A 113501-nucleotide genomic window follows, 5' to 3' on the forward strand; every position below is an offset into this window, starting at 1 on the left:
TGCTGGGCCGCGAGGTGCCCGAAGAGGTTTTGCCGCGCGCGGCCGCCGGCGAGGCCGAGCCCGGCGACTTCAGGACGATCGCCGAAGCATTGGGCGTGACGCCGGACCCGGCAGCGGTTCGGGCCGCCGATCTGGCGGCCGAGCAGCCGGCGCTGGACGCCGCCGCCTTCGGCCCGCCGCCTGCAGGCCTGACCGACGACGAAGCCGCCAGGATGGCCGCCCAGGGCCTGCGCGCGGCCGAATTGCCGGATGACATGCGATCGTCGGCGATCGACCGCATTGTTGAAGGCCGAAAGGCCCGCGAGCCAATCCGGACGGCTGTAACGCCAGCGGGCGAGGCAATTCCGATTTCCGCCGGAGACCTGCCCGAGCGTGGCCTGGTCGTTGCCAACCGTTACGAGGACGGAAATCTTTACATCGGAAAGCCGGGCGAGCCGCATTTCGCGGTCGATGACCGCTATCCGCATTCGCTGCGCGGTGATCCGGTTACCACGGGCTTTGTGACGCCGGACGGTCAATTTCTTGATCGCGTCGAGGCGCTCGCCTGGGTCAATGCCAACGAAAAAAAGATCAAGCCTTCCTCGAACATGGTCGGCGAACTGGACGCTCTGGACTATCGCGAGCAGGTTCCCGATGGCAAAAAGAAGGGGGTGACCGTGCAGCCGGCGGAAGTGCAAAATCCGCCTTCCTTTCTGGCAAAATTGAGCCCGGAAAATCGCGCGGCTTTTCAAGCCTCGTCCGATGTTAACAAGGATGTCGCCCTCCGTCTGGGGAGGAAAATCGACGAACTGACAGCTTCCGGCAGCGACCGGGCAAGTCAACTCTCGGAAAAGCTCGGTGATATCCTCGAAGCAATGAACCTTGCTCCCGAGCCGATCTTTGTGCGCGACGGAGCGCCTGCGCCCGAGCCGGCGACGGCCGAGGCGGGCGAGGTCGCCGCGCTCGCACTGACCGAAGCGCGCCGGCCGACTGCTGGTGAGGCAAAGCCGGTCAACCTCGAAAGCACCAAGAAGCTGTCCGTCTGGGATGCGATGCCGGCGGCCAAGGCTGCCGACGGCGACATTTTACACGCCACCCACGAAACGATGATTGCCGATGCCGACAGGACCGAATTTTTCGGCGACCTGATCGCAAACTGTAAGGATTGAGCCATGCCACAGTTTCGCAAGAAGCCAGTCGTCATCGAGGCTATGCAATGGATCGGACCAGATCCCTCCAAAATCGAATACCTCACTACGTTCGATGACTGGATTTCAGCCAACCAGGGATCGCGCAAATGCCGGTATCGCGGCCAGTCGATGATTATCCCGACGCTGGAAGGGGATCATGAAGCCTCGCCGGGTGACTGGATCATTCGTGGCATCAAGGGCGAGCTCTATCCCTGCAAACCGGACATCTTCGCGGCCACTTACGAGGCGATTTGATGGGCCTGAAAGACTGCCTGATTTCCGCCGTCGAACAGAAGGCGATCACGCGCGAGGAAGCTTCGTTCCTCGCCGACGAATTCGATGAACGCTTTGCTCAAGCTCGGCTTTCCATGGGCGACGATCTGGCGAAGGCGAAGGCGCGCAAGGATCTGGAAATCCAGCTGAAGGCGGAAGCGGCCGAAGCGCGCCGGCGGGCCGACCTGACCGAGGCGCGCCGCCTGGGCGTCAAGGGTTTCCTGCAGGGCTATCGCGGCCGCGACGGCAAGGCCAACGTGTTCGAAGCCGCCATGGCGCTGCTGTCGCACTACGGTTTTCGCGGCGAATCGAGCGTACGCGGCAAGACCGAAGCCATCATCATTGGCGCGCAAAAGAACCTCGACAAGGTGATGTTCTCCTTCGAGCGCAAGGGCCTGCTGGGCAAGCGCGCCAACAAGGCGCTGCAGAGCGACGTGGTCAAGGAGCTGCACGGCGAGGCCGCCGGCGACGCCACGGCCAAGCAGCTGGCGCGGGCGATTTCCAGCGTGTTCGAAGATCTCCGGCAGCGCTTCAACGCCGCCGGCGGCGCGATCGGCAAGCTCGACAATTTCGGCCTGCCGCACGATCACAACCGGCTGAAGGTCAAGGCCGCCGGCCGCGATGCCTGGAAGGCTGAAATCACCGAATTGCTCGACCCCAGCCGGATGACCAACCCGCTGACCGGCCAGCCGCTTTCCGCCGGCGGGCTCGATCAGGCGCTTGACCATGTCTGGGAGTCCATCGTTTCGAATGGCCGGGCGCATCTGCAGCCGTCCATGGTGCGTCGCGGGCAGGGCGCCATTGCCTCGCAACGGCAGGAGGAACGTTTCCTCACCTTCCGCGACGCCGCCAGCTGGGAAGCCTACAACGCGAAATACGGCAAGGGCGATATCGTCCAGGCGATCTTCGGCCACATCAACGGCATGGCCCGCGACATCGCGGCCATGGAAGTGCTGGGACCGAACCCGACCGCCATGGTCGAGTATATGAAACAGGCGGTGGCGCACGAGATCGGCAAGCTGGAAACCGGCAAGCCGACGCTGGCAAAGGGCGCAACCATCTTCAAAGACAGCCAGGCGGCGGTCGCGGCGCACCGCATCGACAGCCTGTGGCAGAACATGCGCGGCCGGCCGGAAGTCGCCAGCGGTGCAGCTCTCACCACGTCGAACATCAAGAACGTGATGACCAGCGCCCAACTCGGTAGCACCGTCATCCTTGCCGCTACGACCGACCCGTTCGTGTCGCGCGCCGCGCGCAAGCTGGCCGGACTGCCGCTGACCTCGACGATCGTCGATATGGTCAAGCTGATCGGCAAGGGCAATCGCGAGGAAATATTCTCGTCCGGCGTGATGTGGGAAGAATATCTGCACGTCATGAACGATGAACTGCGCTTTGCCGGGCCGGCGGTCGGCTCCAACTGGTCGCGCTGGCTTGCCGACCGCACCGTGTCGCTGACCGGCCTTTCGCCTTTGACCACGGGCCGCAAGCTCCTCGAGGCGCGCGCGTGGCAGAAGACGGTGGCCGACAATGCCGGCAAGACCTTCGGCCAGCTCGATGCGCGGTTCCGCACGGCGCTGGAAGGCTTTGGCGTCACCCCGGCGCATTGGGATATCTGGCGCCAGGCCAAAGACCCCGCCGGCTTCGTCACGCCGCGCCAGATCGAGCTGAATGGCGGCGCCGTACAATATCTCGACATGCGCACGGCCCCGCCGCACCAGATCGCCGGCGAGGCCAAGGCGCTGGCGCATCGCGAGGCCGGCGAAAAACTGTCCGAAGTCATCAACAGCTGGTCGGAGCGCTCGGTGCCGGCCGGAACGCCGAACAGCCGCTCGATCGTCACCGGGCTGGCCGAGCGCGGCTCTGTCGGCGGCGAGCTGCTGGATTTCTTTCTGCAGTACAAGAGTTTCGGCCTGTCGTTCACCGCCATGCAGCTGGAAGCCACGTTCGAAATGGCGGCACGGCGCGGCGGCGGCAAGGGTTTCCGGTCGGGCGCGGCCTATTTCGCGCCGATGGCCATCATGCTGACCATGGGCGGCGCCGCCTATATCCAGATCAAGAGCCTGCTCGACGCCAAGAAACCGGAGGATATGAACCCGGCGACCAATCCCGGTTTCTGGCTGAAAGCCGGCCTGCAGGGCGGCGGCTTCGGCCTGTTCGGCGACTTCGTCAAATCGACGGAAAACCGCTTCGGCCAGTCGATACAGGAATCGCTGCTTGGGCCGGGCATCGCCTTTGTCGGCGACACGGCCGGGCTGACACTGGGCAATGTGCAGGCGGCGATCGCCGGCGACAAGATCAACCCCGGCCGCCAGGTGCGCAAATATCTGCAGCGCTATACGCCGATCATCGCCTCCAACTGGCTGACGCGCGGCGTCTACAACCGCCTGGTGCTGGACAATCTGCAATGGCTGCTCGATCCCGACGCCGACAAGAGCTTCAAGGCGCAGATCGGCCTGGCGAAAAAGAACGGCACGCCCTACATCGTCAAACCCGGTCAGCTGACGCCGCTGGGCCGCTGACCATTTGACGCTTGCCGCCGCGAGTCATCCTGCAGCCTCAACCATTGAGGATTGCAGATGGCCGCGACCCCATATCCGCTCCCGCGCGAAACCCGCGAATCCGCCATCCTTGTCGGCAACGGCACGGTCGGCCCTTATGGCCCGTCACTCTACAAGATCTTCGACACCGCCGATGTGAAGGTGTTTGCCAAGCTGCTGGGCGCCACGGTCTACAGCGACGTGACGGCGAATTGCACCATTGCCAAGGTCAACCCGGCATCGGCCTATGACTTTTTCACGGTGACCTTCAACGCCGCGGTGCTGGCCTCGACCAGCTGGTATCACCAGGCGCGCCGCACCGCCGAGCGCTCGGTGGCGGTGACCAAGGCCGGCACGATCACGGCGGCCGAGTTGGAAAAGGAGCTGTCCAAGCAGGCCAGCGCGGAGAGCGAGCTGCGCCGCGATGTGGATAGGGCAGTGCGGGTGAATGCTGGCGCTAATCCTGTGACAATTATCGCCGGCGCCGATGGCGAATTGGTGATGTTTGACGGCGGAAACGTCGTCACGTCGGGCGAGAACGTGGAGACCATCCTAGGCTCGACCGCATCGGCGGCGGCATCGGCCGCAGCCGCCGGTGCCTCCGCTGGCGAGGCCGCAGCCTCGGCCGGTGCTGCAGCCGGTTCGGCTGGCGCGGCAAGTGCGTCGGCCACAGCGGCCGCAAATTCCGCTTTGGCCGCCGCGAACGCGACCCAGGCACTTCCCTACACGTTTTCGACAACGGTTGCCGATGCCGATCCCGGCAATGGTGCCTTTCGCCTGAACAACGCCAGTATCGCCTTGGCGACGGCGGCTTACATCGACAACCAAGACAGCGATGCGGTCAGCCAGACGGGTTTCCTCAATACCGTCGACGATAGCACCAACACCGTTCGCGGAACGCTGACAATCCGCTCCAAGAGCAATCCGGCGATCAAGCACGTCTTCAACATTCTCGGCTCCGTGGTCGATGGGATAGGCTATCGCAAGCTGGCGCTTTCGTACCTGTCAGGCTCGGGCGTCTTCACCAACGGCATGGCCTGCTGGCTGATATTCACGCGGTCGGGCGATAATGCCGCCTTTGGCGCGCCGATTGTGATCCTGAGTTCGGGTCAGTCGAACGTCGCCCTGCATCCGGCACTGGCATGGGTTCCCGCACCAAATCTCTACCTTTGGAACCATGACGGCCTTGTCGACGCGGCCACGCATGTCGGCACGGCCTTTGCGCCCATGGACCCGACAACGATGGGCTACGACTACGCCTACGCCAACGAGATCGCGAAGGCCAACCCGCTCTCCAAGGTATACCTTCTCAAGATCGGACAAGGCTCGCTCGCTATCGCTCAATGGATGGTCGGCGCGGCCGCACCCGATATGTACGCATGCTGCAAGAACAACGTCCAGGCGGCGCTTGCCGTCATCGGCGCGACCAAGATCGATGAATTCCTATTTTGGGAAGTCGAGACCGACGCCTACAATGGCAGCACCACGCTCTTTGCGGACTACGAAACGGTAATCGCGCGCTTTCGCACCGAGACCTGGTTCCCCGCATCGACGCCGATCGTCATCATGGCTGGGTCTCCCTACGTCGGGTTCAGCCCGTCGATCAGATATTACAACGACATCCTGCGCCACGTCGTCAACTATGAACCTAACAGGCGCATCTATGTCGATACTGCGGCCCTGCCGCAGGCCAACTTCGATGCGGCCTCGGACTATATCCACATGACGGCATCCGGCTATCAGTTGCTGGGCATTGTTGCCTATGGAGCCGTGCGCCAAGGCATCGGAGCGTGGCGCGTCACCAACCCGCCACAGACCATCATCAAGAAGATAAACGGCCCCCGGTCGAATACGGCGGTGCTGGCTTCCGACGAAGAGCTCAAGCTCATTCTGAAGACCCCCAAGGTTTACAAGATCAAGCTAGACATTCGCGGCACGCTCACGGCAGCGGAAGATTTCAAGTGGGGTCTTATCGGCCCGGCCGTTTATGTGTTGCAGACGTTCACCAGGCTTCATACGACCGAGGCTCCCACCGCGCCCGTCTTTTCGGCGACCAACAACGCATATCCCACCAATCAGGCGGTTCTTGTCGGAACCGCGTGCCAGTTTCGGCTTTTGATAGAAGTCCTTGTATGGCCGTCGGCTGATGGGCTGTTCGCGTTCCAGTGGTCGCAGAACACGGGCGGAGCGGGCAGCACGATCGTGTTCTTTGGCAGCACCCTCGAGTTTGCCGAGGTGACTGTCTGACGCGACCTATGGCCTGCCACCATGCAGGCCGCGCCACGCGATGGCAAGCAGAAGCAGGATGCAGACTATGGCAATCAGCCGCCAATCGGTCAGGCTTTCATGGGCCATGGCCGCGCGATATCCGGCCTCCATCTGCGCATCCATCCAGGCAGCTTCTTGACTTATGGGATCGTTGGCGGGGATCGTCACAGTGTCCATTCCTGACCTTCGCATCATCCGGTGCCATGGGCAACCCGCTGTCATGACGCGATTCAATCTGTGGTGCGCCTTCGCAGTTGACGCAACCCGCTCGGCTTTAGCTTGTCGGAGACCCCCACAAGGATTTCGGCATGGCAAAGGGCAAGGCACAGGATCTGTTTCGTTCGAAGGCGCCGTGGATCATGGCGCTGCTGATGCGCGATTTCAAAATTGCCGTTGACGACGCGGCCGCGATCGTCGGCAATCTCGGCCATGAGAGCGGCGGCTTTGCCTCGCTGCAGGAAACCAAGCCGACCGTGCCCAGCTCGCGCGGCGGCTTCGGCTGGGCGCAGTGGACCGGGCCGCGCCGGCGGAAATACGAGGCCTACTACAACCGCGCCGCGCTCGATGGCGCCGGCGACCAGGCCAATTACGGTTTTCTGTTCTCGGAGCTGAAGGGCTCCTATCGCGGCGCGATCGCCAAGCTGCAGGCGGCCAAGGGGCTGGCGGCCAAGGTCAAGGCTTTCGAGCTGGCCTATGAGCAGTCCGGCAAGAAGCACTACGCCAGCCGCAACCAGTGGGCGGCGATCGCGCTTGAGGCATGGAACGACGCCGGCGCAGCACCCAAGCTGCCCGCCTGGGCGCTGCCGCCCAAGAAGGATGCGCCGCCGCTCAAGCCAGCGCCGACGCCGCCGGCCGCGCCGCCGGCGCCGGAGGTGATCGAAAAGAAAGTCGTCGCCGATCCCGGCGAGCTGCACACGCCGGTGACCAGGTCAAAGACGTTCTGGACGTGGATGCTGACGGCGATCGGCGCGCCGGTCGCCGCTTTCGGCAATCTCGACTGGCGCGTGCAGCTGGCGATCGTCGGCGTCATCGTCGCCTTCGCGGCCTACGGCATCACCAGGCGGGCGCAGCTGGCGCAGGCGGTGCGCGACCTCAAGGCCGAACTCGAATGAGTTGGGTAGCTGCAGCCCTTCGTTTGGCCCTGCCGGCCGCAGGCGAGGCGCTGGGAGCGCTTTGGCGCTTCGCGATGACGCCAGTGGGCCGCATCGTCCTGCTTGCCCTGCTGGTGGCCGTCCTTGTGGCGGTCGCCTACCTGTACGGCCGGCACGATGGCCGCGCTGCACTCGCCGCCGAGCTGGCCGGCGACCGCATCACAATCCTTAAGGATGGAAAGGCGATCGACAATGAAGTGCTTGCCGCTGATGATCCTGCTTTGTGCGCTCTGCTCGGTGGTTGCCTGCAGCCCGACGCTGACTAGCCCCTGCGACGTGCTGGTGAGCATGCAACCAAAGCCGGCGACGAATTCTTATATCGTCGCCAATGATCGCAGCTTCGCCGTCGCCGTGGCGCAGCATCGCGGCCGCTTCCAGAAGTACCGTTGCAGCTGATGACCGCCAGCCTTAACGAGATCTACGATCGGCTCGGCCGCCTTACCGCGACCCTCGAAGGCGTGTCCGAGCACCTTGAGCGGCAGGATCAGAAAAGCGTGGTCAGCCGCGCGGCCATGCACAAGCGGCTTGACGATGTCGTGCTGCGTGTCGGCTATCTGGAAAGCGATGTCGGCTCGATCAAGACGACAACCGCCGGCATGAAGGAAGTCACCGACGAGGTGCGCGAGTGGAAGCAACGCGGCCTGGGCGCCCTGGGCGTTATCGGCATCGGCGGCGCGGTCCTGGGCGGCGCAACCGTCTGGTTCTGGGGCCAGATATTGGCGGCGCTGCGCGGTTAGCCGCCTACGCGAAAGTCCAGCCGCTCGATGTGAGAGGCCAAATGTCGCTGCATCACCCTGATCACTGTCAGCGATTTCTTGAACCACTCGCCCGATGAACGGTGCGGTTCGAGCTCCTTGTGCAGCCGCCTTTCGTCGTAGCGCGTGCCAGGCACGGCAAAGAAAAACATTACAGGATCGGCGGTCGAGGTTTTCAGCGTCAACAGCCTCGCGCCCGGATTAGTCGAAAAACCGACTTTGACGCGGTCCCGAATGCCGAGAAAATAAACGTAGCCTTTGCTCGCCGGGTGTACCTCTTCCTCTTTTGGTTCAGAGGACCCGCGCGGCGCTTCCAAAACTTTGGTCACGAAGTTCCGCGACCAATCAACCGCCTCGCCAACACTGTACCAGCGACCATCGGGATGGCGCAGGTCTTGCCCCTTGTGGCCGGCCGCGCGCAGTTCGCGACCGGGCTGGAAGCGCGGCCGCCCGCCGCGCCACGAGACGTGCTTTATTCCCTTCATCGGCCGGTGGTCCTGTACTCGCGGCGGTGCAGTGCGCCGCAGCTACCGCTGGCAACGCCGACCTTCTCATTGATGATGTAAAGCATGGCAACGGTGGCATCGTGCAGTGACACCAGCTTGCCGGCGTCGGCTTCTTCCTGCATGAAAATCAAAGCGTCGACCATCGAGCGAATTTCCGCCAGCTGCTGGTCGATATTCGAAAGGGGCATCGGAACGACGTTAGACATGGTCTTTCTCCAGAATAGCGCCAGCTTCCAAACTGGCGGCCGGACACACCGGGTTGGAAGACCGACTGGAGATCGGCGAGCTTTCGCTCCCCAATGTGCCCGACCATAAAAAAACGCGCATGAGCGCGTTGGGCGCTCCAGTAACCGGCTTCCAACCCGGACCCCACGTTTGCGAGGCACGGCGAAAATGAGTCTTTTTTCCTACGGTGTCAAGCGGCAATGGGCGGTCAAGAACGTGCGACTTTTGACACGAATGGCTTAAGTAACTGATATAACGTGTTGATTCTGCTTATTGCACAACGAACTTTTAATCAGTAGGTCTCGGGTTCGAACCCCGACGCGCTCACCAGAAATACTTCGTGCGGAAGTTGCCCTGTCAGCAGCCCCCATCGCCCCTACAATCGTTGCCCGGTCTTGACGTCGAACAGATGAGCGCAGGCGCGGTCGATCTCGATGCGCATCTGCTCGCCCTGTTTCAGTGCCAGCCGCTCGCGGAAAAGGCAGGAGATTTCTTCTCCGGCGCAGTCGACCCTGGCAAAGATTTCCGAACCCGTTGCTTCCAGAAGCACGATCGTGCCGGGGATTCCTTTGGCGGTCGTCGCTCGGATGTGTTCGGGGCGGATGCCGTAGATGAGGTCGCCGCCGGGAATGTTGGTCAGGTCGATGCCTTCCGGCAGCGGCAAGATCAGTCCACCGGCGCTGCGGAAAACACCTTCCTCGACATGGCCGCGAATGAAATTCATCGCCGGCGAGCCGATGAAGCCGGCAACGAAGAGGTTGGCCGGGCGATCGTAGAGATCGAGCGGCGCGCCGATCTGTTCGACAAGGCCGTCATGCAGCACGACGATCTTGTCGGCCATGGTCATGGCCTCGATCTGGTCGTGCGTGACGTAGATGGTTGTGGTCCCGAGCCGCTGGTGCAGCGCCTTGATCTCGCCGCGCATCTGCACGCGCAATTTGGCGTCGAGATTGGACAGCGGCTCGTCGAACAGGAACACCTGCGGGTCGCGCACGATGGCGCGGCCCATGGCGACGCGCTGGCGCTGGCCGCCGGAAAGCTGACGCGGATAGCGGTCGAGCAGCTTGTCCAGGCCGAGAATGCTGGCGGCCCTGCCGACGCGGCCGGCGGTGTCGGCCGGATCGGCTTTCTTGATCTTCAGGGCAAAGCCCATATTGTCGGCCACCGTCATATGCGGATAGAGCGCGTAGTTCTGGAACACCATGGCGATGTTTCGGTCGCGCGCCCTGAGATTGTTGACGACGCGATCGCCAATGGCGATCCTGCCGCCCGAGATCGTTTCCAGTCCGGCAATCATGCGCAGCAGCGTCGACTTTCCGCAGCCCGACGGCCCGACCAGGATGACGAATTCGCCATCGGCGATGTCGACGCTGACATCGTGGATGATCTTGGCGGCTCCGAAAGCCTTCTGAACGTTGTTGATTGTTACCGATGCCATTGGATCTCTCCCGGAAATGAGTGATGTCGGGGCCGTGCCTCAGCCGCCCTTGACGGCGCCTGCGGTCAGCCCGGCGACGATCTGCCTTTGCGCGAACAGGGTCAGCACCAGCACCGGCAGCGTGACCACAAGTGCTGCGGCGGCGAGCGGGCCCCAGCTCACCTGCTCGTAGGAAAGCATGTTGTAGACGGCGACCGGCAGCGTGCGGGTCTCGCGGCTGGCGAGCACAATGCCGAAGACGAAATTGTTCCATGAGAAGATGATCGACAGGATGAAGGCGACGACAATGCCCGGCTTGGCGATGGGCAAGGCGACCAGCCGGAACACCTGCCAGGAACTGGCGCCATCGATGTTGGCCGCTTCTTCCAGCTCCATCGGCGTGGTCTCGAAATAGCCGATCATCACCCAGACCACGATCGGCACCGTCACCACCAGATGGATGATGATCTGCGGCCACAGCGTGCCGAGAATGCCGACCCACTGGAACAGCAGGAACAGCGGAATGAGATAGGAAAGCCCCGGCGTCATGCGGGCGATCATGATGACCACCGCCGAGCGTTCGGCCTTGAGCCGCGCGATGCCATAGCCGGCCGGCACGCCGATGAGCAGCGCGAGCAACGTTGCCGTGCCCGTCACCAGAACCGAATTCCAGAAATAGAGCAGGAAATTGTTCTCCTCGAATACCTTCACATAGTTCGACCAGGCGAGATGTTCCGGGATCAGGATCGGCGGGTATGCACCGTTGTCGATCTCGAACTTCAGCGACAGCGAGATCATCCAGAGGAAGAACAGGATCGCCGGCGAGACGAAGACCAGAGCCGCGAAAAACAGCCCGATCCGGTTGAGCAGCCGTGAACTCATCTATTTGCCCTCCACCCCGATCCATTGGGAGCGCTGGCGCAGCATCAGCAGGATGAAGGACAGCGCGACGATGACGATGAAGAACACCACGGCCATGGCCGAGCCATAGCCGATGTCGTAGTAGGAGAAGGCGGTGTTGTAGAGATAGATGTTGATGGTTTCCGAGGCCGTGCCCGGTCCGCCTTGGGTCATGGCATAGATGATGTCAAAACTTTTCAGCGCATCGATGGTGCGGATGATCATCGCGATCATCAGGAACGGCGCGATCATCGGCAAGGTGAGATAGCGGAATTGCTGCCAGGCGTTGGCGCCATCGATCTCGGCGCTCTCGAAGGGCTCGCGCGGCACGGAGGCCAAGCCGCCCAGCACGATCAGCATCACCAGCGGCGTCCACTGCCATGTCTCGACCGCAACCAGGGACGGGATGACCGTCCTGGCATTAAAGATCCATTCCTGCGCCGGGATGCCGACCAGCGACAACAGATAGTTGAGCACGCCGAGCTGGGGATGGAACATCATCGTCCAGACCAGCGCCACGGCGACTGGCGTTGCCATCATCGGCATGACGAAGACGCCGCGCAACAGGCCGCGCAGCGGAAATTTGGCGTCGAAGATCAGCGCCGCGACAGTGCCGAGGAACATCGGCGCCGCAACCGAAAGCGCCGTGTAGGTCAGCGTATGGAAAAGCGATTCCCAGAAGCGTTGGTCGACGGCCAGCCGCAGGTAATTTTCCATCCCGGCAAAGCTTCGCGCCTGGCCGAGGGTCCAGCGGTTGACGCTCATCCACAGTGTGAAGGCCCAGGGAAAGACGATCACGGCGCCGACGACGACGAGCGCCGGGACGACGAAAGGCCAGTAGTTGGGAGCCAGCCGGATGGTCTGGCTCCCTTCGATGGCTTGCGTCGTCACCCCGGTGCGTTCTGGGGTGATGGCGGACATCAGCCTTGCTCGCTCCGGTCGAGCACCGGCTGGAACTGCTCGGTGGCCTTCTTCAGTTCCTCCGCCGGATCGGCGCCGGCGATCAGATTGGTCAGCGCCACGCCATAGATGTCGCGGAACTCGGTGACCGGAATGATGACCGGCAGCGACAGCCGGCTGACATTGCCCGAGCCGACCACGGCATCGAGCCAACTCGCCGGCATGGTGACGCCTTCGCGCACCTTGGGATTTTCCAGCACCGACTTGCGGAACGGCACGCCGGCACCCGCCTGCAGCAGGCGCGCGCCCATCGCGGGCGAAATCGCCCACTGGCAGAAGAGGTAGGCGGCCTCCTTCTTCTCGCTGGCGGCCGTCACGCCGAGGCCGTCGCCAAAGGTGCCGGCGGCATGCGCCTTAGGCCCCTTGGGCATGACGCCGTAGCCAACCTTGCCGACAACTCGTGACTTTTCCGGATTTTCCATTGGCGGGGCAAAGCCGACGCCATCGAACCACATCCCGATCTTGCCTTGCAGGAAGGCGGACTGGGCTTCGGCCCAGTTGAATCCGGTGACGCCTGGAGGCGCCGACTTGGTCATCAGCCGCTGGTAGAGGCTGGCCGCCTCGACCGCCTCGGGCGAGGTCGTGCGCAGCTTGCCCTTGTCGTCGAGCGGCGTCATGTCGTAGCCGAGCATAAGCGACGTCCACACCGGCGTGTTGGCGTTCTTGAGGCCGCGGGCGACAAAGCCGTAGGTGTTGGTCGACGGGTCGGTCAGCGCTTCGGCGGCCGCCACCAATTGCTCGAAGGTTTCAGGGTATTTGAGGCCCTTGGCCTCGAACAATTCCTTGTTCCAGTAGACGATCCAGTAGTCGACTGAGAACGGCAGCGAGCGCAGCACGCCCTGGCCGTCCTTGGCAAACAGCATGCCGGCATCGGCGAAATCGGTTTCCACCAGCGTAGGATCGGTCAGGGTCGGGTCGGCGAGATAGCCTGATATGTCGGCCAGCCAGCCGCCCTTTTCGAACTGCCGCTTCTGCACGTGGTAGCTCAGATGCACGACGTCGAAGCTCGGTTTGCCGGAGCTCAGTTCGATCACCGTCTTCTGGCGCTGCTGCTGTTCCGGCGTCGCTTCGGCATTGACCTTGATCCCGGTCAGTTCCTCGAACTCGGCGATGTATTTTATCAGCGTGTCGCTGCGCGGGCTTTTCACCAGATTGACGTCAAGCGTCGTTCCCGCAAAGCGCTTCCAGTCGACGCCGGCGGCAAAGCTTGGGCGAACGCCGGCAAAGCCGGCGGCGGCAAGGGCGGCGGTTCCCTGGAGGAGTTGCCTCCTGGTTGGGTTGAACAGATTGGACGACATTTTCTTCCTCCCGGTTGTTGTCGTTGTCGATTGCGCCGCAGCGACCGCGGCGCGGCTCATGCTTCCTCAGATTTGCAGCGCCAGCCGGCGCGCCTTGTCGATATGCTGGCTAATGGCCTCGACCGCCTTGCCAGGATCGCGGCTCTGCATCGCATCGATCACCGCCAGGTGCTCGCGCATGACCGGCACGACGCGCCCGTCGATACGGAACCGCTCCTGGTGGATCAGCCGGATCTTCACCGAATTGACCAGATAGGCCTTGGCGATGATCTCGTTGCCCAGCGCATCGATGAACGTGTCGTGCATGGCCCAGTCGATGGTCTGCGCCTTGGCCTCCATCTCCGGCGTCGGGGTATGCGCCAGCGCCTGGGCAAGCATGTCCTCATGCTCGCGCCGCAAGCGGGCAAGCTCGGCGTCGGACGCGCTGACCGTAAACAGCGCCACCGCTTCACGCTCCATGAACAGGCGGAACTGAAAGGCCTCGCGGATCAGGCTGATATCGATATGGGCGATCTGCATGCCGCGCTGCGGGAAGGTCGTCAGCAGTCCTTCCGCCTCGAGACGCGGCACGATCTCGCGAATGGCGCCGAGCGGCAGTCCGGTGAAGGCAACCAGCTCACGCTGCGACACGAACTGGCCCGGCTTGAAGTCGCGCGCCAGCAAATGCCGCGTGAAGCTGGCATAGGCCTTCTCCCTGAGGGTGGTCGGTTCGTTGCCGTCTTCCATTTCGGCGCGCCTTCTCTTTGCCGGTCAGGCCGGTTCCCTGGCAAACAAGCTGTCATAGGCTGCGGCAAGCTGCTGCTGCCCTTGCGACGCGATCGGCTCCAGCGGCGGACGGACCGCCAGCCAGCGCTCGTCGCCGGTCTTACGCGCCACCATCACCTTTACCGCCGGGGTGACCGGATATTTGAGCAATTCGAGCACAAAACTCTCGACGCGAGGATCGTCGCGCCCGTCCTCGGCCATGGCGCGGATTTCGCCCGGGACGAAATTGGCCATGCCCGAGATTGCGCCTTGACCACCCAGTCGCACCGCACGCGCCAGATGCCTTTCATCGCCGATCAGGATCACCAGATCGCCATGGGCGGCAAGCAGCGCCTCGCTGTAGCTCCAATTTCCACCGGAATCCTTGACCCCGGCGACCACGTCGGGAAAAGCAGTGCGCAACCGGCCGATCAGGCCAAGCGAAAGCTGCACCATGGTAACCGAAGGGATGTTGTAGAGCAGCACGTCACGGGCGAGGGGGCCGAGCGCGGCAAAGACGGCGGAGAACCAGCCGAAAAGGCCCTCCTCGCCGACATTCTTGAAGTAGCTCGGCGGGGCCAGCAGAATGTTTCGGGCGCCTCGCTGCAAGGCATGCTGTGCCTGTTCGGCGGCGTCTTCGGCGGCGTCGACCAGCACGCCGGCAACGAGTTGATGCGGCAAGATTCCAGCAGCCAGCATGGCTTCGGTCACCGACCGCCGCTCCGTCGTGCCCACCGACGCGCCTTCCCCTGTGGTGCCGAAAAGCGTCACGCTGCCGCAACCCTGCGCCAGGCAACTTTCGGCCTGAGCGATCATGGGAGCGGTGGCGATCTGCCCGCGGGCATCGAAAGGCGTGGCGAGAGCGGCCGAAAGGCCAAAGCGTGATGTCACCGGAAGGTCTCCGAAGTAGGTGTGTATGCCGTGCTAGCACACTAACATGTTAGTCGTAAATTGGGGTGGTGCGCTTTTTTAACGGCGGAGGGCCTTCACAGGTTCGAAGCCCATGGCGGATCGAGACCATTGGCGAAACAGCAGGATGGTCCAGTGTTCGGGCGCGGAGCGGCAGCTCCAAGCTTGTCCCCATTCCAGTCGATGGCTAAACTCAGCCTTCCCAGGGGAGGTTCTGACATGACACTTCAGCTTTCGGCGGATGCTGTCGCTCCTAAGGCGGCGGCGCCTCAAAAATACCTCTTCGGCCCGGTCGCCGATTTCCTCATGCTGGGCGGCAGCGCCTTTCTCATCCTGCCGGTGCTGTTTCTCGTTCCGCTCGAATATGAAGGTCCGGTGGCCGCAACGATGGTCTTCGTGGCCTATCTCGTGAACTATCCCCACTTCGCCCATTCCTACCAGCTCTTCTACCGCAATTTCGGGCGCAAGGTGACGGGCGACGGCTACGACAGGAGCCTGCAGCTCCGCTACATCTTCGCGGGCATTGTCGTGCCCCTGGTCATGGCCGGGTTCTTTGCCTATGGCGCCGCGGCGGCGAACACGCGCCTGCTCGGCTATGCCACCAACGCCATGTTCTTTTTTGTCGGTTGGCACTACGTCAAGCAGGGCTACGGCATGCTGATGGTGGATGCGGTGCTGAAGCGCAAATTCTTCGACGACCGCGACAAGAAGGTGCTGCTGGTGAACTCCTATGCGGTGTGGATCCTGGCATGGCTGCAGACGAATACGGCGGTCACCCAAGGCAAATATTATGGCCTGGACTATTACACATTCGCGGCCCCTTCCTGGATCACCGACATTGCCCTGTTGGCGGCCGTTGCGTCGACGGCGGCCACGCTTTTGATGTTGGCCAATCGCTGGCGAAAGAACGGCGGCGGTCTGCCCTATAACGGCTTGGTGGCCTATGTCGCGTCGCTCTATCTCTGGATCCTGATTGCGCGCGTAAACCCGCTTTGGCTGTTGATCGTGCCCGCGCTCCACTCGCTGCAATACCTAGCCGTGGTCTGGCGCTACCAGACGAACGTCGAGCGCGACAGTTCCGATGCCGAAGGCGATCCGCAGCCGAAAATCCTGTCCTTTCTCGGCCCCCTCTACAGGTTTCGGCTCCTCGGCTTCATCGTCGGCGGCACGGCCCTTGGCTATCTCGGCTTCTGGCTGATCCCATCCGCGCTGACGGCCTTGATCCCGTATGACAGGCAAGTGCTGGGGTCATCGCTGTTCTTCTTCATCGTGCTCATCTTCATCAATGTGCACCATTATTTTCTGGACAATGTGATGTGGCGCCGTGGCAATCCGGAGGTATCGAAGTATCTGTTCCGCTGACTGATGCGCAGACTGTCGAGCCCGGTTTTCGTCAGCTGTCGAATATGCCATTGCGAGCGTGATCGTCAGTGCAACGGAGAGCCCTGGAATGGCGGAGTGCTTTTCCGAGAGCCGCCTGGAAAATACCCTACGGTGGCATCTGTACCGGCGTTGGCGACTATGCCGAGGTTGGCGCCGCCGGCGTAACCCTCGACGCGTGAGTTGCGGCCGACGTGCGGCGGGATCGGCTGGAACGTCACGAAACCAGTGAGACATTGCCGCCGGCATGGCGCTCGATGCGGCCGGCAAGGTCGAGTTCCAGCAGCACCATGGAGACTTGCGCGGCGTTGAGGCCGGTGTGGCGGATGATCTCGTCCACGCCCACCGGCGTTGGGCCCAGCGCCTCGAGCACGCCGCTGCGTTCGTCCTCACCGGGCGGGGGTGTTGCCGAAAAATCGGGTGCCTTTTCTGGCGGCGCAATGCTTCGCGTTCGCGTGCCCGCCAAGGGTGCGATCGCACCGGAAACGTCGGCCGCCTCGGTGACCAGGGTGGCGCCATCCTTGAGCAGCCCGTTGGAGCCGGCGCAGCGCGGATCGAGCGGCGAACCCGGTACGGCAAAGACCAGCCGGCCCATCTCGCCGGCCAGACGCGCGCTGATCAGCGAGCCGGAGCGTTGCGCAGCTTCGATGACCACCAGTCCGAGGGCGGCGCCCGCGACAAGCCGGTTGCGGCGCGGAAAATCCTGCGCCCGCGGCTGCCAGCCGAACGGCATTTCCGAAATAACGGCGCCGCCACGCTCGGCAATGTCTTCGCACAAGCCGATATTTTCGGGCGGGTAGGGGACATCGAGCCCACCGGCCAGCACACCCACTGTACCAGTCGAGAGACTGCCCTGGTGTGCTGCCGTGTCGATGCCGCGCGCCAGGCCGGAAACGATGACGTAGCCGTCGCGGCCAAGATCCGCCGCCAGCATGCGCGCCATCTTGATGCCGGCGAGCGACGCGTTGCGGGCGCCGACGATGGCCACCGCCGGCAGGCGAAAGACGGCTGCCTCCCCCTTCACGGCAATCAGTGGCGGCGGATTGTCCATGTTTTTCAGCATCGGCGGGTAGTCGGCCTCGCCGATGCCGACGAAGCGGGCGCCGTTTTCACTGGCTGCGTCGAGTTCCGCTTCGGCTTCCTCCACGGAAGGAATGCGCATGATCCTTTTGGCTCCGCCCGAAATCATCAGCTCGGGCAGCATCTCCAACGCCGCCTCCGCCGAACCAAAGCGGTTGATCAATTCGCGAAACGAGGCCGGGCCGACATTTTGTGTGCGGATCAGCCGCAGCCAGCTCAGCCGCTGCCGGTCGCTGAGGCGCGGCCCGGCGGCGGGCTTGCTCAACCCTTGGCTCCGATCTTGCCTTCGGTGCCGGCAAGAAGGCGCGAAATGTTGGCGCGATGTTTGAAGATGACGATCAGGCTCATCACCAGGAACAGCCCGGCGGTCTCAGGTGTGCTCCAGAAATAAAGCGGGATCGGCACGATGACCGCCGCCGTCAGCGCTGCCAGCGAGGAATAGCGAAACAGAAAAGCCATCGCCAGCCAGACGGCGATAAAAATCAGCGCCACATGCCAGCCGAGCGCGATCAGCACGCCGAGATAGGTCGCCACGCCCTTGCCGCCCTTGAAACCGAGCCAGACCGGAAACAGATGGCCAAGGAAGGCGCCAAGGCCCGCCCAGAGTCCAAGGCCGGCCCACAATCCGTAGTCGTGTCCAAAATGGCGCGCGATCATCACCGCCGCCGTACCCTTCAACGCGTCGAGCACCAGCGTCGCGGCGGCGAGGCCCTTGTTGCCGGTGCGCAGAACGTTGGTGGCGCCGATATTGCCGGAGCCGATTTTGCGCACATCGCCGAGGCCGGCCGCGCGGGTGATCAAGAGGCCGAAGGGAATCGAGCCGAGGAGATAGCCGAACAGCAATGCCAGGATAACGTTATAACTCATTGTTTGCCCCCGCATTTCCCCAGCAACATATCGGTCTGCGACGTGGCGCGATCGCTCTAGCTCGAAAACACTGTGCGGCCCGCCACCAGCGTTTGCAAGACCATGCCTTGCAGCCGCGCACCTTCGAAGCAGGTGTTTTTCGAGCGCGAACGGATGCCGCTTTCACTCACGATCCAGGGTTCTTCAAGGTCGATCAGCGCAAGATCGGCCGGCGCTCCCGGCTTCAGCGTGCCGCCCGGCAGGCCGAACAGCCTTGCTGGTGCGGTGGACAGTGTTTCGACCAGCCGAAGTAGCGGCACGTCGCCATTGTGGTAGAGCCGAAGCGCTGCTCCAAGCAGCGTCTCCAGCCCGATCGCGCCGGCAGCTGCATCGGCGAAGGGAAGGCGCTTGGTGTCGACATCCTGCGGGTCGTGCGAGGAGACGATGATGTCGATCGTGCCGTCTTTGACCGCTTCGATCATGGCCAGCCGGTCTTCCTCTGCGCGCAAAGGCGGCGTCAGCCGGAAGAAGGTGCGGTATTCCCCGACATCGTTCTCGTTCAGCGACAGATTGTGGATCGCCACGCCCGCCGTGACATTGGCCTGGTCGGCTTTCGCCCGCGTCATCGCTTGCGCTGCCATCGCCGTCGAGATCTTGGCCGCGTGGTAGGCGCCGCGCGTCAGCCGTGCCAGCGCCAGGTCGCGCTCCAGCGGGATGGACTCGGCCTCGCGCGGAATGCCGGCAAGGCCGAGCCAGCTGGCATACAGGCCTTCATTCATCACGCCTGCCGAAGCGAGGTCGCCATCCTGTGTCTCATGTGCGATGACGCCGCCGAAATCGCGGGCATAGGTCAGCGCCCGGCGCATCACCAGTGCGCTGGATATTGTGTGCCGCCCATCGGTGAAGGCGACCGCACCGGCCTCGCGCAACAGGCCGAATTCGGTCATCTCGCGACCGGCGAGGCCTTTGGTGATCGCCGCCGCCGGAAAGATGTTGACGCTTGCCGTGTCCCGGGCGGTGCGCAGCACGAATTCGACCAGCGCGACATTGTCGATCACCGGGTCCGTGTCGGGCATCATAACGACGGAGGTAACGCCGCCGGCCGCCGCCGCAACGCTGGCCGAAGCGATGGTCTCGCGATGTTCGCCGCCCGGTTCGCCGATGAAGACGCGCGCGTCGATCAGGCCGGGAATGATTGCCTTGCCGGCGCAGTCGACCACGGTGGCTCCCGCCGGCAGGCCCTGGTTCAGGGCAGCCTTGCCGGCGGCAACGATCTTTTTCCCCTCGACGATCACGGTGCCGACCTCGTCGAAGCCGCGTGACGGGTCGACGATGCGGGCGCGCTCAAAGACCGTCGTGCTCATGCGCTCCGGCCCTCGTTGCGGCGCGGGTCGAGCAGCGCTTCCATCACCGCCATGCGCACGGCGACACCCATCTCGACCTGTTCCTGGATGACGCTTTGCGGACCGTCGGCGATTTCGGACGCAATCTCGACGCCGCGGTTCATCGGCCCGGGATGCATGACCAGCGCGCCGTCCTTGGCGGCCTTCAGTTTTTCGGCATCGAGGCCGAAATAGCGGAAATATTCGCGCACCGAAGGCACGAAGGCGCCTTCCATCCGCTCACGCTGCAAGCGCAGCATCATCACCACGTCGGCGCCCTTGAGGCCCTCGGCCATCGAGCGCGAGACGATGACGCCCATTTTCTCGATGCCGGACGGCAGCAGCGTCGACGGCGCCACGACCCGCACCTGCGCGCCAAGCGCGTTCAACAGCATGATGTTGGAACGCGCGACGCGCGAATGCAGGATGTCGCCGCAGATCGCTACGATCAGTTTCGACAGCGGCCCCTTGGCACGGCGGATGGTCAGCGCGTCGAGCAGCGCCTGCGTCGGGTGTTCATGCGCGCCGTCGCCGGCATTGACCACCGAGCAGCCAACCTTCTGCGCCAAAAGGGCGGCGGCGCCCGCCGATTGGTGGCGGATGATCAGGATGTCGGGCCGCATGGCGTTCAGCGTCATCGCCGTGTCGATCAGCGTCTCGCCCTTCTTCACCGAAGAGCTCGCCACCGACATGTTCATGACGTCGGCGCCGAGCCGTTTCCCGGCCAGTTCGAACGACGACTGCGTGCGCGTCGAGGCTTCGTAGAAGAGGTTGATCTGGGTGCGGCCGCGCAGCGTCGAGGTCTTCTTTTCGGACTGCCGCGAAATGGCGACGGCGCGATCGGCCCGGTCGAGCAGAAGCTCGATGTCACCGGGGGAAAGATCGCGGATGCCCAGAAGATGGCGGTGAGGATAAAGCGGCAGGGACGAAGCGTCGGTCATCTCAAGGCGCTGCTATAGGGGGGAGAATTCCTTGCCGCAAGCGCCAGCTTGGGATTGCTGCCTTTCTCCCCGGTATTTTCGTCGCGCGCGCCGCCTGGCTTGGGCTATATCTAGCCGATTGCTTCGGATTCGAAGCCTTGTGATGATAGGCCTTTCTACCGTTAGAAGGCCCTTCTACTTTCAGAAGGATTGGGCGTGAACGACGACGTGACCAACCAGCCGCCGCCGCTGACGGGCGGCAACGCCTGGCGGGGCGATCCGTTGCTGATCCAGCTTGCCGAGCGCTTTTCCGATCCGGTGCGCAAGGACCTCGACGGGCTTGGCCGGTTCGTCCTGACGCAGGAGGCGCAGGAGCTGGCGCGCCTCGCCAATGTCGAGACGCCGAAGCTCCGCACGCATGACCGTCAGGGCCGGCGCATCGACCTCGTCGAATTCCATCCGGCCTATCATGCGCTGATGCGCCGCTCGGTTGCCGGCGGCCTGCATTCCTCGATCTGGGAAAACGGCGATAGCGAGATCGGCCGTCGCCATCAGGTGCGCGCCGCGCGTTTCTACCTGACCGCCGAACTCGAGACCGGGCATCTCTGCCCCATCACCATGACCAGCGCTTCGCTGGCCGCCCTGATGGCCAGCCCAAAGCTGTTTCGCGAATGGGCGCCGCGCGTGACGACGCGCAAATACGACCAGAGCCAGAAGCCGCCGGTCGACAAGGCCGGGCTGACGCTCGGCATGGGCATGACCGAAAAGCAGGGCGGCACCGACGTGCGCGCCAACACCACACGGGCCGAACGCGCCGGCAGCGGCTTTTATCGCCTCACCGGCCACAAATGGTTCATGTCGGCGCCGATGTCGGACGCTTTTCTCGTGCTTGGACAGGCGCCGGAAGGGCTTTCCTGTTTTCTCGTCCCGCGCATCCTCGGCGACGGTTCCGGCAACGGCTTCCGCTTTCAGCGGCTGAAGGACAAGCTCGGCAACCGCTCCAACGCCTCATCGGAGGTAGAGTTCGTCAACGCCATCGGCGAGATGGTCGGCGAGCCCGGCGCCGGTATAAAGACGATCATGGACATGGTCACGCTGACCCGGCTCGACTGCGCCGTCGCCTCGTCGGCAATCATGCGAGCGGGGCTGGCTGAGGCCGTGCATCACGCCCGTCACCGCCAGGTGGCCGGCTCGACGCTGATCGAACAGCCGCTTATGCAGCGCGTGCTGGCGGACATGGCGCTCGATGTCGCCGCCGCCACGGCACTCTCGTTCCGACTGGCGCGCTCCTTCGACGAGGCTGCCGGCGACCGCGGCGAGGCTGCTTTTGCCCGCGCCATGACCCCGGTGGTCAAATACTGGGTCTGCAAGATCGCGCCGCCACTGCTCTATGAGGCGATGGAGTGCCTCGGCGGCAATGGCTATGTCGAGGAAGCGCCGCTCGCCCGCTACTACCGCGAAGCCCCGGTCAATGCGATCTGGGAGGGCTCAGGCAATGTCATGGCGCTCGACGTGCTGCGCGTGCTCGGCCGCGCGCCCGGCCTGTTCGAGGAGGTGCTGGCCGGCATCGACCGCGATCTCGGCGCCGGCGGACGCGGAACCATTGGCGTGCTCAAGGCGGCCATGCAGGTCGCCGGCACCGATGAGGGGTCGGCCCGCCTGCTGACCGAACAGCTGGCGCTGTCGGCGGCAGCTGCGGAATTGCGCCGGCTGGGGGCAGGGCGGATTGCGGCCGCCTTCGTCGAGACGCGGCTCGCCGGCCAGTGGCGCAACACCTATGGCATGCTCGATTCGCGCCACGATGCGCGCATGATCATCGACACGCTCTATCCGCCGGTGAATTGAGGGCCTTCCGCCAGGCCGTGAACGAATTTGCCTGCCTGTGGACAGCCGTTAACCTTAACGAATGGTTTCCGTTGCAGCCGCAGGCCGCAGACCCCACTGTCTTTGTCACCAAAGCAGGAATGCCATGCGGCACATTTTGACGTCCTTTCTGGCCTTGCACTGGGCGCTGGTTTTCGCCCTGCTGGCGTTCATCTGTGTCGATGGAAACCGCGGCGTTGCGGGCGCTCTGGGCGTGCTCGGCGTCGTCGTGGAAAACACTCGTCTGGCCGATCTCGACAATGCTGCCGTCGTGGCGCCGCTGGCCATCGCCTTGCTGGTCGTGGCGGTGCTGTTTTGCTGGGTCTTCGTCGAGAGCCTGGTTAACGCCGCAGCGAGCCCGGACGAAGCCGACAGTGTGGCGCGGACCGCCTTCATTTCGGCATCCGCGGTGTTGTCGCTCATCCTGATCGGCGGCGCAGCGCGAGGCATCAACGGCCTGTTTTTGGTTGTCGCCGTGCAATTGGCGGCACTTCTGGCCTCCTATGTCGCCATGCTGGCCGAGCGGAGGTCGGTCTTCGCTGTCATGGTTTCTCGGGAGGCAGAGAGCCGCGCCACCGCCCATGCCATGGCCAAGGGTGCCGCGCACGGCTCCTTGCTATCGCGCATTTCCGGCCGTCCGGACATTGGTCCCAGCGGTCGCAGAGGCGGCTCCAGCCGCAGGGACGGTCACTGATGCGCACGCTGTTCGCATTGTGGGCCGCGCCACTCGCTCTGTTCTGGGGCTGGTTCTTCCTGTCGCTCAACGACATCAATTTCGGCTACGTCATGCTCAGCCGGCAGCTGCATGATTTCGTGTTTCAGCTCTACGGGCAGATGCTGGGCATCGATCCGGCGATCATTCCGGGCATGGTGGCAAGGGCCTGCATCTTCGACGGCTTCCTGCTGATGGCATTGTGGGCGTTTCGCCGCCGCCGCAACATCATGGCCTGGGTCAGGCGGCAGGCGGGGAATCCGGTTCCGTCCGATCGCGTGGGTCAAGCGACTGGAGCCGGTCCAGAACTCCCTGCAGAATAAAGGCCGCAGCCGCCGAATCGATCTTGCCGGCGCGCTTTCGGCGCGAGAAATCCATCTCGATCAGCGTCCGCTCCGCCGCCACCGTCGACAGCCGCTCGTCCCACAGCACAAAGGGCAGGTCGGTTATACCTGCCATGTTGCGCACGAAGGCGCGCGACTTCTGGGCGCGGGGACCTTCCGAACCGTCCATGTTGATGGGGAGACCGAGTACAAACGCGCCGACATTGTCCTTCTGCAGCTGGGCGAGCAGCGCTGCCGCATCCAGCGAAAACTTTTTGCGCAGGATGACCGCGCGCGGATGGGCGAAGGACAGGCCGCGGTCGGAAACGGCGACACCGATCGTCTTGTCGCCGAGGTCGAGCCCGGCCAGCGTCCTGCCGCCCTCCAGCCGTGCCGGCAGATCCTCGATTGCTATGATGCCCAACGGCTTTCCCCAACCAGTTTTACCGTGACCCAGTCTAACCGTGACCCAGACTTGCCGTCACAAAGAGCGCGACACGTTCTTTTGAACCGCGAGCACACTATGTCACTTTAATTTTGCTGCCGGCGTTCTATCTTCCGGCGCAACCAAAATCGAGGAACACGATCGATGAAATTGACCTGGTACGGACATTCCGCCTTCCGCGTCGAGACATCAGGCGCGAACATCCTGATCGACCCCTATCTCGTCGGCAACCCATCATGGACGAGCGGCTGGGAGGGGCCGGCGGAAGGCGTCACCCATGTGCTTCTGACCCACGGCCACAGTGATCATGTCAGCGGCGCGGTGGAGGTGCTGAAGAAGAGCGGCGCCCAGCTGGTCGCCAATTACGAGATCTGCATGTACCTGGTCGGCAAGGGCGTCGACGGCAAGAAGATCAATCCCGGCAATCATGGCGGCACCGTCGATTGCGGTGCCTTCACCACCACATTCGTGCAGGCACTGCATTCCTCGTCGTTTGGGCTCGATGGCGGCCAGAACGTCTACCTCGGCAATCCCAACGGGCTGGTCCTGCATTTCCCGGAGGACAAGACGCTCTACCATATGGGCGACACCGACATCTTCTCCGATATGGCGCTGATCGAGGAATTGCATGAGCCGAAGATCGGCCTCGTGCCGGTCGGCGACCGCTTCACCATGGGCGGCGCGGTGGCGGCCCTGGCCTGCCGGCGCTTCTTCCACTTCGACACCGTCGTGCCATGCCACTTCGGCACCTTCCCGATCATCGACGCGACGGCGGAGAAGTTCGTGGCCGGCCTCGAAGGATCAGGTGTCGACGTAGCCTTGCCAGCCATCGGCCAAACGATCACACTATAGAGCGATCGTTGAAACGATCCCTTGTCGCAAAGGGGAATTAAACCATGGGTTTGAGAGAGACTCTTTGCGTTTCGATGCTGGTCGCTGCGTCGCCCGCATCCGCCGCCGAGGACTTCATCAAGGGCGTTTACCTCCAGACCCAGGAGCTTTGCGCGCAAGCCAAAAAGGACACGCTGCAGACGCTGATTGACACCGGCAATGTCATCTTGTCGGCGGACGGCCTGCAAAGCGTCGAGTATAATTGCGAGTTCGTCCAGGTCACCAAGGCGACGCGCTCGCCGAGCTGGGCGGTCACTGCCATCTGCCAGGAGCCGGGCTTTCTCTTTCCCGATATACTGTCGATCACGCAGATGAACGCGACCCAAATCGACATCGTCTCGGTGCGCCCGACCGCCGACGAAGGCGAGCAGGCCGGCAATGGCGGCAGCTATTATCTGTGCGAGGGTGTATCGCTGCCCTAGGCTGAAATGCCGCCCTGGCATGAACGGGCTCTATCCCCAAGCACGATCGATGTTGCGCGGCACGCGCCACGCCGCTATAGCGCCATCTGGTTTTCCCAAAGGCTAAAGACATGTCCGTTGATCTGCAAACTGTGAAGCGCGTCGCGCGTCTCGCCCGCATTGCGGTGAGCGAGGAGGATGCCGAGCGCATGACCGGCGAGCTGAACGCCATTCTGGGCTTTGTCGAGCAGCTGAACGAGGTCGATGTCTCCGGCGTCGAACCGATGACATCGGTGACCCCGATGGAGATGAAGAAGCGCCAAGACATCGTCACCGACGGCAACAAGGCTGCCGATATCGTCGCCAACGCGCCGGCCACTGACGAGAATTTCTTCCTCGTGCCGAAGGTCGTGGAGTAGCTGGCCGATGGCAATCGAGATCGCCGTCGAAACGCCGCTGCAGGACGATGTCCGCGCTTTGGTCGAGGAACTCAACGCGACGCTGCTCGAACTGACGCCGCCGGAGCATTGCTACCATCTGACGGTCGAGCAGATGGCTGGCGACGACACCACCGTGTTCATCGCCCGCGAAGACGGGCAAGCCATCGGTTGCGGCGCGCTGAAGCGCCATGATGCCCGCGTCGGTGAGGTCAAGCGTATGTACACGCGGCCTTCGCATCGGGGCAGGAAGATCGGCGCCAAGATCGTCGAACATGTCGAAACGCTGGCGCGCAGCGAAGGGCTGAAGCGTCTGGTGCTGGAAACCGGCGACCGCCATCCCGCCGCCTGGACCGTCTATGAACGCGCCGGCTTCTCGCGCTGCGGGCCGGTGCTGGATTATCCCGATTCCGAGTGGTCGGTGTTTTACGAAAAGAGCCTTTGATGAGCGAACTGACCCATCTGACAATTTCGCAGGCGCGCGCCAAGCTGCGCGCCAAGGAGATTTCTGCCGTCGAAATCACCGAGGCCTATCTCGGTGCCATCGAGCGCGCCAATCCGGTGCTCAATGCCTACATCGTCGTCACCGGCGACAAGGCGCGCGATATGGCCAAAGCTTCCGACGCCAGGCTCGCCAAGGGCCAGGGCGGTGCGCTGGAAGGCATCCCGCTCGGCATCAAGGACCTGTTCGGCACCGAAGGTATCCACACCCAGGCCTGCAGCCATGTGCTGGACGGCTTCAAGCCGCGCTACGAATCGACCGTCACCGCCAATCTGTGGGCAGACGGCGCCGTCATGCTGGGCAAGCTTAACATGGACGAGTTCGCCATGGGCTCGTCCAACGAGACCTCCTATTACGGCCCTGTCGTCAATCCGTGGCGGCGTTCGCGCCTCGACACGGTGGTGATGCCGACCACGCATCAGGGCGATGGCGGTTTCGTTTCGGCCGGCGGCACCAAGACCGCGCGCACGCTGGACAATGCCCAACTGGTGCCCGGCGGCTCCTCGGGGGGCTCGGCTTCCGCCGTCTCGGCTTTCCTGTGCGCCGGCGCCACCGCCACCGACACCGGCGGCTCGATCCGCCAGCCAGCCGCCTTCACCGGCACCGTCGGCATCAAGCCGACCTATGGCCGCTGCTCGCGCTGGGGCATCGTCGCCTTCGCTTCGTCGCTCGATCAGGCCGGCCCGATCGCCCGGGACGTGCGCGATGCCGCGATCATGCTGAAGTCCATGGCCTCGGTCGACCCCAAGGACACCACTTCCGTCGACCGGCCGGTGCCGGATTACGAGGCGGCGATCGGCAAACCGATCAGGGGCATGAAGGTCGGCATTCCCCGGGAATACCGCGTCGACGGCATGCCGGAAGAGATCGAGGCGCTGTGGCAGAAGGGCATTGCCTGGCTCAGGGATGCCGGCGCCGAGATCGTCGACATCTCGCTGCCGCACACCAAATACGCTTTGCCGGCTTATTATATCGTTGCGCCCGCCGAAGCGTCATCCAATCTGGCGCGCTATGACGGCGTCCGCTACGGCCTGCGCGTGCCGGGCCAGGACATTGTCGACATGTACGAAAAGACCCGAGCCGCCGGGTTCGGTCGGGAGGTCAAGCGTCGCATCATGATCGGCACCTATGTGCTGTCGGCGGGCTATTACGATGCCTACTATCTGCAGGCGCAGAAGGTGCGCAATTTGATCAAGCGCGACTTCGAGACGGTTTTTGCCGACGGCGTCGACGTCATCCTGACGCCGGCGACGCCGTCGGCCGCCTTCGGCATCGCTGACGAGGACATGGCCGCCGATCCGGTGAAAATGTACCTCAACGACATTTTCACGGTGACCGTGAACATGGCCGGACTGCCGGGCATTGCCGTGCCTGCCGGCCTCGATGCCAAGGGCCTGCCGCTCGGCCTGCAGCTGATTGGCCGTCCCTTCGACGAGGAAACCCTGTTCCAGACAGCCGCCGTCATCGAGCAGGCGGCGGGAACCTTCCAGCCGGAGAAGTGGTGGTAGCATGCCGCCTCCGTCTCGCATTTCCATCGTCGAGACGGGAAACGAACTGCTGATCGCGAACCCGCCACGCACCTCGGATTTCAGGACAGTCTTTGTCCTGATCGGGGCCGCGATCGTCGCCTACACCGGCTACATGGGATTGACGGATATGTCGTCCGCAACGCTCACCAGCGGCACGCTCGGCCTGCTGTCCTTCGTGGCGGTCATTGCCCTCTTCACCTATTTCCTGGGCAAGGATTTCATCTGGCGGGTGTTCGGCAGGGAAACCCTGCGGCTGACCGACACCGCAGCCGTGCGCTCGGTGAGGGGTTCTTTGCGAAATCGGTGGTCACTGCCTTTGAAAGGGCATCTTAGGGTCGAAATCCTCGACCACACCTATCCCACGGACGAAGTGGAACTGTCGGAAGTCATCAGCTTAACCAACGCGAACGGCGTCCTTGTTTTCGGCAGGGAGTTAAGCCGCCTCGAAGCGGAAGCGGCAGCGAGTGCGGTCGAGCACTTCATCGGCCGTCACAATTTGAGCTGGAGATAGGCAGGCAATGTTCTTCTATCTCTCCAAGATATTCTGGTTCTTCGTCCAACCACTCAACCTGGCGATCTTCCTGCTGCTTGCCGGCTTGCTCGCGGCGCTGATCGGCCGCCGGCGATTGGCGGCGGCGGGCAGTGTGTTCGCCTTCCTGATTCTGGCGTTGTCGGCCTGGACGTCGCTTGGCGCCATGATGCTCAATCCGCTCGAAGAGCGCTTCCCAAAGCCGCCGCTGCCGCGGAAGGTCGACGGCATCGTCGTGCTCGGCGGCGGCTTCGAGGGCGCCATCAACCTGGCGCGCGGCGGCTATGAGCTGAATTCGGGCGGCGACCGCATGGTCGAGGCGGCGATCATTGCCCGGCGCTTTCCCGAGGCGAAAGTGGTTATCTCCGGCGGCACCGGTGAACTGTTCATCGATGGCGAGGGCGATGCGGCCACCGCGCCGCGCCTGCTCGGTGCGCTTGGCGTCGACGCCGATCGCCTGATGCTCGAGAACAAATCCCGCAACACCTATGAGAATGCGGTCTTCACCAAGGAACTGGTAACGCCGAAACCGGGCGAGACCTGGCTGCTGGTGACCTCCGCCTTCCACATGCCGCGCGCCAAGGCGCTGTTCGACAAGGCCGGCTTTCAGACGGTCCCGTGGCCTGTCGACTATCGCACCTCGGGCAAGGAAGGCTTTGGCCTGTTTCGCGACAACGCACCCGATTCGCTGCAGACCACGACCATGGCGATCCGCGAATGGATCGGGCTCGCCGCCTATTGGCTATCGGGCCGGATCGACCAGCTTTTCCCCGGCCCGGGCGGCTGACCGATCACCGCTTGTCGCGCCGCTGAAAAGAACTGGCGCCGCACCAGCACCGCCAGAAGCAGCAGCGTCGACAGCACGAACACGATCGGGTCGACGAACCAGCCGAGATAGCCGATCGAGAAGAACACCGCGCGCAGGCCTGAATTGAAATGCTTGCCGGCCAGCATGTTCATGCGCGCCGCGCGCCACACCGCCGTTTCGCTGACCGGGTTGCGTGACGCCTCGCCATAGGGGATCGGCACCGCGCCGATCAGGATCGTGCAGTAGTTGAAGAGACGGTAGGCCCAGCCGAACTTGAAGAAGGCGAAGGCCAGGATCAGCACCAGGCCAAAGACCTTGATCTGAAAGGCGGAGCGCGATGAGGTCGCGTTCAACGGCAGGTCGTTCAGCACGGCAAGGACCTGATCCGAGGCGCCAAGCAGCGCGAAACAGCCACCGAGCGCAATCAGCGAACTGGAGGCGAAAAAGGCGGTGCCTTGCTGCAGGCCGCTCATGATGGCGGTGTCGACGATGCGGATTTCGCGCTCGGCCATGGTGCGCATCCAGGCCTCGCGCTGCACGTTCATGGCCATCGTCAACGACACCCGGCTGACCAGTCTGCCGTCGGACGCCAGCGTATGCAGCAACCATGCGAGCAGGAAGAAAGCCAGCGCCGCCAGATCAGCCGTCGACAGATGGAAGGAATCGCCCATGCCCCCTTTTACCACAGGCAAAGCGGTCAGTTCGATGCTCCAATGCATGCCGCCCAGAAGTGAGCTGCGGTTCTGGGACAACGATATGCATTGAAACAAGAACTTAAAGCGCGTCGCATGAATCCGTTTCAGCGCGACGCGCTTTCAGCCGGGGATGTCGCTGCCGGAGCAAACAAGGTCGGCAGGTGCAGCGCCGCAATCCGCAAAACAGCACAAACATCATGGAAAATCCTATATGTAGGTCTTGATCCCATTCCCGGAGACGGCGCACCGTGTTTCTTTCGGTTTTCGACTTGTTCAAGATCGGCATCGGACCGTCGAGTTCGCACACGATGGGACCGATGACGGCGGCGTGGCGGTTTCTCGACGAGATCGCCGGAGATGACTGGCCGCGCCCGGCCGGCGCGAAAGTTGATCGTCTGGGCGCCAGCCTGCACGGTTCGCTCGCCTATACCGGTATCGGCCATGGCTCGGATCGCGCCGTTGTCCTCGGCCTTGCCGGCCTGACACCGAAGACGGTCGATCCCGATCAGGCCGAGGGCATCGCCACGCGCATCGCCGCCGAGAAGCGGATATCGCCACACGGCCATCCCTCCTATCGCTTCGACCCGGCGACGGATCTGGTGCTCGACCGCAAGACGCCGCTCGCCGGCCACGCCAACGGCATGACCTTCTACGCTTACGATGCCGGCGACCGGCTGCTGCTCAAGCGCATCTATTATTCCATCGGCGGCGGCTTCGTGGTGTCCGAGGAAGAGCTGCAGCGGATGAAGGTGAAGGGCTCGGTGACCACAGAAGGCAAGAAGGTGCCCTATCCCTTCAAGAACGCCGTCGAGATGCTGAAGATGGCAGGCAAAAGCGGCCTGTCTATCGCCGACATGAAGCGCATCAATGAAGAGACGCATATGTCGCGCGAGGAGCTCGACAGCGGCCTCGATGCGATCTGGGGCGCCATGAAGGGCTGCATCGACCGCGGCCTGTCGCAGGACGGCATCATGCCGGGCGGGCTGAAAGTGCGCCGTCGTGCCCGCATGCTGCACGACAAGCTGCAGGAGCAATGGCAGCAGAACAAGCCCAACCCTTTGCTGGCCAATGACTGGCTGTCGATCTACGCCATGGCGGTGAACGAAGAGAACGCCGCCGGTGGACGCGTCGTCACCGCGCCGACCAATGGCGCGGCCGGCACATTGCCGGCGGTGCTGCGTTACTGGCTGCATTTCCACCCCGAGGCCGACCAGCCGAGCATCCGCGACTTCCTGCTCACGGCCGCCGCCGTCGGCGGCATCATCAAGACCAATGCCTCGATCTCCGGCGCCGAAGTCGGCTGCCAGGGCGAGGTCGGCTCGGCCTCGGCGATGGCTGCCGCGGGTCTCTGCGCCGTCATGGGCGGCACGCCCGAGCAGGTCGAGAACGCCGCCGAAATCGCGCTCGAACATCATCTCGGCATGACTTGCGATCCGGTCGGCGGTCTGGTCCAGGTGCCTTGCATCGAGCGCAACGCGCTCGGCGCCGTCAAGGCGGTCACCGCCGCCTCTCTGGCGATCAAGGGCGACGGCGTCCATTTCGTGCCGCTCGACGCCGCAATCGAAACAATGCGCCAGACGGGCCTCGACATGAACGAGAAGTACAAGGAAACCAGCCTTGGTGGGCTCGCCGTCAATGTCGTGGAATGCTGACCGCGCAACGCCACTGGCACTGTGGAGAAGTCGGGCAGGGCCGTTGACGCAATCGCGCGCCGGACTAAACCTTAAGCGATGGCACTCAATCTCCTAAAACTGTGCGTCGGTTGCGACAGCGTCGAGGACCTCGAAGAATGGATCGCCTTCCGCCTCGATGAGCGCCGCCGCGCCGGCGAACCCGCCGAGCACTGGCACACAACCCGCATGGTGCCGACGCGCGGCGCCGAGGTCACCGATGGCGGTTCGCTTTATTGGGTGATCAAGGGCAGCGTGCAATGCCGCCAGCTGATCACTGATATCAGGCCCTTCACCGACGACGAAGGCATCGGCCGTTGCCGCCTGATGCTCGACCTCGACGTCGTGCGCACCGACTGGCAGCCGCGCCGCGCCTTCCAGGGCTGGCGTTATCTCAAACCTTCGGATGCGCCCGCCGATATCGGCAAGGGCAAGGCCGGAATGGTCGAGATGCCGCCGAAACTGAAGCGCGAGCTCGCCGATCTGGGCTTGCTGTAGAGCCAAGGGCGCGGCCGCTTCTCCCAGAGCGTCGAGCGCTGGCCCTTCATCTTGTCCAAGGCTGGACTTGCAAGGGGGCCGACAACGCCACATCTTGCTTCCTATGAGCGACAAGAAGCAGCGCGTGCCCGCCAGGGCCGATCCTGCGCCGGTCAAGCCTCAATCCAATGCCGGCGAGATCGACGCCTTTATCCGTCAGGCCCGGACGCTTGCCGCGTCCGCGACCGGCTCCGGGCGGCTGATCCTTGCGCTCGACGCCACGATGAGCCGCCAGCCGACCTGGGATCTCGCCACCAAGCTGCAGGGCGAAATGTTCGACGCCGTCGGCAAGGCCGGAACTCTCAGCGTCCAACTGGCCTATTTTCGCGGGTTGGGCGAGTGCCGCTCGTCGGCTTTTGTCGCCGACACCAATGCCCTGAAGCAGCTGATGACGCGGATCGACTGCCGTGCCGGCCACACCCAGATCGGCAAGGTGCTGGCGCATGCGCTGAAGGAAACGGCGGCGGCCAAGGTCAATGCTCTGGTCTATATCGGCGACGCCATGGAAGAGGATATCGACGACCTGGCGCAGAAGGCCGGCAGCCTCGGTCTGCACGGCGTTCCCGTCTTCGTCTTCCAGGAAGGCCATGATCCCGGCGCAGAAAAGGCGTTCAAGGAGATTGCGCGGCTGTCCAAAGGGGCTTGGTTCCGATTTGATCGGCGGGCTGCCGCGACCTTGGCCGGGCTGCTTTCGGCGGTTGCCGTCTATGCGACGGGTGGATTGAAGGCGCTCGAGGCAAGGGACAGGCCGGGAGATCGGCTGCTGATCGAGCATCTCAGGGGCGGCGGGAATTGATGGGCGCTATCATTGCACTTGTTGCACTGTTTCTGGTGCTGCTCGGCGCGGCGACGATCTTTGTCCGTGCCGATGCGCAAAAACTGGCAAGCGGCATGCGCACGCTCGGGCCGGTGCTTCTGGCGCTGGTTGGCCTTGCCGTGCTGGTGGTCGGGCGCGAAGGCATTGCCGGCCTCATCCTGGCCGCGGCCCTTGCCTGGTACGGTTCGATGCGAATGAAGGGGCCGTCGGTCGGGCCGGCGCCCGGCAAGCGCTCGACGGTGCGGACCGCCGCACTGGAAATGGAGCTTGATCACGATACGGGCGGGCTTGAAGGCCTGGTTCTGGCCGGCCGCCATGAAGGCAAGATGCTGGGCGCGATGGGCCTGGCCGAGCTGCAGCAGCTTTACCGCGAACTCCCCGGCGACCCGGAGAGCCGCCAGCTCCTAGAGACGTATCTTGACGGCCGTTTTCCCGTCTGGCGCAAAGACGCTGAGGCGAACGGTGGCGAAGGGCTGGGTGTTGCGCCAGGTGCGGGCGCCATGACTAAGGAGGAGGCCTACAAGATCCTTGGTCTTGAAGCGGGGGCCGCCGCGGCGGATGTCCGCAAGGCGCACCGCCGCCTGATGCAGCGCCTGCACCCCGACATCGGCGGCACGTCTTTCCTGGCGGCGCGGATCAACGAAGCCAAGGACGTCTTGCTCTCCAATCACAACTAGTCTCCTTCGACGCAGTAAATTTCCGGGAGATGGTTCCGACGCCGCCCTACTGTTGGACGGCGTAGCAGGCGATTTTCTTTTTCTTCAGGGCATTGCAGGCATTCCAGGCCGCGTCCTTCGAGCGGAAGCCGCCGAACCGGGCGCGGTAATAGGTCTCGCCATCCTTTTCGAAGGCGACGGTGAAACCGGAAGCAGCCCCAAGAACTTTGGGCGCCTGCTTGGCGGTCTTGTCGAGGAAAGCCTGGGCTTCGGACTGCTTGGGCGACGACGCCACCTGCACCGCCCAACCAGCCGGCACCGAGGCCGTGTTGACCGGGTCGACCGCCTGTGGGGATACAGGCGTGGGTTCGGCATAGGCAGCCACAATCTGCGCAGTTTCGACCTTCGGCGCCGTCACGATGACGGTCTTGACCTTCCTGGTCTTGACGACGGGGGCGGGCTCTTCGACCGCGGCCACCGTCTGTTCGTCGGCAGACTGGCCTTCAGCAGACTGCTCGTCAGCGGATGTCGGATCGTCATTGGACGCTACGGCATCGTCTTCAACGATCGGCTTGCCATCCGGCGTCGGCGCGTCATGCTTGGGCAGGAAGACCTTGGCCAGCGCCTTGACCGGATTGTCGCCGCCGGCCTTGGCGACCAGGGCGCCGCCGCCGCGGGTCGATGCGCGCGGCATGTAGGCGTTGATCAGGCCGGCCATCTGGTTGTCGCGGCTGCGCCCCGAAGTGCCGCCCATGACGACGGCGACGAGGCGGCGGTTGCCATCCGAAACCGACGAGACGAGGTTGAAGCCGGAGGCGCGGGTATAGCCGGTCTTGATGCCGTCGACGCCCTTGATGCGGCCGAGCAGACGGTTGTGGCCATTGATGCGCTGGCGGCCGTAAAGGAAGGAGCGCTGCGAGAAATAGCCGTAATACTGCGGATAATGTTCCCTGAGCGCTATGCCGAGCATCGCCATGTCGTGGGCGGTTGTGAACTGGCCGGGATCGGGCAGGCCGTTGGCATTGCGAAACACGGTGCCGTCCATGCCGAGCGCGCGCGCCTTCGCGGTCATCATGCGGGCGAAATTGCTTTCGCTGCCGCCGAGCAGTTCGCCGAGCGCGGTCGCCGAATCATTGGCCGACTTGGTCACCATCGACAGGATGGCGGTTTCGACCGAAACCGCTCCGCCCGCCTTGACGCCGAGCTTGGTCGGCGGTTCGGCCGCCGCTTTGGCCGAGAACGGCACGGGCGTGTTCCTGCTGATCCGGCCCTTCGCCATGGCCTCGAAGGTCAGATAGAGCGTCATCATCTTGGTCAGCGACGCCGGGTAGCGCCGGCCGTTGGCATCGGACGAATAAAGCACCTTGCCGGTCTTGGCGTCGACGACGATCGCCGAAGACCTGGCGGCCATCGAGGACGCGGCATCCGCAACGACAAATGACATCGCCAAAGCGAGGATCATGATCGTTTTGAGGGAAGATGCGGATTTTGAACCGAAGACCGACAACGCCTGACGCACTGATAGTTCCTTTGAAACTCATTGCCATGGAGGCGGCAAAGGGATCCGACCTCACTTGTCGTCAAACTATCGCGGCCAGCGTTACCAATCCGTTTATGGTAACCGGCGCGTTCACCATTTTCCTCGGGCTTGAGCCTTTCTTTATTCGAATTTTAGCTGTTGCCGGCGCAGCGCGGCCTGATGCCGCTGAAATCTTGACTTTTGTGCAGCGCACAATATATTCTCGTGCATTGCACAACCGCGCTCAGGCAAGGGCGCTTCAAAACGCCAAGGGAAACGTCAAATGACCCAGACCTACGAGGACTTCTCGAAATACGGCAAGGAGTTTGCCGATACCGGATTGAAGAGCTTCACCTCGCTCTCTAAGGGCGCGCAGGCGATCGCCACTGAAGCTGGCGAATACACCAAGAAGAGCTTCGAAGCCGGCAGCGCCGCGGTCGAAAAGCTGTTCTCCGCCAAGTCGCTGGAAAAGGCGGTCGAGATCCAGTCCGACTTCGCCAAGCAGAGCTATGAGAGCTTCGTTGCCGAGGCGACCAAGTTCGGCGATCTCTATGCCGATCTCGCCAAGGAGGCTTACAAGCCCTTCGAGTCGATTGTCGCCAAGGCGAAGTAATTTCGCTCGAGAATACCAGGCACGGCCTTTCGGGCTTGCAAAACAGACCCGGTCGCGGATGCGCGGCCGGGTTTTTTCATGCCGGTTCAATTCCGGGGCTTTGGCGGTTCACGATTTTGAAAATCGCCTCGGTTTCCCCACCTAGCCATATTGTCAGCTAACAAGAAGGGCTTAAAATCGTCCATCGAACACCTACATATCGAACTCGCATGGGGATTCGAAAGAGGCAGGACTACGTGACTTCAGGTTTGACTGCCACGACAAGCGTGGTGCGGATGCAAAGTGACGGCGACGGCAATGAGGCCGGTCGCGGCACAGCCGTCATTACGCGCACGAAGACCAAGACCAAGAAGCCCAGCCTTTACAGGGTCCTCATCCTCAACGACGACTACACGCCCATGGAGTTCGTGGTTCACGTCCTGGAGCGTTTTTTTCAAAAGGACCGCGAAGCCGCCACACGCATCATGCTTCATGTTCACAATCATGGGGTGGGAGAGTGCGGGGTCTATACATTCGAGGTGGCCGAGACCAAAGTGTCTCAGGTCATGGATTTCGCCCGACAGAATCAGCATCCGCTGCAATGCGTGATGGAGAAGAAGTGAGGTAACATGCCGGCTTTCTCCCAAGGCCTGGAAAAGGCGCTTCACCAGGCGCTGACGCTCGCCAATGAGCGGCACCATGAATATGCAACCCTAGAACATCTGCTGCTCGCCCTCATCGACGACACGGAGGCGGCCGCCGTCATGCGCGCCTGCAACGTCGATCTCGACGAGCTGAAGCACACCGTTCTGACCTATATCGACACCGAGCTCGATAATCTCGTCACCGGCTACGATGAGGATTCCAAGCCGACCGCCGGCTTCCAGCGCGTCATCCAGCGCGCGGTGATCCATGTGCAGTCGTCGGGCCGCGAGGAAGTATCCGGCGCCAACGTGCTCGTCGCCATCTTTGCCGAGCGCGAGAGCCATGCCGCTTATTTCCTGCAGGAACAGCAGATGACCCGCTACGACGCGGTCAACTACATCTCGCACGGCATCGCCAAGCGCCCCGGCGCATCGGAGACGCGCTCGCCGCGCGGCGCCGATGACGAGCAGGGCGGCCAGAACGGCGCCGAGCCGCAGGAGGAAGGCGGCAAGAAGAAGCAGCAGCAGGATGCGCTGACGGCTTATTGCGTCAACCTCAACAACAAGGCCAAGGCCGGCAAGATCGATCCGCTGATCGGCCGCGAGAGCGAAATCAACCGCACCATCCAGGTGCTGTGCCGCCGCTCCAAGAACAACCCGCTCTATGTCGGCGATCCCGGCGTCGGCAAGACGGCGATTGCCGAAGGTCTGGCCAAGCGCATCGTCGAAGGCGACGTGCCCGAAGTGCTGCAGGACGCCACCATTTTCGCGCTCGACATGGGCACGCTTCTGGCCGGCACCCGCTACCGTGGCGATTTCGAAGAGCGGCTGAAGCAGGTTGTCAAGGAGCTAGAGGATTATCCCGGCGCCGTGCTGTTCATCGACGAGATCCACACCGTCATCGGCGCCGGTGCGACGTCCGGCGGCGCGATGGATGCGTCGAACCTGTTGAAGCCGGCGCTGTCTTCGGGTGCCATCCGCTGCATCGGCTCGACCACTTACAAGGAGTTCCGCCAGTTCTTCGAGAAGGACCGCGCTCTGGTGCGGCGCTTCCAGAAGATCGACGTCAACGAGCCGACCATCGAGGACGCCATCGAGATCATGAAGGGCCTCAAGCCCTATTATGAGGAATTCCACAAGGTGAAGTTCACCAACGAGGCGATCAAGGCTTCGGTGGAACTGTCGGCCCGCTACATCAACGACCGCAAGCTGCCGGACAAGGCGATCGACGTGATCGACGAGACGGGCGCCTCGCAGATGCTGGTGCCGGAAGCCAAGCGCAAAAAGACGATCGGCATCAAGGAGATCGAAGCCACGATCGCCACGATGGCCCGCATCCCGCCGAAGACGGTTTCGGCAGACGACGAGAAGGTGCTGCAAGGCCTCGACATCGAGCTGAAGCGCGTCGTCTATGGCCAGGACACCGCCATCACCGCGCTGACCTCGGCGATCAAGCTGGCACGTGCCGGCCTGCGCGAACCGGAAAAGCCGATCGGCTCCTACCTGTTCTCAGGCCCGACCGGCGTCGGCAAGACCGAAGTCGCCAAGCAGTTGGCTGCCTCGCTCGGCGTCGAGCTGATCCGCTTCGACATGTCGGAATATATGGAACGCCACACCGTCTCGCGGTTGATCGGCGCGCCTCCCGGCTATGTCGGCTTCGACCAGGGCGGTCTGCTTACCGACGGGGTCGACCAGCATCCGCACTGCGTGCTCTTGCTGGATGAAGTCGAGAAGGCGCATCCGGACCTGTTCAACATCCTGTTGCAGGTCATGGACCACGGCAAGCTGACCGACCATAACGGCAAGCAGATCGACTTCCGCAATGTCATCCTTATCATGACCACCAATGCGGGCGCATCCGATGCGCAGCGCGCGGCGATCGGTTTCGGATCGACCAAGCGCGAAGGCGACGATGTCGAGGCCATCAACCGGTTGTTCACGCCGGAGTTCCGCAACCGTCTCGATGCGATCATCCCGTTCGGTTCGCTGCCGGTGCCGGTCATCCATCAGGTGGTGCAGAAGTTCGTCATGCAGCTCGAGGCCCAGCTCTCCGAGCGGGGCGTCACCTTCGACCTGTCGTCCGACGCGATCGCCTGGCTGGCCGACAAGGGCTATGATGAGCGCATGGGTGCGCGGCCGCTCGGCCGGGTCATCCAGGAGCACATCAAGAAGCCGTTGGCCGACGAGGTGCTGTTCGGCAAGCTCAAGAAGGGCGGCACGGTGCGCGTCACCGTCGAGAAGAAGGAAACCGGCGAAACCGGCCTGAAGCTCGAATCACTGGCCGACGAAGCCCCGGTGCAGCCGAAGCAGGAGCCGGAAGAGGCGCCGAAAGCCCGCAAGGCGGTGGCCAAGAAGCCCGTCGCCAAGAAGGCGGTGGCGCAGAAGCCTCAGCCCAAGGGCAAGGACGAGCCTGAGCCGAAGGGCAAGGACGGCGGCAAGCGCAGCCTGGTGCCGCAACTGCCGCGCAAGAGCTAAAAAGTTCGCCTATGAAAAAAGGGCCCGGTGACGGGCCCTTTTTCATTGGCTGGCCGGTTTGCCGACACAGCGCCCCTGCTTTTCAGGTCAGATGTTGTTAGGTCAGGCGGCGACGCCCTCGGGTGCAAACTTGCCCAGGAAGTACCCGCACGCCTTCCAGATGGCGATCGAAATCAGAACGCTTGCATAGCCATCCACGGCATAATGCCAGCCAAGGACGACCGAGCCGACCATGATGATTGCGGCGAATGCCCACATCAAAAGGCCGGCCAACCATGAGCGGCGTGTTGCATAAAGCGCGAAAAGCACCGCCATCGCTACATGCATGGACGGGAAGGCGGATATGCCGAGACTGCCTGGCGTCGCCCCGATATAGCCGCTCCACACAATGTCCTGCGTGCTGAGCGCCCAGATCGGATAGATGCGATCGGCGGCGGCGAGTGCTTGCATCAGGGAATGATAGTCGCTGCCCAGCCCCAGTCGCTCGTAAAAGCACGGCCCTGCCGAAGACAGGCCCATCGCCAGGAAAAAACCCGCCAGTATCCACACGAGCATGAAGCTCATCAGGAACTGGTGACGCAGCTTCGTGTCCCTGCGCGTGATGCAAGCGATGAAGACCGAGGCGATAAGGACGACGAACCAGGAATTGTAAGCCAGGTTGAACGATCTTACGGCGAGCGGCGACTGGACGATAAACCATAGCCATTCATGGGGCGCTCGGCCGAAATGCAGCACCCGGTCGGCCTGAGCCAATGCGTGATCCCATGCGAATGGCGAAAGGATCGCGACCGCGCCTTTCAACACACCGAAAGCGGATATGAGCGCAATGCACGCGGCCAGACCATTCAGGCTGTTGGCGTTGCGCTCGGCGTCGCCGAAGACGCCGCCGATCGATCGCAGGAAAGTGCCGAGCGGCTCAGGATCCCGCTTGATGAGTGCAAGGTGAAAAAAGCTGCCGAGTGCGAAGGCGCAGCCACCGATCCAGAAAGCGAAAAGAAGGTATTGGGAATAGTCTTCCAGCACGCCGAAATCCGGCATGTTTCCGGTGCGCAGGCCGACCGCGGCTGCCAAAAGCAGGGCAGCGATGGCCATCGCGTGCAGCAGGCGGTGTCGCCGGTACGCGTCCGCCAAGGTGCGCAGAAAGGCCCGCCCGGCAGCTGCTTTTACCAACGGCTCTGATGTCGCAACCGAATGTTCCACGATTTTGAAAACCCAAACGCATCCCGGTACGGAGCACGTTATCACGGCGTGGTTTGATATTTTCCTAACCGACGTGGTGGATTGTGGCTGAGCGCATCGCCGTGAGGCGCGCGCCACCTCAACCGTTCAGCGCTGCCCGGATCCTGGCCGCGTTCTCCGTCAGCACTTCGGGCTTCTCCATCTGCCCCGTATGCGGCTTGAGGGCGATGCCTTCGAACCGCGGGATGACATGGACATGAAGGTGATAGACGGTCTGGCCAGACGCCGGTTCGTTGAACTGCAGGATGGTGACCCCGTCAGCGCCGAAAGCCTTTTTGACCGCCAGCGCCACCTTCTGGACCGTGGTGAACAGCCGGCCGAGCGTCGCCGGATCGGCGTCGAGCAGATTGCGCGACGGTGCTTTGGGCACCACCAGCGTGTGACCGGGGCCTTGCGGCATCACATCCATGAAGGCGACCACGGCATCATCCTCGTAGACGCGGTGCGACGGGATTTCGCCGCGCAGGATCTTCGCGAAGATATTGCTGGGGTCGTAGGCCTCGGTCATGGCGGCGCTCCGGGAGTATGCTCCCGGTGTAGCGAAGCTGTCCCGGACCGGCAAGATGGTCCGGCGATATCGACAGGCGAGGGCAGGGGCGGATCGCTATTCCTCAAGATCCTTGCGGAACGGCGTATGCTCTTCCAGGATTTCGCCCATCCGCTCGACCTCGCGGCGTTCCCGCCGGAGATAGTCGGCCACAGCGTTCCGCAGGCCGGGATGTGCGATGTAGTGTGCCGAATGCATGGTCACGGGACGGTAGCCGCGCGCCAGCTTGTGCTCGCCCTGCGCGCCAGCCTCGACCACCTTCAGCTTGCGCTCGATGGCGAAGTCGATGGCCTGATGGTAGCAGACTTCGAAATGCAGGAACGGGTGGTCCTCGATGCAGCCCCAATTGCGGCCGTAGAGCGCACCGGAGCCGATGAAGTTGATGGCGCCGGCGACATAGCGGCCATTGCGCTTGGCCATGATCAACAGGATGTCCTGGGACATGCGCTCGCCGATCAGCGAGAAGAACTTGCGGTTGAGGTAGGGCCGGCCCCATTTGCGGCTGCCCGTATCCATATAGAAGGCGAAGAAATCGTCCCACGCCTTTTCGGTCAGGTCCTTGCCGGTCAGCCGGTCGATCGAGATACCGTTGGCGAGCGCCTCGCGGCGCTCCTTCTTCATCGCCTTGCGCTTGCGCGACGCCAGCGTGGCGAGAAAGTCGTCATAGGTCGAAAAGCCTTCGTTGAAGAAATGGAACTGCTGGTCGGTGCGGTGCAGGAAGCCGGCTGCTTCCAGCGTTGCAACGTCGCTTTCATTGGCGAAGGTGACATGCGCGGAGGACACGCCGAGCTTTTCCGTCACCGCCTTCAGGCCCGCTGCGAGACCGGCCTTCACAATGGCGCTGTCCTCGCCCTTGCTGACCAGCAGGCGAGGGCCGGTGACCGGAGAGAACGGCACGGCGCATTGCAGTTTCGGATAGTAGTTGCCGCCGGCGCGTTCGAACGCATCGGACCAGCCGTGGTCGAAGACATATTCGCCCTGGCTGTGCGATTTGAGATAGCAGGGCACGGCGCCCAGCAATCTGCCTTGGGCATTTTCCAGTCTGAGATGATGACCTTGCCAGCCGGTACGCCGCACGGCGCAGCCGGAATCTTCAAGCGCGCTCAGAAAAGCATATGAAACGAGAGGGTTATAGCCATTTTCTGTGTCGCTGCGGGTTGTGCCGGTAAAGCCGTTCCACTCGTCGCAGGTGAAGGCATTGATGCCGGCGGCGACGCGGATGGAAAACTCCGCATTCGCCGTTTGCCCGTCGCCTTCATCACCTTGATCCATGGGGCTTATTTAAGCTCTGTCGGGGCCGCTACAAGTCACGTTTCAGGCACTTCCATCAGGCGACATTGACCAGATCGGGTTCGAACCCTTCGAACGTCATCTGGTCGGCGTATTTGAAGGTGAGATCCACCGCCGGCTGGTCATGCACCGTCCAGGTGATGACAGGCATTTTAAGCCTTTCGCGCACGAAGCTGACGAACGGGTTCGGCAGATCGCCCGCGGCATAGGAGGTGAAGGCGAGGTCATGCGCCAGCATGGCGAAATGCGCCTCGATCAACTGGTTGTCCTTGCCATAGGCCGTGAGCCCGCCCGGAATTCCTGGCGCATCCCTGGGGAAATCGCGGACCAGCCAATGGTCGAACGACATGATCGCCGCCTTGCCCTTGTAGCGCTCCAGCATCTTGCCGACGCTCGCCACCAGGCCCTCGTCGTAGCCGGGCACGCCCTTCAATTCGATAACCATCGGCACACGGCCATCGACCACGTCGAGCGCTTGCTGCAACGTCGGTATATGGTCCCTGGTGCCGCCGATCTTGAGTGCCGTCATTTCCGCCGCCGTGCGCTGCCAGACGAAGCCGTCCTGGCCGGTCAACCGCCTGAGATCGCCGTCATGAATGATGACGGGGACGCGGTCGGACGACAGATGCACGTCGCATTCGATCGCATAGCCGCGCTCGGCGGCAGCCGCGAAGGCCGACAGCGTGTTTTCCCAGCGCGTCTTGTTCATGTCGTGAAAGCCGCGATGCGCCACCGGGCGGGCGGTCAGCCAGGAAAGGTCGGTCATTGTCTTGGTCCTGCTCATGCGACCTCGAAGACGGCTTCGATTTCCACTGCGGCATTAAGCGGCAGACAGGCGGTGCCGACGGCGGAGCGGGCGTGCTTGCCGCGCTCGCCAAGGGCCGCGACCAGGAAATCGGAGGCGCCATTGGCGACCAGATGCTGCTCGACGAAATCCGGCACTGATGCAACAAAGACGGTGATCTTGACCAGCCGCTGGATTTTTTCGAGATCGCCAAGTGCTGCTTTTGCTTGGGCCAAGACATTGATTGCGCAGTACTTTGCGCCTTCCTTGCCGGTTTCGGTATCGACGTCGCGGCCGAGCAGGCCGCTTGCCTGCAGCTTGCCGTCCTTGAGCGGCAACTGCCCGGCGGTGAACAAAAGATTGCCGGACCTGCAATAGGGCACATAGTTCGCGGCGGGCGCTGCGGCGGCAGGTATCGTCACGCCGAGATCGCTTAGCCGCTTTTCGATTGTTTCACTCATCGTATTTCCCTATTGCTTGGAGACGCCGCGCTGGCCGGGCCGAAATTGCTATTTTTGCCTCGCTTCCGCCACGACTTTTTTTAAGCTGGACCATCCTTACCTGCGGCCTGCCATCAGCTGCGACGATCGGAGCCCTTTATGCGCGCAACGCGCCTTGCCTTCCACGCCGTTCTCGTTCCGGTGCTGTTCTCGATGGCTCCAGCCTTTGCCGTGCCGGCGCTGCAGGCGCATCGCGCCGTCTACGATCTTACCCTCGACAAGGCGTCGGACCGCTCGGGCATCACCGGCATTTCCGGCCGCATGGTCTATGAGTTCAACGGCTCGCCCTGCGAGGGCTATACGGTAAAATTCCGTTTCGTCACCCAGATCGCCACCGGCGACAACACCAGGCTGACCGACCAGCAGACGACCACGTTCGAGGACGCTGAAGGCAAGACCTTCTCGTTCGTGACCAAATCCTTCGTCGACCAGAACCTAGACAAGGAGGTCAAGGGCACCGCCACGAAAGAGACCAAGGGCCTCAAGGTCGACATCGACAAGCCCGAGAAGAACAGCCTGGAACTCGCCGCTACTCAGTTCCCGACCCAGCATCTGGTCGAACTGATCGGCAAGGCCGAGAAGGGCGAGAATTTCTACGAAACCAGCCTGTTCGACGGTTCGGAGGATGCCAACAAGGTGATGACCACCACCGTCATCGTCGGCAAGAAGGCCGAGGGCGACAAGGCCGACCCCGAAGCGCCGGCGCTGGCCAAGCTTGCAGGCGACAAATACTGGCCGGTCGACATCGCCTATTTCGACGAGACCGACAAATCGGGCGAAGAGGTGCCGGAATACCGCATCAGCTTCAAGCTGCACGAGAACGGCATCACCCGCGACCTCACAATGGACTATGGCGAGTTCTCGATGACCGGAAAGCTGGTCAACCTGTCGCTGTTCGATCAGACCAAGCCTTGCCCGGTCTCGAAATAGCAACAATGCGGCGCTGGCCACGGCAGGCTTGATGGCAGTTCCCGATGGCGATCTATGTCGATGCGGCGATCTGGAAATGGGCCGGCCATCGCTGGTGCCACCTGATGGCCGACGATACGGACGAACTGCATCGTTTCGCCGCCGAGCTTGGCGTCAAGCGTTCGTCCTACCAGGGGCCGCCCAGGACATCGGCGCCGCACTATGACATAACCGGCTTCGAGCGCGACCGGGCGGTGCGGCTCGGCGCCATCGAATGCAGCCGCGAGGAGATCGTTGCGATCTTCAGGCGCGTACGGGTACCCAACGGAAAGGGCCGATCGTGACCCTAACGGCATTCCTGGCTTATTGCCTTGCCATCACACTTGCCGCCGCCACGCCGGGACCGGCGATGTTCACGGTGATCACCAACGGCGTGGCACGCGGCTTCCTGCGTGCGTTCGTCGCCGGAATGGGCATTGCCGCCGGCGATGCCGTGCTGGTCACCCTGGCACTGCTCGGGCTGGTGGCGCTGGCCCAGACCTTCGAATGGGTGTTTCTCCTGTTGAAATACGCCGGTGCGGCCTACCTGATTTTCCTCGGCATCAAGATGTGGCGGGCCGCGGCCGCGCAATCGGCCGCGCAAGGAATCCCCCAAACCGGATTGTCGCGTTCGTTCCTGCTTGGCGCCTCCGTGGCGCTCGGCAACCCGAAGGCGATCCTGTTCCACGCCTCGATCATGCCGCTGATCCTCAACCTCGACACCATGACGTTTGCCGACGGCCTGCTGGTGGTGGCAGTCGTCGTCGGCGCCAATATTCTCACCATGGGCATCTACGCCGCGCTGGCGGGCAGGGCATCCGGCTGGTTCAGGACGCCCGAACGCATGCGGCTGATTAACCGGTTCGCCGGCAGCGCCATGATCACCGGAGCGCTGATTGCCGCACGCTGAGCGATGAAGCACCTCACCGCTTGCGTTTGCAGCGCTTCCCCTCTATATGCGCGCTCATTCCACACACGGACTTTGGTGTCTGCCCGGGAGAAATCCGGCTGAAACCTCCGGTGGCGTTCGAGGACAAAGTCCAAAAATGCCTGTGTCCGTGGAGGCTAACCGGAAAAGGAACTAAGAATGGCACTGCCTGATTTCAGCATGCGCCAGCTTTTGGAAGCTGGCATTCACTTCGGCCACCAGACCCACCGCTGGAACCCGAAGATGGCGCCTTACATCTACGGCGCCCGCAACAACATCCACATCATCGACCTGTCGCAGACGGTGCCTTTGCTGCACCAGGCTCTGAAGCAGGTTTCCGACACCGTTGCCAAGGGCGGCCGCGTGCTGTTCGTCGGCACCAAGCGCCAGGCGTCCGACATCGTCGCCGACGCCGCACAGCGTTCGGCCCAATACTATGTCAACTCGCGTTGGCTCGGCGGCATGCTGACCAACTGGAAGACGATCTCGAATTCGATCCAGCGCCTGCGCAAGCTCGACGAGATGCTGGCCGGCGAAGCCCAGGGCCTGACCAAGAAGGAACGCCTGAACCTCGACCGCGAGCGCGAGAAGCTCGACAAGGCGCTCGGCGGTATCAAGGACATGGGCTCGACGCCCGACCTGATGTTCGTCATCGACACCAACAAGGAAGCGATCGCCATTCTCGAGGCCAAGCGCCTCGGCATTCCGGTCGTTGCCATCATCGATTCGAACTGCGATCCGGACAAGATCGACTTCCCGATCCCCGGTAATGACGACGCGGCGCGCGCCATCCAGCTCTATTGCGACCTGATCGCCAAGGCTGCCATCGACGGCATCGCCCGCCAGCAGGGCGCGCTCGGCGTCGACATCGGCGCCTCGGTCGAAGCTCCGGTCGAACCGGCGCTTGATCCGGCTCCGGCCCCGGCTGCGGACGCTCCGGAAGCTTGACAATCGAAGGCCGGTTGCGGCCTTCATCATTCTCATATTTGGCACGCTAGACGGACGCATCACCGAGTACCGGTGGTGCGTCGGTGCATTTAAAACAAAGAGGCGACAATGAGCATTTCGGCTGCACAGGTCAAAGAACTCCGCGACTTGACCGGCGCGGGCATGATGGACTGCAAGGCGGCGTTGACCGAGACCAACGGCAACATCGAAGAGGCCGTCGACTGGCTGCGCAAGAAGGGCATTTCCAAGGCCGACAAGAAGGCTGGCCGTACTGCCGCCGAAGGCCTGATCGGCGTCGACTCCGGCGTCCGCGAGGCCGCCATCGTCGAGGTTAACTCCGAGACCGATTTCGTGGCCCGCAACGAGCAGTTCCAGGAGATCGTTCGCAATGTCGCCAAGGTCGCGCTTGCTTATGGCACGACGGAGGCTGTCTCTGCCGCAAAGTATCCGGGTTCGGACAAGTCGGTCACTGACACCATCAAGGACGCCGTTGGCACCATTGGCGAGAACATGAGCTTCCGCCGTTCGGCCAAGCTCACCGTCCCGCACGGTGCTGTCGCAACCTACGTCCACAATGCGGTTGCCGATGGTCTTGGCAAGCTCGGCGTTCTGGTCGCGATCGAGACCACGGGCAATGAGCATGCCACCAACGCCTTTGGCCGCCAGGTCGCCATGCATGTCGCCGCCACCAACCCGCTGGCGTTGACCGCCGAGCAGATCGATCCGGCAGCGGTCGAGCGCGAGAAGGCGATCTTCGCCGACCAGGCGCGCCAGTCCGGCAAGCCGGAAGCGATCATCGAAAAGATGGTCGAAGGCCGCCTGCGCAAGTTCTACGAGGAAGTCGTGCTCCTCAAGCAGGCCTTCGTGCTCAATCCCGACATCACTGTCGAGCAGGCGCTGAAGGATGCCGAGAAGGACATCGGCGCTCCGGCCAAGATCTCCGCCTATCTGCGCTTTGCGCTGGGCGAAGGCATCGAAAAGGAAGAGACCGATTTCGCGGCGGAAGTCGCGGCGGCGGTGAAGAAGTAGTTTAAAAATAGCCCCTGAAAAGGGGCTTCTCAGCTCAGGCAACTCGGCCGGGTGTCCGCAAGGATGCTCGGCCGATTTCTTGTGCGGTGTCGATGAAGGCCCTGAGCTTTGGCGCCATCGACGCCCTGCGCGGGAAGTAGAGGAAGAGGCCGGGCTCCTCGATCGCCGTTTGCGGCAGGATCTGAACGAGGCGGCCGGCGGCCAATTCCGCGCGCACCAGCGGCTCGAACACATAGATCAGCCCGACGCCGGCAAGCGCAAGGTCGATCGCGGCCAGCGAATCGGTGACGATGACCGTACCCTTCGTCTCGGCCACGACATCCTTGCCGTCCTCGGTCAGGTCCCAGCGATAGAGTGCGCCGGAGCGCACAAGCCGGTAGCCGACGCAATTGTGGTCCGAAAGATCCGTCACACCGCGCGGACGGCCATGCCGGCCGACATAGGCGGGGGAGGCGACGATCACGGCGTTGAATGGCGGCGTCAGCCGGACCGTGACCATGTCCTGTGCGATCATCTCGCCCAGCCGGATGCCGGCATCGAAACCCTCGCCGACAATGTCCACCAGCTCCTGGTCGATGAGCAATTCGATGGTCACATCAGGATAGCGTTCAGCCATCGCGGCGACCACGGGAGTGACGGCAAGTGGAACGGCGATGTTGGGAACGTTCAACCTGAGCAAGCCGGAGGGCCGGCCCTTGACGGCTCGGATGCGGTCCATCCGGTCGGCGATATCCTGGAGAGCAGGGGCTGCCGTCTCCACCAGCGCCTTGCCGGCTTCCGTCAGCGAGACGCTGCGCGTGGTGCGCGCAAACAGCGGCTGGCCGATCCGCCCCTCCACGAGGCGCACCGCATGGCTGACGGCGGATGGGGACATGCCCAGTTCGGCCGCGGCAAGCGCAAAGCCGCCGCGTCGGGCAACGGCGACGATGACAGGCAAATGACTGAGCAGATCCCGGTCCATTCATGCATGATATCGCATAGTCCTTGCAAACACTTCAATCTTCTCGATGCCGACAGGCTGACCCATATTGCCATCACCGATGCACAAAGGAGAAGAGAGATGGATGCCTTGAAACACGCTACCTTCGCCGCAGGCCTTGCCCTAGCGCCGGTCGATGCCGGCGGCGCCGAGCCGTCCGGTTGGCGCGCGCTCGCCGACGAACGCGCCGTCATCCGCATCGCCGATGCCATCGACCGTGCCGTCGATGCGCAGGACTGGAAGCTTGCCCGCTCCTATTTCGCCGACCGTGTCACCGTCGACTTCAGCAGCCTGTCAGGACAGCCTGCCGCCACCATCCCCTCCGACAATCTGATCGGTACCTGGGCCGGCAACCTCAGGGGCAGCAAGACCAGCCTGCATCTGCGCACCAATCACCAGGTGATCTTTGAGGCGGACGCGGCGACCGTCTCTTCGAACGGCTATGCCTGGAACCGGATGGAAGGCAATGGCGACCCGCTGTGGGAAGTCTGGGGCACCTACGAGCACCATCTGGTTCGCTCCGGGACCGGCTGGAAAGTCGACGGCTTCGTTTTCCGCGCCACGCATGAGCGCGGCAATCCCTGGGTCAAGATGACGCCTGGCCAGTGAGCCGGCGTCAAGAAATCAGGATAGGAAAAACACCATGACCATGAGCTATTACACACTGGGCAACAGCGGCCTGCGCGTCAGCCGGCTGGCACTGGGCACCATGACCTTTGGCACCGAATGGGGCTGGGGCGCGGACAGGGAAACCGCGCGCGCCATGGCCGACGCCTATGTCGAGGCCGGCGGCAATTTCTTCGACACCGCCGACCTCTACACCGGCGGCACAGCCGAAACCTGGCTCGGCGAATTCATCGCCGAGCGAGGCTTGCGCGACAGAGCGGTGATCGCCACGAAATTCACCTTCAACGCGGAGCCCGGCAATCCGAACGCCGGTGGCAATGGCCGCAAGAACATCTTGCGCGCCGTGGACGCCTCGCTGAAGCGGTTGGGCACTGACTATATCGACCTCTACCTCCTCCATGTCTGGGACGGGCTGACGCCGGCCGAGGAGGTCATGCGCACGATGGATGATCTCGTGCGTGCGGGCAAAATTCGCCATGTCGGCCTGTCCGATGTGCCGGCCTGGTATGCTGCCCGCGCGCAGACGATCGCCGAGTGGCGCGGCTACGAGCCGGTGTCGGCCTTGCAGCTTGAATATTCGCTGGCGGAGCGTTCGATCGAAAATGAGTTCGTGCCCTTCGGCACCCGCCATGGCGCAGGAATCATGGTGTGGAGCCCGCTGGCCAGCGGGCTGCTCAGCGGCAAGTACCGGCCGACGCAGGAAGGCCATGCCGGCCGGCTCGACGGCTTTCGCAACACCACTCATCCGGGGTTCCAGAAGTTCACCGAGCGCAACTGGGCGATCGTGGCGGAGCTCGAAAAAGTTGCCGCCGAACTCGGACGCAGCATGGCGCAGGTCGCGCTCAACTGGGTGGCAACGCAACCGGGCATCGCCACCGTGATTCTTGGCGCCACCAAGCTGGCGCAGTTGCAGGACAATCTAGCGGCGTTGGATTTCACTTTACCCGCCGAGCTTCGCGCGCGGCTGGATACGGTCAGCAGGACACCGCCGCCATTCCCGTACGCCTATTTCGGTTCCGACATACAAGCCCGGGTTACCGGCGGCGCCGTGACCGGCGACAAGCCGTTGGGTTATGCGCCGCCGCTGCTGGTCGAGGGCGACGCCGTCAGCATCACCAGCAACTGACGGGCCGCGACGGGAAGGCGGAATTGGGCGAGGGGCGCCGCGTGACATCGCGGCGCCCTTCGTGTATCGGAACTCGGCATCGCGCCAGCGGCGGCGCCCGCGCGAGGGCGGCCTGCCCAGGCTGCCACACGCAACAATGACGAGGTCCAGATGACGGCAAAGCCCCTCTATCGACGTGTCCTGCTGAAAGCGTCGGGCGAAGCGTTGATGGGCGAGCAGCATTTCGGCATCGATGTCTCGGTGGTCGACCGAATCGCCGCCGACATCGCCGAAGCCCGCGCACTTGGCATCGAGGTCGGCGTCGTCATTGGCGGCGGCAATATCTTTCGCGGCGTGGCGGTGGCATCCAAGGGCGGCGACCGCGTTACCGGCGACCACATGGGCATGCTGGCCACCGTCATCAACTCGCTGGCGCTGCGCACCTCGCTGAACAAGATCGGCGTCGACGCCGTCGTGCTGTCGGCCATAGCCATGCCCGAACTTTGCGAGAGTTTTTCCCAGCGCCAGGCCACCGCCTATATGAACCAGGGCAAGGTCGTCATTTTCGCCGGCGGCACCGGCAATCCGTTCTTCACCACCGATTCGGCCGCGGCCTTGCGCGCCGCCGAGATCGGCGCCGACGCGCTGTTCAAGGGCACCCAGGTCGACGGCGTCTATTCGGCCGATCCCAAGAAGGATCCGAATGCGACCCGCTTCGAGCGCATCAGCCATGCCGAAGTCATCAACAAGGGCCTTTCGATCATGGATACCGCCGCAATTGCACTTGCGCGCGAAAACAACATCCCGATAATCGTCTATTCGATCCACGAAAAAGGTGGTTTCGGCGATATTCTGCGGGGCGGCGGCCGTTGCACGATCGTCGCCGACGAATAATCCGGAGTATACTCTCCTAAAAAGGGATCAGTTTTCGAAAGAGGGTCCGGATATAGGCCCTAAGCAGTGAACCCGGATCAAACGGGTCGAGGAGACTAAGATGAGTGGTGAGTTCGACGACCTCAAGCGGCGCATGGATGGCGCGATCGCCGCCTTCAAGCACGATCTGGCTTCGCTGCGCACCGGCCGTGCCTCCAGCAATCTGCTCGACGCCATCCAGGTCCAGGCCTACGGCACCACCATGCCCATCAACCAGGTGGCGAACGTGTCGGTGCCGGAGCCGCGCATGATCTCGGTTTCGGTCTGGGACAAGTCGATGGTCGGCGCGGTCGATCGTGCCATCAGAGAATCCAATCTGGGCTTCAATCCGATCGTCGACGGCACCAATCTCAGAATTCCGCTGCCCGAGCTCAACGAGCAGCGCCGCAAGGAACTGGTCAAGATCTCGCATGGCTACGCCGAGAACGCCCGCGTTGCGGTGCGCCATGTCCGTCGCGACGGCATGGACTTCTTGAAGAAGGCGGAAAAGGACGGCGACATCAGCGAGGACGATCAGCGGAAGCGCTCCGATCAGGTCCAGAAGCTGACCGACGAGACGATCAGCACCATCGATCACCTGCTTTCCGATAAGGAAGCTGAAATCATGCAGGTCTAGGGTCGGCCCACACCGGCCCGAAAGCGAGACAATGGCAACGCCCGCGCATGTCGCTATCATCATGGATGGAAACGGACGCTGGGCCAAGGCGCGCGGCATGCCGCGGCTTGCCGGCCATCGCGCCGGCGTCGAAGCGCTGCGCAAGACGGTGCGCGCCGCGCCCGGTCTCGGCATTTCCTTCCTGACCGTCTACGCCTTTTCATCGGAAAACTGGTCGCGGCCCAAGGCCGAAGTGAGCGACCTGATGGGGCTTTTGAAGCTGTTCATCCGCCGCGATCTGGCCGAACTGCACCAGAACGGCGTGCGCGTCAGGATCATCGGTGACAGGGCGGGGCTGCAGCCGGACATCAGGGGCCTGCTCGAAGAGGCCGAATCGCTGACTGCGCGCAATGAATCGCTGACCTTGGTCATCGCCTTCAACTATGGCGGGCGCGACGAGATCGTGCGCACGGCACGCAAGCTCGCAGCCGCAGTGGCGCGCGGCGAGATCGACGCAGAGGCGATCACGGCAGACACTTTTGCCGGCGCCCTCGACACCGCAGGCATTCCCGATCCGGAGCTGGTCATCCGCACCAGTGGCGAGCTTCGGCTGTCGAACTTCCTTCTGTGGCAGGCAGCCTACAGCGAACTGGTTTTTCTGCCTTGCTACTGGCCTGACTTCAGCCGCGAACACCTGGCCGACGCATTGCGCGATTTTGCTGGCCGCGAGCGCCGTTTTGGCGGGCTTGCCGCTCAAGATGTCGCTGCCTCGTGATCGGCGGCGGGATGAACAATCTTCAGCTTCGCATCGTCTCGGCGCTGGTGCTGGCCGCAATAGCGCTTGGCCTGACCTGGTTGGGAGGGCTGTGGTTCCGCCTGCTTTGCGCCGTGATATCGGCGGTCATCTTCTATGAATGGGCGCGCATGTCGCGCCCCTTGGCCGGTGCGACCCTCGGCTTCATTCCCGAAGCGCTGCTTCTGGTTTTCGTCGTCGCCCTGGTTGCAGGCGTGCCGGCATCGTGGCTTCTGTCTCTTGTCCTGGCCATGGTTGTGGTCGCTGCTGTCGGCGCCCGTATGCGTGGAGCGGCGCAATGGGATGCAGCCGGTCTTGCCTACGCGGCTTTGTCCGGCTTATCGCTGGCGCTGCTGCGCGGCGGCGACCATCCCGGCCTGGTCGCAATCCTGTTTCTGTTCGCCGTGGTCTGGGCGACCGACATCTTCGCCTATTTCGTCGGCCGCTCCGTCGGTGGGCCCAAGCTCGCGCCATCTATATCCCCCGGCAAGACGCAGAGCGGCGCGCTTGGCGGCGCTGTCGGCGGCGTGGCCGCCGGCGTGCTTCTGGCTGCCGCCGCCGGGGCCGGCAATCTTGGCGTCCTCGCCTTGGTTGCGCTGGTGCTGTCGATTGTTGCCCAGGCTGGCGATCTCTTCGAATCCTGGGTCAAGCGCCGCCACGGCCGCAAGGATTCAAGCGCGTTGATACCCGGGCATGGCGGTGTCATGGACAGGGTGGACGGGCTTGTCGCGGCGGCTTTTGCCCTATACGTGATCGGCTGGATTTCGGCGGGCGCCGATCATCCGGCGCAGGGGCTGTTTCCGGCTTGAGTGATATTTCACGGCGAAGAAATGGCGCACGCCACGGATTCGCCTGGATTGATGTCACAGTCGCGGCGACACCTTTTGCCGCGGGTGAATTTGAGGGCATGACTTGAACGAAATTCTTCACGCGTTGTTCAGCACGGAAGGCTTTGTCCTCGGCACGCTGGTGCCGTTTCTGTTCGTGCTGACCGTAGTCGTCTTCATTCACGAAATGGGCCATTACCTGGTCGGCCGCTGGTGCGGCATTGGCGTGAAGGCCTTTTCGATCGGCTTCGGCCCCGAACTTCTCGGCTTCAACGACAGCCACGGCACGCGCTGGAAGCTCTGCGCCATACCGCTCGGCGGTTATGTCAAATTCGTCGGCGACATGAGCGCCACGTCGAGCCAGCCGAGTTCGGAAGATCTGGAAACGCTGACTGACGCTGAACGCAAGGTCGCCTTCCACACGCAACCCATCTGGAAACGCGCCGCCACGGTGGTGGCCGGACCGCTGTTCAACTTCCTTTTGACCATTGCCGTCTTTGCCGTGCTGTTTTCCCTCTATGGCCGCCCTGTGTTTGAGCCGATGGTGGCGGCGGTCACCGCCGGCAGTCCAGCCGAAAGGGCCGGCATTTTGCCAGGCGACCGATTCGTCGCCGTCGACGGCAGCAAGGTTGAGACCTTCGCCGACGTCCAACGCCTGGTCTCAGGCCGCGGCGGCGACGCCATCACCTTCACCATGTTGCGCGACGGCAAGGAGGTCACCGTCGTCGCGACGCCGGAGCCGATGGAGCAGCTGGACGCGCTGGGCAACAAGGTCAAGGTGGCCGTCATCGGCGTCGTCAACAACAAGGATGTCGGCCAGCCCAGGCTGATCACCTACAGCCCTGTCGGAGCAGTCGGCGCCGCGGTCGAGGAGACGGGGCACGTCATTCAGCGCACCGGCCAGTTCCTGCAGCGATTCGTTGTCGGCCGCGAAGACAAATGCCAGCTGGGCGGCCCCATCAAGATCGCCAAGATGTCGGGGCAGGCGGCAAAGCTGGGCTTCCTATGGCTGGTGCAACTCGTCGCCGGGCTATCGGTCGGGATCGGAATTCTGAACCTTTTGCCGATTCCCCCCCTCGACGGCGGCCACCTCCTGTTCTACGCACTCGAAGCCGTTTTCCGGCGTCCGGTATCGGAGCGGATGATGGAAATGGGATACCGGGCCGGCCTCTTTCTGGTGTTGGGATTTATGGGCTTCGTCTTCTGGAACGATCTGTTTGGGTGCTGAAATCATGAAGAAATTTGGCTTCAGCACCGGCAATGTTGAGACGCCGTTTACCATGCACGGGGGTATGCGTGACGCGAAAGCCACGCATCAGGGTTAAGTAATTACAAATTAACCTGAAGCCTTGCGTGTAGGGAAAATCCGGTTAATACGGTAGGAGAAATTACCGCACGTCCGGTTTTCTCGCCGTGGGGACTTCGAGAAAAGGTACAAAAGCCCGATGAAGGCAGCATCCAAATTTTTGAGCGCCGCGTCCGCGGTGGCTATGTCCGCCGCTCTGGTTGTACCAGGTGCGCTCGCCGTGCAGTTCGTTGCCACATCTGCGGCGCAGGCAGCCGTTGTCTCGAGAGTCGAGGTCAGCGGCAACCAGCGTGTCGACGCCGACACCATCCGCAACTACATCACCATCAAGCCGGGCAAGGCGTTTTCCAGCGCCGATATCGACGATGCGGTCAAGGCGCTGTTCGGTACCGGGCTGTTCTCAGACGTGCAGATCAATCAGGTCGGTTCGACGCTGGTGGTCAAGGTTGCCGAATATCAGGTCGTCAACCAGGTTCTGTTCCAGGGCAACAAGAAGCTCAAGGACAATGCGCTGGCAGTCGCCGTGCAGTTGAAGCCGCGCGGGACGTTTTCCCAGGCAACGCTGGACTCCGATGTCGAGGCGGTGAAGGCTGCCTACAGGCGAATTGGCCGCGATGACGCCGCTGTCACGACGCAGATCATGGATCTCGGCGACAACCGCGTGAACGTGGTCTTCAACATCAACGAAGGCGGCCGCACCAAGATCGCCGCCGTCAATTTCGTCGGCAACAGCGCCTATTCGAGCCGCCGCCTGTCCGACGTCATCGCCACCAAGCGCTCGAGCTTCCTGTCCTTCGTGCTGCGTGACGACGTCTATGACGAGGACAAGCTCCGCGCCGACCAGGAATCGCTGCGCCGCTTCTATTACAATCACGGCTATGCCGACTTCCAGGTGGTCTCAGCTGTCGGCGAGCTCGACGACACGACCAACCAGTACACCGTTACCATCACCGTCCAGGAAGGCGACCGCTATACGTTCGGCGACGTCAGCGTCGAGAGCACCATTCCCGAAGTCGACTCGAAGGCGCTGGAATCGGTGGTTCAGACCCACAAGGGCGACGTCTACAACGCCAAGGATGTCGAGGACACCATCATCGCGCTGACCGAAAAGGTCGCGGGTTCGGGCTATGCCTTCGCCCAGGTGACGCCGCGCGGCGATCGCAACTTCGAGAACCACACCATTTCGGTCGTCTATACGATCGACCAGGGCACCAAGGCCTATATCGAGCGCATCGAAATCCGCGGCAACGACCGCACGCGCGACTATGTCATTCGTCGTGAGTTCGATGTCAGCGAAGGCGACGCCTTCAACCAGGTACTCATCCAGCGCGCGAAGAAGCGGCTGGAAAAGCTGGATTACTTTGAGAAAGTCGACGTTTCGACTGTCCCGGGTTCTGAGCCAGACCAGGTCGTGCTCGTGGTTGACGTAGTCGAGAAATCGACCGGCGAGTTCTCGGTTGGCGCAGGATATTCGACCGGTGGCGATACTGCGGGTCCGTCCGTCGAAGGTTCGGTCGCGGAGCGCAACTTCCTCGGTCGCGGCCAGTACATCAAGGTTTCGGCGGGTGGTGGCAAGAATTCGCGCGACTACAGCCTGTCCTTCACCGAGCCCTATTTCCTCGGGCGCCGTATCGCTGCCGGCTTCGACATCTTCCAGCAGACGCGCAACTACGACCACTATGACAGCGAGACGCTGGGTGCGACGGTGCGCTTCGGCCTGCCGATCACCGACAACATCTCGACACAGTTGGCGTACAATATCGCCCAGGAGAAGTACAAGCTCGACGACGGTTGCGATAACAATCCTGCCATCCCGGGCAACGCCCCTGGCGACGGGATTCCCGACGCGGACTGCAACGTATCTGCGGCAATCGTCCAGGGAATTGATGAGAGCCCTTGGATCAAGTCGTCGGTCAGCCTTGGGCTGGTCTACAACACCATCGACGACATGAAGAGCCCGCATGAAGGCATCTACGCCACCACGACCATGGAAGTGGCCGGCCTTGGTGGCGATGCCAAATTCGTAAAGGTTACCGGTCGTGGCACTGTCTACCAGACGTTGTCCGAACAGCTGGATCTGGTCGGCCTGATCTCAGGCGGTGCTGGCCATATCGCGGGCTATGGCGACAACGGCCTGCGTATCTTCGATCAGTTCCAGAGCAGCGACCGCATGATCCGCGGCTTCGAGTATGGCGGTATCGGCCCCGCGGATATTGCAACGGGTGACCACCTCGGCGGCACCACCTATTTCAATGCGTCGGCCGAAGCTCAATTCCCGATACCGGTCATTCCGGAAAGCTTTGGTGTGCGCGGCGCTGTGTTTGCTGATGCCGCCACACTGTACGGCAGCAAGATAAACGTCGCCGGGGTTACTCAAGCTTCAACTGATCTAGAGTTGCGCGCTTCGGTTGGTGTCGGCTTGCTGTGGTCATCGCCTTTTGGCCCGATCCGCATTGACTACGCGATGCCCATCAAGAAGGAAAAGACCGACGACGTGCAGGAATTCAACTTCGGCATGTCGAGCCGCTTCTGATCTTGCGGTAACGATGCTTCCGGGCCGTTGGGGTCCGGATGAGAATTGATCCGACCTAGCTGGATATTGCTTCTGGAATGACCGATCCGGTGTTCTTCGCGCCATCACGCCGGTATACGGCCGGCGAAGTCGCGAATCTGACCGGCGCGTCGCTCGTCGATTCCGACCTTGCCCACATATCGATCGATGCGTTGGCGCCAGCGAACGAAGGCGGCGAGGGTGCGCTCGTCTTCGTCGACGGCAAGCGCAATTTCGCGCTGATGCAGTCGCTCAAGGCGGCGGCCGTGTTTTGTCCCGCCGAGTTCGCCGGCAAGGCGCCGGCCGGCATTGCGGTTCTGGTGCATCCGCGCCCGCAGCAGGCCTTCGCCATGATCGGCCGGCTGCTGTTCCCGACAGCGGCTACGCCGGGACCGATGACCAGCGAAACCGGGGTCTCGCCGCAAGCTCATGTCGATACCACGGCGCATATCGAGGCCGGCGCGATCATCGAGGCCGGAGCCGTCGTCGGCCCGCGTGCTTCCATCGGCAGCGGAACGGTCATTGCCCCCCACGCCGTTATCGGTCCGTCATGCCAGATCGGCCGCGACGGCTATATCGGACCGGGTGTCAGTGTTCAGTACGCGCTGATCGGTAACCGCGTCATCATTCATGGCGGCGCCAGGATAGGCCAGGACGGCTTCGGCTTTGTCGGCGGCGCCAAAGGGCCCGAGCGTGTGCCGCAGGTCGGCCGCGTCATCATTCAGGACGATGTCGAAATCGGCTCGAACACGACCGTCGATCGCGGCGCCATGTCGGATACGGTCATCGGTCAGGGCACCAAGATCGACAATCTGGTGCAGATCGCCCATAACGTTCGCATCGGCCGCAATTGCATTATTGCCGGGCTCTCTGGTATTTCCGGCTCCGTCACCGTCGGCGACGGTGTCACCATGGGGGGCGGCGTTGGCCTTGCCGATCATTTGACCATCGGATCAGGGGCCAAGCTTGCTGCAAGAAGCGGGTTCATGAGCAACGTGCCGGCGGGCGAGATCTGGGGAGGCTATCCGGCGCAGCCGATGGCGGAAGCCATGCGCGAGATCGCCATGCTGAGGAAGCTCGCCAGGACGCGCAAGCAGGGCGAAGGGGGAAGTAGCTGAGATGGTGCCGGCGACGCTCGAAGCGGTCGATATATTGGGGTTGATGAAGCTTTTGCCGCATCGCTATCCCTTCCTGATGATCGACCGCATCATCGATATCGACGGCAATGATTCTGCCATCGGCATCAAAAACGTGACCATCAATGAGCCGCATTTCCAGGGCCATTTCCCGGATCAGCCGGTGATGCCGGGCGTGCTCATCGTCGAGGCCATGGCGCAGACCGCCGGCGCGATCTGCATCCGTAACCTCAACACGGAAAAGCCCTCGCTGGTCTATTTCCTGACCATCGATAATGCGAAATTCCGCAAACCGGTCGTCCCGGGCGACCAGTTGAAAATCCACGTCAAGAAAATCAAGATGCGCGGCAATCTGCTCAAATTCGCCTGCGAGGCCATGGTGGAGGGCACAAAGGCCGCCGAAGCCGAGATCTCGGCAATGATGGTTACCGGCTGACGGTTCGAAATGCTCATGAAAATACAGACTTCAATCCACCCCTCGGCCGTCATCGAGGCCGGCGCGCAGATCGGCGAAGGCGCCTCCATAGGACCTTTCTGCTACGTCGGCGCTGAGGCCGTGATCGGTGACCGCGTCGAACTGGTCAGCCATGTGTCGGTGCTGGGCGCGACAACCATTGGCGCCGCGACCAAGGTCTATCCAATGGCGACACTGGGCGGACCGCCGCAGAACACCAAACACAAGGGCGGCCGCACCACTTTGGTCATCGGCCAGAACTGCACGATCCGCGAAGGCGTGACCATGCATCTCGGCACCGATTCCAGCCGCGGCGAGACGACCGTCGGCGACAACGGCAATTTCCTTGCCTATGCCCACATTGCCCATGATTGCGTCGTCGGTAAAAACGCCACCTTCGCCAATGGCGCGACCCTGGGCGGCCATTGCGAGGTCGGTGACAGCGTTTATATTGGCGGCCTCAGCGCAGTTCATCAGTTCGTGCGTGTTGGTGACAACGCCTTTCTCGGCGGCTGCTCGGCTTTTGTCGGCGATGTCATTCCCTACGCCATTGCGGTGGGCAATCGCGCAAGCCTGCGTGGACTCAACATCATCGGCCTGAAGCGCGCGGGGTTGCCGCGCGCCGAAATCCACCTGCTGCGCAAGGCTTACAAGACCATCTTTGACCGCTCCCGCACAGTCCGCGAGAACATCGAATTCGCCAAGGCCGAGTTTGCGTCGTCGCCGACTGCCATGAAAATCATCGATTTCATCACCAGTCGCGGCAAGCGGCATTTTGCCGTCCCGTCGCTTAAGGGTGGTGACGGCGACGATGCCGATGACGAAGGCTGAGGCCGCTTCAACGGGCCTCGATCTTGCGCCGGACGCCAGGGTCGGCATCATTGCCGGCGGCGGTAGCTTGCCGGTCGAAGTTGCCGCCGGCCTGGCGGAGGCCGGACATCCGCCCGTCATCATCCTGGTCGAAGGTCAGGCCGACCGTCAGTCCGAGCTCACAATCTATGAGCATGAAAGCCTTGCGCTGGAAGACATCGGCTCGCTGGTTGCGTTGCTGAGGCGCCGGCGGATCACCCATCTTGTGCTTGCCGGCGAGATCAGGCGCAGGCCGCGGTTGGTCGACATGCGTCCGAACCTTGGGCTACTGGCACTTATACCCTCGCTCGCCATGGCGCTTGCCCGCGGCGATGACGGGCTGTTGAAGATATTGACCCGCGGCCTGGAGGCACGGGGCGTCAAGGTTGTCGGTGCGCATGAAGTCGTGCCCCGGCTCGTCGCGGCCGAAGGGCCGCTGACCAAAGCAGTGCCGCGAAAGTCCGACTGGCGCGATATCGAGGCGGCACACGCGGCGGCAAAGGCCATCGGCGCGCTCGACATTGGTCAGGCGGCAATTGCCATCGGTGGCCGCACTGTTGCCCTGGAAGGCGTCGAGGGCACCCACGGACTGCTCGAGCGGACGCAGCAGTTGCGCGGCCATGGCAGGCTGGCCGGCAAGACGCGCGGTGTCCTAGTCAAATGCGCCAAGCCTGGCCAGGAATTGCGTGCCGATCTGCCATCTATTGGCCCCCAGACCGTCGAGGCGGCGCATGCAGCGGGGCTCGCCGGCATTGCCGTCGAAGCCGGCCGTTCGCTCATCCTCGAAGGCCCCGCCGTTCTCGCGCGCGCCAATGCGCTCGGCCTGTTCGTGTTCGGCCTGCCGGCTGCGGAGTCTGTCCATGGCAGCTGAGAAGCCGCTGAAGATTGCCATCGTCGCCGGCGAAGAATCCGGCGACCTGCTGGGCGCCGACATCGTGCAGGCGCTGAAGCGCATGACCGGGCGCGAGGTGCAACTCGTCGGCACTGGCGGGCGGCATCTGCAGGCGCTCGGACTGGCGCCGCTGTTCGACGGCGCCGAGATCGCGCTGATGGGGCTCAGCGCCATCCTGCGTGACTTGCCGCGCCTGATGCGGCGGATCAGCCAGACGGCAAGTGCTGTCGCCGCCGAAAAACCCGACTGTCTGATCACCATCGACAGCCCCGATTTCTCGCTGCGCATCGCCAAAAAGATCCGCGCCGCCGATCCGTCGATCCCGATCGTCCATTATGTCTGCCCGAGCGTCTGGGCGTGGCGGCCGGGTAGGGCGGCCGCGATGAAGCCCTATGTCGACCACATACTGTGCATCCTGCCTTTCGAGGTAAAGGAGCTCAGCCGTCTCGGCGGCCCGCCTGGCACTTACGTCGGACATCGCCTCACGCATGATCCAGGCGTGCAGGGCGCGGCCAGGGCGCAAGCCCAGCCGCGCGATCTCTCGGCCGATCGCGTCAAGACGCTGCTCGTCCTGCCGGGGTCGCGGCGCGGCGAGGTCAGCCGGCTTATCGGTCCGTTCGGCGAGACGGTGTCGGCGCTGCGCGCGCGCGGCCACCGGCTGCGGCTGTTGCTGCCGACGGTGCCGCATGTCGCCGAACTGGTCAAAACATCGGTGGCGCGCTGGGATCAGGAGCCGGAAGTCATCCTCGATCCCGAGCGCAAGTGGCAGGCCTTCGGCAAGGCCGATGCGGCGCTGATCGCGTCAGGAACGGTTTCGCTGGAACTGGCGTTGTCGGGTGTACCGATGATCTCTTGCTACAAGTTCGATCCGATCATGCTGATGGCGCAGAGCCTGATCACGGTGTGGAGCGCTGCTTTGCCCAACCTTATCGCCGACCGGCCGGTCGTGCCGGAAAGCTACAACCAGTATGTGCGGCCGCACTATCTGGCGCGGCAGCTCGAGGGACTGTTTTCAGACACCGCCTACCGCGCCTGGCAAAAGGACGGCTTTGCCGAAGTTGCCAGGCGCATGGCAACCGACAAGCCGTCCGGCGATATCGCCGCGGATCTCGTTCTTCGCCACATCGGGAGAGCGAATAGGGCTTAGTGAATAGTGAATAGGATTAACGCGCGCTCACCTATAATCGAGCTGCTACTTACTACCTGCTATTCACTACTTACCATTCACCATTCACCCTCTTTCACCTTTTCGCAATCGGCACGTAGTCGCGTTCCGGAGCGCCGGTATAGAGCTGGCGCGGACGGCCGATCTTCTGGTGCGGGTCCTCGATCATTTCCTTCCACTGCGCGATCCAGCCGACGGTGCGGGCGACCGCGAACAGCACGGTGAACATGGTGGTGGGGAAGCCCAGCGCCTTCAGCGTGATGCCGGAATAGAAATCGACGTTCGGATAGAGCTTCTTTTCGATGAAGTAGGAATCGGTCAGCGCGATCTTTTCCAGCTCCATGGCGATGTCGAGCAGCGGATCGTCCTTGATGCCGAGTTCGCCCAGCACTTCATGCGCCGTCTTCTGCATGATTTTCGCACGAGGATCGTAGTTCTTGTAGACGCGATGGCCAAAGCCCATCAGCCGGAACGGATCGTTCTTGTCCTTGGCGCGGGCGATGAATTCCGGGATGTGGTCGACATGGCCGATCTCGCCCAGCATGTTGAGCGCCGCCTCATTGGCGCCGCCATGCGCCGGTCCCCACAGGCAGGCGATGCCGGCGGCGATGCAGGCGAACGGATTGGCGCCCGACGAGCCTGCAAGCCGCACGGTCGAGGTCGAGGCGTTCTGTTCGTGGTCGGCATGCAGAATGAAGATGCGCTCCATGGCGCGCGCCAGCACCGGATTGATCTTGTATTCCTCGCACGGCACCGCAAAGCACATATGCAGGAAGTTGGCGGCGAAGTTCAGCTCGTTCTTCGGGTAAATGAAGGGCTGGCCGATATGGTATTTGTAGGCCATGGCCGCAATCGTCGGCATCTTGGCGATCAGCCGCATCGAGGCGACCATGCGCTGATACGGATCCGAAATATCGGTGGAGTCGTGATAGAAGGCCGACAGCGCGCCGACCACGCCGCACATCACAGCCATCGGATGCGCGTCGCGGCGAAAGCCGGTGAAGAAGCGCGACATCTGCTCGTGCACCATGGTGTGGCGCGTTACCCGGTAGTCGAAATCGTCCTTCTGCGCCTTGGTCGGCAGTTCGCCGTAGAGCAGGAGGTAGCAGACTTCGAGGAAGTCGCCATGCTCGGCCAGCTGGTCGATGGGGTAGCCGCGGTGAAGCAGGATGCCGGCATCGCCGTCGATGAAGGTTATCGCCGACTCGCAGCTCGCCGTCGAGGTGAAGCCGGGATCGTAGGTGAAGGCGCCGGTGGTGTTGTAGAGCGCACCGATGTCGATGACGTCGGGCCCGACCGAGCCGCTTCGCACCTTGAATTCATGCGTCTTGCCGGCCAGTTCGAGCGTGGCAGTCGACGGGTGCGTCGTCTTGCTGCCGGTTTCCAGTCTTGTCGCAGCTTCGCTCATTCTCAAACTCCTTCATGTTCCTCATGCCGGCAAGGCAATTCCTGCAAACGACACGTCGAAATCACCGGAATGCGCGAACTCGCCACCGCATTTTGGGAGGTGCGTGCCTGATTGGGCCAAGGCCTAATGTTGCACTGCGAAACCCGCCTTTCAATGCCAATCTTTTTGGGCCAGCTCGCTCCTAATCGATTTGATCCGCAATCCGCGCCAGGCTTTCCTCGCGGCCAAGCACGGCAAGCACGTCGAACACGCCGGGCGAGGTGCTACGGCCGGTAAGGGCCGCCCGGAGCGGTTGGGCCACGGCGCCGAGCTTGTGGCCGCCGGCCGCTGCGAACTCGCGCACCGCGGCTTCAGCCGCGGCAGCCGACCAATCGCCCGAAACAGTCTGCAAAGCGGCATGTGCGCCGCGCAGGATCGCGCGCGCGTCGGCACTGAGCAGTGCTGCCGCCTTCTCGTCGATCGGCAGCGGCCGCTCGACGAACAGGAAGGCCGCGCCATCGGCCAGTTCCACCAGCGTCTTGGCGCGCTCTTTCAGGCCCGGCAAGGCGGCCAGCAGCTGCGCCTTCCTGGCGTCGTCGAGACGGGCGGCGATAGCAGATCCGCCTTCGAGGTATGGCAGAGTGGCGACGAAAATGTCGAACAGCTCGGTATCGGCCATCTTGCGCATATGCGCGCCGTTGATTGACTCGAGCTTGGCGAAGTCGAAGCGCGCCGCACCCTTGTTGACATCGCCGATGTCGAACCACGAAATCATGTCCTTGATCGACATGATCTCGTCGTCGCCATGGCTCCAGCCGAGCCGCGCCAGATAGTTGAGCAGTGCCTCGGGTAGATAGCCCATGGCGCGATAAGCCTCGACACCGAGTGCGCCGTGCCGCTTCGACAGCTTGGCGCCGTCGGCGCCGTGGATCAGCGGGATATGCGACATCGACGGGACGTCCCAGCCCATGGCGTTGTAGATCACCGTCTGGCGCGCGGCGTTGGTCAGATGGTCGTCGCCACGGATGATGTGGGTGACGCCCATGTCATGGTCGTCGACGACGACGGCATGCATGTAGGTCGGATTGCCGTCCGAGCGCAGGATGATGAAATCGTCGAGGTCCTTGTTGGGGAAGCGCACCTCGCCCTGCACACGGTCGTGCACCACGGTTTCGCCCTCGGTCGGCGCCTTGATGCGGATGGCGCCCTTGACGCCGGGAGGCGCCTCCGAGGGGGCACGATCGCGCCACTGGCCGTTGTAGCGAGGCGGCAGGCCCTTGGCGCGTGCGGCCTCGCGCATCGCCTCGAGCTCGGCAGGCGTCTCGTAGCTGTAATAGGCCTTGCCCAGGCGCACCAGCTCCTCGGCCACCTCACGGTGGCGCGGCGCGCGCTCGAACTGCGATATGGCCTCACCGTCCCAGGAAAGGCCGAGCCAGGTCAGCCCATCCAGAATGGCCTGTGTCGCCGCCTCGTTGAAGCGTTCGCGGTCGGTGTCCTCGATGCGCAGCACCATCGTGCCGCCGGTGTGCTTGGCGTACAGCCAGTTGAACAGCGCCGTGCGCGCGCCGCCGATATGCAGATAGCCGGTGGGCGAGGGGGCAAAACGGGTGACGACCGTGTCGGACATGGAACTCTCGGGAACCTTGGAAAGCGGGGCGTGATCGCGCGGACTTTCGCGCTTTGCGCGTTCATGTAGCATAGGAGGTCTGGGGCGCAAGGGGCAGACCCGATGGCTGGACGAGGCCGGGGCACGTCGGCAATTATCGGTTGCGTCAACGGGCGCTGGAGCCTTGTAGCACAAAATCTGTTCGCACCTCCGCGCAACCTCGTTTGGCAGCAGCGTCAATGTCTGGGTTTCATTCGGCTGCAGCGTCCGTCACAGTGCCTGCAACATCGCTGCGACGTGGTAGCCCCCTCTGACGAGCGGACATTTCTTCACGGAGGCGGCACTGCCCGACTACAACGCCGCCGTGACAGCGTTGGCTTGGTCACGCATATTGACCTTTCTCAATCATTATCGTGAACACCGCAACTGTGTGCAGTCCGGTCCGCCACGAAGGAGGCAGATTGAAAGAAGGACTACCGATGACCAGAAACGCCGACCAAACGGAGGGTGATCCGTTCTACCATGGTACCCGGGCGGATTTGAAACCCGGGGATCTGCTGAGCGTCGGCCACCCTTCCAATTTCAGAGGTAACCCACTGTCATGGATTTATTTCACCCAGACACTGGAAGCCGCCATCTGGGGAGCAGAGCTTGCAACGGGTGACGGTCGTCAAAGGATTTACATCGTAAAGCCGACGGGGTTTTTTATGGATGACCCCAACCTGACCGATAAAAAATTTCCCGGTAATCCGACGAAATCCTACCGCTCCCGTGATCCGTTGCTCATCCGGGGGGAGCTCGCTGAATGGCAGGGTCATACACCGGAACAATTGAAGGCAATGCACGATGGGCTTGCTCGCCTGAGGGCGGAGGGCCGGGATATGATTGAGGATTGAGCGTCCTTGGCGGGTCAATTCCGGCGCGGTGGACGCGACCGCACGGACTTTCGCGCTTTGCGCGTTCATGTAGCATAGGAGGTCTGGGGCGCAAGGGGCAGACCCGATGGCTGGACGTGGCCNAACTCTCGGGAACCTTGGAAAGCGGGGCGTGATCGCACGGACTTTCGCGCTTTGCGCGTTCATGTAGCATAGGAGGTCTGGGGCGCAAGGGGCAGACCCGATGGCTGGACGTGGCCGGGGCACGAAGGAAGGCGAAGGCGCCGAGGCAAGCGTCAGCGAACGCTCGCTGTTTGCCGATAGTCCCTATGCCGAGCCGCTGCCCCTCGCGCTGCCTGAGCCGCATCCCGGCGTCGCGCCTGCGCTGCCCGGTCACGCCTTGCCGGCGCAAGTCACAGCGCCCGGATCTATCGCCCGCCTGCGCAGACGGCTTCGCCGTCCGTCATGGCCCGCGCTCCGCCGCAGCCTTGCCGCGGCCGCCAACACGGAGCTCGACCGGGGCGTCGCCTTCCTGCTGGTGCCGGTTTTCCTGGCGGCCGGCGTCATCATTTATTTCTCGCTGGCCGGCGAGCCCGGCTTTGCGCAGCCAATCGCCATTGTGGTGCTGGCGACATGTTGCGCTGTCGCCACGCGATCGCGGCCGAGGACGCATCTGTTCTGCATGGCCGCGATGCTGTGCGCGCTCGGCGTCGTCGCCGCCAAGGTCGAGACCTGGCGCGCCGGAACGCAGATGCTCGGCTCCGAGATCCAGACACGGCTGACCGGCCGCGTCGTCAGTCTCGAACAGATGGAGAGCGGGCGCATCAGGCTGACGCTTGACGTGGTTTCGACCGCTTACCCCGAGTTGCGCTACGCCCCGAAGCGGGTCAGGCTCTCGGCGCGGACCGTTCCCGCCGATATGACCGCCGGCTCCCTGATCACCGGCTATGCCAGGCTGTTGCCGCCGACCGGTCCGGTGCGGCCGGAGAGCTACGATTTCTCCTTCGACAGCTATTTCACCGGTATCGGCGGCAGCGGCTTCTTTCTCGGCAATCCGAAAGCCATTGCTACGCAGGGACCGCCGCCGCTGGCCGCGCGGCTCTCCTCGGCAATCGAGAACGCGCGCGAAAACATTGCCGACCATATCAGGGGCAAGATCGGCGGCGCCGAAGGCGAGATTGCCGCGGCGTTGATTGTCGGCGTGCGCGCCGGCATCCCGGACGAGGTCAACGAAGCGATGCGGCGCACCGGCATCTACCACATCATCTCCATCTCCGGCCTGCACATGGCGCTGGTTGCCGGCACCATCATGGCGTTGCTGCGTGGCGCCTTTGCGCTGTTTCCCGATTTCTCTTCGCGCCGCCCAGTCAAGAAATATGCAGCAGTGGCAGCACTCGTCTCCATCGCCGCCTATCTCGTTATTTCAGGCGTCGTGGTTGCCGCCGAGCGCAGCTTCATCATGCTGGCGGTCATGCTTGTCGCCGTGCTGTTTGATCGCGCCGCACTCACCATGCGCAATCTGGCGATCTCCGCCATCGCCGTCATCCTGGTGTCGCCGCACGAGGTGGTCGGTCCCAGCTTCCAGATGTCGTTTGCCGCCACCGCCGCCCTTGTCGGCGCCTATGCCGGCTGGGCCGATTACCGCGCCGACAAGGTGAGAACGCCGCTGGCAAAGCGCTCCTTCGTCGGCTTCCTGTCGCGAAAATTCGCGCTGGCCATGGGCGGCCTCGCCATGACCTCGATCATCGCCGGCAGTGCAACCTTGCTGTTCGCCATCTGGCATTTTCAGCGTGTGTCGCCGCTCAGCCTGATCGCCAATCTGGCCGTGATGCCGATTGTTTCGTTGATCGTCATGCCCTTTGCCGTGCTCAGCGCACTGGCGATGCCGTTCGGCGCCGACGGGCCGTTCCTCTATGTGATGGGCAAGGGTCTGATGGCGATGATCGCTATATCGGCCTGGATTTCCGAGCGCTCGCCGGTCGACGCCGTCGGGCTGATCTCCATCCGCTCGGTGCTGTTGGTGGCGGTCGCCCTCGTCATCGCCACCATGGCCACCACCTGGCTCAGGCTGGCGGCCGTGCCTTTCGCGCTGGCCGGCCTGTTGACGGTGCCGCAGGTGCTTACGCCCGACGTGCTCATATCCGAGGACGCACATCTGGTGGCCATGCCGATAGGTGGCGGCGAACTCGCCCTCAACCGCGAACGCTCCAACGAATTCACCACGGACAATTGGAAACGGGCGCTGCGGGCCGAAACCATTATCCCGCCCGAGATTTTCGAGGCAACAGATACGCGGTTCGATCTCGATCCGCTCGATCTGCCGCCCGGGTCGCCCTTCTATTGCATGGGCGATCTCTGTATCGCCCGACACCCTTCCGGAGCCATTGTAGCCCTTGCCAAAGACCGCAAGACGGCGCGGCCGGCCTGTGCCTTCGCGAGCCTGATCGTCATCGATGACGCCACCGCCTACAATCCGTGCCGCGACCCGCTGGTGCTGGTCGTGACGAAGAAACAGCTGGCCCGCGACGGCAGCGCCGCCGTCTTCTTCGATCCGCAATCGGCAGCTGCAGCGCCAACCATCCGCTTCGCCGTCGACAAGCCGTATCGCCCCTGGCACGAGCAACGCCGCTTCTCCCGCGAAGCGCGCGGCCTGCCGCCTTACAACCAGCGTGAAAAGTACAAACCCAAGCCGGCTCAGTAGCGCCGGATCAATCCGACAAGCTTGCCCTGCACCTTCACCCTGTCCGGTCCAAAAATGCGGGTCTCGTAGGCCGGGTTGGCGGCTTCCAGGGCGATCGAGGCGCCCTTGCGGCGGAAGCGTTTCAGGGTCGCTTCCTCATCGTCGACCAACGCCACCACGATCTCGCCGGGGCTGGCTGTGTCGGCATTGCGGATGATGACCGTGTCGCCATCGAAAATGCCGGCCTCGATCATCGAATCGCCCTTGACCTCGAGCGCGTAGTGTTCACCGCCCATGATCATGTCGGGCGGCACCGAGATCGAATGGGTCTGATGCTGGATGGCGTCGATCGGCACACCGGCAGCAATGCGTCCCATCACCGGGATCGACACCGCCGAAACGGCGTCGTCATTGCCGGCCGACATCGAACGCGACGGCGAGCCCGGCTTGATCTGGCGGCCGATACCGCCTTGGCCCATCGCGCCTTGTCCTTGGCCGCCTTGCCCTTGGCCGGTTTGACCAAGACTGCCCTGAATGACGCTCGGCGAAAACTTCCTCGCCGCATTGAGGCCTGGTGCGATCGAGTCGGGCAGCCGCAGCACTTCCAGCGCGCGCGCCCGGTTCGGCAGCCGGCGAATGAAACCGCGCTCCTCAAGCGCCGTGATCAGGCGGTGGATGCCGGACTTGGAGGCGAGGTCAAGCGCTTCCTTCATCTCATCGAAGGACGGCGGGATTCCGCTCTCCTTCAGGCGTTCATGGATGAACATCAGAAGCTCATGTTGTTTGCGCGTCAGCATCGCGGCCCCCAGGGGTTCTGAAACCAGAATCAGAAAAAACAAACCCAGAACAAACACTATCTGTTCCAGTTGTGTTCCGCAACCTTTTAAAGTTTAATGAATGTGTTGACGTTTTGTTCAGCGTGACGTTCGGCACCGCCGAGCGGCGCTCGTAGTCGTTGGCCGGCAACGGGGTGAAACGAAGACAAAGTGCCCTGCGTCGTCGGCTACGATCGCCGCTTCCTTTTCGGACGGGGCTGCGCAGCATCCGCGCCGGGTTCACTCTGGGCATAGACCTGCAGCGTGTAGCCGATGTGAGCGGTCATCAGAGTTTTCGCACGTTCGACGTCGCGATCGAGGGCCGCTTCCATCAGGGCGGTATGGTGTTCGATCGCCACGGCGTCGCGCAGGGCCGCCACGGCCTTCCGGTGGCCATCCGTGCGGCCGGCGGCGGCGCGCAGCGTCGGGGCCAGACCCAGAAAGCGGTGATGGCGATGCAATTGGTCGGAAATCGTCGCATTGAAGCGCAGCAGCCAGCTGGATGTCGCGGCACTGAGCAGCGCCGCATGGAAGGCATCGTGTTTTTCGTACCACGCGTCGACCGCATCATCCGATGGATCGTCGAGAACAGACCCGCACCGTGAGAGACGATAGTGGGCGGCAACGACCGCGTCTTCCCACTCACGGTCGCCCTCCTCGATCGATTCCACCAGCAGGGGCAGTTCGACCACCAGCCGCGCACGCGCCAAATCCTCGAGCTCCGCCCGAGAGACGGGAGCGACCGCAAACCCGCGGTTGCTGATGGCGGTCACAAGCCGTTCCGCCTCCAGCCGCGACAGCGCCTCGCGCAACGGCGTCCAGCCGATGCCGTAGGTGTTGCGCAGCGTGCTCAGCTTCAACGGCGCGGCAGGCGCCAGCCGGGTCGCAAGAATATCGCGCCTGAGCAGGCGATAGGCCGCTTCCGTCTTCGAGGTCTGCTCGTCATCCAGCATCGTGATCCATCAGACATAAACGCTCGGCGGATCATTATATATCAAAGCCTTTCAATGGGTGAATTATATATAATGTTTGACAGTTCAAGGGCGACCACTCAAGATCGCCGGCATGTTTGGGCGGCAGGCTCCGCCGCGCGCGTTTGTCCATGGAGGGGCGCCGGATCATGAGCACGACACCCGATCTCGCTACAATCGAAGCAATGGATGCCGCCGATCCGCTGCGCTCCATGCGCGAACGCTTTGTCTTGCCGCAAGGCGTGATTTATCTCGACGGCAATTCCCTGGGCGCCGCGTCAGCGGTCGTCTTCAGCGAACTGCAGCAGGCCGCCACGCAGGAATGGGCGCACGACCTCATTCGCGCCTGGAACACCGCCGGCTGGTTCAACATGCCGGTGGAACTCGGAGATCAGCTCGGGCGACTGATCGGCGCGGCTGATGGGCAGACGGTGGTCTGCGACACAACCTCGATCAACATCTACAAGCTGCTGCACGCAGCGCTCGGCATGCGGCCGGATCGGTCGGTCATCGTTGCCGAGGGCGACAGTTTCCCGACCGACCTCTACATGGCCGAAGGCGTCGCCTCGACCCGGCCGGGAACGCGGCTGCGGCTGGAGGGCGTCGACGCGGCCGCAATCGAGGAGCTGATCGACGACAGCGTTGCCGTCATCCTGGTCAACCACGTCAACTACAAATCCGGCCAGTTGCGCGACATGGCGGCGCTGACGCGCAAGGCACATGACGCCGGCGCGCTGATCATCTGGGATCTCTGCCACACGGCCGGCGCCTTGCCGGTCGAACTTGACCGTGCCAATGCCGATTTCGCCGTCGGCTGCACCTACAAATACCTCAATGGCGGCCCGGGCTCGCCAGCCTTCATCTACGCGGCCGAGCGCCACCATGACGATGCCCACCAGCCGCTCAGCGGCTGGTGGGGCCATGCGCGGCCCTTTGCCTTCGAGCAGGGCTTTGCCGTCGGCAGCGGCATTCGCCGCTTCCTGTGCGGAACGCAGCCGGTGCTGTCGATGCGGGCGCTCAAGGGCGCGCTCGATATCTGGAACGACGTCGATATGGCGGCGGTGCGCAGAAAAAGCATCGCGCTGACCGACCTGTTTATCCAGCTCGTCGAAGCCAGATGCGGCGCCTACGGGCTTGAACTGGAAAGTCCTCGCGACGGCAGCCAGCGCGGCAGCCAGGTGTCGTTCCTCCATCCGCATGGCTATCAGGTGATGCGCGCGCTGATCGAGCGCGGCGTGATCGGCGATTTCCGGGCGCCGTCGACCATCCGTTTCGGCTTCACGCCGCTCTATGTCGGATATGGCGATGTCTGGCAGGCGGTCGAAGTCCTGGAGGATATTCTGCGCACCGGCGCCTGGCAGGACGCCCGCTTCGCGGTGAAGACCGCGGTCACCTGAGGAACTAGAGCAATTTCAGGAAAAGTGTGAAGCGGTTTTCCGTCCGCAATTGCGTCAAATCAAAGAGCTAGAGCATTTCGCCGTTTACGTTAAACGGTGAAATGCTCTAGAGCCGGGTGCGGACCGTCCAGAGCTCCGGAAACAGCACAACCTCCAGCATCTTCTTCAGATAGGAGGCGCCTGAGGTGCCGCCCGTGCCGCGCTTCAAGCCGATGATGCGCTCGACCGTGGTGACGTGGTTGAAGCGCCAGCGGCGGAAGTAATCCTCGAAGTCGACCAGCTTCTCGGCCAGTTCGTAGAGCATCCAGTAGCGCTGCGGGTCGCGGTAGACGGTTTGCCAGGCAGCCAGCACGTCTTCGTTCTCGACGCGCGTCTCGCGCCAGTCCGTGCGCCCGGCATCGGCGCCGATGTCGAAGCCATTGCGCGCCAAAAGCAGAAGCGCCTCGTCGTACAGCGACGGCGTGGCCAGGATCGCTTCCAGCCTGTCCGTAAGATCGGGCCGGTGCTTGTGCGGCCCGAGCATGGCTAGGTTGCGGTTGCCGGCCATGAACTCGATAGCGCGGTACTGCCACGACTGGAAGCCCGAGGATTGGCCGAGCGCGTCGCGAAACTCGGTGTATTCGCTTGGCGTCATCGTGCGCAGCACGTCCCAGGCATTGTTGAGCTGCTCGAAGATGCGCGCGACGCGAGACAGCATCTTGAAGCTCGGTTCGAGGCGGTCGGCGCGGATAGAGCGGATCGCGGCGCCGATCTCGTGCAAAGCGAGCTTCATCCACAATTCCGATGTCTGATGCTGGATGATGAACAGCATCTCGTCATGGGCCGAAGACAGCGGCGCCTGCGCATCGAGCACCTTGTCCAGCTGCAGATAGTCGCTGTAGGACATCCGCTCCTTGAACGACATCTGCGCGCCATCGGACGCCGGATCGTGCGGCTTAATCAATTGCTCTTCTCCGCGCGCAACCGGAAGCGCTGGATCTTGCCGGTCTGGGTTTTGGGCAAGGCGTCGATGAACTTCACCGAACGCGGATATTTGTAGGGCGCGATCGTTGCCTTGACGTGGTCCTGCAGGCGTTTGACGGTCAATGCGTCCGGCGAAACACCTTGCACAAGCACGATATGCGCCTCGACGATCTGGCCGCGTTCACCGTCCTCGGCGCCGGTCACCGCGCATTCGGCGACGTCGGGATGCGAGAGCAGCGCCGCTTCGACCTCGGGGCCGGCGATGTTGTAGCCGGCGCTGACGATCATGTCGTCGGAACGCGCGGCGAAGTGGAAGAAGCCATCCTCGTCCTGCGTGAACGTATCGCCGGTGAGATTCCAGCCATCGCGGACATAGTCCTTTTGCCTGGCATCGGCCATGTAGCGGCAGCCGGTCGGGCCGCGCACCGCCAGCCGGCCAGTAGAGCCGCGCGGCAGCTCCCGCATCTCGTCATCGACGATGCGTGCCTGATAGCCGCCAACGGGTTTGCCGGTGGAGGCCGGCTTCATGTCGTCGAAGCGGTTGGAGATGAAGATATGCAGCATCTCGGTGGCGCCGATCCCATCGAGGATCGGCTTGCCGGTCTTCTCAGTCCATTCCTCGAAGACAGGCGCCGGCAGCGTCTCGCCCGCCGAAACCGCGACGCGCAGCGAGGACAAGTCAGCGCCTTGATCCATGGCCTTGAGCATGGCCCGATAGGCGGTTGGAGCGGTGAAGGAAATGGTCGCTTTGTATGTCTCGATGATGTGGATCATGTTGGGTGGCGTCGCCTGTTCCAGCAGCGTCGCCGCGGCGCCGAAGCGCAGCGGGAAGATGGCGAGCCCGCCAAGACCGAAGGTAAAGGCAAGGGGCGGGGAGCCGACGAAGATGTCGTCGGGCGTCACCTCCAGGATTTCGCGGGCATAGGCGTCGGCGATGATCAGCAGGTCGCGGTGGAAATGCATCGTCGCCTTCGGCACGCCGGTGGTGCCGGAGGTGAAGCCGAGCAGGGCGACATCGTCGCGGCCGGTGTTGATGGCAGTGAAGGTGACCGGCTTGTCGAGGGCGGCGCGGTCGAGTTCCGCGTCATGGTTGGCCGTGCCGTCGAAGCCAATGACCTGCTTGAGATACGCACTGCCCTTGGCGCAGGCGGTCATCTCGTCCATCAGCCTTGTATCGCAAAGCGCAACCGTGATTTCCGCCTTGTCGACGATCTTGGCGAGTTCGCCGGCGCGCAGCATCGGCATGGTGTTGACGACCACCGCGCCAACCTTGGTGGCGGCCAGCCAGCAGGCGACCATGGCCGGGTTGTTGGCCGAGCGGATCAGCACCCGGTTGCCCGGCTTGACGCCATAATTCTCGACCAGGGCATGGGCGAGCCTGTTGGTCCAGTCGGACAGTTCCTTGTAGGTGCGGCGGCGGCCATTGCCGATCAGCGCGGTGTGGTCGCCGAACCCTTTTTCGACCAGCCTGTCGGTCAATTCGACGCCGGCATTTATGTGGTCGGGATAGGCGAAGCCGTCGAGCAAAAACTCCGGCCATTGCTCCGGCGGCGGCAGGTTGTCGCGCGAGAATGTGTCGATATGCGCTGATGGCCCAAGCATTTTCGGCTGCCCCTGTCTGCCTCGCGCCCATGGCTGAACAAGGCGCAGGATCGCACCAGTCGAAATTTGTTTCAAGCCTAAAATGTTTTTAGGTCGCAGCATTGACGCCGCCCTGTTCGGCGGCCATTCCTGTCGACTGAACTGAAGCCATCCGGGAGGGATGCAGATGCTCCAACATCGTGTCGCCGATTGGGACAATGCCTACGCCAACGGCGACAACATTGCCGGCAGCAATCGCTGGCCGGCCGCGTGGGACACACCGGCACAGGCTTTTCGCGACACAATGTCGGCGTCCGGTCGGGCCAAGCTCGACATCGCCTATGGCCACAGCCCGCGCAACAGGCTCGATCTGTTCCTTCCCGATGTCATGCCCAAAGGGCTCGTCGTCTTCATCCATGGCGGTTACTGGAAGGCGTTCGACAACAAGCCATGGTCGCATCTGGCCAACGGCGCGGTTGCCAATGGCTTTGCCGTGGCAATGCCGACTTACACGCTTTGTCCCGACATACGCATTTCCGGCATCGTTAGGGAAATCGCGGCGGCGATCGGCAAGGCGGCGACGATGGTCGGCGGGCCGGTGATCCTGACCGGGCATTCCGCCGGCGGCCATCTCGCCTCCAGGATGGTGACGACAACGACGCCTCTGGCCGCCGATGTGGCCGGCCGCATACGCAATGTCGTCTCGATCTCCGGGGTTCATGATCTGCGGCCGATCATGCGGACGGGGATGAACGCGACACTGGCCATCGATGAAGCGGAAGCACTGGCCGAAAGCCCTGTTCTGCTGCGCCCCATGCAGGACGCGCGCATCACCTGCTGGGCCGGCGGCGGCGAGCGGGCGGAGTTCCTGCGCCAGAATGCGCTGCTTGCCAACATCTGGATCGGCCTCGGCGCCACGACCAGCACAGTGGTCGAGCCGGACCGGCATCATTTCAGCATCGTCGACGGGCTTGCCGATCCGACACATCCGCTGACGCGGACATTGCTGGCGGAGTAACAACCAGTCTTATCTCTTGGAATTAACGGCTTGGATCCGCGACCTTCAGCGCAACATCAGAACGCTGCAAGCGGCGCCTGCTTCTGCCGCCGGAGCGAAGGGCTCGCGCACGATCAGGCCGGTGGCGTCGGCCAGCATTCTCAGCATCGAGGAATCCTGGATGCCGAACGGCGTCGCCACCAATGCGCCGGCTTCTTCCCGGACCACGGCGCGCACATAGTCTTGCCTTAGATCATTGGCCGGCATCGCGGCGCCAAGCTGAGCCTGGCGGATGTCCTGCCGGTGGGGACGGCCGCCGAGCTGCGCCAACAGCGGCTTCAGGAACAATTGCGAGCAGACCAGGCTCGCCACCGGATTGCCGGGCAGGCCGATGCACCTGATATCGCCCAGCCGCCCGAACATCAGCGGCTTGCCCGGGCGCATGGCGAGCTTCCAGAAGTCGAGCTTCATGCCTTCGCCGGTCAGCACGTCATGGACGAGATCATGGTCGCCGACCGAGGCGCCGCCGAGCGTGACGATGACGTCGGCTTTCGCATTGACCGCCTTTTTCACCAGCGCCGCGATCGCTTCCTTGCGATCGGCCGCTATACCGAGATCGAGCGCGCGAGCGCCGACCGACTGCGCCACAGCAGCGACGCCATAGGCGTTGGACGAGATGATCTGGTCGGGGCCAGGTTCGCTGCCCGGTGGCAGCAATTCGTCGCCGGTGGCGATGATGGCGACCAGCGGCCGTTGCACCACGTTCAACCGGGGATGATTGGCCGATGCCGCCAGAGACAATGCAGCCGGATCGAGCACGCGGCCTTTTTCCAGCAGCACGTCGCCTTGCGCAAAATCCAGTCCAAGGCGGCGGATATTGCGGTTCTTCGCCGTCGGCTCGGTGACCTCGATCCGGCTACCGCCGAGATCGCGGACATTTTCCTGGATGACGATGGTGTCTGCGCCTTCCGGCAGCGGCGCGCCGGTGAAGATGCGCACGGCTTCCGCCTTGCCGACAGTGCCGTTAAAGCCCCGCCCTGCGGGCGCCATGCCGATCACCGAAAGCCTCGCCGGAGCGGACGCCACATCCTGCGCCCGTGCGGCATAGCCGTCCATGGCAGATGCATTGAAAGGCGGCTGGGTACGCAGCGCCACGACCGGCTCCGCCAGCACCCGGCCGGCCGCATCCGCCAGCGCGACGCTTTCACCGGGCAACGCCACAGCGCCGTCGAGGAGGCGTTGAAGCGCCTCGGCGACCGGAACCAGCGCCATTTACGAACCCGCCTTGTAGTTGCCGGACTTGCCGCCGGTCTTTTCCACCAGCCTGATGCCGGAAATCACCATGGCGCGGTCGACCGCCTTGGCCATGTCGTAAATGGTCAGGCACGCCACCGACGCCGCGGTCAGCGCCTCCATCTCGACCCCGGTCTTGCCGGTGACGCGGGCAAGCGCGGTGACCCTGAGGCCGGGCAGCGTGGTGTCCGGCTCGATGTCGACCGACACCTTGGTCAAAAGCAGCGGATGGCAGAGCGGAATCAGCTCATGCGTTTTCTTGGCAGCCATGATGCCGGCAATGCGCGCGGTGCCCAGCACATCGCCCTTCTTGGCGTTGCCGTCGAGGATCATTTTCAGCGTTTCGGCCCGCATCGAGACAAAGCCCTCGGCGACCGCCGTGCGCGTCGTCTCCGCCTTGTCGCCGACATCGACCATGTTGGCCTCGCCCTTGGCGCCGAGATGGGTGAGGGCGGCTGCCATCCTCAGATGGCCTCTGCTTTCGCCTTGCCTGTCAAAAGCAGCCGCGTTGCCGCAGCGACATCCTCTTGCCGCATCAGGCTCTCGCCGACGAGGAAGGTGCTGATGCCGGTCTTTTGCATCCTGAAGCAATCGTCGTGGGTGAAAATTCCGCTCTCGCTGACCAGCAATCGGCCGCCCGGCACCATCGATGCCAGCCGTTCCGAGGTCTCGAGGCTGGTCTCGAATGTTCTGAGATTGCGGTTGTTGATGCCGATCAGCTGCGACGAGAGTTTTACCGCGCGCTGCGTCTCGGCCTCGTCATGCACCTCGATCAGCGCGTCCATGCCGAGTTCGAACGCGGTCGCTTCCAATTCGCTCGCCAAGGCATCATCGACGCTGGCCATGATGATCAGGATGGCATCGGCGCCCCATGCGCGAGCCTCGTAGACTTGATAAGGGTCGAACAGGAAATCCTTGCGCAGCGCGGGCAGGGACACTGCCTTCCGTGCACTGATGAGAAATTCCGGCGCGCCCTGGAAGGATGGCGCATCGGTCAGCACCGAAAGACAGGCGGCACCGCCTTTCTCATAGGCCTGCGCCAGTGCGGGCGGGTCGAAATCGGCGCGGATCAAGCCTTTGGATGGGCTTGCCTTTTTGATCTCGGCGATCAGGCCGAAGCTGCCCGATCTGCGCTTCGCCTCAAGCGCCCTCAGAAAGCCACGCGGTGCGTCGGCATCCTTGGCTCGCGCCTTGATCTCGGCCAACGGTATACGCGCCTTCGCCGCCGCGATCTCGTCCCGCTTGTAGGCCTCGATCTTGCGCAGAATGTCAGCCACGGCTCATCCGTTCGAAATCTCGACCAGCCTGTCGAGCACGCCCAGCGCCCGGCCGCTGTCGATGGCCTGTGTGGCCGCGGCCATGCCGTCGGCAAGCGTCGTCGCCTTGCCGGCCACCACCATGCCGGCGCCGGCATTCATCAGCACCGTATCGCGATAGGCCCCGGCAGCACCTCTCAGCATGTCGCGCAACGCCGTGGCATTGTAGGCGGCGTCGCCGCCGCGCAACTCGTCCTTGGTGTGGCGCTGCAGGCCGACGGCTTCCGGGGTGAGCGTGAAATGGCGGATCTCGCCGCCGGCCAATTCCGCCACCTGCGTTTCGCCGGTGGTGGTGATTTCGTCATAGCCATCCCCATGGACCACCCAGGCATGCTCGGTGCCCAACGCCTTCAATGTCTCGGCCACCGGCACGATCCATTCCGGCAGGAACACGCCGACCATCTGCCTGCTGACGCCGGCCGGATTGGACAGCGGTCCGAGCAGGTTGAAGATGGTGCGCGTGCCGAGCTCGACGCGGGTCGGGCCGACATGCTTCATCGCCGGGTGGTGCGCCGGCGCGAACATGAAGCCGACGCCGGCCTCCTGGATGCAGCGGCCGATCACCTCTGGCGGGATATCGATCTTGACGCCGAGCGCGACCAGCACATCGGCGGCGCCCGTCAGCGACGACAGGCCGCGATTGCCGTGCTTGGCGACCGGCACGCCGCAGCCGGCAATGACGAAGGCCGAAGCGGTCGAGATGTTGACTGAATGCGAATTGTCGCCGCCCGTGCCGACAATGTCGATGGCGCCCTCAGGAGCTTCGACGCGCAGCATCTTGGCACGCATGGTGGCGACGGCGCCGGAAATCTCGCTCACGGTCTCCCCGCGCACGCGCAACGCCATCAGGAAGCCGCCGATCTGGCCCGGCGTCGCGTCGCCAGACATGATGATGTCGAAAGCTTCGCGCGCTTCCTCGAAGGTAAGCCCGGTTCCCGTGGCGACCTTGGCGATATGGGTCTTCAGGGCGCTCATTGGGCCAAGACGTTCATTGGGCTAAGGCCATTCATTGGGCGAGGGCTTGGGAAACGGCGGCCTGGTCGACGCTGACGGCGTACTGCGTCTGCAACTGCGCCACCAGCTGGTCGAGCAGATCGTCGGACATGCCTTGCGTGAAGGATTTTTGCGCATCGTCGGGTACCGAGCTGGCGTCGGCTCCAGCCGGCTCGAACACTTCGGCGACCTTGAACAGGATCTGGCCGTCGCCGGTGGGCGAGGGGATCAGCCCGGTGCCGCCTTCGCCGACGCCGAACATCGCAGCAGCACCCTCCTTGCCGAAATCGACATCGTCGGCCTCGCGCTTCACGCCGCGCTTGGTCTGCTTTTCAAGCTTCAGTTCGCCGGCGATGACGTCGAGTGTGGTGCCAGCCTTGAGGCGCTTGTCGAGTTCGTCTGCTTTCGCGGTCAGCCGCTTGGTCGTTTCCTCTGTCGTCCAGTCCGCCACCACGCGCTGGCGGACTTCGTCCAGCGTGCGGTCGCGAGCCGGCGTGATCGATGTCAGTTCATAGAACACGAAGCCGTTGTTAGGCGTGGTCAGGGCTTGATTCTCGGTGTTGGGCTCGGCCTCGAACACCGCCTTGATGAGGTCCGGCGATGCCGGCAGGTCCTTGATGATGGTGCCGTCCGGCTTGAGGCCGGTGCGGTCTATGGCCTCGACGGTAACGTCCTTGAGCTTGAGTTTGGCGGCGGCTTCGGCCAGCGTGCTGCCGGCGGCGCGGGTGTCTTCGTAATTGTCGTGCACGTCGAGCAGTATGCGGCTTGCTTCGCCAAGCGCCAGATCCTTGCGGATCTGGTCTGACACTTCCGCCAGCGGCTTCACCGTTTCCGGTTTGATCTCGGTAACGCGCAAAAGCACCGGACCGAACGCGCCCTGGACGACCGGGCTGACTCCGTTGACGGCAAGCGCGAATGCGGCATCGGCGACCGCCTTGTCGGTGATCTTATCCTTGGAGAGCGTGCCGAGCAGCGTGTCGGCCGGGGTCTTGCCCTGCGCGGTGACGATCTTGTCGAAAGTGGCGCCCGTCTTCAGCGAATCGGATGCCGCCTTGGCGGCGTCCGCGGAAGGAAACACCAGCTGTTCGATGGTGCGCATTTCCGGTGTGGTGTAGCGGCCCTTGTTCTTGTTGTAGTCGTCGCTGACCTGCTGGTCCGTTACGGCGCTGACATCCATGATGTCTTCGGGCTCGAGCCGGACATAGGAGAATTTGCGGTATTCTGGCGCCGCGTAGGTTTTCTTGTTGGCCTCGAAATAGGCCTGAAGCACGCTGTCGGATGGCGCCTCGATGGGCTCCACCAACGCCTTTGGCAAGATCAGATAGTCGATGGTGCGGTCTTCGCCGCGATAGAGCGCAACTGCCTTGAAGAAGGTGTCCGGAGCCTTGAGGCCGTCCGAAACCGCTTCGACGATCTGCTGGCGCACCGCCACCTGAGCCCGGTTCTTCAGATAATCCTCCGGCCGCATTCCCAGTTCGCGCAGCCGGGATTCGAACAGCCGGCGGTCGAACTGGCCATTCGGGCCTTGGAAGGCGGGTTCCTGCCGCGTCAGTTCGGCCAGCCTGTCCTTGGAGAAGCCAAGCCCGAGCTTGCGCGCCTGTTCGTCAAGGACGGCGCCGGACACCAACTGAGCCAGCACCTGGTTGTCGATGCCATAGGCCTTGGCCTGGTCGCGGCTGATGCGCTGGCCGATCTGCTGCTGCAGCATGGCGATCTGGCGATCGTAGGCGAGGCGGTACTCGGTGATCGACACGGTGGTGCTGCCGGCGGTGATCACCGCATGATGGCCAGCCAGGAAGCCGCCCGTCATCCGCGTGGTGACGCCCCAGGCAAGGAAACTCAACACCAGCAGCGACAGCAGGGCTTTCGCGACCCAGGTCCCTGCCGCGCTTCTCAATATACCAAGCATTGTTACTTCCGATTTTTGCGCAGTTTTGCGTGCGCCCGAGTCTGAAACAAGCGCAATAGCGCCCTTCCGGCTCACTGTCGATTGCTTTGTGGCCTGATTTTGATAGGGAGGGCGAGACCCCAATGTCGCCCGGAGAACCAGATCCCCATGACGCCAGGAATTCGACCGCTCGTTGCCGGCAACTGGAAAATGAACGGCACCAGCGCTTCGCTGAACGAGCTCAGGATGATCGGCAACGGCTTCATGAGCGGGCTCGACGCAGAGACCGAAGCATTGGTCTGCGTGCCGGCGACCTTGCTGTCGCGCGCCGTCGAAATCCTGTCGCGCACGCCGGTGCGGGCCGGTGGCGAGGACTGCCACATCAAGGAAAGCGGCGCCTTCACCGGCTGCGTCTCAGCCGAGATGCTGAAGGATGCGGGCGCCAGCCACGTCATTGTCGGCCATTCCGAGTGCCGCGAACAGCGCAGCGAGGACGATGCCATCGTCCTCGCCAAGGCCTCGGCGGCGTGGCGGGCAGGGCTCGTCGCCATCATCTGCATCGGCGAGACCAAGGCCGAGCGCGAAGCGGGCACAGCACTCGACGTGTTATCGCGCCAGGTCGCCGGCTCGGTGCCACCGAGCGCAACGCCCGCCAACACCGTTATCGCCTACGAGCCGGTATGGGCTATCGGCACCGGCCTGACGCCGACCGCCGAAGACGTGGCGGAGGCGCACGCGCATATCCGCCAAAAACTGGCGGAAGCGCTCGGCGCAGCCGTGGCCGGCAAGATGCGCATCCTCTATGGCGGCTCGGTCAAGGCGTCCAACGCTGTCGAACTGCTAGGCGTCAAAAACGTCGATGGCGCGCTGGTTGGCGGCGCCAGCCTGAAGGCGTCCGACTTTCTCGCCATCGCCGAGGCATACCAGAATATCTCGTAGGCCCCGGAATTTCGTTGCCGACCAGTTCGGTCATAGACTTATGAACGCAGCAGTTCGGCGGAAATCGTTGCAAAGGGCGCATTGCTTCCCATATTCCGGCCACGGGCTTGGAAATGCCGTTAAAGCATTGTATGGAGCCGCCTCCAAATCACCGGCCCTGATCGCCAGGGAGCGGCAGGGCTTGCCAGGATAAAATATGGAAACCGTACTGATCGTCATCCACCTCATGGTCGTGCTCGCCCTTGTCGGCGTGGTGCTGCTGCAACGCTCCGAAGGCGGTGGTCTCGGCATTGGCGGCGGTTCCGGTTTCATGACCGCGCGTGGCGCCGCCAATGCGCTGACGCGGGCGACGGCGATCCTGGCCGCGGCCTTCTTCGTGACGTCGCTGACACTCTCGATCGTTGCCCGCTATGGCGAAAAACCGATCGACATTCTCGACCGCGTGCCGGCCGACAGCGGCAACGGCGTGCTCAATCAGTTGCCCGGCACGACGGCGCCGACGCCGCCTTCGGGCAACACCGCACCGGCCGCGCCCGCGGCCAACGGCGCCGCCACCACGCCGCCCGCCACCACGGCCCCGGCGACGGCTCCATCTCCGGCGACGCCACCTGCAACCGATTCGGCTACGCCGCCGGCTACCAATGGCGTTACCTTGCCGGTGACACCGCAGGTTCCGAACCAGTAGTCGGTAGCGTCAGATGCCGCGATCTGTTGTTGTTTCAACACAGTCGCGGCAAATGGCACACGATCACGAAGATTCGACCGCACCCCGTGCTTGAGGCCCGTACGCCACTTCGATTATAGATTGCCGGCGGCACTTTCTGCGCCCTTGGGGGGCGCCGGGCGACGCCGTGGGCAACAAGCATTGAACGATCGGATCTTCGCCATGCAGCTTCGCAGCTTCATTTTCATGGGGTTTTGTGCCGTATTCGGCATGAGCTCCGCGGTCTTCGCCGGCACTCCGGCAATGACCTCACCGCAGGCGGTTGGCAAAACCGCTGTCATCAACGTCGCCGCCAAGAGCGATGCGACGCAGCTGAAGCTTCTCAAGAAGAAGAAAAACCCGAGCCCGGATGATCTGGCTCAGATCAGCAAGCTCGAAGACAAGATCGCCGCCGACAGGGATCTCGCCCGCGTCAAGGCGCTCGAGGCCCGCAAGCTGGCGATGCGCGATGCGGCGAAAGCCAGGGCCGATGCCCAGCGCCAGGCGTTCCTGGCAAGCAAGGGCAAGCCGGTCGTGGTTGCCGACGCCAAGCCAGGCAAGAAGACCACCAAGATCATCGCTCCGGTTGACCCGATCGCGCCGATCGAGCCGATCGAATCGGCTGAACCGCTTCCGGCCGAAGCGATGAATATCGCGCTGACCGGCAACAATGGCGAATTGCGCAGCGAGGCCCCGGGCCAGAAGCCGACGAGCGGCGGACTGTTCGCCGGCCTGTTCGGCGGCACGTCCTCTGCCTCGTCGATTGCCTATCTCCCCGAAACGCGCGCGCTCGACCAGGCTCTCGCCAAGCGGCAAGCCAAGAAGCAGTTCAAGGTGAAGCCGGAATTCGTGCCGCAGGACGTCGAATTCAGCGGCTATGAGCCGGGTACGATCGTCATCGATACCAGCGCGCGCCGCCTCTACCTCGTCGAATCGGCTTTCACCGCCCGCCGCTATGCGATCGCGGTCGGCCGCGAAGGCCTGCAGTTCAAGGGCAAGGTTGCCGTTGGCGACAAGCAGGAATGGCCGCGCTGGATCCCGACGCTCGACATGCAGAAGCGCGAACCCAAGCATTATGGCCAGTACAAGGACGGCATGCCCGGCGGCGGCCAGAACCCGCTCGGCGCCCGCGCCATCTATCTCTACGACGGCAAGAAGGACACGCATCTGCGCATCCACGGCACCATCGCGCCGCAGTCGATCGGAACCAGCGCTTCCAATGGCTGCTTCCGCATGATCAACGAGCACGTCATGGACCTCTACAGCCGCGTCAGGGTCGGCACCAAGGTCGTCATCATCTGACGCTTTCACAAACCTGCCGAAAGGGCCGGCTTTTGCCGGCCCTTTTGTTTTGACCAAAACACCAGTCTCGAACCTCGGGACTATCGCGCCTTCTCTGGAAAAAGCCTCAGCGGCGGTTTTTTCTCTGGCGGAATCAATTCGGCCGCGTTAAGCGATGACTCCCATGGCGCGATATGTATTCATCACAGGCGGCGTGGTTTCCTCACTTGGAAAAGGCATCGCTGCAGCGGCCCTTGGGGCTCTCTTGCAGGCGCGAGGCTATCGCGCACGCATCAAAAAGCTCGATCCCTATCTCAATGTCGATCCCGGAACGATGTCGCCTTACCAGCATGGCGAGGTTTTCGTCACCGATGACGGCGCCGAGACCGATCTCGATCTTGGCCATTACGAGCGCTTCACCGGCCGCTCGGCCAACCAGCAAGACAACATCACCACCGGCCGCATCTACAAGAACATCATCGAGCGCGAACGGCGCGGCGACTATCTCGGCGCCACCGTGCAGGTCATTCCGCATGTCACCGATGAGATCAAGAATTTCGTGCTCGACGGCAATGACGACTATGATTTCGTGCTGTGCGAGATCGGCGGTACGGTTGGCGATATCGAGGCGATGCCGTTTCTCGAGGCTATCCGCCAGCTCGGCAACGATCTGCCGCGCAACAACGCCGTCTATGTCCACCTGACCTTGATGCCTTACATCCCCACGGCCGGCGAGTTGAAGACCAAGCCGACCCAGCATTCGGTCAAGGAACTGCGCGGCATCGGCATCGCGCCCGATATCCTGCTGGTCCGCGCCGACCGCGCCATCCCCAAGGAAGAGCGCAGAAAACTGTCGCTGTTCTGCAATGTGCGCGAGAGCGCCGTCATCCAGGCGCTCGACGTGCCCCACATCTATGACGTGCCGATGGCTTACCACAAGGAAGGGCTCGATTCGGAAGTGCTGGCCGCCTTCGGTATCGATCCGGCGCCGAAGCCGCGCATGGAGCCCTGGCAGGCCGTGTCCAACCGCATCCACAATCCGGAAGGCGAGGTAACGATCGCCATTGTCGGCAAATACACCGGCCTCAAGGATGCCTACAAATCGCTGATCGAGGCTTTGTCGCATGGCGGCATGGCCAACCGCGTCAAGGTCAAGCTCGACTGGATCGAGAGCGAGATTTTCGAGAAGGAAGACCCGACGCCGTGGCTGGAAAAGGTGCATGGCATCCTGGTGCCCGGCGGCTTCGGCGAGCGCGGCTCGGAAGGCAAGATCCTGGCGGCGAAATTCGCCCGCGAGCGCAAGGTGCCGTATTTCGGCATCTGCTTCGGCATGCAGATGGCCTGCATCGAGGCAGCGCGCTCGCTGGCCGGCGTCGAACACGCCTCGTCGACCGAATTCGGTCCGACCGACGAGCCGGTCGTCGGCCTGATGACCGAATGGCTGAAAGGCAACATGCTGGAGAAGCGCCGCGAAACGGGCGATCTCGGCGGCACCATGCGGCTTGGCGCCTATCAGGCTGAACTCGCCAAGGGTTCGAAGATCGCCGACATCTATGGCGACACCCAGATTTCCGAGCGCCATCGCCACCGCTACGAGGTCAATATCGACTACAAGGAGCGGCTAGAAGATTGCGGCCTGGTGTTTGCCGGCATGTCGCCCGACGGTGTGCTGCCGGAAACCGTCGAATATCCCGACCATCCCTGGTTTATCGGCGTCCAGTATCACCCGGAGCTGAAGAGCCGGCCGCTGGAGCCGCATCCCCTGTTCGCCAGCTTCATCTCGGCCGCGGTGGACCAGTCGCGGCTGGTATAAGCAGGCCGCGTTGCCATGCAAACCTATGTTGCGCTGCTCTACAGCATTATCCTCGGCGAAGGCCGCCGGGTCGTCATGGCCGACCTCAAGGCGATGGCTGAACAGCTTGGGCTGAAGAACCCGCGCACCCTGGTGGCGACCGGCAATCTGGTCTTCGAGACACGGGCGACTGGTATCGCCAAGCTGGAACAGCAGTTGGAAACGGCCTTCGAAAAAACCTTCGGCCGCAATGTCGTCATCATCGTGCGCACTGCCGAGGATTGGCTGAAACTTGCCGCCGGCAACCCATTCCCGGCCGACTCTGCCGAGGCAGGCGATCAGGTGGCCGTGCGGGTGATGCGCGAGCCAGCGCCAGCGGATGGTGTGGCCGCGCTCCAGGCCTATGCCGCCGAGGACGAGAGGGTGGCTTCGGTCGACGGCGACATCTGGGTCGTCTTTTCGCGCCAGCGGCCAAGCTCGCGGCTGCTCGCTGCCATGAACCACAAGCGCATGGGCATCGGCACCGCACGCAACTGGAACACGGTGCGGAGGTTGGCTGAGATGGTGGAGTAGGGAGTAGGGAGTAGGGAGTAGGGAGTAGGGGTATTATTCCCTACTGACTACTGACTACTGACTACTGACTACTGACTACTGACTACTCCCTATCCCTCAATTTCACGCCTTCGCCGTCCTGGCCCCTGCGCCAAGGGCGGCGGTGCGAAGGACGTAGTAGATGACCCCTGCAATGCCGACGCCGAAAAACCAGCCATAAACGCCCCACCATGCCGGCAGCAAATTGGTGAAGTTCGGCAGGACCGAGGAGAAGATGGCGCCGATGCCGGCTGCTATGAAGGCGTTGACGTGCCAGCCGCCCTGGAAGCGGAACTCGCCATCTTCGCGGTACAGTGCCTCGACGTCGACCTCGCCCTTCCGGATCAGATAGTAGTCGACCATCATCACCCCGAAGATCGGCCCCATCGTCGCGCCGATGACGTTGACGAAAGATGCGGCACTGCCTTCCCACGGCGCGAAGGGATAGAGCACCAGCGCGATAACAGCTGCGATATAGCCGCCCTTCTTGAAGTCGATCTGCCGGGGAAAGACATTGGAGAAGTCGAAGGCCGGCGAGACGAAGTTTGCCACCACATTGATGCCGAGCGTCGCCACGGCAAAAGTCAGGGCTGCAAGCGCTGCCAGGAACCAGCTGTCGAATTTCGCCGAGATCTGGTCGGGATGCAGAAGCACTTCGCCATACACGTCGAAGGCAGCGATGGTGGTCACGCCGGCGACCAGCGAGAACAGGATGAGATTGATCGGCAGGCCCCAGATGTTGCCCTTGCGCAGCGATGCCTTGTCTGGGGCATAGCGGGCGAAATCGCAGAAATTGAGATAGAGCGCTGAGAAATAGGTGACCCAGATCGCCGCCACCGCAAACAGCGACGTCCAGGAGCCAGGGGTTCCGGGTACGCCGGCATCCTTTGTCTTGTCGAGCAGCACATCCATCGGGATGTCGCTGGTGAAGGCAAATCTCCCGGATTTTACACAGAGATAGATCGCCAGGATCAACATCATCACCCACACCGCCGGTCCGGCCCAATCCTGGAAGCGGCGCACCGTTTCCATGCCGTTCTGGATGATCAGCAATTGCAGTGCCCAGATGACCACAAAACAGATCACTTCCAGACCCGTGTGGCCGAGGAAATGCGTGTTGGCGTTGAAATCGGCGAACCATTGCGAGCGGATCAGCAACGCCACGATCGCGCCCGATGCCGCCGCCGTCTGCGCGCCGTACCAGAAGCAGGCGACGATGGCGCGCACCAGGGCCGGAATGTTGGCGCCCCAGATGCCGAAGGAGGCGCGCGCCAGCACGGGGTAGGGCACGCCGGTCTTCACGCCGGCATAGCCGACCATGTTCATCAGCGCGTAGATGATCAGCGAACCGATGCCGATGGCGATGATGAAATTGACGAAGCCGCCGCAAAACAGGAACAGGCTTGCGGCGAGATAATAGCCCCAGAGGCTGTGGACGTCCGACGTCCAGACGTTGAAGATCGAGAACGGCCCCCAGTTTCGGACTTTGGCCGGAGCCAGATCCTCATTGTATAGATCAGGTGATGCGCCTTGTATGGTCACTGCGATGTCCTCCCCTTGATGCCGCACGCGCCCTCACGCGTCGACTGCGCAGGTTATGCCTGACGCAGGGGAACCGGCAAGCAATCCATTTGCCGGCTTTGGCCTTAAAGATATTCAATGAGAACAGCGCTTATCGATCGGCTTTTGGCGAAGGTCGGCGCAAACGCGGCGTACCTTGATTCGATCCGCAGGCGGCAGCGATCAGGACGCTTTGCGGTTGAGAGCCGGTGATGCGTCGAAATTGGCGGCAAGCCAAGCTATCGCGCAGGTGACATCATCGAGCCTGTATTGGGCCACGGTCGGCCCACGCGGCTTGACCCGGATCGAGATGCCGCCGGCCTCGTTGATCGCCTCGAAACCGTTTTCGTCGGCGGTGTCGTCGCCGAGAAAGACCGGCCGCCGTCCGGCAAAGGGCGGGATTGCCATGAAACGCCGCACGGCAGCGCCCTTGGCCGCTTCGAGCGGCATGAGTTCGACGCCGGCGTTGCCCGGGATAACCCGATAGCCCTTGGGAAGCTCGGTCAATGCCTGTTCGGCAAGATGCGTTGCCCTGGCCAGCAGATGCGGCGCCGCACGCGTATGGATGGCGAGGATCGGACCCTTGCGCTCGATATGAACAAGGCCGTCATCCAGTTCGGCCTCGATGGCGTCGGCAAGGGCAGCGATATCGGCGGGAGCATCGGCGGTAACGACCGGGCCGTCCGGCGTCAGCCGGTGTTCCAGCCCATAGAGACCGGCAACACGCAGCTTCAACGGATGAAACAGGCGGTCGGCGCCTTCGACCGAGCGGCCGGTGATAAAGGCGACAGCGCCGTCCAGCCGTTTGTCGACGGCGCCGAGGAGGTTGCGCAGTTCGTCGCTTACGGACACGGCGTCGGGGTGCGCCGCGTGCTCCAGCAACGTGCCGTCGATATCGAGGAAAAGCGCCCATTGTCCTTCCGGCAGGTCGGGTGCGGTTGGCAGGCCCGGTGCTTTTGACAGGCTATTCATGACGCCACCTTCCGCATGCGGTCGAACAGCGAGACGATGTTGGTGTCGGTGTTTGCGGGCCGCTCGGCGACACTTGTCGCTCTTTCGAGGTCGCCGCGTTTGCGCAGGCGCGCCGCATCGAGCAGCATGCTGCCGGCCCAGCGAAAGACATTGTTGTCGCGCACTATTTCGCGCATCGGGCGCATGCGCTCGCGTTGTTCGTCCGGTGACATGGTTAGCGCCTGCAGCAGCACCTGGCTCATCATCGCCGCGTCGTAAGGATTGACGATCAGTGCTTCCAGCAGTTCGCGCGACGCGCCGGCAAACGTGCTGAGCAACAGCACGCCCTGTTCGTCGTCACGCGCGGCGACGAATTCCTTGGCTACGAGGTTCATGCCGTCATGCAGGCTGGTGACCATGCAGATGTCGGCGGCGCGATAGATCTCATAGACCTGTTGCTGCGAATGGTGCTCAGCCACCATGACCACGGGCTTGTAGCCGTCATGACCGTAGCGCTGGTTGAGCTCGTTGGCATAACGCAGGCATTCATCGTGCAATTGCTGGTAGGCCGGCAGCGTGCCGCGGCTTGGGGCAGCAATCTGCAGGAACACTACCTTGCCGATCCACTCGGGGTGGCGCGTAAACAATTCGTCCAGCGCATGGAAGCGGTCGAGGATGCCCTTGGTGTAGTCCAGGCGCTCGACGCCGACGCACAGCTTGACGTCCGCCGACAGGCCGAACCGCTCACGCAGGCGGGCGCGGCTTTCCTCGACCGGTGGCAGTTTGGCCAGGAGTTCGGCCGGCCATTCGATGGAGATGGGATAGGCGTGCACCAGGGTCGTCCGCCCGCCATACGAGATCGCGGCGTCGGCGCGCTCGATGCGGCTTTCCAGGAACCGGTCTACGCTTTCAGTGAAATTATTGGCATGAAACTGGGTGTGAAAGCCGATGATCGAGCTCCCGAGCAGTCCATCAAGAACGCGTTCGCGCCATGGGCAGATGCTGAACACTTCGGAGTTCGGCCACGGGATGTGCCAGAAGGTGATGATGATCGCCTCCGGCAGGCGCTCGCGGATCATGCGCGGCAGGAGCGCAAAATGGTAATCCTGAACCAGCACGATCGGCCGCTCATTGCGCGCCTCGGCAACCACCATATCGGCGAATTTGCGGTTGACGGCCTCATAGGCCTCCCAGTCCGAGGCACGGAAGACCGGCCGGGTGAAGGCGATATGGCAGAGCGGCCAAAGCCCTTCATTGGCAAAGCCGAGATAGTAGCCCTGATATTCGTCGTCGCTCAGCCACACGCGGCGCAGCGTATAGGACGGATTGTCCGGCGGCACCTGAACCCGATCGTTGCTATCGACCGTCAGACGATCCGCCGTTCCGCCGCCATAGGCGATCCAGGTGCCGCTGCAGGCGCGGGTGATAGGCTCAAGCGCCGACACCAGGCCGCTGGCCGGCACCAGAAGCTCGACGCCGTCGTCCTTGATGTTGTGGATATAGGGTTCTCGGTTCGAGACGACGATGACCTGCGCGTCCGGCAGGTCGTCGGCAAGTATCTTGCGCAAGGTGTCGGGCGACCAGTTCACCAGCGCCGCGTCGGGAGATTGTCCATTCTTCTCGAACTCCCGCAAAACCTTGCGCGTCGCTTCCGATGCGACGTCCTCGCCGGCAGTCGGTGCAACCGTCAAGCTATGGCTACGACGTTGCCTGGAGATCGATAACAGAACGGCTAGAATCGAAAGGCCAAGGCTTGCAAGGATCAAGACCCAGAGCAGGGCCATGCCATAATCGGTCATTCCAATTCCAACTCAATTTTGGCCGTCAGGGCCTTTTTCTTCATGGTTCCATTTGAGTGTTCGCAGCCGACGATCGCCCGTGAGAACCTGTGTTTTTTGCAACGCACAAACCCTGGGATCGGTTCCCGTTGAAAGCCGTTCCGATCATGTCCGCACGATCAGCGGAACCAGCCCTTCATGGCGGTCGGCGAGAAAGGCGACGACGCGGTCGCCGACACGCTGGAAGGTAAGATCGACCCTCTTTTCGCCGACACCCAGATGCCTGAGCGTCAGCGTATCGATGCCGATCGGCAAACGGGGTCGAGTGACGTGGATTTCGCCGTTCCAGCCGTCGATTTCCAGACCGAGGCACGCCTGCATCAGCATGAAGGCCGAGCCTGCCGACCAGGCTTGCGGCAGGCAGGCGACGGGGTAGGCGATCGGTGCTTCACCCGGCGAGCGGGTAAAGCCGCAGAACAGTTCCGGCAGCCGCATGTTGAAATGCACGGCGGATTCGAACGTGCCGCTCATCAGCCGCACCACGCTGTCACGCTCGCCGAACCGCGCCAGGCCGGCGCCGCACATCGCCGTGTCATGCGGCCAGATGGAACCATTGTGGTACGACATCGGGTTGAACAGCACAGCATCGTCGGAAAGCGTTCGCACCCCCCAGCCGGAGTGGAAGGAAGCCGAAAGCAACTGGTCGGCGACCATCTTAGCCCGCGCCGGTTCGGGCAGGCCGACATAGAGCAGGTGTCCGGCATTCGACGTGCGCACCTTGCACGGCTCTCCGGCGCCGTCGATCGCCAGCGCATAGAAGCCGAGATCGTCCAGCCAGAAATCACGCTCGACGGCGATCCGCATCTCTTCGGCGCGATTTTCCCAGTGCTCGGCCTGCGCGAACTCGCCCCGGCGGCGGGCGAGAGCGGCAAGGCCCCTGAAGGCGGCGAAGACATAACCCTGCACTTCGACCAGCGCGATCGGCCCCTTGGGAATGCGCCCGTCGGCGTGGAAGACCGAGTCGAAGCTGTCCTTCCAGCCCTGGTTCGCAAGGCCGGATTCGGCAGCGCGCTGATAGGTGACGAAGCCGGTTGCGCGGCTCGCCTCTTCCGTCCACTTGGCGGCGGCGCAGAGAGACGGCCACAGGCTGGCGATGAAGTCCATGTCGCCGGTGCGCTCGGCATAGGCGCAAGCGAGGTGGATGTAGAGCGGCGTGGTATCGACGCCGCCATAGTAGCGGCCGAAGGGTAGCTCCTGCAGCGCCACCATCTCGCCCTTGCGCGTCTCGTGCATGATCTTGCCGGGCTGCGAGTCGCTGAAAGGCGATGTCTCGGTCGCCTGGTGCTGGGCGAGGAAGGCAAGCACGCCGCGCGCCAGGCCGGGGTTGAGCCATAGCATCTGCAGCGCCGAGATGACGCCGTCACGGCCGAAGGCCGTCGAAAACCAGGGGATGCCGGCATAGGGGTAGGGGCCGGTCGACAGCTCGGTGGTCAGCAAGGCGACATCGGCGCGAGCGCGTTCGACCCAATCGTTGAAGACGCGGCCCGAACTGTGCACCGTCGCTCCATGGCGGCGCTTGGCCCGCATGCCGAAACGGGCGCGCGCCGCGGCCGCCCGGAAGCGGTCGCGGTCGGGCGTTTCGGTCAGTTCCGCGCCGACCTCGACGTAAAGCATCTTGCTGCTGCGCTTGGTCACCGCGATGAGGAAATCCGCGCGCTCGGCGCTCAGCTGGTCCGGCGGCTGCGAGAACGAGATCGCAGACACCCGCGCCAGCCCGTCCAGTCCGTCATAGCGCAGCAGCACCGAGGCAGGCTCGATCTCCGCTGCATGCGCCATTCCGCGCTTCGGCCGGGTCGAACCGCGGACCTCGAACATGTCCCGGAAATCGGCGGCAAAATGCAGCGAGACGCGGATTGCCGAATGCTCCTGGCTGTAGTTGGAAAGGGTGATGCGCTCGAACAGCCGGTCCTGCCACAACAGCCTGACGCGCTCGATATGGATGGCGCCCTGCGGGATGTCGCGGCCACCGACGCTTTGCATCGGCAAATTGGTCAAATTGCTGGTGAACAGCACATTGTCCTGGCTGAGGGAGGCGCCGAGCAGCGATGTCTGCCGGCCGCCGACGGTGAGCCTGAACTCCGACAGCACCCGGGTGTCGTCACGGAAGAAACCGTCGCCCGCACCCCTGATATCGCCGTAGGCATCGGCCACGGCAAAACAGTCGCCTTGCTTTAGGGCAAACAGCCGGTGCGGCTCGCGCGGCGCGGTTTCGTCCAGGGAGGCAAGGGCCACGGCAGGGTCGAGCTTGCGCTCGTCAAGTTCGGTCATCAGTCACAAATCTCTGTTTCGGGCTCGGAACGTCCGCCGTCGTTCACGACGCTTTCGATTCAGCCGGGGCGCCGATGAGACGCGCATAGGCAGTGAGATAGTCGCGCGCCATCCTGTTGGCGGAGAACCGACTTTCGAAGACGGCGCGCACCTTTCGCCGGTCGAGTTGCAGCAAGGCCGGCACCGCGGCGACCGCGGCGTCGAGAGAATCGACGACAAATCCGGTAACGCCATGGTCGATGACTTCCGGCAACGCACCGCAGTTCCAGCCGATGGTTGGCGTACCGCACGCCATCGCCTCGATCGCGGCAAGGCCGAACGGCTCGGGCCAGTCTATCGGAAACAGCAGACCAGCGGCATTGCCGAGGAATTCAGTCTTCTCACTCTCGGCGATCTCGCCGACATAGTCGATGCGGTCGCCATCGATCAACGGCTCGATCGTCTCATGGAAATAGGCGCGATCATCGTCGCCGATCTTGGCCGCCAGCTTGAGTTTCATGCCCGAGCGCAAGGCGATGTCGATGGCCCGGTCCGGCCGCTTGTCGCGCGAAAGCCGGCCGAGAAAGGCGAGGTATGGTTCGCCTGCCGCCGTCTCGAAGGTCGGCTGATAGAGACCCGTCGGCAGCCCGTGATGGATGGTGGCCAGCCAATTGGCATTCGCAAGCCCGGTCTTCTGGCTATGCGAGATCGAGATCAGCGGAAAGCGCGGAAAACGCTCATAGGCTGGCGCCAGATCGACATAATCGAGCCGGCCATGAGGCGTCGTCACCGTCTTGTCCGGCATGGTCTCGAAGAACGAGAAATGCAGGAGATGGCTGAGGTGAAAATGAATGATATCAAAGTCGTGGGCTCGGTTCCTCACATCGGCAAGCATCGCAAGATGCGCCGCCGTGTCCGATTTCAGCGGGCGCGGATCGAGGCGTAGCGCGCGTTCGCGACCTGGTATCAGTCTGGCCGACGTCCGGCTGTCGCCGCTGGCGAACAGCGTCACCTCATGGCCGAGTTCGACCAGCCCTTCGGTCAGATAGGAAACGATGCGCTCGGTGCCGCCATAGAGAAGGGGTGGCACCGATTCGTGCAAAGGGGCGACATGGGCTATGCGCATGGTTTGAACGTGTCCCTCAAGGCAATCACGAGAGCGAAATGCATCAGCCGGCCTAACGTTCCGGACAAAAGCGGGCGTCGGCAACCCAAGCCCACCAGCGCAGATTTTTTTGCAATAAGCGGAACAAACGCGCCATCCGCGAATTTAGTAGGGTTGGTTCGCGCTGCGGCCGACCAGGGAGAGAACAAAATGGACCGCTTGCATTTCTTTACGCCCGTGCGCATTGCGCGCGGGCAGGGACACCCCGTCGAGGAAGTCGATAGCGTTGCCGAAGCGATGGTCTTTTTGCAGAAATGGCCATTGGGACGGCGTGGGCCTGTGTATCAGTGCGCCGTGAATTGCTGCTCCGCGGCCCTGTCGGGCAGAATGTCGGCCGAAGCAGCCAGGAAGGCGTTTACGGGCTTTGCCCGCATCACCCGGCTGCTCGATGATGACATGGCCCTGCCGATGGGCGGCGAAAGCATGGCGGAAGTCCACGCGCTGAGGCGCTAGGCGCCGGTCCAGCCATTTGGCTATTGAACACCCGGGCTTTGGCGGCGCGGGCATCATCTTTTCCGCACCGGAGTATTCCGGCGCGGCCCTTCACCTCATGGGCCACACTGTGCTTTCATGCGGCGTTTCGCATGACCGGTGGGTGACGACCATCCACAGGCGGCCCGAACGTGGAGGGGTAGACAATGCCGAGACTGATCCTGGGAACACTCGGCGCTATCGTCATCGCCCTCATCTGGGCGGTCTTTGCCAGTTTGATGGGCGCGCCATCGATCGTGATCACGGTCGGCGCGGTCGCCATTGGGGCCGGCGTCTACACCTACGTCGACCGACGCTCGACTTGACGCGTCCCCGGTCTGCCGCGCGCTCGACCAATTGCACGCCGGTGTTTGACGCGCGCGGCAGCCGCGGCGGGCATTCTTCAAGGATGAGCTTGCTGGCCGCATAGAGAGCCAAGGCGCAGACAGGGCGCCACACGTCGGACCGGGCTCCGCGAGAACTTGGGAGAGATCGTCAAAGATCTTTCAATCCGGCCAATGTAGATCGAAACGGCGAATCTGTGGATTTCCGGTGGAACATCGTCGCCTCGAAACACTTCGGGCGTTGCACTGCCCCATCAGTGCACGTTCCCTTGTTCTGTTGGAACTGGCCGGCTGCCGAAAGGTGGCCGGCTTTTTTGTATATAAGCGGAACCTGAAATTACGGGGCTTGTTCTGCATGCGGCAGCGAGCCCCTCGCTGCTGGTCGAGGGCCGTAACCCTTGGCCGGGCCCGCATCGCTCCGCCAGTGGTGCGGGCCCACGGCCTCCGGTTTTTCCGGGCGTCTCGACTCGCTGATCCTCACCCTGGTCCGGCTAATGCATGTCACTCAAAAAAAGGCTCGGTTGTGAGACAATGACATGCACACGCGGCGCGCTTTAGCACAATCATTCACAAAGCCGTGGGTTCAACTGTTGCTACCCTTCTTGGCTGGATTGTGCGAATGATGACTGTCCTTTTCACCGCCACCCCCTGAAACTCGGCTTTTGGATCGACGGTCTTCATCCGCCGGGGGCTTGTTGATCTGTAAGGGTTTTCTGGCGTTCTCGTGCGATGCGCCTGGCCCGCCCTGCCGGATCGTGTTCGGGTGTTTCTTCGATGTGGACATGATCACCGATCCTGCTGACGGCCCTGATGAGTGGTGTTGACCTTGGTGTTGGCTTGCTGCCCTTGGCGCTCCGGATCCGGCGCTCCGTGAGTGCCGTGCTGGGCATCATCGTGGCTAATCTGTCGCCCTTCTCCTCGACCCTTCTGGCTCTGGTTCTCAGGCGGCACGGGCGGCATTTTGCTCGACATCTGCATCTCCTTGGTTGGTCTCGTGACTCCAAACCGTGATCGTGGGGGGAAGTTCCGTCTGCTTAGTCAGCACCTGTGATTTCGGTGCCGACGGAATCTGACTCCCAACGCGGATTTCAACGAACGGCAGGGCCTGCGTTGCTTGTCGAGGACAGGCAATCTCTGGGCAGGCCCGCGTCGCCCCGCCAGTGATGCGGGCCTGCAATATAAACCTCAAGACTGGGCTGCTATCGCAGTTTATTGCGAGCTTCCGGCGACTTGCGTAGCGGGCTTCAGTGGCTTTCAGGAGAGCAGCGTGTTGTATCCGGTCGATTTCGAGCGACCGAAATACAGTGCTTGACCACGTTGCTGACATGATCGGTGATGGTGTCGCGCCTGGATCGCGGCAGCAGCCTCAGGTCCGCTCTCCCTGCAGCTGATGGCAGCTAAAACGACGTCAAAAGACCTAAGTCTCTTTGATCGCCCTCGCTGCTCGCACGAGCGATGACCAGTCAGCTCCCATGGCTGCGACAAGGTCTCGAGCATCTTCGTCTGATATTCCGGTACGGTCTACGAGCTTCCGTGCCAGCAATTCGAATGCCAATTCTATGATCGTCATAGCTCAGCCCTTACGAGAGTACCCGTGACGATAGCTTGCAAATGGGTCTTCCGCATTTGCACATGTTAAGCGACCATCACGAATGTCTCAGGTACCGCAGAATGTCTGCAGGACGCGCTCATCCGGGCGTGGCGGCTCAGCATAGCGTTCCATTCCCGGCTGCTCATCGAAGGGACGGCTGACGACCGTCAAGATCTCCTCGAACGGTGTGAAGTCGCCGCCCAACGCCGCCTGGATCATCGCCTCGATGCGATGATTGCGGGGGATGAATTTGGGATTGACGGATTGCATGGCTGCCCGGCGCGTGGCCGTGTCGGCTGCTTCGCTTGCAATGCGCTGGCGCCACCGCGCCGACCAGGCATCGAATGAGCCTGGATCCTTAAACAACTGCCGCGCCGTGCCTTGGCCGTCCGCAGCGTCGAGGTCATCGCCCAGGCGCCGGAAGCCGAGCGTAAAATCCGCTTCGCCGCGAGCCAGCACATCCAGAAAGTCGGCAGCGAGCTGCAAGTCGCCTTCCGCTTCGGTCAGCAGTCCGAGTTTTCTGCGGAAGCCGCGCTGCAACACAGCCTCATAGGAGGCCTGGAACGACCTCAGCACCTCTTCCGCTTCAGACACTGCTTCATTCTCGTCCGTGCTCATGAGCGGCAGCAGGGTCTCGGCAAAGCGCGCAAGGTTCCATGTGGCGACACGAGGCTGGTTGGCATAGGCATAGCGACCGGCGCGGTCTATCGAACTGAACACCGCGCTGGGGTCGTAAGCGTCCATGAAGGCGCATGGGCCATAGTCGATCGTCTCGCCCGAGATCGACATGTTGTCGGTGTTCATGACGCCATGGATGAAGCCGACCAGCATCCAGCGCGCCACCAGGTCCGCCTGTGCGGCGACAACGGCCTCCAGCAAAGCCCGGTACGGCCGTGCTTCCCCCGCCAGCTGTGGGAAGTGACGCTGAATGGCATAGTCGGCCAGTATCTTGAGCGCCTCGGTGTCGTGGCGCGCGGCGAAATATTGGAACGTGCCGATCCTGATATGGCTTGCCGCCACCCGTGTCAGGACGGCGCCGGGCAGCCGGACCTCGCGATAGACCGGGTCGCCGGTGAGCACCGCCGCAAGGCTTCGCGTCGTCGGAATGCCGAGCGCCCCCATCGCTTCGCTGACGACATATTCGCGCAGGACAGGGCCGAGTGCGGCGCGGCCGTCGCCGTTGCGCGAGAACCGCGTTGGTCCCGATCCTTTCAGCTGGATGTCACGGCGAACGCCGTTGACGTCCACCACTTCGCCAAGCAGCAGGGCGCGCCCGTCGCCAAGCTGAGGCACGAAGTTTCCGAACTGGTGGCCCGCATAGGCCAGGGCGATTGCTTGCAACCCTTCCGGAAATCTGTTGCCGGCAAGCATCGCCACTCCATCCGGGCTGGTAAGCTGGTCGGCATCGAGCCCGAGTTCCTCCGCGAGGTGCCGGTTGAACCGGATCAGCCGCGGTTCGGACACCGGCTTCGGATCTGTTTGCGCGAAGAAGCGCTCCGGCAATTGCGCATAGCTGTTGCTCAGGGCGGGAAGCCCCGTCTGAATGACCGGGGGTTGTTCAGCAGTCGCAGGTGACGTCATGACGAGCTGTCTCTGAAGAGGAGGGGTTCAACAGATCCCGTTTCGAGGAGCCTGTGTTCATTTGTTCATATAGGGACGCAACGTCGTTGGTGCCATCCGGATCCATCAGGCCGGCACCGGATACAAGCTGGGAACCACCCGCCTCAACTATCGAGGTTCGGGCTGCCGTGGGACGACGGGCCGTGGCGGAATCCAGAGCTGACCCCCGCATCGCCACTGTCTCCGAACTGAGCACCCGGCAATCTAGTCAGTGCGGGCGTGCAATGCCGGCGGCGTCTGCCTTGGTTGGCAGCGGCTCTCTCGGGGCCGCTCCCGGCGACGATGTCGAACCCGGTTCGACTCGCTCCTCGGCGATGAGCCGGGCGCCACGCTCATAGGTCAGGTAGCGCCAGAGCCACTGGATCGAGACCTGAACGCGGTGCTGAAAACCGACGAGCAGGTAGACATGGATGAGCGCCCAGGCAGACCAGGCGAACCAGCCTTTCAGTTTCAGCCTGCCCGATTCGAACACGGCAGCGTGGCGGCCGACAATGGCCGTGTTGCCTCGATTGCTGAAGACAAAAGCGGGCAGCGTGTCGCCAGCATCTATCCGGCGTGCCAGTGCCTTGCCGAGGTGCTCGCCCTGCTGCTTGGCGACCTGGGCAAGACCCGGCAATGGCTGGCCGTTCCCATCGAGGACCAGTGCGACGTCGCCAAGCGCGAAGACATCGGGGTGGCCGACGACGTGCAGGTCGGATTCGACCTTCACCCGACCGCCGCGGTCGAGCCCGACACCGAGCTGGGCGACCAGCGGAGAAGCCGCCACCCCGGCGGCCCAGAGCGTCAAGGCCACCGGGATCACCTGGCCGCCGACGGTGATCTGATGCGCTTCGATCGCCTCGACCCGGTTGCCGAGCGCGACCTCGACGCCCAGGCTTTCAAGGCGCAGACGTGCATATCTGGAAAGCTCCGGGGCGAAGCCGGCGAGCAGACGCTCGCCGGCTTCTACCAGTATGATCCTTGTCTTCTCGGGCCGGATGTTGCGGAAGTCGCGCGCCAGTGTGTGCCGGCTGAGTTCGGCGATCGAGCCCGCCAGTTCGACACCGGTCGGGCCGCCGCCGATAATGGCGATCGTCATCAGCCGGGATTGCTCGACTGGATCGGTGGTCCGTTCCGCGTGCTCGAACGATAGCAGCAGCCGTGACCGGATCGTGCGCGCGTCCTCGATGGTCTTCAAGCCGGGACAAACCCGAGCCCAGCTCTCCTGGCCGAAATAGAATGGCTGCGAACCGGTGGCCAAGACCAGGATGTCGTAGGGGACCGTGGTCCCATCGGCCAGCACCAGTATCCTGGCCTCGGTGCCGATCTCGGTGACATCGCCGAAGAGGACCTGAACCGAGGGATAGCGGCCCAGGATCTTGCGGATGGGCTCGGCGATATCAGGCGCCGACAAGGCGGCGGTTGCAACCTGATAGAGCAAGGGCTGGAACAGGTGGTGATTGTGGCGGTCGATGATCGTCACCCCGATTTCCGCCTTGCCGAGCGCCTTGGCAACCTCCAGACCGGCAAAGCCTCCGCCGACCACGACGATCCGCGGTGTCAGGCTCCGGCCGTGGCTGCTCTCGGTGGCGAATTGCATGCTTGATACTCCCCTATCCCTGTCCGGAAGTCATAGCCTGGCAGGAGTGCCTCGCTGTTGGCTGGAGCTACTGCTCACTCCGGCGGCATCGGTCCAGGCAAGGCATCCGGCAATGACAGGCGTCGTGCTGACCACCAAGGCGCCGCGCGCGTGAAGGGCTACCAACCCGCGCCATGAGACGCGGTTGACCGCCCAGATGGTGCCGCTGGCGTCGACCCATTTGAGATGGGCGTCGGCGACTTCAACGGCCCGCATCATCGCCGCCGGTTCCATCCCGGCCCGAAAGACGATGATGGAATTGGCGGCACCGTTGAAGAACGGGCCGGCGCCGGCTGCCAGTCCCGCAAGCAGGACGATGCTGGTCAGCGCTGCCGAAGCCCCGCGGGCCGGTCCGCCGCGGTTGGGCAGCACCAGCACCAACCCAAGCGGCACGATGCCGAAAATGACCAGCCACGCAATATCCCAGGCGAGCGGCAAGTCGCTGTTCATCTTGATCCGGTGCAGACCCAGCAGCCAGTGAAACACGACAGCATCGACGACATGCCAGACGCCGAACCCGGCGAAGGCGAGCCGCAGGATCTCCGTGGTGGTCCCGGGCCGCGCGCCAGCCGCCCTCGCGGCCACCAGCAGCACCGTGCCGGCGACCGCGAGCACATACATGAAAAGATGGAAGAGGCCGTCGGCCATGATCTGGAAGCGCAGGTCGGAACCCACCGGATCGGCGACGCCCGAGAGAAGATGATGCCATTGCAGGATCTGATGCAGGACGATGCCGTCGAAGAAACCGCCGAGCGCGAAGCCGAGCAGCAGCCAGCCGGCTCGCGTTCTCGGGTCGAGTGTCGCGGTGATCGCGTCCATGTCAGGACCACCGGCTCCAGGCCGGGGCGTTCAGTTCCCTGGGCACCGACATGTCCGGCGGCGTGGGGTCATGGAGACCATGACGCGCCTCGAGCCAGAAGGCGGATATCAGCCCACCAACCACCGTCGTCAGAACCAGTGTCGCAGCAATTATCGCCAGCATGGACGTCGATCCTCAGCCGCGCAGGGTCGGCCGCGCGGAACCTAACCGCGGCTTCCGTGGAATGTTCCTACCGCCGGTTCGGTGGAGGGAACAATCAAGTTCCAGCACGGTTCGATGCTGGCGACGGACGGCTCAAGCGGAGAAGGTCATGAACGAATATACGGCGGCAGATCCGGACGGTCTCGGCAGCCACCAGCCGACCGGCATCACCCGATGGCTGTTTTCGACCAACCACAAGGACATCGGCACACTCTATCTGGTCTTCGCTTTCATCGCGGGGGTGATCGGCATGCTCTTGTCGGTGAGCATGCGAATCGAGCTGCAGCAACCCGGGATCCAGTTTTTCCCCGGACTGGCGTCGATGATCTACGGTTACCAGGGCGACGCGGCGATCGACGCCGGCAAGCAGCTTTACAACGTCTTCACCACGGCCCACGCGCTGATCATGATCTTCTACACTGTGATGCCCGCCCTGATCGGCGGCTTCGCCAACTGGATGGTTCCGATCATGATCGGCGCCCCCGACATGGCCTTCCCGCGCATGAACAACATCTCGTTCTGGCTGCTGCCGCCGGCATTGATGTTGCTTTTACTGTCGATCTTCATGCCCAGCGTCCCCGGCGGCTATGGCCCTGGGACCGGCTGGTTCCTGTACCCGCCGCTGTCGACCTCCGGCCATCCCGGTCCCGCCGTGGATCTGGTCATACTGTCTCTGCACATTGCGGGCGCCTCCTCGATCCTGGGAGCCATCAACTTCATCACCACCATCTTCAACATGCGCGCGCCGGGGATGACCCTGCACAAGATGCCCCTGTTTGTGTGGTCGATCCTCATCACCGCCTTCCTGCTGCTGCTGGCTCTGCCGGTGCTGGCCGGCGCCATCACCATGCTCCTGACCGATCGCAATTTCGGAACCACGTTCTTCGCGCCGGACGGCGGAGGCGACCCGCTGCTGTACCAGCATCTCTTCTGGTTCTTCGGCCACCCGGAAGTCTACATCATGATCCTGCCGGCGTTCGGCATCGTCAGCCAGGTGATCTCGACCTTCTCGCGAAAGCCGATCTTCGGGTATCTCGGGATGGTCTACGCAATCGTGGCGATCGGGGTGATCGGCTTCGTCGTCTGGGCCCACCATATGTACACCAGCGGGATAGGCCTCGACACGCAGCGCTACTTCACCTTCGCCACGATGGTGATCGCAGTGCCGACCGGGATAAAAGTGTTCTCCTGGATTGCAACCATGTGGGGCGGTTCGGTCAGCCTGCGGACGCCGATGCTCTGGGCCCTCGGCTTCATATTCCTGTTCACCGTGGGCGGGGTGACGGGCGTTCAACTCGCAAATGCCGGCCTCGACCGTGAATTGCACGACACATACTTCGTCGTCGCGCATTTCCACTACATACTTTCACTGGGAGCGATCTTCGGCATCTTCGCGGGCTGGTATTACTGGTTTCCGAAAATGACGGGATATCTCTACAATCCGCTTCTGGCTGGGGTCCATTTCTGGACGACCTTCGTCGGCGTGAACCTCGTCTTCTTCCCCCATCACTTCCTTGGATTGGCGGGCATGCCGCGTCGCTATGTCGACTATCCCGACGCATTCGCCGGCTGGAACATGGTGTCCTCGTATGGATCGTACCTGTCGGCCGCGAGTGTCGTGATTTTCCTCTTCGGCATCTTGGAAGCTTTCTACCGGCAAAGAGCCGCCGGCATGAACCCATGGGGGCCAGGAGCTACTACATTGGAGTGGGAGCTGACCTCTCCACCCCCTTTCCATCAATGGGACAGGCTGCCGCAAATCAGATGAGGCCGGGTTGTCGAACTCCTTTGCGCAAGCAAGCCCGGTTCGCCGCTGAGGCGAACTTCAGCCTGCCGGTGGCAGACGCTGGCTGCAGCTGAGAACCGGATCGCTATCTGAAGCTGATTAACAGCACAGCGAACAAGCTTGCGAGCGCGACTGCCCAGCAGAACAACCAATTGGCGATCAGAAGAAGCGATTTGAGCACGGTGGCATGGCAGTAATCTTCGATGATCGATTGCATTCCAAGCCGCATGTGAACGCAGCTTACGAGAATGAAGCCAATAAGGGCTGGCGCGACATAGATCGATCCTACGACGCTGAGGACGGCGTCTCGAGGCTCACCGACCAGCATTATAACGACCGCGACGATGTAAATGACAAGGATCAACAGGGCAGCAGATGTCAGCCGCTCCAGCATGAACGTTTCGGTTCCGTGTTTCGCCGATCCAAGGCCCCGCACTCGAGCTAGCGGAGTTCTGATTGAGGGTCTGTCAGCCATGGCGTTTCCCCAAAATTACTTGGTTGCCTTGCGCGCAACTCAAGCTGTTGCTGTTTCGATGCCCGGGCCGTCGGTGCCGACGGATAGTGGGCAAGCACGGTCTCCAGTCGAGCAAGGCGGGCTTTGTGGGCGTTCAGTTCGTATCCTGAACGCCATCCAATTTGCCTGGGTCTGCCATCTCTGCATAACTCGCTTTCAAGCAGCGAGATACGAAGGCGGACCGCGTCGATCTCCTTGACAAGCGCGGCCTTCACCGATTTTCGACTCTGCATGGCTGTAGTTCCGGTGCAAGGATGGTTCCAAACCTGACGCGTCTGGAAATGTTCCCGGGTGCCGAAGGCGTGCTGAAGATTAATGCCTCAGTGCTGCACCCGCACAATGGGTCGCCATGAGCAAAGCCGGGCACTAGCTCAACAGCCGCGGTGTGCCCGGCGAATGCTTGTGAAGAGGAGCGAATGCCTGGCCCGCCTCGTCCCGAGAGATAAGTAGCCCTCAGAACAGCGACCGCACGTGGCCGAGATGACCAGAGGGTGTTCTTGCGCCAACATATGTTAACGGCCACTTTTGTTTCTCTCTCCTGCAAAAATATTTGGGCTGAAAGGCCGGGAACTAACCGATCCTCCGGATGTTGCGGAGTTAGTCAGGAGAAACGGACTATGTCGGACAAAGAAATTCATCGGGGCGCCTCGCGTTTTCGCCCAATCCGCGTCGTGGACGCCCGCGTGTTTCGCGGGCCGCACCTCTATAGTATGACGCCAATGGTCCAGATTCGGATCGACCTCGGAGCCCTTGAGGCGTTCCCGACAGACAAACTGCCCGGGTTTTCCGAACAAATCGTCCGACTGTTGCCCGGCCTTGTGGGCCATGGCTGCAGCTATGGCGCCGCCGGCGGCTTCGTCCGCCGCATGCAGGAAGGAACCTGGCTCGGCCACGTCGTCGAGCATGTCGCCCTGGAACTGCAGGGCATGCTCGGTCACCGAGTAACACGAGGAAAGACACGGTCGGTCAAAGGCAGTCCCGGCACTTACAACGTCATGTTCGCCTACAAGGATGAGCTTGTCGGGCTGCTCGCCGGACGCGTCGCGCTCGAACTGGTGGACAGCCTGCTGCCGGCCAATCTGCATGGTGTCGAGGGGCTCGGCGACATTGCGGAAACGCAGGGGCCATTCGAGTTCGCAGCCAGGCTGCAGCAGCTCAAGCTTCTGGCCGCCGAGCGTGCCTTGGGGCCTACGACTGCTTCCTTGGTGCGCGAGGCCGAGAGGCGAGGCATTCCGGCGGCGCGGATCGACGACAGCAGCCTCGTGCTGTTTGGTCACGGAAAGCATCAGAAGCGGATCCGCGCCAGTTGCAGCGACCTCACTTCCGAGATTGCGACCGAGATCGCCTCGGACAAGGACCTGACCAAATTCCTGCTGCAACAGGCCGGCCTGCCGGTGCCACGCGGGGAACTGGTGCGATCGGCGCAGGACGCGGTCGCGGCAGCCACACGGCTGGGCTACCCCGTGGTCACCAAACCACTCGATGGCAATCATGGAAGCGGCGTCAACATCGGTCTGGCAACAGAAGACGAGGTCCGCTGGGGCTTCGAACAGGCGCGAGAACACAGCCGCAGCGTTATAGTCGAGCAGCATTTCGTCGGCTCGGACCACAGGATCCTGGTGATCGGCGGAAAGGTGGTGGCGCTCGCCGAGAGGGTTCCGGCCCATGTGGTCGGCGATGGCCGGAGTTCTGTCGCCGAGCTCGTCGAGGAGACGAACCGCGACCCACGAAGGGGAGAGGGCCATTCCTCGGTGTTGACCCGCATCGAGATCGACGAATGTGTCGAGCATTTCCTGTCAAAATCGCAGCTCACCCTGGCGAGCGTTCCAGCGCCGGGTCAAATGGTGCTCTTGCGGCCCACCGCCAATCTCTCCACCGGTGGGACCGCGATCGACCGAACGGAAGAAATCCATCCCGAAAACGCGCTGATCGCCAGGCGGGCGGCACAGATCGTCGGCCTCGACATTGCCGGGATCGACTTCGTCTGTCCCGACATCTCACGGCCGGTGAGCGAAACCGGCGGCGGCATCATAGAGGTGAATGCCGGTCCTGGCTTTCGCATGCATCTCGAACCCTCGTCGGGGCGCGCCCGCAACGTCGCACGGCCCGTGCTCGATCTTCTCTTCAAAGGCGGCAAGGACGGCCGGATTCCGATCTTCGCGATCACGGGAACCAACGGCAAGTCGACCACTGCCCGGATGCTGGCGCACATCCTGCAGGCGAATGGGGCAACCGTCGGGCTCACCTCCACCACCGGCGTCTACTTGAACGGCGAGCGGATCATGACAGGGGACTGCTCCGGTCCGCAGAGCGCCAGGATCGTGCTGCGCGAGCCGGGTGTCGATGTCGCGGTGCTGGAATGTGCGCGCGGCGGCATCCTGCGCGAAGGGCTTGCCTTCGATGCATGCGATGTTGGCGCGGTTCTGAACGTCCACGGCGACCATCTCGGGCTGAGGGGCATCGACACGATCGAGGACCTGGCGGAGGTGAAATCGGTCGTGGTCGAGTCCGTCCGCCGCGGCGGATGGAGCATTCTTAATGCCGACGACGTCCACACGTCCGCAATGTCGCGAGATGCCGGCGGCAGGATCTGCTACTTCTCGCTGGCGAGCAGGAGCGAGTGGCCCGGTTTCTTGCGCAGCCACCTGGCGGAAGGCGGCCGCGCCGTGACGCGGGAGCCCAGCAGCGACGGCTGGGACATTTTCATCCACGAGGATGGGGAATCGATGTTCCTGATGAGCGTCGACGAAATTCCCGCGACCTTCGAGGGTTCGGCCGAATTCAACGTTGCCAACAGCCTGGCAGCCGTCGCCATGGCGCATTGCCACGACGTTCCGGCGGCAACGATCCGGGCGGCGCTGGCGGAGTTTGGCACCTCGTTCGAGCAATCTCCCGGTCGCCTCAACGTCTTCGACGGGCATGGTTTCCGCACGATCGTCGACTATGCGCACAATCCGGAGGGGCTGAGGGCGCTCGGAAAGCTCGTTTCCCACATGAGGCGCGGCTATCAGCGCACGATCGGCCTGGTCGCCATACCGGGCGACCGCCGCGATTGCGACATCCGCGAGATGGGCGCGATCGCTTCGCGGATATTCGACGTCATCGTCTTCAAGGAGGATGAGCAGGAGCTGCGCGGCCGAGCCCCCGGAGCGATCGCCGGCTTGCTGCGGGAAGGTGCCTTGAACGCCGGCTGCGCCCCAGGCCGCATTCACGCCGTCTGTCCCGAGAAGGAGGCCGTCGACGTGTGTCTCCGGCTTGCACGGGAAAACGACCTTGTCGTGCTGACCGTCGACGACGTTGAAGCCGTGTGGCGGCAAGTAACCGGCTTCGGAGGCGCGACGCCTTCGAGGGGAGGGCCCGATCAGACCCATATTCGCCATCTGAGGGCTGGCTGATGTGGTCGCTGATCCTGCACGGCGGCGCCAAGGAGATCGATCCGCAAGAGGAGGAGGCGCATCGCAACGGATGCATCGAGGCGCTCGAGGCAGGTCGGGCCGTCCTGGCCGGCGGCGGAACGGCGGTCGATGCCGTGGAAGCTGCCGGTCGCGTCCTCGAGGCCGACCCGACATTCAATGCGGGATATGGAAGTGCCCTCAATTCGGACGGCGAGGTCGAGATGTGCGCTGGCCTGATGGAGGGCAGGGACTTCAATGTAGGTGCCGTCGCAGTGATCAAGGGCGTGCGCCATCCAATCAGTGTCGCGAAGGCCATGCTGCATGAGGAGCCGATCCTGCTGGCGTCGGAGGGGGCCCGGCGTTTCGCCGCCGACAAGCAGCTGGAGCTTTGCGATCCGGCGGATTTGATCACGCCGCAGCAGCGCGACGTCTCCAGCAAGTCGGAGGCGAAGGATACGATCGGTGTGGTTGCCCTGGATCAGTACGGGGACATCGCCGTGGGCACTTCGACCGGCGGACTGGACGGCAGTGCTCCGGGTCGTGTGGGGGATTCTCCGCAACCCGGTTGCGGCTACTATGCCGACAACCAATTGGGAGCCGTCGCCTTCTCGGGAGACGGTGAGCATATTGCGCGAAAGGCTCTCGCGGCCCGTGTCATGCAGGCACTCTCGGCGCGGCAGGCATTGTCCTCGGGGCAGGCTGAAGGCGGCCTGGAGCAGGTGCTGAATCCCGCGCTCAAGGAAGTCGAGGCGATCGGCGGCGAAGCCGGAGCCATCGTGCTTACCGCGACCGGCGTGTCTGGATGGGCGCATAACAGCAGGGAGTTCGCAGTCGCATTCATGACCAGCGAGGACAACCACCCACACGTTTTCCTGCGCAAGAAAGACGTGGACAAATGACCGACAAGAAGAAAAAACGATCCTCGAACGGTAAAGCCGGAACGCTCGTCATCATCGGCGGCCACGAGGACCATGATGGCGATCGTGTCATCTTGAAGGAGGTGGCGAGCCTGGTTCCGAACGGCCGCCTGGTGCTTGCCACCATCGCGTCTCATGAGCCGGATGGCTATCTCGAGAAGTATCAGAGGTCCTTCGGTGAACTGGGCATCAAGGATGTCATCGAGCTCTACGTCAACGACCGCCTCGAGGCAGCTCATGAAAAGAAAATAAGTGCGCTTGCAGACGTGAGCGCGGTGTTCTTCTCCGGCGGCGACCAGCTCCGCATCACCAGCCAGATCGGCGACACGCCCATCGACGAGCGGGTGCACGAAATCTATGAAGCCGGAGGCGTCATTGCCGGCACCTCCGCGGGCGCGTCGGTCATGAGCGACACGATGATGGTGAAGGGGCCGAACGCAGCGTCCTTTCGGATCGGCCACATTCGCATGGCGCCGGGACTGGGCCTGCTGCCGAACGTCATTATCGACCAGCACTTTGCGGAACGTGGCCGCATTGGGCGGCTCATCGGGGCGGTGTCGCAGAACCCGCGCGTCCTCGGCATCGGCATTGATGAAGACACCGCGATCGTGGTGAAGGGCGAGATGTTCAAGGTCATTGGCAGCGGCGCTGTCTATCTGGTCGACGCAGCCGGCGTGACCCATTCCAACATCGCGGAAGGTGAGCCTGATGCCGCCCTTTCGATTCATGATCTGAGGGTTCACGTGCTGAGCTCAGGCGATGCGTTCGATCTCGCGCTGCGACGGCCGGTGGGGCTTCCGTAAGACTTCGCCGCACTCAAGCTGATGGTGTGGCGCGGTCCGCGTACCGCGAAAACCGTATATGAGGCAGTTCTCCTATTTGAAGCCGCCCAACCAGGATTGTCGCGTTGTGGCAGGCCCGGCAGGATTACAGACGGCCTCTCGTCGGCTCGAATCCCGCAAAGCTGAGACCTTCGCTAGCCCGGCGTTCTGCCGGGCTAACCCCGCCGGCGACTGGCCTGAATGGCAGCAAAGGTTACCGGACGAAACCCCCATGCGTCGACGCCGACATCATGCTGGCGCGTCATCGGCTTCAGACGACCGTGCGAATGACCGTGCAGATTTACCGATCTCTTGCCGATCTGGTTCCAGGTGCGAAAAGGATAGTGACACAGAACCAGCAAGCGGCCCTCGACAAGAAGCTCCATGTAGTGGTGCACGCTCGCCCAGGCCGGGTCGCCAATGGTGGCGGCGCTGTCATTGTTGCCAATAATCAGGTGCTTGGACCCGTTAAGAGACGACAGCAGTGAAGACACGGTCTCGGCTGGACCCTTGGCGAAATCGCCGAGGTGCCAGACCTCGTCGTTCGGGCCAACCGTTTCGTTCCAAAACGCAACCAGCGCCTGGTCATGCTCGACCAACGAGGCGAAGGGACGCCGGTCGAGGCGCAGAATGCGCGGATCGTTGAAATGCGTATCGGAAGTGAAGAAGATCATGCGCCGCGGCCGGCTGCGATGCGCGATTGGCGGTCGCCTCTAACTGCCGGAGCGCTCTTCGGCTTCATCATCGATCCCGATCGGGGCTTCCCTGAGCATCTTGAGTGCCTCTTCCTTCGTAAGGCCGCACTTGCGCGCGAAGTAGAGCGCCTCGATCGCCTTTTCGCGATCCGCCGTGGATTTTGCGTGCTGTTTGGGCTTTTTGCCCATCGTTCTCTGCCACCTTCCGAGGCCACCAAACCATCACAGTGCCGCGTTGTTCCCGTGCATGGGCTGACCTGCCGGACTGCGCGAATGCCGATGTCGCCGACACCGCGCGAGCCCCAGACAGCGCGTATATCAGCCGGCTCGCGACAACGGCGGAGCGACTCCAACCCCGACAGCGTGAATTCAAACGAAAGCCCGCGCCGTGGGAGGGGCCGGCGCGGGCGATCGGGCTACCGATCTTGCAGCGCGGGGGTCGACCGCTGCATGGCTCGAACTGTGCAAGCGGGCATTTGTTCCGGGCCGCATGCAAAGCATCGGCGTTTCATTGCATCCTGGGGGACACAACCAGCATTTCGCTTCAGTCCTCCGCCGATGTGGGAGGATGAATACCGCCTTGCGCTAATTCGTCCGCCCTGGACACGAAACCAACCGCGCATTGAGCGCGTAGCTTCGGCGATTTAAAACACCTACACTGGAATATTTCCGGGCGCATGGAACATCTCCGGTCGTTGATGTTTAGGCCGGAATGACGATGATCTCTGTTCTTACAATGATTTACTCTCTCGCCATCTTTATCGGCGCGAAGCGGCGCAACCTCTTGGTGAATGCGAAACTCGATAGAGCTTTGCGCAATATGGCTGGCGCAGAACTGAATCATCGTGGCCAGTAAACCGCAACAGCGCCGGTTCCAGTTCACAGCCAGTGTCCTCGCAGCCGCTACCTCGGTTCGGGTGGCAAGCGGCTCGGCAGGACTGCAAGGGCCGCCCCCTCTGGGCTGGCTGGTGCGTGGTCGATCCGATTTAGTCGATGGGGGCGGAGCACGCTGGCTCGAATTGGGGAGCCACGTCCACGATCCCCGCACCGGGGCACGCACCTTTAGGTCCGGCCCACGCGAGTGGCTTCGGAGGACCTATCCATGAACGATGATGATCCTATAAATTCGCTCGCCAATGCAATTCGTCATCGCAGCGCAATTTTGTTTGTGGGGGCGGGGGTATCGATCAGCGTCGGACTTCCGTCTTGGGAGAAGCTCATCGAGCGAATGGCAAAGGAGCTCGGCGTCGACGATGAATTTTCCACGCGACGCGATCGTTTTCAGACCTTGGCCGAATACTATCGGATCAAGCATGGCAGCATCGGACCACTTCGCAGTTGGATGGACAGAAACTGGTCTGTCGCCAAGGAACGGATCGAGAAATCGGAATTGCACCGTCTCATCGTGACGCTCGATTTTCCCGTGATCTATACGACGAACTATGACCGGAACCTGGAACTCGCTTTTGAAATCCACGGTCGAGAGTACGTGAAAGTGGCCAACGCACGGCACGTTGCGCAGGCCCGTCGAGGCGTAACGCACATCGTGAAATTTCACGGCGACTTTGACGAGGACTCTTCCCTTGTCCTCACCGAAACCGACTATCTTGACCGCCTGTCCTTCAATTCTCCCCTTGATGTCCGCTTTCGTTCCGATGCTCTCGGCAGCACGATCCTGTTCATTGGCTATAGCCTCTCCGATCCAAACATCAGGCTGCTGTTGCACCGGCTTTGGCAGACCTGGCACCGGTCTGGATATGAGAAAGATCGTCCCCCTTCGTTCATATTCATGCCCAGCCGCAACCCTGTGGAGGAGGCCGTGCTTGGGCGCTGGGGTATTTCGGTGCTCGTTGGCGCAGGTAATGATCCTGAAGCCGGTCTGACGGACTTCCTCAGGCGTTTGGTGGAAGCGGTGGCGGTGACCTGAGGCGCGCTCTCTGGTGGACTGCAGTCGGGTTTTCCCAGGTGCGCGGTGACCGACGCACCAGACGGTAGCCGACAGGCGCCAGATCGGCGACTGTTGGAGCCACGACTTCCACAATCAATCCCGCCGCCTCATCTTGGCGTGAAGTCGATCTCCGGCGTCAATTGCCGGCAATATGCACAAACCAGGTCAATCGTCGTTTGCACATCATCCAGGCAAACAACTTCCGACGGGGTATGCATGTAACGCAAAGGCACGGAGAGCACCCCACTTGCGACGCCGCCTCGGTTCTGCTGCATGACACGCGCGTCGGTAGGGCTTGAGCTGCCCACCGCCTGAAGCTGATAAGGTAGGCCCTCTTTCTCGGCCACCGACTTCAGCAGATTGAACACCACCGGGTTGGTGTTCGCGCCTTGAGTGATTGCCGGCCCTTTCCCAAGGTCCAGTTTGCCCTGATCCTCGGCGCGAGCGCGCGGATAGTCCATCGCCACGCCCATATCGATTGCGAGGCCGGTTCGAGGTGCGATGTTGAACGCCGAGGTCATCGCGCCTCGGGAACCGATTTCCTCTTGAACCGTACCCAGGATATAGAGCCCCACGCCGGGGTGAACGCCTCCCTCCTCGGAGAGGCAGCGCAGGACCTCGGCGCCGATGAGGAGGCCAACCTTGTTGTCGAACGCTCGTCCGACAGCAAGGTTGGCCTGTAGCGCCGCAAACTCGCCGTGGATAGTGACCGCGCTGCCGACCTCTACGACCTTCAACGCTTCCTCTCGCGAACTCGCGCCGATATCGATCCATAGTTCCATCAGCGAGGGAGTTTGAGACGTGTCAGAGGCTTTGAAGGTCTGGATTGCTTTGCGACCTACGACGCCCAGGATCGGCTCCTTGCCGTGCACCCAGACACGCTGGCCGATTTCAGTGGCAACGTCCGTTCCACCTATGGTGCTGAAGAAAAGAAAGCCGTCATCGTCGATGTAATGGACGATGAAGCCGACCTCATCCATGTGCCCGGCATACATGAAGCGCATAGACGCCTCAGGATTGATGATCGCCGTGACATTGCCCATGACGTCCGTCGTCAACCTGTGGGCATAGGGACGAACATACTCGCGGAAAAGCTCCGCTACGGGTTGCTCAAAGCCGCTCGGCGACGGGGTCGCCACAATTTCCTTCAAGAACTTGAGTGATTCATCGCGCATCAAGCTGACTTTCACGGTTCACGGGGTGGAGGGCCATTCGAGCATGGTCATACTCGTCGGGCTTCGCGCCAATTTTGGCCTTCTTCGGTGCGATCGCCCGCGAATTGGTCAGCCCAAGGCAGGTTGTGGAGCCAGGCTTCGCGCCGGGGGGTCCAAAGCTCGTATGTCGGGAGAAGGTCGTTTGGCGCATCGTCGAGAGTGCCGGTCATGATCTCGGCTTCGTCGTCGCGGAGATTCACCACGCGCGACCCGCATGCCGGACAAAAACCTCTGCCGTTGAACGCCGCAAGCTCGCCCTTGCACTGGTAAGCCGACCGCGGCCACACGGCAAAGGCACTGTAGGTGCTGCCGCTGGTTCGCTTGCAATCCTGGCAATGACACAAGCCAACGCGCAACGGCGCGCCGGTAACAACATACCTCACAGACCCGCAAAGACAGCCGCCGGTCCGCTCTATCTTGTCAACCTCGTCGTTCATGGTCGCCGCCGACATGAGTGAGGGAAGCGTGTTGGACTCCGCTCTGCCGTTTGCATCGAGGCATCAAGTTAATGGGCAATGTCTTCAACAAGGCCTAGCTCCAAAGCTCTTGCTGCCATCAGGTAGCAGCTGTTCAGGGCATGGTCGCGCAGCTCTTCCAGCGATGTTCGAGAACCTTGGACGAGATCGGCGAACCCTTCATTCTCGAGTCGCTCTGCCGTTTCCAACAGCGCAAGTTGTTCGCGAACGATCTGAAGACAGCTTCGAATTGGTCCATTCAGAACCAAGTCTTTCTCAAGCCTTCTTTCATGAATCAGCAGGACTGCTTGCGGGCAAAGGAACCTGCAGGCTTTCGGGAAAGCGGCAAGGACCGTTACCCCGGCAGAGTAAACCGTATTCTTGCCAATGATGTAGCCGTTGCGGCCCGAGTGTTTCAGAAAAAGTTTGAACTCTAGAGCTAGACGTCGCGCGCCGTCGGCGTCGCCTCCGGGCGTGTCGATTTCAACGTAGAGATCGTCTTCCCCGGAACGCACGGCTTTCAAATCGTCCAAGGCTTTGGTGACGACAGTGTCATCAATCAAGCCGTGTATACGCAAGTTTGGATCGAACAAAAGCCGGTGAAGGTCTGGAGCGGGCGGCGGGGAGACGGTGTGTTCGGCTGACTGGGGCAACAGGTCCATATAGGCATCCTCATTATGGGGGCCGAACTTAGTTGGTACCCTTTTGTTCCCTTGAGGGAGTTCGAGCGGTGGTGATCACAGCCGCGTCTCTCGGCGGCTGTGGAGCTCCCTCTTTCATTGCAGATCCTTTTCGCACCAGGCCCGGTAGAGGCACCTCAGCCGCTAGGTTGGCTCCATCGGCATATCGGGCATTTGCCGGAGCTGACGCAGTCGCTTTGCTGATTTCTGCCACGTCCGGGACCAGTCCTGTGGACGGTTGAACTCAACGGCCTCAATGGTTCCCGGCTGCTGCCTTCCGGACCCCCGCGGTCGGGCTATTTTTCCTGGCCGTGCCATTTTTCCGGGGGGCTGAAACAAACAGCTTTGTTGGCAGTTCTAGCGTCCGGAGCACCGGCTCCGCGCGGCGCGGCCGAGCGGCCGGGGCTGTCCGGCAGGAGGTCCAGCAATGTCTCACGATATGCAAAGACGATTTGCAACGCGCTTGATCGCGGTTGCGCTGATGCTCTCGGCCAGTGGCGTGGCGCCTGTCCTGGCCCAGGATACCCCGACCGACTTCACAGCGATCATCCAGCAGAAATTGCCGGCCGTGGTCGCGATCACGACCCGGGAGGTTGTCCAGGACCAGACGACGGCGGGCGACTTTACAAGTCCGTTCGACGGCCAGGGCCTCGGACCCGTTCAGCCGCAGGTGAGGGAGGCGCTTGGCTCCGGATTTGTGATCAGTGCCGACGGCTACATCGTCACCAACAACCATGTCGTTGCCGATGCGACAGAGATCCATGTCGTATTTTCCGACAAGGAAACGGCGCCGGCGCAATTGGTCGGCCGTGACCCCGCCACCGATATAGCGGTGCTGAAGGTCGACCCGCGGCCCAACATGACCACGACCAAATGGGGTGACTCGGATGCAATGCAGCCGGGCGCATGGACAATCGCGATCGGCAGTCCCTTCGGGCTCGGAGGGACTGTCACTGTCGGCGTTCTTTCGGCCCGCTCGCGAGACATTCAAGCCGGGCCGTATGACGATTTTCTCCAGACGGACGCGTCGATCAATCGAGGCAACTCGGGCGGTCCGCTGTTCAACGCACGTGGCGAGGTGATCGGCGTCAACACCGCCATCGTCTCGCCGTCCGGCGGCAGCATCGGGATCGGGTTTGCGGTGCCATCGCGCACCGCCCAAAGCATCGCCGACCAGTTGATCAGAACCGGCCGGATCGAGCGTGGCTTCATCGGGGTCCGCCTGCAGGACATCACGCCGTCGCTGGCTGAGGCCCTCGGGATGAAAGATGACAAGGGCGCGCTGGTTGCTTCGGTCGAGCCCGGCAGCCCGGCGGAGAAAGCCGGCTTGAAGCCGGGTGACGTGATCACCCGGTTCAACGGCAAGGGCATTGAGGGTGTCCATGACCTCAC

At 62.8% G+C, this 113501-nt stretch carries 110 protein-coding genes (1 of these 110 running past the window's edge); 61 read left to right on the forward strand and 49 right to left on the reverse strand.

The window, feature by feature from the left end:
- The 4 genes from X750_RS1000000166535 to X750_RS140815 form a co-directional block, all read left to right on the forward strand.
- Positions 1-1148 (forward strand): hypothetical protein (locus X750_RS1000000166535; protein ID WP_032904823.1); only part of this gene is annotated, 1148 nt, incomplete at its 5' end.
- A gap of 3 nt (positions 1149-1151) precedes the next feature.
- Entirely contained in the window at positions 1152-1424 is a 273-nt protein-coding gene (locus X750_RS140825) for a hypothetical protein (RefSeq protein ID WP_023748370.1), read from the forward strand.
- On the forward strand, positions 1424-3961 hold the full coding sequence (locus X750_RS140820; protein WP_023748371.1) for a hypothetical protein: 2538 nt from the start codon (positions 1424-1426) through the stop codon (positions 3959-3961). The genes X750_RS140825 and X750_RS140820 overlap by 1 nt, the downstream gene beginning before the upstream one ends.
- 51 nt (positions 3962-4012) lie before the next feature.
- Positions 4013-6226, forward strand: a complete 2214-nt coding sequence (locus X750_RS140815; RefSeq protein ID WP_210164062.1) for a hypothetical protein — start codon at positions 4013-4015, stop codon at positions 6224-6226.
- Positions 6227-6232: 6 nt separating this feature from the next.
- On the opposite strand, the gene X750_RS1000000166005 is transcribed toward X750_RS140815, so the two are convergent.
- The gene (locus X750_RS1000000166005) at positions 6233-6415 is read right to left on the reverse strand and encodes a hypothetical protein (protein WP_156932439.1); all 183 of its coding nucleotides are present in this window, start codon (positions 6413-6415) and stop codon (positions 6233-6235) included.
- 140 nt (positions 6416-6555) lie between these two features.
- Between X750_RS1000000166005 and X750_RS1000000163845 the strand changes: the two genes are divergently transcribed.
- The 3 genes from X750_RS1000000163845 (at position 6556) to X750_RS140805 (ending at position 8135) form a co-directional block, all read left to right on the forward strand.
- Entirely contained in the window at positions 6556-7359 is an 804-nt protein-coding gene (locus tag X750_RS1000000163845; protein WP_023748374.1) for a phage tail tip lysozyme, read from the forward strand.
- Positions 7360-7433: 74 nt separating this feature from the next.
- Complete coding sequence (locus X750_RS140810) at positions 7434-7664, forward strand: hypothetical protein (RefSeq protein ID WP_156932440.1); 231 nt, start codon at positions 7434-7436, stop codon at positions 7662-7664.
- A gap of 129 nt (positions 7665-7793) precedes the next feature.
- Positions 7794-8135 carry a DUF1515 family protein gene (locus tag X750_RS140805; protein WP_023748377.1) on the forward strand — a complete coding sequence of 114 codons (342 nt, stop codon included), beginning with the start codon at positions 7794-7796 and terminating at the stop codon, positions 8133-8135.
- On the opposite strand, the gene X750_RS140800 is transcribed toward X750_RS140805, so the two are convergent.
- The 8 genes from X750_RS140800 to X750_RS140765 all read right to left on the reverse strand — a co-directional run bounded on the left by X750_RS140800 (position 8132) and on the right by X750_RS140765 (position 15094).
- A complete protein-coding gene (locus tag X750_RS140800; protein ID WP_023748378.1) occupies positions 8132-8638 on the reverse strand; it encodes a GIY-YIG nuclease family protein in 507 nt (168 codons plus the stop codon). The genes X750_RS140805 and X750_RS140800 overlap by 4 nt on opposite strands.
- Complete coding sequence (locus tag X750_RS140795) at positions 8635-8865, reverse strand: hypothetical protein (RefSeq protein WP_156932441.1); 231 nt, start codon at positions 8863-8865, stop codon at positions 8635-8637. Before X750_RS140795 ends, X750_RS140800 begins: the two co-directional genes overlap by 4 nt.
- 395 nt (positions 8866-9260) lie before the next feature.
- Positions 9261-10322 carry a sn-glycerol-3-phosphate ABC transporter ATP-binding protein UgpC gene (gene ugpC, locus X750_RS140790; protein WP_023748380.1) on the reverse strand — a complete coding sequence of 354 codons (1062 nt, stop codon included), beginning with the start codon at positions 10320-10322 and terminating at the stop codon, positions 9261-9263.
- 39 nt (positions 10323-10361) lie between these two features.
- On the reverse strand, positions 10362-11183 hold the full coding sequence (locus tag X750_RS140785; RefSeq protein ID WP_023700756.1) for a carbohydrate ABC transporter permease: 822 nt from the start codon (positions 11181-11183) through the stop codon (positions 10362-10364).
- Positions 11184-12122 carry a sugar ABC transporter permease gene (locus X750_RS140780; RefSeq protein ID WP_023693414.1) on the reverse strand — a complete coding sequence of 313 codons (939 nt, stop codon included), beginning with the start codon at positions 12120-12122 and terminating at the stop codon, positions 11184-11186.
- Entirely contained in the window at positions 12122-13459 is a 1338-nt protein-coding gene (locus X750_RS140775; RefSeq protein ID WP_023715831.1) for a sugar ABC transporter substrate-binding protein, read from the reverse strand. Before X750_RS140775 ends, X750_RS140780 begins: the two co-directional genes overlap by 1 nt.
- 66 nt (positions 13460-13525) lie before the next feature.
- Entirely contained in the window at positions 13526-14185 is a 660-nt protein-coding gene (locus tag X750_RS140770) for a GntR family transcriptional regulator (RefSeq protein WP_023738696.1), read from the reverse strand.
- 24 nt (positions 14186-14209) lie between these two features.
- A complete protein-coding gene (locus X750_RS140765) occupies positions 14210-15094 on the reverse strand; it encodes a dihydrodipicolinate synthase family protein (protein ID WP_023748381.1) in 885 nt (294 codons plus the stop codon).
- 237 nt (positions 15095-15331) lie between these two features.
- Between X750_RS140765 and X750_RS140760 the strand changes: the two genes are divergently transcribed.
- Complete coding sequence (locus X750_RS140760) at positions 15332-16474, forward strand: hypothetical protein (protein ID WP_023748382.1); 1143 nt, start codon at positions 15332-15334, stop codon at positions 16472-16474.
- 235 nt (positions 16475-16709) lie between these two features.
- Here the strand turns inward: X750_RS140760 and dprA are convergent, their stop codons facing one another.
- Genes dprA through X750_RS140740 form a run of 4 tightly spaced genes read right to left on the reverse strand, consistent with a single transcriptional unit; the run spans position 16710 to position 20741 of the window.
- Positions 16710-17837 (reverse strand): DNA-processing protein DprA, encoded by a 1128-nt coding sequence (gene dprA / locus X750_RS140755; RefSeq protein WP_023742459.1) that lies wholly within the window; start codon positions 17835-17837, stop codon positions 16710-16712.
- The gene (gene plsY / locus X750_RS140750; RefSeq protein ID WP_023748383.1) at positions 17834-18439 is read right to left on the reverse strand and encodes a glycerol-3-phosphate 1-O-acyltransferase PlsY; all 606 of its coding nucleotides are present in this window, start codon (positions 18437-18439) and stop codon (positions 17834-17836) included. The genes dprA and plsY overlap by 4 nt, the downstream gene beginning before the upstream one ends.
- 56 nt (positions 18440-18495) lie before the next feature.
- Complete coding sequence (locus X750_RS140745; protein ID WP_023748384.1) at positions 18496-19782, reverse strand: dihydroorotase; 1287 nt, start codon at positions 19780-19782, stop codon at positions 18496-18498.
- On the reverse strand, positions 19779-20741 hold the full coding sequence (locus X750_RS140740; RefSeq protein ID WP_023688599.1) for an aspartate carbamoyltransferase catalytic subunit: 963 nt from the start codon (positions 20739-20741) through the stop codon (positions 19779-19781). The genes X750_RS140745 and X750_RS140740 overlap by 4 nt, the downstream gene beginning before the upstream one ends.
- A gap of 195 nt (positions 20742-20936) precedes the next feature.
- Between X750_RS140740 and X750_RS140735 the strand changes: the two genes are divergently transcribed.
- The 3 genes from X750_RS140735 to X750_RS0133550 all read left to right on the forward strand — a co-directional run bounded on the left by X750_RS140735 (position 20937) and on the right by X750_RS0133550 (position 23618).
- A complete protein-coding gene (locus X750_RS140735; RefSeq protein WP_031243380.1) occupies positions 20937-22565 on the forward strand; it encodes a DNA alkylation response protein in 1629 nt (542 codons plus the stop codon).
- Between the two features lie 124 nt (positions 22566-22689).
- Positions 22690-23277 carry a hypothetical protein gene (locus X750_RS140730; protein ID WP_023726664.1) on the forward strand — a complete coding sequence of 196 codons (588 nt, stop codon included), beginning with the start codon at positions 22690-22692 and terminating at the stop codon, positions 23275-23277.
- Positions 23277-23618: a DUF6105 family protein gene (locus X750_RS0133550; protein WP_023670995.1), complete on the forward strand. Its 342-nt coding sequence runs from the start codon at positions 23277-23279 to the stop codon at positions 23616-23618. Before X750_RS140730 ends, X750_RS0133550 begins: the two co-directional genes overlap by 1 nt.
- On the opposite strand, the gene ruvX is transcribed toward X750_RS0133550, so the two are convergent.
- Positions 23536-24042, reverse strand: coding sequence for a Holliday junction resolvase RuvX (gene ruvX / locus X750_RS140725; protein WP_023688595.1), 507 nt, complete (start codon positions 24040-24042; stop codon positions 23536-23538). The genes X750_RS0133550 and ruvX overlap by 83 nt on opposite strands.
- 165 nt (positions 24043-24207) lie before the next feature.
- On the opposite strand from ruvX, the gene X750_RS140720 reads away from it, so the two are divergent.
- From X750_RS140720 to X750_RS140690, 7 genes are all read left to right on the forward strand, one after another.
- Positions 24208-24915, forward strand: a complete 708-nt coding sequence (locus X750_RS140720) for a metal-dependent hydrolase (protein WP_023670997.1) — start codon at positions 24208-24210, stop codon at positions 24913-24915.
- A 44-nt stretch (positions 24916-24959) separates the two neighbouring features.
- Positions 24960-25376, forward strand: coding sequence for a hypothetical protein (locus X750_RS140715; protein WP_023670998.1), 417 nt, complete (start codon positions 24960-24962; stop codon positions 25374-25376).
- A 110-nt stretch (positions 25377-25486) separates the two neighbouring features.
- A complete protein-coding gene (gatC, locus tag X750_RS140710) occupies positions 25487-25774 on the forward strand; it encodes an Asp-tRNA(Asn)/Glu-tRNA(Gln) amidotransferase subunit GatC (protein ID WP_023670999.1) in 288 nt (95 codons plus the stop codon).
- Between the two features lie 7 nt (positions 25775-25781).
- Positions 25782-26237, forward strand: a complete 456-nt coding sequence (locus X750_RS140705) for a GNAT family N-acetyltransferase (RefSeq protein ID WP_023748387.1) — start codon at positions 25782-25784, stop codon at positions 26235-26237.
- A complete protein-coding gene (locus tag X750_RS140700; RefSeq protein ID WP_023693429.1) occupies positions 26237-27802 on the forward strand; it encodes an amidase family protein in 1566 nt (521 codons plus the stop codon). Before X750_RS140705 ends, X750_RS140700 begins: the two co-directional genes overlap by 1 nt.
- Before the next feature lies 1 nt (position 27803).
- On the forward strand, positions 27804-28334 hold the full coding sequence (locus tag X750_RS140695; RefSeq protein WP_023748388.1) for a hypothetical protein: 531 nt from the start codon (positions 27804-27806) through the stop codon (positions 28332-28334).
- A gap of 7 nt (positions 28335-28341) precedes the next feature.
- Positions 28342-29139: a YdcF family protein gene (locus tag X750_RS140690; RefSeq protein WP_023748389.1), complete on the forward strand. Its 798-nt coding sequence runs from the start codon at positions 28342-28344 to the stop codon at positions 29137-29139.
- Here the strand turns inward: X750_RS140690 and X750_RS140685 are convergent.
- Complete coding sequence (locus X750_RS140685) at positions 29088-29831, reverse strand: DUF599 domain-containing protein (RefSeq protein ID WP_023671004.1); 744 nt, start codon at positions 29829-29831, stop codon at positions 29088-29090. The genes X750_RS140690 and X750_RS140685 overlap by 52 nt on opposite strands.
- Positions 29832-30103: 272 nt before the next feature.
- Here X750_RS140685 and X750_RS140680 point away from each other — a divergent pair, with 272 nt between their 5' ends.
- From X750_RS140680 to X750_RS140665, 4 genes are all read left to right on the forward strand, one after another.
- Positions 30104-31507 (forward strand): L-serine ammonia-lyase, encoded by a 1404-nt coding sequence (locus X750_RS140680; protein ID WP_023706221.1) that lies wholly within the window; start codon positions 30104-30106, stop codon positions 31505-31507.
- Between the two features lie 78 nt (positions 31508-31585).
- Positions 31586-32023 (forward strand): DUF1489 family protein, encoded by a 438-nt coding sequence (locus X750_RS140675; protein ID WP_023671006.1) that lies wholly within the window; start codon positions 31586-31588, stop codon positions 32021-32023.
- Between the two features lie 103 nt (positions 32024-32126).
- The gene (locus X750_RS140670) at positions 32127-32858 is read left to right on the forward strand and encodes a hypothetical protein (protein ID WP_023748390.1); all 732 of its coding nucleotides are present in this window, start codon (positions 32127-32129) and stop codon (positions 32856-32858) included.
- On the forward strand, positions 32858-33556 hold the full coding sequence (locus X750_RS140665; RefSeq protein WP_023748391.1) for a DnaJ domain-containing protein: 699 nt from the start codon (positions 32858-32860) through the stop codon (positions 33554-33556). The genes X750_RS140670 and X750_RS140665 overlap by 1 nt, the downstream gene beginning before the upstream one ends.
- Before the next feature lie 46 nt (positions 33557-33602).
- Here X750_RS140665 and X750_RS140660 read toward each other — a convergent pair whose 3' ends face one another.
- Positions 33603-35054 carry a D-alanyl-D-alanine carboxypeptidase gene (locus X750_RS140660; RefSeq protein ID WP_023745120.1) on the reverse strand — a complete coding sequence of 484 codons (1452 nt, stop codon included), beginning with the start codon at positions 35052-35054 and terminating at the stop codon, positions 33603-33605.
- A gap of 11 nt (positions 35055-35065) precedes the next feature.
- Between X750_RS140660 and X750_RS1000000166010 the strand changes: the two genes are divergently transcribed.
- The 4 genes from X750_RS1000000166010 (at position 35066) to clpA (ending at position 38765) form a co-directional block, all read left to right on the forward strand.
- Positions 35066-35341: a hypothetical protein gene (locus X750_RS1000000166010; protein ID WP_155927172.1), complete on the forward strand. Its 276-nt coding sequence runs from the start codon at positions 35066-35068 to the stop codon at positions 35339-35341.
- Positions 35338-35667 carry a phasin family protein gene (locus X750_RS140655; RefSeq protein WP_023671011.1) on the forward strand — a complete coding sequence of 110 codons (330 nt, stop codon included), beginning with the start codon at positions 35338-35340 and terminating at the stop codon, positions 35665-35667. Before X750_RS1000000166010 ends, X750_RS140655 begins: the two co-directional genes overlap by 4 nt.
- Positions 35668-35942: 275 nt before the next feature.
- Entirely contained in the window at positions 35943-36269 is a 327-nt protein-coding gene (gene clpS, locus X750_RS140650) for an ATP-dependent Clp protease adapter ClpS (protein ID WP_023671012.1), read from the forward strand.
- A 6-nt stretch (positions 36270-36275) separates the two neighbouring features.
- Positions 36276-38765 carry an ATP-dependent Clp protease ATP-binding subunit ClpA gene (clpA, locus tag X750_RS140645; protein ID WP_023671013.1) on the forward strand — a complete coding sequence of 830 codons (2490 nt, stop codon included), beginning with the start codon at positions 36276-36278 and terminating at the stop codon, positions 38763-38765.
- A 102-nt stretch (positions 38766-38867) separates the two neighbouring features.
- On the opposite strand, the gene X750_RS140640 is transcribed toward clpA, so the two are convergent.
- From X750_RS140640 to X750_RS140620, 5 genes are all read right to left on the reverse strand, one after another.
- Positions 38868-40082: a phosphatase PAP2 family protein gene (locus X750_RS140640; RefSeq protein WP_245271904.1), complete on the reverse strand. Its 1215-nt coding sequence runs from the start codon at positions 40080-40082 to the stop codon at positions 38868-38870.
- Between the two features lies 1 nt (position 40083).
- The gene (locus X750_RS140635) at positions 40084-40512 is read right to left on the reverse strand and encodes an HIT family protein (RefSeq protein WP_023693438.1); all 429 of its coding nucleotides are present in this window, start codon (positions 40510-40512) and stop codon (positions 40084-40086) included.
- Positions 40513-40608: 96 nt separating this feature from the next.
- Positions 40609-41823 carry a GNAT family N-acetyltransferase gene (locus X750_RS140630; RefSeq protein ID WP_023748395.1) on the reverse strand — a complete coding sequence of 405 codons (1215 nt, stop codon included), beginning with the start codon at positions 41821-41823 and terminating at the stop codon, positions 40609-40611.
- Positions 41824-41878: 55 nt separating this feature from the next.
- On the reverse strand, positions 41879-42607 hold the full coding sequence (locus X750_RS140625) for a glycerophosphodiester phosphodiesterase (RefSeq protein ID WP_031243384.1): 729 nt from the start codon (positions 42605-42607) through the stop codon (positions 41879-41881).
- 14 nt (positions 42608-42621) lie between these two features.
- On the reverse strand, positions 42622-43086 hold the full coding sequence (locus X750_RS140620; RefSeq protein ID WP_023700733.1) for a RidA family protein: 465 nt from the start codon (positions 43084-43086) through the stop codon (positions 42622-42624).
- A gap of 138 nt (positions 43087-43224) precedes the next feature.
- On the opposite strand from X750_RS140620, the gene X750_RS140615 reads away from it, so the two are divergent.
- The 5 genes from X750_RS140615 to tsf all read left to right on the forward strand — a co-directional run bounded on the left by X750_RS140615 (position 43225) and on the right by tsf (position 46978).
- Complete coding sequence (locus X750_RS140615; protein WP_023671019.1) at positions 43225-44055, forward strand: cell envelope integrity EipB family protein; 831 nt, start codon at positions 43225-43227, stop codon at positions 44053-44055.
- A gap of 44 nt (positions 44056-44099) precedes the next feature.
- Complete coding sequence (locus X750_RS140610; protein WP_023748397.1) at positions 44100-44378, forward strand: DUF4031 domain-containing protein; 279 nt, start codon at positions 44100-44102, stop codon at positions 44376-44378.
- The gene (locus X750_RS140605) at positions 44375-44983 is read left to right on the forward strand and encodes a LysE family translocator (protein ID WP_031243386.1); all 609 of its coding nucleotides are present in this window, start codon (positions 44375-44377) and stop codon (positions 44981-44983) included. The genes X750_RS140610 and X750_RS140605 overlap by 4 nt, the downstream gene beginning before the upstream one ends.
- A 177-nt stretch (positions 44984-45160) precedes the next feature.
- A complete protein-coding gene (gene rpsB / locus X750_RS140600) occupies positions 45161-45949 on the forward strand; it encodes a 30S ribosomal protein S2 (protein WP_023671022.1) in 789 nt (262 codons plus the stop codon).
- A 108-nt stretch (positions 45950-46057) separates the two neighbouring features.
- Positions 46058-46978: a translation elongation factor Ts gene (gene tsf / locus X750_RS140595; RefSeq protein ID WP_023748400.1), complete on the forward strand. Its 921-nt coding sequence runs from the start codon at positions 46058-46060 to the stop codon at positions 46976-46978.
- Positions 46979-47012: 34 nt separating this feature from the next.
- Here the strand turns inward: tsf and X750_RS140590 are convergent, their stop codons facing one another.
- Complete coding sequence (locus tag X750_RS140590) at positions 47013-47939, reverse strand: LysR substrate-binding domain-containing protein (protein WP_023748401.1); 927 nt, start codon at positions 47937-47939, stop codon at positions 47013-47015.
- Positions 47940-48038: 99 nt separating this feature from the next.
- On the opposite strand from X750_RS140590, the gene X750_RS140585 reads away from it, so the two are divergent.
- The 13 genes from X750_RS140585 (at position 48039) to lpxB (ending at position 61172) form a co-directional block, all read left to right on the forward strand.
- Entirely contained in the window at positions 48039-48566 is a 528-nt protein-coding gene (locus X750_RS140585) for a nuclear transport factor 2 family protein (RefSeq protein ID WP_023671025.1), read from the forward strand.
- A gap of 34 nt (positions 48567-48600) precedes the next feature.
- A complete protein-coding gene (locus X750_RS140580) occupies positions 48601-49710 on the forward strand; it encodes an aldo/keto reductase (protein ID WP_023748402.1) in 1110 nt (369 codons plus the stop codon).
- Positions 49711-49860: 150 nt separating this feature from the next.
- Positions 49861-50583 carry a UMP kinase gene (pyrH, locus tag X750_RS140575; protein ID WP_023671026.1) on the forward strand — a complete coding sequence of 241 codons (723 nt, stop codon included), beginning with the start codon at positions 49861-49863 and terminating at the stop codon, positions 50581-50583.
- A gap of 100 nt (positions 50584-50683) precedes the next feature.
- Positions 50684-51238 carry a ribosome recycling factor gene (gene frr / locus X750_RS140570; protein ID WP_023671027.1) on the forward strand — a complete coding sequence of 185 codons (555 nt, stop codon included), beginning with the start codon at positions 50684-50686 and terminating at the stop codon, positions 51236-51238.
- A complete protein-coding gene (locus X750_RS140565; protein WP_280790565.1) occupies positions 51219-51992 on the forward strand; it encodes an isoprenyl transferase in 774 nt (257 codons plus the stop codon). Before frr ends, X750_RS140565 begins: the two co-directional genes overlap by 20 nt.
- Positions 51993-52003: 11 nt before the next feature.
- A complete protein-coding gene (locus X750_RS140560; protein ID WP_031243388.1) occupies positions 52004-52819 on the forward strand; it encodes a phosphatidate cytidylyltransferase in 816 nt (271 codons plus the stop codon).
- A gap of 103 nt (positions 52820-52922) precedes the next feature.
- Complete coding sequence (rseP, locus tag X750_RS140555) at positions 52923-54065, forward strand: RIP metalloprotease RseP (protein WP_031243390.1); 1143 nt, start codon at positions 52923-52925, stop codon at positions 54063-54065.
- Positions 54066-54282: 217 nt separating this feature from the next.
- Positions 54283-56676 carry an outer membrane protein assembly factor BamA gene (gene bamA / locus X750_RS140550; protein ID WP_031243392.1) on the forward strand — a complete coding sequence of 798 codons (2394 nt, stop codon included), beginning with the start codon at positions 54283-54285 and terminating at the stop codon, positions 56674-56676.
- Positions 56677-56753: 77 nt separating this feature from the next.
- Complete coding sequence (gene lpxD, locus X750_RS140545; protein ID WP_023671032.1) at positions 56754-57812, forward strand: UDP-3-O-(3-hydroxymyristoyl)glucosamine N-acyltransferase; 1059 nt, start codon at positions 56754-56756, stop codon at positions 57810-57812.
- Position 57813: 1 nt separating this feature from the next.
- Positions 57814-58266 (forward strand): 3-hydroxyacyl-ACP dehydratase FabZ, encoded by a 453-nt coding sequence (fabZ, locus tag X750_RS140540; RefSeq protein WP_023671033.1) that lies wholly within the window; start codon positions 57814-57816, stop codon positions 58264-58266.
- A gap of 15 nt (positions 58267-58281) precedes the next feature.
- Positions 58282-59115: an acyl-ACP--UDP-N-acetylglucosamine O-acyltransferase gene (lpxA, locus tag X750_RS140535; RefSeq protein WP_031243402.1), complete on the forward strand. Its 834-nt coding sequence runs from the start codon at positions 58282-58284 to the stop codon at positions 59113-59115.
- On the forward strand, positions 59102-60004 hold the full coding sequence (gene lpxI / locus X750_RS140530) for a UDP-2,3-diacylglucosamine diphosphatase LpxI (protein WP_031243404.1): 903 nt from the start codon (positions 59102-59104) through the stop codon (positions 60002-60004). Before lpxA ends, lpxI begins: the two co-directional genes overlap by 14 nt.
- The gene (gene lpxB, locus X750_RS140525; RefSeq protein WP_023748410.1) at positions 59994-61172 is read left to right on the forward strand and encodes a lipid-A-disaccharide synthase; all 1179 of its coding nucleotides are present in this window, start codon (positions 59994-59996) and stop codon (positions 61170-61172) included. Before lpxI ends, lpxB begins: the two co-directional genes overlap by 11 nt.
- A gap of 94 nt (positions 61173-61266) precedes the next feature.
- On the opposite strand, the gene gltA is transcribed toward lpxB, so the two are convergent.
- Complete coding sequence (gltA, locus tag X750_RS140520; protein ID WP_023671037.1) at positions 61267-62598, reverse strand: citrate synthase; 1332 nt, start codon at positions 62596-62598, stop codon at positions 61267-61269.
- A 181-nt stretch (positions 62599-62779) separates the two neighbouring features.
- Positions 62780-64204 (reverse strand): glutamate--tRNA ligase, encoded by a 1425-nt coding sequence (gene gltX, locus X750_RS140515; protein WP_023726645.1) that lies wholly within the window; start codon positions 64202-64204, stop codon positions 62780-62782.
- Positions 64205-64662: 458 nt separating this feature from the next.
- On the opposite strand from gltX, the gene arr reads away from it, so the two are divergent.
- Together arr and X750_RS140505 are read left to right on the forward strand one after the other, a co-directional pair.
- Positions 64663-65079 carry an NAD(+)--rifampin ADP-ribosyltransferase gene (gene arr, locus X750_RS140510; RefSeq protein WP_023748411.1) on the forward strand — a complete coding sequence of 139 codons (417 nt, stop codon included), beginning with the start codon at positions 64663-64665 and terminating at the stop codon, positions 65077-65079.
- Positions 65080-65302: 223 nt separating this feature from the next.
- Entirely contained in the window at positions 65303-67759 is a 2457-nt protein-coding gene (locus X750_RS140505) for a ComEC/Rec2 family competence protein (RefSeq protein ID WP_023748412.1), read from the forward strand.
- On the opposite strand, the gene lexA is transcribed toward X750_RS140505, so the two are convergent.
- Positions 67753-68535, reverse strand: coding sequence for a transcriptional repressor LexA (gene lexA, locus X750_RS140500; RefSeq protein ID WP_023693449.1), 783 nt, complete (start codon positions 68533-68535; stop codon positions 67753-67755). The two genes, X750_RS140505 and lexA, sit on opposite strands and share 7 nt — an antisense overlap.
- 206 nt (positions 68536-68741) lie before the next feature.
- Positions 68742-69506, reverse strand: a complete 765-nt coding sequence (locus X750_RS140495; protein ID WP_023688568.1) for a GntR family transcriptional regulator — start codon at positions 69504-69506, stop codon at positions 68742-68744.
- 167 nt (positions 69507-69673) lie between these two features.
- Between X750_RS140495 and kynU the strand changes: the two genes are divergently transcribed.
- The gene (gene kynU, locus X750_RS140490) at positions 69674-70921 is read left to right on the forward strand and encodes a kynureninase (RefSeq protein WP_023696564.1); all 1248 of its coding nucleotides are present in this window, start codon (positions 69674-69676) and stop codon (positions 70919-70921) included.
- Positions 70922-71027: 106 nt separating this feature from the next.
- Here kynU and kynA read toward each other — a convergent pair whose 3' ends face one another.
- Positions 71028-71864, reverse strand: coding sequence for a tryptophan 2,3-dioxygenase (gene kynA, locus X750_RS140485; protein WP_023748414.1), 837 nt, complete (start codon positions 71862-71864; stop codon positions 71028-71030).
- The gene (locus X750_RS140480; protein ID WP_023748415.1) at positions 71861-73486 is read right to left on the reverse strand and encodes an AMP-binding protein; all 1626 of its coding nucleotides are present in this window, start codon (positions 73484-73486) and stop codon (positions 71861-71863) included. The genes kynA and X750_RS140480 overlap by 4 nt, the downstream gene beginning before the upstream one ends.
- 166 nt (positions 73487-73652) lie before the next feature.
- On the opposite strand from X750_RS140480, the gene X750_RS140475 reads away from it, so the two are divergent.
- Positions 73653-74483, forward strand: a complete 831-nt coding sequence (locus tag X750_RS140475) for an alpha/beta hydrolase (RefSeq protein WP_031243408.1) — start codon at positions 73653-73655, stop codon at positions 74481-74483.
- A 45-nt stretch (positions 74484-74528) separates the two neighbouring features.
- On the opposite strand, the gene glp is transcribed toward X750_RS140475, so the two are convergent.
- Genes glp through X750_RS140450 form a run of 5 tightly spaced genes read right to left on the reverse strand, consistent with a single transcriptional unit; the run spans position 74529 to position 79973 of the window.
- Complete coding sequence (glp, locus tag X750_RS140470; RefSeq protein ID WP_023738721.1) at positions 74529-75734, reverse strand: gephyrin-like molybdotransferase Glp; 1206 nt, start codon at positions 75732-75734, stop codon at positions 74529-74531.
- Positions 75735-76217: a cyclic pyranopterin monophosphate synthase MoaC gene (gene moaC / locus X750_RS140465; protein WP_023688563.1), complete on the reverse strand. Its 483-nt coding sequence runs from the start codon at positions 76215-76217 to the stop codon at positions 75735-75737. It abuts the gene before it with no gap.
- 2 nt (positions 76218-76219) lie between these two features.
- On the reverse strand, positions 76220-77032 hold the full coding sequence (gene trpC / locus X750_RS140460) for an indole-3-glycerol phosphate synthase TrpC (protein ID WP_023671049.1): 813 nt from the start codon (positions 77030-77032) through the stop codon (positions 76220-76222).
- A gap of 3 nt (positions 77033-77035) precedes the next feature.
- Positions 77036-78046: an anthranilate phosphoribosyltransferase gene (gene trpD, locus X750_RS140455; RefSeq protein WP_023712346.1), complete on the reverse strand. Its 1011-nt coding sequence runs from the start codon at positions 78044-78046 to the stop codon at positions 77036-77038.
- Positions 78047-78077: 31 nt separating this feature from the next.
- Entirely contained in the window at positions 78078-79973 is a 1896-nt protein-coding gene (locus tag X750_RS140450; RefSeq protein ID WP_031243411.1) for a peptidyl-prolyl cis-trans isomerase, read from the reverse strand.
- Positions 79974-80120: 147 nt separating this feature from the next.
- On the opposite strand from X750_RS140450, the gene tpiA reads away from it, so the two are divergent.
- The 5 genes from tpiA (at position 80121) to X750_RS140425 (ending at position 85240) form a co-directional block, all read left to right on the forward strand.
- The gene (tpiA, locus tag X750_RS140445; protein ID WP_023688559.1) at positions 80121-80891 is read left to right on the forward strand and encodes a triose-phosphate isomerase; all 771 of its coding nucleotides are present in this window, start codon (positions 80121-80123) and stop codon (positions 80889-80891) included.
- 196 nt (positions 80892-81087) lie between these two features.
- Positions 81088-81576 (forward strand): preprotein translocase subunit SecG, encoded by a 489-nt coding sequence (secG, locus tag X750_RS140440; protein ID WP_023693455.1) that lies wholly within the window; start codon positions 81088-81090, stop codon positions 81574-81576.
- Positions 81577-81777: 201 nt separating this feature from the next.
- Positions 81778-82896 (forward strand): L,D-transpeptidase, encoded by a 1119-nt coding sequence (locus X750_RS140435; RefSeq protein ID WP_023693456.1) that lies wholly within the window; start codon positions 81778-81780, stop codon positions 82894-82896.
- 154 nt (positions 82897-83050) lie between these two features.
- Entirely contained in the window at positions 83051-84688 is a 1638-nt protein-coding gene (locus X750_RS140430) for a CTP synthase (protein WP_081725397.1), read from the forward strand.
- 15 nt (positions 84689-84703) lie between these two features.
- A complete protein-coding gene (locus X750_RS140425) occupies positions 84704-85240 on the forward strand; it encodes a DUF1697 domain-containing protein (RefSeq protein WP_023709418.1) in 537 nt (178 codons plus the stop codon).
- Positions 85241-85342: 102 nt separating this feature from the next.
- On the opposite strand, the gene X750_RS140420 is transcribed toward X750_RS140425, so the two are convergent.
- From X750_RS140420 to X750_RS140400, 5 genes are all read right to left on the reverse strand, one after another.
- Positions 85343-86800 carry an NCS1 family nucleobase:cation symporter-1 gene (locus X750_RS140420; RefSeq protein ID WP_023688556.1) on the reverse strand — a complete coding sequence of 486 codons (1458 nt, stop codon included), beginning with the start codon at positions 86798-86800 and terminating at the stop codon, positions 85343-85345.
- A gap of 201 nt (positions 86801-87001) precedes the next feature.
- Positions 87002-87790, reverse strand: a complete 789-nt coding sequence (gene otsB / locus X750_RS140415) for a trehalose-phosphatase (RefSeq protein WP_023748419.1) — start codon at positions 87788-87790, stop codon at positions 87002-87004.
- Positions 87787-89568 (reverse strand): trehalose-6-phosphate synthase, encoded by a 1782-nt coding sequence (locus tag X750_RS140410; RefSeq protein ID WP_023682445.1) that lies wholly within the window; start codon positions 89566-89568, stop codon positions 87787-87789. Before X750_RS140410 ends, otsB begins: the two co-directional genes overlap by 4 nt.
- A 144-nt stretch (positions 89569-89712) precedes the next feature.
- Positions 89713-91875, reverse strand: a complete 2163-nt coding sequence (locus X750_RS140405) for an amylo-alpha-1,6-glucosidase (protein ID WP_023748420.1) — start codon at positions 91873-91875, stop codon at positions 89713-89715.
- Between the two features lie 43 nt (positions 91876-91918).
- Positions 91919-92980 (reverse strand): glycosyltransferase family 4 protein, encoded by a 1062-nt coding sequence (locus X750_RS140400; RefSeq protein WP_023738733.1) that lies wholly within the window; start codon positions 92978-92980, stop codon positions 91919-91921.
- Positions 92981-93169: 189 nt separating this feature from the next.
- On the opposite strand from X750_RS140400, the gene X750_RS140395 reads away from it, so the two are divergent.
- Together X750_RS140395 and X750_RS1000000166015 are read left to right on the forward strand one after the other, a co-directional pair.
- On the forward strand, positions 93170-93472 hold the full coding sequence (locus tag X750_RS140395) for a DUF982 domain-containing protein (RefSeq protein ID WP_023688551.1): 303 nt from the start codon (positions 93170-93172) through the stop codon (positions 93470-93472).
- 185 nt (positions 93473-93657) lie between these two features.
- Positions 93658-93816: a hypothetical protein gene (locus X750_RS1000000166015; RefSeq protein ID WP_023672685.1), complete on the forward strand. Its 159-nt coding sequence runs from the start codon at positions 93658-93660 to the stop codon at positions 93814-93816.
- Between the two features lie 601 nt (positions 93817-94417).
- Here the strand turns inward: X750_RS1000000166015 and X750_RS1000000167125 are convergent.
- The 5 genes from X750_RS1000000167125 to X750_RS140380 form a co-directional block, all read right to left on the reverse strand.
- On the reverse strand, positions 94418-94618 hold the full coding sequence (locus X750_RS1000000167125) for a hypothetical protein (protein WP_081726098.1): 201 nt from the start codon (positions 94616-94618) through the stop codon (positions 94418-94420).
- A gap of 2 nt (positions 94619-94620) precedes the next feature.
- Positions 94621-94806 carry a hypothetical protein gene (locus X750_RS0133555; protein WP_023682450.1) on the reverse strand — a complete coding sequence of 62 codons (186 nt, stop codon included), beginning with the start codon at positions 94804-94806 and terminating at the stop codon, positions 94621-94623.
- A 685-nt stretch (positions 94807-95491) separates the two neighbouring features.
- Positions 95492-97006: a protein adenylyltransferase SelO gene (locus tag X750_RS140390; protein ID WP_023738734.1), complete on the reverse strand. Its 1515-nt coding sequence runs from the start codon at positions 97004-97006 to the stop codon at positions 95492-95494.
- Between the two features lie 247 nt (positions 97007-97253).
- Entirely contained in the window at positions 97254-98624 is a 1371-nt protein-coding gene (locus X750_RS140385; RefSeq protein WP_023702855.1) for an NAD(P)/FAD-dependent oxidoreductase, read from the reverse strand.
- 30 nt (positions 98625-98654) lie between these two features.
- Positions 98655-99482 (reverse strand): DUF2243 domain-containing protein, encoded by an 828-nt coding sequence (locus tag X750_RS140380; RefSeq protein WP_023748422.1) that lies wholly within the window; start codon positions 99480-99482, stop codon positions 98655-98657.
- Positions 99483-99793: 311 nt separating this feature from the next.
- Between X750_RS140380 and ctaD the strand changes: the two genes are divergently transcribed.
- Entirely contained in the window at positions 99794-101452 is a 1659-nt protein-coding gene (gene ctaD, locus X750_RS140375; protein ID WP_023748423.1) for a cytochrome c oxidase subunit I, read from the forward strand.
- A gap of 103 nt (positions 101453-101555) precedes the next feature.
- Here ctaD and sdhD read toward each other — a convergent pair whose 3' ends face one another.
- A complete protein-coding gene (gene sdhD / locus X750_RS0133565; RefSeq protein ID WP_027050929.1) occupies positions 101556-101945 on the reverse strand; it encodes a succinate dehydrogenase, hydrophobic membrane anchor protein in 390 nt (129 codons plus the stop codon).
- 548 nt (positions 101946-102493) lie between these two features.
- Here sdhD and cphA point away from each other — a divergent pair.
- Genes cphA through X750_RS140360 form a run of 3 tightly spaced genes read left to right on the forward strand, consistent with a single transcriptional unit; the run spans position 102494 to position 107099 of the window.
- Positions 102494-105379 (forward strand): cyanophycin synthetase, encoded by a 2886-nt coding sequence (cphA, locus tag X750_RS140370; protein ID WP_245271905.1) that lies wholly within the window; start codon positions 102494-102496, stop codon positions 105377-105379.
- Positions 105379-106278, forward strand: a complete 900-nt coding sequence (locus X750_RS140365; RefSeq protein WP_023696172.1) for an isoaspartyl peptidase/L-asparaginase family protein — start codon at positions 105379-105381, stop codon at positions 106276-106278. The genes cphA and X750_RS140365 overlap by 1 nt, the downstream gene beginning before the upstream one ends.
- Positions 106275-107099: a cyanophycinase gene (locus tag X750_RS140360; protein WP_023710470.1), complete on the forward strand. Its 825-nt coding sequence runs from the start codon at positions 106275-106277 to the stop codon at positions 107097-107099. Before X750_RS140365 ends, X750_RS140360 begins: the two co-directional genes overlap by 4 nt.
- 194 nt (positions 107100-107293) lie before the next feature.
- Here the strand turns inward: X750_RS140360 and X750_RS140355 are convergent, their stop codons facing one another.
- Together X750_RS140355 and X750_RS1000000165015 are read right to left on the reverse strand one after the other, a co-directional pair.
- Positions 107294-107791, reverse strand: a complete 498-nt coding sequence (locus X750_RS140355; protein ID WP_023738740.1) for a hydrolase — start codon at positions 107789-107791, stop codon at positions 107294-107296.
- Positions 107792-107830: 39 nt separating this feature from the next.
- On the reverse strand, positions 107831-108001 hold the full coding sequence (locus tag X750_RS1000000165015) for a hypothetical protein (RefSeq protein ID WP_023672674.1): 171 nt from the start codon (positions 107999-108001) through the stop codon (positions 107831-107833).
- Positions 108002-108914: 913 nt separating this feature from the next.
- On the opposite strand from X750_RS1000000165015, the gene X750_RS140350 reads away from it, so the two are divergent.
- Entirely contained in the window at positions 108915-109739 is an 825-nt protein-coding gene (locus tag X750_RS140350; RefSeq protein ID WP_023736591.1) for an SIR2 family protein, read from the forward strand.
- A 128-nt stretch (positions 109740-109867) separates the two neighbouring features.
- Here X750_RS140350 and X750_RS140345 read toward each other — a convergent pair whose 3' ends face one another.
- From X750_RS140345 to X750_RS140340, 3 genes are all read right to left on the reverse strand, one after another.
- Complete coding sequence (locus X750_RS140345) at positions 109868-110935, reverse strand: M20/M25/M40 family metallo-hydrolase (RefSeq protein ID WP_023696168.1); 1068 nt, start codon at positions 110933-110935, stop codon at positions 109868-109870.
- Between the two features lie 47 nt (positions 110936-110982).
- Positions 110983-111411 (reverse strand): GFA family protein, encoded by a 429-nt coding sequence (locus X750_RS0133570; protein ID WP_050587750.1) that lies wholly within the window; start codon positions 111409-111411, stop codon positions 110983-110985.
- Positions 111412-111479: 68 nt separating this feature from the next.
- A complete protein-coding gene (locus tag X750_RS140340) occupies positions 111480-112091 on the reverse strand; it encodes an ATP-dependent Clp protease proteolytic subunit (protein ID WP_023672669.1) in 612 nt (203 codons plus the stop codon).
- Positions 112092-112536: 445 nt separating this feature from the next.
- On the opposite strand from X750_RS140340, the gene X750_RS140335 reads away from it, so the two are divergent.
- On the forward strand, positions 112537-113501 hold the 5' portion of the coding sequence (locus X750_RS140335; RefSeq protein ID WP_023707500.1) for a Do family serine endopeptidase. Its footprint extends 436 nt past the window's final position; 965 of the gene's 1401 nt are visible here — the first part of the coding sequence; its start codon is at positions 112537-112539; the stop codon falls past the right edge of the window.

Source organism: Mesorhizobium sp. LNJC391B00 (assembly GCF_000502535.1).
Lineage (GTDB): Bacteria > Pseudomonadota > Alphaproteobacteria > Rhizobiales > Rhizobiaceae > Mesorhizobium.

What these genes read in the sequence shown, in the direction of transcription:
- X750_RS140360 (WP_023710470.1), top strand. Translation starts at nt 106,275, where the DNA reads ATGACCGACAAGAAGAAAAAACGATCCTCGAACGGTAAAGCCGGAACG.
- X750_RS140705 (WP_023748387.1), top strand. Translation starts at nt 25,782, where the DNA reads ATGGCAATCGAGATCGCCGTCGAAACGCCGCTGCAGGACGATGTCCGC.
- X750_RS140580 (WP_023748402.1), top strand. Translation starts at nt 48,601, where the DNA reads ATGACCATGAGCTATTACACACTGGGCAACAGCGGCCTGCGCGTCAGC.
- X750_RS140475 (WP_031243408.1), top strand. Translation starts at nt 73,653, where the DNA reads ATGCTCCAACATCGTGTCGCCGATTGGGACAATGCCTACGCCAACGGC.
- X750_RS140340 (WP_023672669.1), bottom strand. Translation starts at nt 112,091, where the DNA reads ATGGACCTGTTGCCCCAGTCAGCCGAACACACCGTCTCCCCGCCGCCC.
- X750_RS0133550 (WP_023670995.1), top strand. Translation starts at nt 23,277, where the DNA reads ATGCGCACGCTGTTCGCATTGTGGGCCGCGCCACTCGCTCTGTTCTGG.
- X750_RS140350 (WP_023736591.1), top strand. Translation starts at nt 108,915, where the DNA reads ATGAACGATGATGATCCTATAAATTCGCTCGCCAATGCAATTCGTCAT.
- lexA (WP_023693449.1), bottom strand. Translation starts at nt 68,535, where the DNA reads ATGCTGACGCGCAAACAACATGAGCTTCTGATGTTCATCCATGAACGC.
- clpA (WP_023671013.1), top strand. Translation starts at nt 36,276, where the DNA reads ATGCCGGCTTTCTCCCAAGGCCTGGAAAAGGCGCTTCACCAGGCGCTG.
- X750_RS140635 (WP_023693438.1), bottom strand. Translation starts at nt 40,512, where the DNA reads ATGACCGAGGCCTACGACCCCAGCAATATCTTCGCGAAGATCCTGCGC.
- frr (WP_023671027.1), top strand. Translation starts at nt 50,684, where the DNA reads ATGAGTGGTGAGTTCGACGACCTCAAGCGGCGCATGGATGGCGCGATC.
- X750_RS1000000166015 (WP_023672685.1), top strand. Translation starts at nt 93,658, where the DNA reads ATGCCGAGACTGATCCTGGGAACACTCGGCGCTATCGTCATCGCCCTC.
- fabZ (WP_023671033.1), top strand. Translation starts at nt 57,814, where the DNA reads ATGGTGCCGGCGACGCTCGAAGCGGTCGATATATTGGGGTTGATGAAG.
- X750_RS140590 (WP_023748401.1), bottom strand. Translation starts at nt 47,939, where the DNA reads ATGGACCGGGATCTGCTCAGTCATTTGCCTGTCATCGTCGCCGTTGCC.
- X750_RS140365 (WP_023696172.1), top strand. Translation starts at nt 105,379, where the DNA reads ATGTGGTCGCTGATCCTGCACGGCGGCGCCAAGGAGATCGATCCGCAA.
- moaC (WP_023688563.1), bottom strand. Translation starts at nt 76,217, where the DNA reads ATGGCAGCCGCCCTCACCCATCTCGGCGCCAAGGGCGAGGCCAACATG.
- X750_RS140665 (WP_023748391.1), top strand. Translation starts at nt 32,858, where the DNA reads ATGGGCGCTATCATTGCACTTGTTGCACTGTTTCTGGTGCTGCTCGGC.
- X750_RS140700 (WP_023693429.1), top strand. Translation starts at nt 26,237, where the DNA reads ATGAGCGAACTGACCCATCTGACAATTTCGCAGGCGCGCGCCAAGCTG.
- X750_RS140630 (WP_023748395.1), bottom strand. Translation starts at nt 41,823, where the DNA reads ATGGATCAAGGTGATGAAGGCGACGGGCAAACGGCGAATGCGGAGTTT.
- X750_RS140610 (WP_023748397.1), top strand. Translation starts at nt 44,100, where the DNA reads ATGGCGATCTATGTCGATGCGGCGATCTGGAAATGGGCCGGCCATCGC.
- lpxD (WP_023671032.1), top strand. Translation starts at nt 56,754, where the DNA reads ATGACCGATCCGGTGTTCTTCGCGCCATCACGCCGGTATACGGCCGGC.
- X750_RS140810 (WP_156932440.1), top strand. Translation starts at nt 7,434, where the DNA reads ATGACGCCAGTGGGCCGCATCGTCCTGCTTGCCCTGCTGGTGGCCGTC.
- X750_RS140825 (WP_023748370.1), top strand. Translation starts at nt 1,152, where the DNA reads ATGCCACAGTTTCGCAAGAAGCCAGTCGTCATCGAGGCTATGCAATGG.
- ugpC (WP_023748380.1), bottom strand. Translation starts at nt 10,322, where the DNA reads ATGGCATCGGTAACAATCAACAACGTTCAGAAGGCTTTCGGAGCCGCC.
- X750_RS140775 (WP_023715831.1), bottom strand. Translation starts at nt 13,459, where the DNA reads ATGTCGTCCAATCTGTTCAACCCAACCAGGAGGCAACTCCTCCAGGGA.
- X750_RS140675 (WP_023671006.1), top strand. Translation starts at nt 31,586, where the DNA reads ATGGCACTCAATCTCCTAAAACTGTGCGTCGGTTGCGACAGCGTCGAG.
- X750_RS140585 (WP_023671025.1), top strand. Translation starts at nt 48,039, where the DNA reads ATGGATGCCTTGAAACACGCTACCTTCGCCGCAGGCCTTGCCCTAGCG.
- X750_RS140690 (WP_023748389.1), top strand. Translation starts at nt 28,342, where the DNA reads ATGTTCTTCTATCTCTCCAAGATATTCTGGTTCTTCGTCCAACCACTC.
- X750_RS140620 (WP_023700733.1), bottom strand. Translation starts at nt 43,086, where the DNA reads ATGAGTGAAACAATCGAAAAGCGGCTAAGCGATCTCGGCGTGACGATA.
- otsB (WP_023748419.1), bottom strand. Translation starts at nt 87,790, where the DNA reads ATGAATAGCCTGTCAAAAGCACCGGGCCTGCCAACCGCACCCGACCTG.
- X750_RS140800 (WP_023748378.1), bottom strand. Translation starts at nt 8,638, where the DNA reads ATGAAGGGAATAAAGCACGTCTCGTGGCGCGGCGGGCGGCCGCGCTTC.
- X750_RS140400 (WP_023738733.1), bottom strand. Translation starts at nt 92,980, where the DNA reads ATGCGCATAGCCCATGTCGCCCCTTTGCACGAATCGGTGCCACCCCTT.
- pyrH (WP_023671026.1), top strand. Translation starts at nt 49,861, where the DNA reads ATGACGGCAAAGCCCCTCTATCGACGTGTCCTGCTGAAAGCGTCGGGC.
- X750_RS140715 (WP_023670998.1), top strand. Translation starts at nt 24,960, where the DNA reads ATGGGTTTGAGAGAGACTCTTTGCGTTTCGATGCTGGTCGCTGCGTCG.
- X750_RS140695 (WP_023748388.1), top strand. Translation starts at nt 27,804, where the DNA reads ATGCCGCCTCCGTCTCGCATTTCCATCGTCGAGACGGGAAACGAACTG.
- lpxA (WP_031243402.1), top strand. Translation starts at nt 58,282, where the DNA reads ATGAAAATACAGACTTCAATCCACCCCTCGGCCGTCATCGAGGCCGGC.
- X750_RS140390 (WP_023738734.1), bottom strand. Translation starts at nt 97,006, where the DNA reads ATGACGTCACCTGCGACTGCTGAACAACCCCCGGTCATTCAGACGGGG.
- sdhD (WP_027050929.1), bottom strand. Translation starts at nt 101,945, where the DNA reads ATGGCTGACAGACCCTCAATCAGAACTCCGCTAGCTCGAGTGCGGGGC.
- arr (WP_023748411.1), top strand. Translation starts at nt 64,663, where the DNA reads ATGACCAGAAACGCCGACCAAACGGAGGGTGATCCGTTCTACCATGGT.
- gatC (WP_023670999.1), top strand. Translation starts at nt 25,487, where the DNA reads ATGTCCGTTGATCTGCAAACTGTGAAGCGCGTCGCGCGTCTCGCCCGC.
- X750_RS0133555 (WP_023682450.1), bottom strand. Translation starts at nt 94,806, where the DNA reads ATGTCGAGCAAAATGCCGCCCGTGCCGCCTGAGAACCAGAGCCAGAAG.
- X750_RS0133570 (WP_050587750.1), bottom strand. Translation starts at nt 111,411, where the DNA reads ATGAACGACGAGGTTGACAAGATAGAGCGGACCGGCGGCTGTCTTTGC.
- lpxB (WP_023748410.1), top strand. Translation starts at nt 59,994, where the DNA reads ATGGCAGCTGAGAAGCCGCTGAAGATTGCCATCGTCGCCGGCGAAGAA.
- X750_RS140410 (WP_023682445.1), bottom strand. Translation starts at nt 89,568, where the DNA reads ATGACCGATTATGGCATGGCCCTGCTCTGGGTCTTGATCCTTGCAAGC.
- clpS (WP_023671012.1), top strand. Translation starts at nt 35,943, where the DNA reads ATGCAAAGTGACGGCGACGGCAATGAGGCCGGTCGCGGCACAGCCGTC.
- X750_RS140560 (WP_031243388.1), top strand. Translation starts at nt 52,004, where the DNA reads ATGAACAATCTTCAGCTTCGCATCGTCTCGGCGCTGGTGCTGGCCGCA.
- X750_RS140805 (WP_023748377.1), top strand. Translation starts at nt 7,794, where the DNA reads ATGACCGCCAGCCTTAACGAGATCTACGATCGGCTCGGCCGCCTTACC.
- ctaD (WP_023748423.1), top strand. Translation starts at nt 99,794, where the DNA reads ATGAACGAATATACGGCGGCAGATCCGGACGGTCTCGGCAGCCACCAG.
- X750_RS140760 (WP_023748382.1), top strand. Translation starts at nt 15,332, where the DNA reads ATGACACTTCAGCTTTCGGCGGATGCTGTCGCTCCTAAGGCGGCGGCG.
- cphA (WP_245271905.1), top strand. Translation starts at nt 102,494, where the DNA reads ATGTTAACGGCCACTTTTGTTTCTCTCTCCTGCAAAAATATTTGGGCT.
- X750_RS140430 (WP_081725397.1), top strand. Translation starts at nt 83,051, where the DNA reads ATGACTCCCATGGCGCGATATGTATTCATCACAGGCGGCGTGGTTTCC.
- tpiA (WP_023688559.1), top strand. Translation starts at nt 80,121, where the DNA reads ATGACGCCAGGAATTCGACCGCTCGTTGCCGGCAACTGGAAAATGAAC.
- X750_RS140795 (WP_156932441.1), bottom strand. Translation starts at nt 8,865, where the DNA reads ATGTCTAACGTCGTTCCGATGCCCCTTTCGAATATCGACCAGCAGCTG.
- X750_RS140450 (WP_031243411.1), bottom strand. Translation starts at nt 79,973, where the DNA reads ATGCTTGGTATATTGAGAAGCGCGGCAGGGACCTGGGTCGCGAAAGCC.
- X750_RS140745 (WP_023748384.1), bottom strand. Translation starts at nt 19,782, where the DNA reads ATGAGCACGACGGTCTTTGAGCGCGCCCGCATCGTCGACCCGTCACGC.
- X750_RS140435 (WP_023693456.1), top strand. Translation starts at nt 81,778, where the DNA reads ATGCAGCTTCGCAGCTTCATTTTCATGGGGTTTTGTGCCGTATTCGGC.
- X750_RS140355 (WP_023738740.1), bottom strand. Translation starts at nt 107,791, where the DNA reads ATGATCTTCTTCACTTCCGATACGCATTTCAACGATCCGCGCATTCTG.
- X750_RS140740 (WP_023688599.1), bottom strand. Translation starts at nt 20,741, where the DNA reads ATGACCGACGCTTCGTCCCTGCCGCTTTATCCTCACCGCCATCTTCTG.
- X750_RS140505 (WP_023748412.1), top strand. Translation starts at nt 65,303, where the DNA reads ATGGCTGGACGTGGCCGGGGCACGAAGGAAGGCGAAGGCGCCGAGGCA.
- lpxI (WP_031243404.1), top strand. Translation starts at nt 59,102, where the DNA reads ATGACGAAGGCTGAGGCCGCTTCAACGGGCCTCGATCTTGCGCCGGAC.
- X750_RS140395 (WP_023688551.1), top strand. Translation starts at nt 93,170, where the DNA reads ATGGACCGCTTGCATTTCTTTACGCCCGTGCGCATTGCGCGCGGGCAG.
- kynU (WP_023696564.1), top strand. Translation starts at nt 69,674, where the DNA reads ATGAGCACGACACCCGATCTCGCTACAATCGAAGCAATGGATGCCGCC.
- plsY (WP_023748383.1), bottom strand. Translation starts at nt 18,439, where the DNA reads ATGAGTTATAACGTTATCCTGGCATTGCTGTTCGGCTATCTCCTCGGC.
- X750_RS140685 (WP_023671004.1), bottom strand. Translation starts at nt 29,831, where the DNA reads ATGGGCGATTCCTTCCATCTGTCGACGGCTGATCTGGCGGCGCTGGCT.
- X750_RS140655 (WP_023671011.1), top strand. Translation starts at nt 35,338, where the DNA reads ATGACCCAGACCTACGAGGACTTCTCGAAATACGGCAAGGAGTTTGCC.
- X750_RS140780 (WP_023693414.1), bottom strand. Translation starts at nt 12,122, where the DNA reads ATGTCCGCCATCACCCCAGAACGCACCGGGGTGACGACGCAAGCCATC.
- secG (WP_023693455.1), top strand. Translation starts at nt 81,088, where the DNA reads ATGGAAACCGTACTGATCGTCATCCACCTCATGGTCGTGCTCGCCCTT.
- X750_RS140495 (WP_023688568.1), bottom strand. Translation starts at nt 69,506, where the DNA reads ATGCTGGATGACGAGCAGACCTCGAAGACGGAAGCGGCCTATCGCCTG.
- X750_RS1000000163845 (WP_023748374.1), top strand. Translation starts at nt 6,556, where the DNA reads ATGGCAAAGGGCAAGGCACAGGATCTGTTTCGTTCGAAGGCGCCGTGG.
- X750_RS140615 (WP_023671019.1), top strand. Translation starts at nt 43,225, where the DNA reads ATGCGCGCAACGCGCCTTGCCTTCCACGCCGTTCTCGTTCCGGTGCTG.
- glp (WP_023738721.1), bottom strand. Translation starts at nt 75,734, where the DNA reads ATGGCGCTGGTTCCGGTCGCCGAGGCGCTTCAACGCCTCCTCGACGGC.
- X750_RS140345 (WP_023696168.1), bottom strand. Translation starts at nt 110,935, where the DNA reads ATGCGCGATGAATCACTCAAGTTCTTGAAGGAAATTGTGGCGACCCCG.
- X750_RS140480 (WP_023748415.1), bottom strand. Translation starts at nt 73,486, where the DNA reads ATGCTTGGGCCATCAGCGCATATCGACACATTCTCGCGCGACAACCTG.
- X750_RS140820 (WP_023748371.1), top strand. Translation starts at nt 1,424, where the DNA reads ATGGGCCTGAAAGACTGCCTGATTTCCGCCGTCGAACAGAAGGCGATC.
- X750_RS140730 (WP_023726664.1), top strand. Translation starts at nt 22,690, where the DNA reads ATGCGGCACATTTTGACGTCCTTTCTGGCCTTGCACTGGGCGCTGGTT.
- X750_RS140770 (WP_023738696.1), bottom strand. Translation starts at nt 14,185, where the DNA reads ATGGAAGACGGCAACGAACCGACCACCCTCAGGGAGAAGGCCTATGCC.
- X750_RS1000000165015 (WP_023672674.1), bottom strand. Translation starts at nt 108,001, where the DNA reads ATGGGCAAAAAGCCCAAACAGCACGCAAAATCCACGGCGGATCGCGAA.
- X750_RS140670 (WP_023748390.1), top strand. Translation starts at nt 32,127, where the DNA reads ATGAGCGACAAGAAGCAGCGCGTGCCCGCCAGGGCCGATCCTGCGCCG.
- X750_RS140785 (WP_023700756.1), bottom strand. Translation starts at nt 11,183, where the DNA reads ATGAGTTCACGGCTGCTCAACCGGATCGGGCTGTTTTTCGCGGCTCTG.
- X750_RS140425 (WP_023709418.1), top strand. Translation starts at nt 84,704, where the DNA reads ATGCAAACCTATGTTGCGCTGCTCTACAGCATTATCCTCGGCGAAGGC.
- X750_RS140380 (WP_023748422.1), bottom strand. Translation starts at nt 99,482, where the DNA reads ATGGACGCGATCACCGCGACACTCGACCCGAGAACGCGAGCCGGCTGG.
- X750_RS140720 (WP_023670997.1), top strand. Translation starts at nt 24,208, where the DNA reads ATGAAATTGACCTGGTACGGACATTCCGCCTTCCGCGTCGAGACATCA.
- X750_RS140385 (WP_023702855.1), bottom strand. Translation starts at nt 98,624, where the DNA reads ATGCAATTCGCCACCGAGAGCAGCCACGGCCGGAGCCTGACACCGCGG.
- X750_RS140405 (WP_023748420.1), bottom strand. Translation starts at nt 91,875, where the DNA reads ATGACCGAACTTGACGAGCGCAAGCTCGACCCTGCCGTGGCCCTTGCC.
- X750_RS140625 (WP_031243384.1), bottom strand. Translation starts at nt 42,607, where the DNA reads ATGACCGACCTTTCCTGGCTGACCGCCCGCCCGGTGGCGCATCGCGGC.
- trpD (WP_023712346.1), bottom strand. Translation starts at nt 78,046, where the DNA reads ATGAGCGCCCTGAAGACCCATATCGCCAAGGTCGCCACGGGAACCGGG.
- bamA (WP_031243392.1), top strand. Translation starts at nt 54,283, where the DNA reads ATGAAGGCAGCATCCAAATTTTTGAGCGCCGCGTCCGCGGTGGCTATG.
- rpsB (WP_023671022.1), top strand. Translation starts at nt 45,161, where the DNA reads ATGGCACTGCCTGATTTCAGCATGCGCCAGCTTTTGGAAGCTGGCATT.
- gltX (WP_023726645.1), bottom strand. Translation starts at nt 64,204, where the DNA reads ATGTCCGACACGGTCGTCACCCGTTTTGCCCCCTCGCCCACCGGCTAT.
- tsf (WP_023748400.1), top strand. Translation starts at nt 46,058, where the DNA reads ATGAGCATTTCGGCTGCACAGGTCAAAGAACTCCGCGACTTGACCGGC.
- X750_RS1000000167125 (WP_081726098.1), bottom strand. Translation starts at nt 94,618, where the DNA reads ATGTCCACATCGAAGAAACACCCGAACACGATCCGGCAGGGCGGGCCA.
- gltA (WP_023671037.1), bottom strand. Translation starts at nt 62,598, where the DNA reads ATGAGCGAAGCTGCGACAAGACTGGAAACCGGCAGCAAGACGACGCAC.